We start from the raw sequence: 115,343 nt of genomic DNA, 5'->3' as shown, positions 1-115,343 counted from the left end.
CCGGATTTGTCGGCGCCGTCCGCCTTGGCCGCGCGCTGGAAGGTGGCGATGCCCTTCTCGGTCAGCTGGCGGCCGCGCATGGCGGCGACGCGGGTGACCGTGAGTTTGCGCGGAACGCGTTGGGTGCCGGGCGGAACCGCGGTGTCGTCGGCGGGCTCGTCCGATTGCTCGGGCAGCGGCGCGGTGGGCGGCGGCACCGCGGCCTTCGGCTCCGGGCGCGGCGGCGGCGGGTGGTGCGGCGGTTCCGGGCGATGCGGGAAGACCCGGCGCGGGGTCTCGTGCCTGCGGGTCTCGGCCTCGGCGGGGTCGGGCGGGTCGGAGCGCCGGGCTAGCCGGTCGGGGTCCAGCGGCGGCAGCGGCCTGCGGCCGGACGGGGTGTTCGGCGGCGGATACCGGTCGAAACCGGGGTGCCGTTCGATCGGCGGATACTCCTCGCCGTCCCACCGATCACGGTCGGGACCGGAAGGTTCGCGGGGAGTAGTCACATCCTCAATTCTGTCGTACTTCGGTGCTGGGCGTTCACTCGCTGTCGAAGGTGTCGGCGGAAGGTGACGTTCGTCGCGTCGTTGACGGCGGTGCATCTCCCCGGACTTCCCCGCACAGCGAATCGCATGCGAATCGGTGTGCCGGAACTCACCGCGATCAGGCGGGCACGAAGCGGACCTCGAAGGTGGTCGGCCAGTTCTTCCCGGCCAGCAGGAAGCGATCGGTGCCGGGAATCTGGGCGATCCCGTTGAGCGTGTCCTCGCCGTTCGGGATGAGCGGCCGCGGCAGCAGGCCGGCCGCGTTGATCTGCGCGAGCACCTGGCCGCTGTCGGGGTCGATGCGCAGGATGGTGTCGCCGGGCCAGTCGTTGGCGTAGACCGAACCGTCCTCGGCGCAGTCGAGTTCGTTCAGCCGCGCGTTCTGGTGACTGGTCAGCCGGATCGAGCCGGTCGGCGCGAAGGTGACCGGATCGCGGAAGGTGAGCGTGTCGGTGCCGTTGCTCATCACCAGCCGCCCGGCCCTGGTGCACAGCCCCCAGCCCTCGCCCTCGTAGGACGCGCGGCCGACCTCGGCCAGCGTGTTCGGGTCTCTGGCGAAGGCCGTGTGGTCCTGCCAGGTCAGCTGCCACAGCTTGTCCCCGGCGAGGGTGATTCCCTCGCCGAAATAGGGCGCGGGCAGGTCGACCCTGGCCAACTGCTCGCCGGTGAAGCGGTTGGTCGCGCGCACGCTCGACGCGCCCGACAGTCCGGTCCCTTCGTAGAGGACGTCGCCATCGATTTCCAGACCTTGGGTGAACGCGCGCGGATCATGCGACCGGGTGGCCACGACCTCGACATTCATCGCGGGCGACGCATCATCGGCCGCCGCACACCCGCCCCAGATGACCAGACCGACCAGCACACCGATGGCCAACGTCTGCCGATTGCGTTTCATACGGCAAAATGTAGGCCGTGAGCGCAGTTTCTGTTTCTGAGTCCGGTGTCCGGCCGATTCTGGCCGATGCCGTCGATCTGGCCCGCCGTGCGCTCCTGGAGTTGGAACCAGCCGGTGTCGGGGCGCATCTCGGCGTGGCTGCCGAGGACGACAGCGCGGCAACCCACCACTTCGAGGCCACGCTGCCCGGCTATCGCGGCTGGCAGTGGGCGGTCGTCGTGGCGGCCCCACCGGAGGCCGACTACGCGACGGTGAGCGAATCGGCGCTGCTGCCCGGGCCGGACGCCCTGGTCGCGCCCGACTTCGTGCCCTGGGACCAGCGAGTCCGCCCCGGCGACCTGGCCCCGGGCGACCTGCTCGCGCCACCCCCCAACGACCCGCGCCTGGTGCCCGGCTACGTCGCCAACGGCGACCCGGCGGTCGACGAGGTCGCCCTGGAGATCGGCCTCGGCCGCACCCAGGTGCTCAGCCTCGAAGGTCGCGAAGAGGCCGCCGAGCGCTGGCACGCCGAATTCGGCCCCGATGCGGACATGGCCAAGGCGGCCCCGTCCACCTGCGGCCTGTGCGGCTTCTATCTGCCGCTGGCCGGCTCGATGCGCGCGGCCTTCGGCGTCTGCGGCAACGCGATGGGCGCGGACGGACACGTCGTGCACGTCGCCTACGGCTGCGGAGCCCACTCCGACACGGTCGCGCCGACCGGCGGTGGTTCGCCCCTGTACGAGGCATTCGATGACGCGGCCGTGGACCTGATCCCGGCCGAGGAACTCGTCGCGCCTGCCGCGGCAGAGCCCGCCGCCGAGGTCGAATCAGCTGATGAGTCGGCCGTGGCCGAATCGGCCGCACCGGTCGCCGATGCGACATCGGTCGCTGACACCGAATCCACCGAGGCAACGGAAGCACTTGTCGCCGAGGCCGAATCGGTTGTGGCGGATGTCGAAGCAGCACCGGCTGAGGTCGCCCCCAGCGCCGAGACCGTCGCCGAGTCGGCTGATGTGGCAACGGCACCGGTCGAGGAAGCTCCGGCAATCGAAGCTGAATCCGCCGACGAGCCGGGCGCGTCGCCCGTGACCGATTCGGTTGCACCGGTTGTCGACGCGGCACCGGCTGAGGCCGCGCCGAGTGTCGAGGCCGAACCGGTCGATGCGTCGGCAGTGGTTTCGACCGAGCCTGCCTCGAATGTTGTGCCCCCCGTCGCCGAGACGGGATCGGCCGATGCAGCAGTTGTCGCGGATGCCGAAACCGCGCCGGCCGCCGAGGTCGATTCGGTTGTGTCGGATGCCGATGCGGCACCGGCCGAGGTCGCGGATGTCGTGGCGGCGCCGGCCGAGGTCGCGCCCAGCGCCGAGACCGTCGCCGAGTCGGCCGATGTAGCAACAGATGTTGCCGTGGCACCGGTCGAGGAGGCTTCGGCTACCGAAACTGAATCCGCCGAGGAGCCGGTCGCGGCCGTCTCGGTTGTCGATGCGGCGGTGGCCGAGGGCACGCTGAGCGCGGACGTGCAGGCCGATGAAAGTGGTTCTGCGGCAGGCGATGTGGCGGAGGCAAAGCCGAGCTTCGACGTTGTGGTGGAGCCGAGTGGTTCGGTCACCGTGGTTGCCGATAGCGGTGACGCGGAAGCCGACGCACCGGCGTCCTCCGGTGCCGAGCAGGTTGTCGACGGCGGGGCCGACTCATCGCCGCAGAGCTGACCGAGACGGCCGATCCGTTCGGCACCTCGGCGTTGCGGGCGGGCGTGCTTGCCGCCTGGCGTGATTCGCCGACCCGGCTGCGCGAAGACGCGGCGACCGAGGCGGATCTGGTGCGCGCCGGGTACCGCGACCGGCTGCTGACCGAGCTGGCGCAGAACGCGGCGGACGCGGCGGCCAAGGCCGGCGTCGTGGGGCGGCTGGTGGTCCGGCTCGACGGTGCGCACCTGCACATCGCCAATACCGGTGCGCCGCTGGATCTGTCCGGCGTGCACGCGCTCACCGCGCTGCGCGCGTCCGGGAAGTCCGATGTCACGGCCGTCGGCCGGTTCGGCGTCGGCTTCACCGCCGTGCTGTCGGTCAGCGACGAGATCGAACTGCGCTCGGCCACCGGCTCGCTCCGCTTCTCCCGCGACCTGACCTGGGACGCGCTGCGGCACAACGATATCCGGATCCCCGACAGTGCGGCCAGCGACCAGCCGGGCGAGTTCGCGCCGCCGGTGCTGCGGATGGCCTGGCCGACCGAGGCCGTCCCGGTCGCCGGCTTCGACACCGAAGTCGTGCTGCGCCTGCGCCCGGACACCGATGCCGCCGCCCTGCTCGCCGGCCTGCACGACGAAGCCGTCGACCTGCTGCTGGAACTGCCCGCACTGCAACACATCACGATCGATGCGGCGGAATTCACCAGCACCACCAACGATCTCGGCGACGGCCTGCAAGAGGTGCGCGTCGCCGGCCCCGACGCGTCCCGGACCTGGTGGCAATACCGCGCACCACACGCCCGCTGGCTCCTTCCGGTGCGCAACGGCAGGCCGACCGCCGCCGCCCCGGACGTGCTGCGCGCACCGACCCGCTCCGACGAGGAACTCTCCCTCCCGGCCCTGCTGATCGCCGACATCGCCATGCAGCCGGACCGCCGCCGTCTCCTCCCCGGCGCCCGCCTCCCCGAACTCGCCGCCGGCTACGCGGATTTCGCCCGCGCCCTGCCGCCCCGCGATCGTCTGGTGCTCGTCCCCAGTCCGGGCTTCGCGCGCAGCGAGGCCGACGGCCTGCTCCGCGAGGCCCTGATCCGCGAACTCCAGACCAAGGCGTGGCTCCCGATCGTCGTCGCGCCCAGTGCGGGCAGCAAGGCCGCTGAGGACGCCGCAGCGGCCCTGTTCGACCCAGTGTCACAACACGGCTCATCCACCACGCCCAGCTCCGCAGAAACGCTCCTGTCGGTTTCGCCGGCCGCGGATTCCGCGGTACGCGCCGAGACTTCGGCCGGCGATCCCGATTCGCCGGTAGCCGCAGACACCGGAAATGCACCGGCATGGCCGGACGCGATGTCCACCGGCGCGGGTGCCGAACTGCTCGACGACTCGGCCTTATTCGACGCACCTGCTGCCGATCCGGTCGACGTCGCGGTGCCTACTCGGGCGAGTGCGTTCACCGGCCTGACCGACGACTTGGCCCAATTGCTCGACGACGTGGTCGGGCCGTTGGTGATTCCGGAGTTGTCCCGGCCCGCGCATGCCGAGGCCCTGGGTGTGCTGGATGTGCACCGCCTCGGATTGGCGCGCCTGGCGGAGCTGTCCAGCGGGCTGGAGCGTGCACCGCACTGGTGGTATTCGCTGTACGAGGCGCTGGAGCTGTTCGTAGGCGATCCGTTGGCCGCTGAAGAGCTTGGCGCGCTTGCGGTTCCGCTCGCCGACGGACGATTGGTCACCGGCCCGCGCACGACCGTGCTCGACGACCAGCTCGAGGTCGCGATTCCGGTGCATTGGGCCAGGCTGGTCCATCCCGAGGCCGCGCACCCGCTGCTGGCCCGGCTCGGCGCACGGTCGGCGACCGCCGAAGATCTGTTGAGCGAACCCGACTTACGTGCCGAGCTGGAAGATCACCCGGACGACGCGGACACCATCGACGCGGTCCTGCGCCTGGCCGTGCTCGCCGATCCGGCCGCCCTCCCGGCCTGGCTCAGCCTGATCGAATTGCCCGACATCGACGGCGAATTGCGCCCGGCCGACGAGCTGCTGCTGCCCGACGCCCCGCTGCGCGAGCTGCTGGTCGAGGATTCGCCGTTCACCGCGATCGATCCCGCGGTGGTGGAAGGCTATGGCGCGCAAGCGCTGCGGGCCATCGGTGTCGGCTGGGACTTCACCGTGGTGACCGAGGCCGATCCGACCGGCCCGGATCACGATCTGGACGACGAGGACCGCTGGTGGTCGACGCTGTCGGACGACCCGCCGGAGTTCGCCGCGATCCGCGATCTCGACCTGGTAGACGACGCCGCCTGGCCGGAGGCGTTGTGGCAGTTGGCTTCCGCGCCGCGCACCCGCCGCCTGCTCACCGATCGCAACGGCTACACCGCGTGGTGGCTGCGCACCAACGCGCGCATCGGCGGCACGCCGCTCGGCCTGATGCGGCACCCGTCGGACACCGAATTCGCCGAGCTGCTGCCGACATTCGCGGTTCCCGGTCTGGCCGACGACGCCACCGCGATGCGCGCGATATTGGCCGACTCGTCCGTGATCACCCCCGAATTGGCCACGGCCCTGCTCAACGCCCTCGCGGATCCGTCGAAAACGCCTACCCCCGAGGTGGTTTCACGCACGCACGCGACGTTGGCGGCTGCGGTGGCCGAGGATCGCCTGGAACTCACCGATCTCGACCTGCCCGACCGGGTGCGCGCGCTGTCCGGCGACGTCATCGATCCGGCTCAGGCCCTCGTCCTCGATCAGCCCTGGTTCGGCCTGGCCGTGCCCCCGAATCGCTTGGTAGCCGGCGACATCGAGGCCGCTTCCACCTTGGCGACCCTGCTCGACCTGCCCCTGGTCTCCGAGTCGGTCACCGCCGAGATCCTGACCCCCGGCCGCCGCACCACCTGGTCGGCCGAACCGCTGGGAGTCGTACTGCGGCAACTGTTCTCGCTGCCTCGGCAGGCGGGCGATCTGGTGCTGCACGACGATCTGCAAGTCCGTCTGCACGGCGCGATCGAGACCACCGCCTCGGTTCCGTGGTGGCGCGACGGCGACACCGTGCACGTCCGGACCCCGCGCTAGCCGACCGGCGAATCCGCCTGTCCCGCAGCGGCAATCGCTAAGCGGCGTACTCGGCGATCATCTGGCTGAGCAGATCCAGCTGCGACCGCACGCTCTCACTGTCGTTGTCCACCAACCAGCGCAGCACCACTCCGTCGATCACATTCAGCGTGAACCGGCTCAGCGATTGCAGCGGAACCGACCACTGATTCCCGGTCGCGTCCCGCGCGTGTTCGAGGATGTCGCCGACGGTGGAGTCGTTGAAGTTGTACTGCTCGCGGGCGATTGCGAGTTTCGCTGGAGTTTGCTCACCCTCGCGCAGTGCGTAAGTGGTGGTTTCGTAAGTGAGCAGTTGGCGTTCCGGAGTGGCTTCTATGTTGAGCCACATCAGTTCCAGTCCCGCGCGGATCAATTTTTGAAGTGCTTCTTTTCCACTTCCGACGTCTTGCCATACTGTTTCATTGGCGTCGACAGAATCGCGTAATTCCATCGACAACGCCTTGACCAGCTCGGTCATCAGCGCGTCCTTGTTTTCGAAACAGTAATGCACCACTCCAAGCGAGACTCCTGCCGCTTGGGCGACATCGCGCGTGGTCACGCCCGCAACGCCCTTTTTTTCGGCAAGACCGATAGCGGCCTCGATAAGGTGGGCCCGTCTTTCTTCGACGCTCAATCGGGAGGACACCCCAGGGAGTTAAGCGCTCGGGGAGCGTGCAGTCAATTCGCCGGTAGAAAAATCTCGACTGGACGAGTGACCAGTTGTGTGGTTCGCTGCCATCAGATCGAAGGAGACGCGTATGCCGCTGTCGCGCAGAACCGTTCTTGCCCGAACCGTTGTCGGTTCGGCGACGCTCGCCGCCGCCGCGGCGGTGCCCGCCATGTCCGGCGCGCTCGGCGCCGAGGCGGCGGCCGCGCCGGGTTCCGGTGGTTACGAGCTCGGTGTCGGTATTTCCGACATCACCGGGCCTGCCGCGGAATGCGGAATGATGGGATATTCCCAGCTCGAGCAGCAGACGGCGGGGATCCACCTGCGGCCGCGGGCGCGCGCATTCATCATCGGCAGCGCCGGGCGGCGCATCGTTTTCGTGGTCGCGGAGAACGGGATGATCTTCCAGTCCGTGCACCGCGGCGTGCTCGCGGAGCTGGCGCGGCGCTTCGGCGATCGCTACACCGAGCAGAACGTGGTGCTCACCTCGACGCACTCGCACGCGACCTGTGGCGGCTCCAGTAACGATTACGCATACAACCTGTCCATCTTGGGATTTCAGCAGCAGGTGTACGACGCGGAGGTCAACGGGATCGTCGAAGCCATCGCCGCCGCGGACGCCGATCTCGGCCCCGGCTCGCTGGCGCTGGGTCACGGCGAGCTGCACGACGCGAGCGTCAACCGGTCCCGGGTGGCCTGGGAACTCAATCCCGTTGCCGACAAACAACACTTCCCCGGGGCGATCGACCCGGCGGTGACGGCCCTGTCCCTGGTCAAGGGTGGCCGGCCGGTCGGCGCCATCACCTGGTTCTCCACCCACTGCACCTCGATGACCAACGAGAACCGGCTGATCAGCTCGGACAACAAGGGTTACGCGGCGTTCGCCTACGAGCACCTCGAACACGGCGTGCGCTACCTCGACGGCACACCGGGTTTCGTCGCCGCCTTCGCTCAGACCAACGCGGGCGACATGTCCCCGAACCTGAACCTGCGCCCCGGCTCCGGCCCCACCGAGAACGAGTTCGACAACACCCGCATCATCGGCGAGCGCCAGTACCAGGCGTCGAAAGACGCGCTGGCCCAGGCGCAGTCGATGAGCGGGCCGGTCGACTCGATGCTGTGTTACATCGACCTGGCCGACATCGCCGTCGACGGCCGGTTCACCCCGGACGGGCAGCCGCGGCACACCGCGACCGCCGCGGCCGGCGTCTCGCTCATCGCGGGCAGCATCGAGGACGGACCCGGCTTCCCCGGCGCGCCCATCCCGGAGGGCGTACGCAACCCCTTCCTGGACGCCCTCGGCGGCCCCGACACCCCCGCCCCGGCCTGGCTCGCGGATGCGCAGGCGCCCAAGGCGATTGCCGCGCCGCTCGGCCTGATGCCGCCGGTGGCCTGGGTGCCGAATGTGTTGCCGATTCAGATCGTTCGGCTCGGCGAGCTCTACTTGGCCGCCGCCGGTGGGGAATTCACCATCACCTCGGGCCTGCGCGTGCGCCGCGCGGTCGCGGACGCGCTCGGCGTGCCGCTGGAACAGGTGCTGATGCAGGGTTATGCGAACGCCTACCACGAATACGTCACCACCCCTGAGGAATACGACTCGCAGCAGTACGAGGGCGCCTCGACCCTGTTCGGCCGCTACACCCTCTGCGCCTACCAACAGGAATTCACCCGGCTGGCAACGGCATTCGCGGCCAGGCAGGTCGTCCCGCGCGGCCCCGCCCCGCGCGACGCGTCCAACTTGCAACCGAACTTCCAGCCCGGCGCGGGCCCGGACACCACCCCGGCCGGCCGCGGCTTCGGCGACGTGCTGACCCAGCCCGCCCCGTCCTACGCCCCTGGCACCCAGGTCGCCGCCGAATTCGTCTCTGCCCATCCGAAACACAACACCCGCCGCAACAGCACCTTCCTGGAAGTGCAGCGGCAGAACGCGTCCGGGGAGTGGACGCGGGTGGCCAACGAGGGCGAGTGGGCGGTGAAGTACTTCTGGAGCAAACGCGGCGCGGCCGAATCCGTGGCCCGGTTCACCTGGGACATCCCGGCCGACACCACGCCGGGCCGATACCGGTTCCAGCACTACGCCGACAGCCTCACCCCCGACGGCGCGCTGCACCCGTTCACCGGTACTACCAACGACTTCGAGGTCGGCTGACGTCCGTGTGTGAGCTACAGGCCGGTCTGCGCGCCCTTGTCGCCGCGGCGCGCCCCGCGCCGCTGGATCAGGAAGATACCGAGCGCGAGCACCCCGACCACCAGCCCCATCAGGCAGACCGGCAGCACCGACGCCCACCGGTCACCGCTGGCCCAGACCACCAGGGTGGCCACCAACCAGAGCGCGCAGCCGACCGCGAGCACCGGGCGCGGATCGGTCAGCCGGGGCGGGATCTGCGGCACATTCTCGGTCACGGCACCAGCGTAGCTGCGAGAACGGGCGTCCGACGCGCACCCGTCCCGTATCGTTCAGCTCTGTGACAACGCCATCCGATGTTCGAGCCCTCGCTGGTGAACTCTCACTGGCAGTGGTTCGACTGACGCGTCATCTGCGCGGCCGCCGCGCCGACTCCCAGATTTCGCTGACCCAGCTCTCCGCCCTCGCGACCCTGGCGCGCGACGGCGCGATGACACCGGGGGCGCTGGCCGCGCGCGAGCGCGTGCAGCCGCCGTCGATGACGCGCGTGATCGCCTCGCTCACCGACCTGGGGATGGTCGAGCGCAAGCCGCACCCCACCGATGGTCGCCAGATCATCGTGTCGCTGTCCGAGGCGGGCAATGCGCTCATCGCCGACGAGACGCACGCCCGCGAGGCCTGGATGACCGAGCAGCTCTCCGGCCTCACCGACAATCAGATCGACGTGCTCACCCAGGCCGTCGGCATCATGAAGCAGATCGTCGCCGAATCCGAATAAGGCGGTAGGTCCCGCTAGCGCGCCCCGAACGGCTGGTCGCTGTCCACGATGTCGCGCCCGAGCGGGAACAGCGACAGCGGGATGAGCTTCAAATTGGCCCAGCCGAACGGGATTCCGATGATCGAGATGAACAGCGGGATGCTGGTCAGCAGGTGGCCGAGGGCGAGCCACCAGCCCGCGACGATCACCCAGATGATGTTGCCGACCAGCGATCCCGCGCCGGCGCCCGGCCGCTCCACCGTGGTCCGGCCGAACGGCCACAGCGCGTAGGCCGCGATCCGGAACGACGCGATGCCCCACGGGATGGTGATGATCAGGATGCAGCAGATGATTCCGGCCAGGATGTAGCCGAGCGCCATCCATATCCCGACGAACACCAGCCACAGGACGTTGAGGATCAAACGAATCGGCGCCATGTGAACAGGATGCCAGCCGAACCGGGCACCGGCATCAGGGTTTCCCCCGAGCCGGTGCGACGTGAACCACAGCTGGGCCGAACCCGCCGGTTCGAGGACCGCGGCCTGACCTAGAAGAACCAGCCGAGCACCGCGTCGCGTTCGGCGGCGAAGGCGTCGCCGAACGCGCGCACCGTCGCGGAGTCCTTGGCCTGCAAGCGGTTCGACTCGGCGAAAACCCGTGCGGGGTAGGCGCCGAGATACATGCTGGCGAGGACATCGATGCCGAGTTCGAGGTCGGCCGGGCGGGTGGTCGGCGTGCATTCGGCGATGCCGTCGCGCACGGTGAGGGCGAAGCTGCCGCCCGCGTCGCGGAACGGATCGGTCACCGCGAGCACGACCTCCAGGTCGCGCTGGTACGAGCGCGCGGTCAGCGCGGCCGGAATGTCCATGAGCCGCAACCACAGTGCGTCGTAGCGCGCGGTGGTGTTGACCAGCCGGATGTCGGTGAGCAGGTACGGCAGCGGGTCGTTGTCGCTGAGCGCCACGTCGATGTGCGTCACCAGTTCGAGCCCGACCAGCGCCCGCCACAGTGCGGCATGCGCGTCGGTGGTCACCGCCCGCATGTCGACCACCTCGGCGACGCTGACGTCCTGGCTGCGGGTGTAACGGTAGAGCGCGTAGCCGTCCGGATGCAGCAGCGCGAATAGATCGGTGCCGCCGCCGCGGTATTCGGCCGGGTCGGCGAACAGCATCTTCCAGCTGGTTTCCGGGCGGGCCTGCGCACCCGGCACGAGCCGGCGCCATCGGTCGTAGACGGCGCGCACCTGATCGGTCACCTCGGCCGGCGCGGCGACCACGACGCCGCCGGGATCCGGCGCGGTCGGCCGGAACTCGGCGAATCGCCGATCGATGCGCACCGAGTTCTCCCGGATCGTCGGCCCGTAGCCGAAGCGCCCGTAGATGGTGCCCTGACTGGCGGTGAAGATGGTCAGCGGCACGCCCTCCGCCTCGGTCCGCCGATGCTGCTCGGTGTACATCGCCCGCAGGATCCCGCGCCGCCGGTGGGTCGGCGCGACCACGACGCCCGCGATCCCGCACGCCTCGACCGTGCGTTCACCGGGCACGGTCAGCGTCATCCTGGCCGCCTTGGTCGCCCCGACGATCCGCTCGCCGTCGAGCGCGACGATGGCGTCCGACACCGCGAAGACCCTGGCTGACGGGTCCCGGAACGCCTCGGGCAGCCGCATGCCGAAGGCGGTATCGGCGACCAGCGTGATCGCGGCGTCGTCGGCGGGAGTGGCCGACCGAATGGTGATTCCGTTTGGCAGCGTCATGGCACGACACTCCCACGCGGCGTGCGTCGCCGCATTCGAATTAGCGCCGGGCGACTCGGCCGCACCGGAGGCGGCATCGCGCCCCTCGCCCAGGCAGGATGTAGCCGTGGCCGAAGTGATCGATATCGTCGACCCCGCCGATCCGCGGGTCGATGACTTCCGCGACCTCAACTCCGCCGATCGCCGACCGGATCTGCCGGGCCGCAAGGGCCTGGTGATCGCCGAGGGCGTGGTGGTCGTACAGCGGATGCTGGCTTCCCGCTTCGCGCCGACCGCCCTACTGGGCGTGGACAAGCGGCGCCAGGAGCTGGCCGACGACCTGGTCGACGTCGACGTGCCCTACTACCGCGCCTCCGCCGAGGTGATGGCGGAGGTGGTCGGCTTCCACCTCAACCGCGGCGTGCTCGCGGTGGCTCGGCGGCCCGCGCCGCGCACCCTGGACGAGGTGCTGGAATCGGCCCGCACGGTGGCCGTGCTGGAGGGCGTCAACGATCACGAGAACCTCGGCTCGATGTTCCGCAACGCGGCCGGCCTCGGCGCCGAGGCCATCCTGTTCGGCGACCGGTGCGCCGACCCGCTCTACCGGCGCGCGGTGCGGGTGTCCATGGGGCACGTGCTGCGGGTGCCGTTCGCATCCGTCCCCGAATGGCCGCAGGGTCTGGATATACTGCGGCGCAAAGGGTTCCAGATCATCGCGTTAACTCCGAACCCGGCCGCGGTGACGCTGGCCGCGGCAATGACCGGGGAACGGGTGGCCTTGTTGCTCGGCGCCGAAGGTCCAGGGTTGAGCGAGGACGCGATGCGAGCCACCGATGTGCGGGCGCGAATTCCGATGTCACCGGGCACGGATTCGCTCAATGTGGCCACCGCGGCCGCGATGGCCTTCTACGAGCGGGTCCGGACGTGAGTTATCCACCGCATCATGGCCCGACGCCCTGGGGCGCCGGGATCACCGTCTCGATCATGGTCGGGTTGCTCGCCGCGGTCGCGGTGTTCTCCTTCGGCCGCGCGCTCGCCGAGGTGCATCCGCTGCTCGCGGTGGCGGTGAACCTGGTCGCGGCCGGTGGAGCCGCGCCGACCGCCTGGCGGTGGCGCTGGACGCCGGTGACCAGGTGGGTGGTCGGCGGCGCCACGGTGGGCGTGCTGCTCGGCTGGGTGGCGTTGCTGATCAGCGGGATCGGGGCCTAGGAGACGCGGTCGTGGCCGCGCAGCCAGCCGAACAGGCCGCGCTTGGGCCGCGTGCCGAGGTCCGGCTCGTGCTGCGGCGGCACCAGCGTGGCCGGGTCGGGCGCTTGGCCTTTCGGATACAGCGTGAAGCCGCACACCGCGACATCGCCGGGGACCAGCGCGCCCTCGGCGGCGGGGGAGCGGTAGTGGAAGCCGAGCCATTCGTGATTGGCCGCGTCGGCGAAATCGGGTGGGTCGAACGGCAGCGTCTGCGGGTCCGGCAGTTCGCCCGCCTGCCAGCGCACCGGGTGCTCGCCGGCCCAGTACGGCCGCTCCCACACCAGCGGCAGGCCCTCGTCCTCCAGGATGTTCACCCGGCTGGAACTGAAGGCCCGGCGGAACTCGCCCCGCTCCCAATGCGCGAACGCGCCCCAGCCGTGCGCGGCGTCGAACGACACCAGGAAGGTGTGCTCGGAGGCCAGCGGCCGCACCAGCAGCTCCGGGATCTCGGTCGGGTGCACGCGCGCGGCCTGCGCCGAACACACGACCGTCACGCCCGGGTAGCAACCGATGTAGACCTCGTCGAGGTCGGGGCCCGCACAGCCGGCCAGGGTGCCGACCATGATCGGGAGCACGTCCCGGTCGCCGTGCAACTGTTTCGCCAGCGCCAGTGCGGCATCCGGATCGGGGTCGTGGTTGGCGCGCAGGACCGTCAACGGGTCGGGTGCGTCGACGTACCAGAGCGTCGAAGCTTTCGATAGCATTTCCGGCACCTCCCGATGGTTGCACGAATCAGCTCCGCGAACTTCGAGCAACGCACTGGGGTGTCGAACAATTCACCGCCTTCGTGAACGTCCGAGACCGTCGCGCGCAGTCGACAACACACCGAAAAATCTACTCGCCCTGAACGCCGCTAGGCGCACCTTCGGCCGCTGAACACGCCAGTGCGTACCAGAAATCAGTCGGAAGACGTCGTTTCCGGAACGCGGCGATAACGCTGGCTAATTCGCCGAGCGAAGGGTTCGCGCGCGTCGGACATGCGGACGCGGCAAGACCTCAGCGCAGGCGAGCAATCGAAATGCGGGCGGCTTCAAGCACACTCAGTGCCCGGAGCTGCGCACGCCGAGCAGCACGTCCTCCCAGGACGGCATGGGCGCCTTGCCGCGCTTGGTGCGCGCGGGCTTAGCGGGCGCTTTGCCGTTGGCGGCGGGCTTGGCCGGTTCCTCGGCGGCGGGCTTGGCCGACGCGGCGGGCGCGGCCGGGGCGGTGGGCTCCGCCGGCGTGCTCGGGGGCGTCGGCGCGGGCGCGCTCGGTGCGGGTGCGGCCGCGGTGGGCGTCGCGGTCGTTGCGGCGGTGGGGGTAGCGGTCGCGCCGGCGGTGATGGCAGGCGTGTTCGCGCCACCGGCGGCGACGGCCCGCTGTTCGTAGTACTCGTCCAGGGTGGGCTGGCTCTGCTGACGGGTCGCGGTGCGGGCGGGCGGAGCGGCGGGCGTCGGACGCGGTTCGACCGCGGGCTCGGGCTGCGGCGCGGGCGCGGCCGCCTCGGGCTCGGCGGGCAGGATGGTGGCGAGACCGCGTAGCGCGCGGCCGAAGTCGGGATCGATCAGGTCGGAGGCGGGGTCATCGAGCGGGGAGACCGAGCCGCCGTGTGCGTCCGGCTGGTAACGCCAGTGCGCGGCGATTTCGGAACGCCCGTTCTGCCACTGCAATTGGGCTACCCAGAAGCCCTTCTCGTCCTTCCAGGCGTCCCATTCGGCGCCTTCGATGTTGTGGCCACGCTCGGTGAAAGCGGCGGTGACGACATCGATGAGGGTTTCCACGGCGGGGCCGTCGGGGCGGACGGGGTGCGCCTTCTGCGCGAGTTCGGCCGCGCGGGCTCGTTCCAGCAGGACCGGGTAGGCGAAGCGCTCGACGCGGCTGGCCGGCATGCCGGATTCTTCGGTGACCTGGTCGACGGAGGCGCCGGCACGGATACGAGCCTGGATATCGCGAGGACGCATAGTTGCTTCCATTTCGATCTCGATCTGGCCGAATCGGGCAAGGTCTCCGCGCGCTGCGGCTCGTAGCTTGTCGTCTGCGGGCAGTCGGTACTTCGCTCCGGACTCGGTGTCGATACACACGATGTGCGTGGAGTCGGGCGTCACCCCGATCACTCGAAGTTCACGCACCGTTACCTCCTTACCGCGTCGACTCGCGACACCGCCCACTTTCCGAAACAGTAGTGCACTTCTGGGATCCGTGGGGCGAGACACGCGGGGCGGAAATCTCCGAAGAGACTCCCGCACCCCGCTAATCTGCTCTGTTCGACTTACCGCACCTCGCGGCGCGGCGTGTCATTTGTGGCGTGTCGCGCTCGAATCCGAGTGCGTCAGCCCAGATTCTGCACTACCCAGTCGATGCTGCGGGTGAGCTGGCTGACGTCTTCCGGATCGATGGCCGGGAACATGCCGACGCGCAGCTGGTTACGCCCCAGCTTGCGGTACGGCTCGGTGTCGACGATTCCGTTGGCGCGCAGCACCTTCGCCACCGCGGCCGCGTCCACCGAGTCGGCGAAGTCGATGGTGCCGACCACCTGCGAGCGGTGCGCCGGGTCCTTGACGTACGGCGTGGCGAATTCGCTCGACTCGGCCCAGTTGTACAGGCGCGAGGACGAATCCAGCGTCCGCTTGACCGCCCAGTCCAGGCCGCCGTTGCCGTTGAGCCACTCGATCTGGTCGGCGAACAGCAGCAGGGTGGCCAGCGCCGGGGTGTTGTAGGTCTGATCCTTGGTGCTGTTGTCGATGGCGATCGGCAGCGACAGGAAGTCCGGCGTCCACCGGCCCGAGGCCTTGATCTCCTCGACCCGGGCCAGCGCGGCCGGGCTCATCAGCGCGACCCACAGGCCACCGTCGGCGGCGAAGCACTTCTGCGGGGCGAAGTAGTAGACGTCGGCGTCGGCGATGTTCACCGGCAGACCACCCGCGCCGGAGGTGGCGTCGATGGCGATCAGCGCGTTCGCCGAACCCGCCGGGCGCTGCACCGGAATCGAGACGCCGGTGGAGGTTTCGTTGTGCGCCCAGCCGATCAGGTCGACCGACGGATCCGAGACCGGCTCCGGCGCGCTGCCCGGCTCGGCCGAGACGACGATCGGGTCGCCGATGAACGGGTTGCCCTTGGCCACGGAGGCGAACTTCGAGCTGAACTCACCGTTGGTGAGGTGCAGCGAGCGCTCCCGGATCAGGCCGAACGCGGCGGCGTCCCAGAAGGCGGTGGTGCCACCGTTGCCCAGCACGACCTCGTAACCGTCGGGCAGCCCGAACAGTTCGCGTAGCCCCGAGCGCACCCGCGCGACCACATCTTTCACCGGCTTCTGCCGATGGCTGGTGCCGAACACCGAGGCGCCGACGGTCACCAGGGACTGCAACTGCTCCGGGCGCACCTTGGAGGGGCCACAGCCGAATCGTCCGTCGGCGGGCTTGAGGTCGGCGGGAATCGTCGGGAACGCAGTGGTCATGCGAACAGGGTAAAGCGTGTCGGACCAGCCCGGTTCGTGCGGGTCGGCACCTGTGCTCGAGGCCACGGACGCCGATGGCGTTGCGCCGCGCCGGAATTGTCACGGTCTGCTCGGGTTGCGGTGGTATTGCTGTGTCGCGGACCACACTCCAGCTAACCTTTGCGCCCATGAACATGGCGTCGGCGAACTCGGGGTGGCGATTGCTCGGTCGACGACCACGATCCTTCGGCCTGCGCATCGGCGCGATCTCCGATGGCGCGCGCCGGGAGTTGCTGATGCGTGGCGCGCTGGGGTCGGCGACTGTCCTGGGCGTGCGGGCGAGTTCGAAGGCGACGGTCGACGCGAACGGAGCGCCCGGACACGTGTTCTGGGTCCGGGTGCTGGTCGACGGAATTCCGCCGTACGAGACCAGAGTTCGCCAGCGGGTGTCCGCGGCGAACCTGGAGTGGATGCAACCCGGCGACGTGGTGTGCTGCCGGGTCGATCCGGGCGACCGGGATCGATTGGTGCTCTACGTCCCCGATTTCGCGGAGACCGGCCGGGCCAGCATCTCGAAGATCCTCGCCGACGGCCGCCGCGCCGACGCCACCGTGCTGGCCGCGACACCGGTCGCCGCGGACTACTCCGGCCGCGACGATCCGGTGCTGCGCCTCGACCTCGAGCTGCGGGCCTGGGACGAGCCGACCCCGTGGCTGGTCCGGCTCGTGCAGCCGGTCCCGTTGTCCGCGATCGGCCTCGTCGATCTCGGCCAGCACCTGGAGGTCGCCTTCTTCACCGTCGACCACGGCGAATCCGTCGCGGTCGACTGGGCGGCCTCGCTCGGGGAGGACTGAGCGCGCTCAGAGATGCACGAAGGTGAAGCCCATCTCGCGAATCGCCGGCAGCACCGCGATCATCCCCGCGCCGGTGCCGGACTGCGGCCGATGCATGTGCGCGAGCGAAATCGCCCCTGGCGCAGCGGCGTTCATCGCGCCCTGCACCTTGGCCGCGCTCGCGGTCGCGCCGTAATCGGCATTGATGCTGAAGCCGACCGGGATTTCCCCCAATTCGTTCACGATGGCGACCGCGACGTCGTCGTAGTGCGCGGTACCCGCCCGGAAGAACCGCGGCGGCCGGCCCACCAGTCCGGTTAGTCGCTCGTGATTGGCCCAGACCTCGTCCGCGGCCTCCTGCGCCGAACCGGTGCCGGCGATGCCATAGGCCGCCTGGCCGTTCACCGACAGCGGCTTATGCGCCACGCCGTGATTGGCCAGCTCGAACAGCGGGTTCATGGCCAGCTGGGCGGCCCGCTGCTGGTTCGCGTCGATCCAGCGCTTGTTCAGGAACAACGTGGCCGGAATCTGCTGGGCGATCAGGAAATTCACCAGCGATTCATCGATGTCGTTGTTGCCCGCGCCGCCGCACGCGTCGAAGGTGAGCGCCATCTGCTTGCCGGTGGCCGCGAACGTGCTGAGGATGCCCGGCATCGCCACGCCCCACTGCTGCGGCTGCTCGCCCGCGTGCCGGGCGACCACCGCGGCGGGGGAGTTGTTCGGCGGTGGCGGCGCGTTCTTGGCGTTCACGGCGGAATCGCCCGCGACCGGCGCGCGGCCGGCCGAACTGGGCGGCGTGGACGGCGTTTCGCTCTGCGCCGTGCCGCATCCGGTGCTGGCGAACCCGGCGGCCAGCGCGGCGCCGACGCCGAACATCCGCCGGCGCGACATGCCTTTTTCCATCATCCGTAAGCCCTCTTTCCGAAGTCAGCCCCGGATGCTACGCGAGCCGAACGTCCAAGTGGTGCAGGACATTCGGCTCGCGGTCATACCGTCTATCTATCGCACTAGGCGTGCGAGATGGCCGCCCAGCCCGCGACCTCTTCCGGGCCGCGCGGGGCGGGGCCGGTGTAGATGGCCGCTGGGCGCACCAGCTTGCCGAGCTGCTTCTGCTCGAGGATGTGCGCACACCAGCCCGCGGTGCGGCCACAGGTGAACATGGCGGGCATCATGTGCGCGGGCACCTCGGCGAAGTCGAGGATCACCGCGGCCCAGAACTCCACGTTGGTCTCGATCGCCCGGTCCGGGCGACGCTCGCGCAGCTCGGCCAGTGCGGCCTGCTCCAGCGCGGCGGCCACCTCGTAGCGCGGGGCGGCCAGCCGCTTGGCGGTGGCGCGCAGCACGCGGGCGCGCGGGTCCTCGGCCCGGTACACCCGGTGCCCGAAGCCCATCAGCTTTTCCTTGCGATCCAGGATGCCCTTGACCAGCGCTCGTGCGTCGCCGGTCTTTTCGACCTCTTCGATCATCGGCAGCACGCGGGCGGGCGCGCCACCGTGCAGCGGGCCGGACATCGCGCCGATCGCGCCGGACAGCGAGGCCGCGACGTCGGCGCCGGTGGAGGCGATCACGCGCGCGGTAAAGGTGGAGGCGTTCATGCCGTGCTCGGCGGCGGAGACCCAGTAGGCGTCGATGGCCTCGGTGTGCTTCGGGTCCGGGTCACCCTTCCAGCGGGTCATGAACCGCTCGGTGACCGTGTCGCACTCGTCGATCTTCTTCTGCGGCACCGCGGGCTGGTAGATGCCGCGCGCGGACTGCGCGACGTAGGACAGCGCCATCACCGAGGCGCGGGCCAGGTTGTCCCGCGCGGTCTCGTCGTCGATGTCGAGCAGCGGCTGGTAGCCCCAGATCGGGGCGAGCATGGCCAGACCGGCCTGCACGTCGACGCGGACATCGCCGGTGTGCACCGGCAGCGGGAACGGTTCGGCGGGCGGCAAGCCGCGGCCGAACTCGCCGTCGACCAGCAGTGCCCAGACGTCACCGAAGGTCACCTGGCCCTCGACCAGGTTCTCGATATCGACGCCGCGGTAGCGCAGCGCGCCGCCGTCCTTGTCCGGCTCGGCGATATCGGTGGTGAAGGCCACCACACCCTCCAGGCCGCTGACGAAATCGCTGGGTACGGCGGTCTGGCCGGTAGGCACCGCGGGGCTGGTAGTCATGTTGTGACTTCTCCTTGCAATTTCGAGCACATGCCGATCACCAACACCTTAGATCCTTGCTACCGCGGAGTAACGTCTGGCCCATGCGTGACCTGGACAATTCACCCGGCGGCCAGGAGGCGGCCGATTTCCCGCCGAGCACCGATCTCGCGGGCATGCGCGTCGAGTACGGGGGCACCCCGTTCGGCAGCGGCGAAGACGTCGATCTGGACGAAACCTGGTTGGCCGGCGGCTGGGAGCCGTTGTTACGCCACTGGATCGAGCAGGCGACCGCGGTCGGCGTCGCCGAGCCGAACGCCATGGTGCTGGCCACCGTTTCGCTGACCGACGGCACGCCCCGCCCGGTCGCCCGGACGGTGCTGTGTAAAGGCCTCTCGCCGGAGGGTGTGACTTTTTACACCAATTACGACTCGGCCAAGGGCAACCAGCTCGCGGCGGTCCCGTTCGCCGCGGCCACCTTCGTCTGGCCCGCGCTCGGCAGGCAGGTGCATGTGCGCGGCGCGATCGAGCGGACCGGCGCCGAGACGACCGGGGTGTATTGGCGTTCCCGTCCGCGCGATTCACAGCTGGGCGCCTGGGCGTCGCGGCAGTCCAAACCGATCGGCTCGCGCGCCGAGTTGGACCGCACCATGGCCGAGACCATCGCGCGGTTCGAGGACGTCGACGAGATTCCGGTGCCGCCGCACTGGGGTGGCTTCCTGCTCCGCCCGGACGAGGTGGAGTTCTGGCAGGGCCGACGGGGCAGGCTGCACAACCGGATTCGAGTGCTCATCGCGGACGGCGCGATGAAGGTCGAGCGACTACAACCCTGACGCTCGTTCCCGACTCGATATGCTGCCGCCGGTGAGACTGCTGGCCGACACGACACCGCTGCGAAATCCCGACTATCGGCGCCTGTGGACCTCGGGTGTCGTCACCATCATCGGTGCGCAGCTGTCCATCGTCGCGGTGCCGCAGCAGATCTTCCAGATCACCGGCAGCTCCGGATATGTCGGCCTGGCCGGGCTTTTCGGCCTGGTGCCGCTGATCGTGTTCGGGCTGTGGGGCGGCGCGCTCGCGGACGTGATGGACCGGCGCAAGCTGATGCTCATCACCAATGTCGGCACCGGCCTCACCGCGGTGGCGTTCTGGGCGCAGGCCGCGTCCGGCATCGACAACGTGTGGGTGGTGCTCGGCCTGTTCGCGGTGCAGCAGGCCTTCTTCGCGGTGAATCAGCCGACGCGCAGCGCGACCATCCCGCGCCTGCTGCCCGAAGACCAACTGGCCGCGGCCAATTCGCTGAGCATGACGGTGATGCAGTTCGGCGCCATCGCCGGCCCGGTGCTCGCGGGCGCGCTGATCCCGGTGGTCGGGCTGTCCACCCTCTATCTGATCGACTCGATCGCGCTGCTCGCCACGGTGTGGGCGGTGTGGCGACTGCCCGCGCTGCCGCCGACGGGTTCGGCGCGCAAGGCCGGATTCCGCACGGTGCTGGACGGTTTCGCGTATCTGGCGACACAGCGGATCCTGCTCGCGTCGTTCGCGGTGGACGTGATCGCCATGGTGTTCGGCATGCCGCGCGCGCTGTTCCCGCAGATCGCGCACGAGACGTTCGGCGATCCGACCACCGGCGGCGTCGCGCTCGGCCTGCTGTTCGCGTCCATGTCGGCGGGCGCGGTGCTCGGCGGGGTGTTCTCCGGCTGGATCCCGCGGATTCGCCGTCAGGGCCTGGCCGTGCTCATCTGCATCGCGCTGTGGGGCGTGGCCATGGTCGGCTTCGGCGTTGCCGTCGGATTCACCGGACACGGGCTGGGTCTGGGCCTCGGACTGTGGCTCGCGCTGATCTGCTCGGCCTTCGGCGGCGCGGTGGACATGGTCTCGGCCGCGCTGCGGGTGACCATGTTGCAGCAGGTCGCGACCGATGAGATGCGCGGCAGGCTGCAAGGGGTGTTCATCGTGGTTGTCGCAGGTGGGCCGCGAATCGGTGATGTTGCCCACGGTTTTGCGGCGGCCAGTCTGGGTACCGCTGTGGCCGCGGCCGGTGGCGGTGGGCTGGTGGTGATCGGCGTGGTGATCGCCGCCGTGGCATTCCCGGCATTCCTCCGATACCGAGTAGGCCGCGCACATGCGGAAATAGTGGCACCATGAGCTCTGCGAATATCTGGCAACCGCTGTTCGGCGAGCTACAACCACCTCACGTGGCCTAGAGATGAATGTGAGGTCGCGCAGGACTACCCTCCTGGTTGTCCGCGTCGGTGAACGTCTAGCGTTGAGACAAGTGCATCGTGCGCCGACCGCGACGGTGCCTACGGTTCTAGCCTGAGAGGGATCCTTCCGTGCCCGCTGAGAACATCATCAACGTCGACGAAGACGCCAAGCCGGTGCTTACCTACCCCGGCGGGGAGTTCCCGATGACGGTCGCCAAGGCCGCTGAGGGCAACGACGGAATCGAGCTGGGAAAGCTCCTGGCCAGCACGGGTTACGTCACCTACGACCCGGGCTTCATGAACACCGCCCCGACCAAGTCGGCGATCACCTACATCGACGGTGAAGCGGGCATCCTGCGCTACCGCGGTTACCCGATCGACCAGCTGGCCGGGACCTCGACCTTCATCGAGGTCAGCTACCTGCTGATCTACGGCGAGCTGCCCTCGCAGGCCCAGCTGGACGACTTCACCGACCGGATCCGCAGGCACACCCTGCTGCACGAGGACCTGAAGCGGTTCTTCGACGGCTTCCCGCGCAACGCGCACCCGATGCCGGTGCTGTCCTCCGCGGTGAACGCGCTCTCGGCGTACTACCAGGACTCGCTGGACCCGCGCGACCCCGAACAGGTCGAGCTGTCCACCATCCGACTACTCGCCAAGCTGCCGACGATCGCGGCCTACTCGTACAAGAAGTCGGTCGGCCAGCCGTTCCTCTACCCGGACAACTCGCTGAGCCTGGTGGAGAACTTCCTGCGGATGACCTTCGGGTTCCCGGCCGAGCCGTACGAGGTCGATCCCGAGGTCGCCGCCGCGCTGGACATGCTGCTGATCCTGCACGCCGACCACGAGCAGAACTGCTCCACCTCGACGGTGCGGCTGGTCGGCTCCTCCGACGCCAACCTCTTCACCTCGGTGTCCGGCGGCATCAACGCCCTGTGGGGCCCGCTGCACGGCGGCGCGAACCAGGCCGTGCTGGAGATGCTCGACGGGATCAAGTCCGACGGCGGCGACGTCAAGGAATTCATCCGCAAGGTCAAGAACAAGGAAGACGGCGTGAAGCTCATGGGCTTCGGGCACCGCGTCTACCGCAACTACGACCCGCGCGCCGCGATCGCCAAGAAGCACGCCGACGCCATCCTGCAGAAGCTCGGCAACGACGAGCTGTTCGACATCGCGCAGGCGCTGGAAGAGGCCGCGCTGACCGACGAGTACTTCGTCGAGCGTCGCCTGTACCCGAACGTCGACTTCTACACCGGCGTCATCTACAAGGCTATGGGCTTCCCGACCCGCATGTTCACCGTGCTGTTCGCCATGGGCCGGCTGCCGGGCTGGATCGCGCACTGGCGCGAAATGCACAGCGAGCCACTGAAGATCGGCCGCCCGCGGCAGATCTACACCGGCTACGGTGCGCGCGACTACCGCGAGATCACCAATCGTTAGTTCCACCGTTTCACCCACCATCACCTATCGAAGGGGATAAGCCGAATGACCAAGCCGGAGATCGAATTCCAGGGCGGCCCCGCGCCTGCCGAGCTGGTGATCAAGGACATCATCGAGGGCGAAGGCAAGGAAGCCGTGCCCGGCGGCAACGTCGAGGTGCACTACGTCGGTGTCGAATTCGAATCCGGCGAAGAATTCGACTCCTCGTGGAACCGCGGCGAATCGCTCACGTTCCCGCTGCGTGGCCTGATCCAGGGCTGGCAGGACGGCATCCCCGGTATGAAGGTCGGCGGCCGCCGCCAGCTCACCATCCCGCCGGCCCTGGCCTACGGCCCGGCCGGTGCCGGCCACGCGCTCGCGGGCAAGACACTGGTCTTCGTCATCGACCTGCTGGACGCGAATTAATTTGCCGCGTGGCCGCGGCGTGTTCGCGGCCCCCGGGTGTCTCGCGTCCCAGCTGTCGAGACTCGCGCCTGCGGCGCATGCGCTTCGACAGCTGGGCCACGAGACGGGCCGCGAACGGGGTCGCTCGTAAGACTCGCTCCGTCGTGGTTGGGTTGTGTGGCCCGTGTTCCAGATCTCTGGGATACGGGCCATCGCCGTTTCTACTGGCGGACAACCTCGACCGGATCGGTCAGCGCGAGGGCAAGTGCGGACTGCTGGGCGGTGCTGCGCTGGGGGAGGGCCTGGACGGCCTTGTCGGTCTGTGTGTTCAGGTTGCCGACGATGCTCTGCAACTGGGTGACGCCGCCGGTGAGTTGGCTGATGGCGCTGACCAATTGGGCGCCGCCCTCGTCGGCCAGCCGAGGCAGGTCCTCGGCCAGCTTCGCGCCCTCGTTCAATTGCGCGCTGGCACTGGTCATCCGGTCGACCACGGTGTGCAGCAGGGTGCCGAGGTCGGTGCTCGGGTCGACCGCGCCGCCGACCAGCGTGCCGAGGCCGGTGAGCTGCGCACCGGCCTGGCCCGAAATGCCTTGCAGGGCTTCGAGCTTCTTGATGATGTCGGCCAGGGCCGGATCGCTCGCGAACGGGAGCGCGCGCAGCGGCGGCAGGATCTGGTCGAGCCCGGTGCTCACCGTGTTCGCCGTCTGCTCCACCTGCGCGATCGTGATGCCGGTCGAATCCAGCGCGACGGCAAGCTGATTCGCCTGCTCGGCCGCGCCGTCGACGGTCGAGTTCAGCAGTGCGATCGCCGAAGTCAGCTGGGCGGAACCCGCTTTCGCGAAATTCAGGAAACCGAGCAGCTGATCGGCGCCCGAGCTGAACTGCTCGGCGCCCGAGGCGGCCGCGTTCACCCCGGCCTTCAGCAACTGGGCGGTGAACTGCGCCTGCGTCATCTGGCTGCGCGCCTGCCCGACCGCGGACAGCGCTGCGTCGACCCCCGCCGCGCCGACCCGGTGAGTGACCTCGCTGACCGCGCCGTTCACCGTGCCGGTGTCCGCGCCCTTGTGCGTGGCCACGGTGACCTTGGCCCGCCGCGGCTGCGGGCCGGCCAGGGTGCCCATGGATTCGGTGAGGTCGGCGGGCAGGGTGATCACCGCGGCGTAGTCGTCGGTGCTCGCCTCGCCCGGCTTCGCCGCGGTCCACTCGTAACCGCCCGCGTCCTGCAACGCCTTGACCACCTTCGCCCCGGTCGGCCCGGCATCGGCGTTGACCAGAGCGATGCCGGTGGGACCACTGTCCGATCGGCTGCACGCGGTGATTCCGGCGCCGAGCGCGCCGGCGCCGACGAGAGCAACGGCGAGCAGGGCCAAGCGTGCGTGTTTTCCGGTCACCTCGCTGACCTTAGAACTCGCACATGACCCCAGCGCTGGCGTTTCTATGAGAGTTCGTTAAGGGACCTCGCGGGCGTTTGCGCTGCGCCGCGCACGAATTCGCCCGGCGGGCGAGACCGGTCAGAGCGCGGCGGGCGCGGGCAGCTCCAGCACCAGGCGGATGCCGCCCATCGTGCCGTCGTCGAAATAGGCACGGCCGCCGTGTAATTGGGCCTGCTGGGCGACCAGGGCGAGGCCGAGGCCGGACCCGCCCTTGCTCGCCTGACTGCCGCGGAAGAACCGATCGAACACGGCCTGCCGCTCGTCCGCCGGGATACCGCGGCCGTTGTCGTCCACGCTGATCACGATGTGCCCGTTCGGCGCTCGATGCGCGGAGACCAGCGCCTCGGTGGCGCGCCCGTGCTTGACCGAGTTGGCCAGCGCGTTGTCCACCGCGAGGCGCAGCCCCGCGGGCAGGCCGCGCGTGACCAGCTCGGTGTCGCTGTCGATGCGCACCTTCAGCCCGGGGAAATGCCGCATGGCATCGTGTGCGGCCTGGTCACACAGGTCGCCGACATCGGTGGCGACGTGGTCGCGTTCGTTGGTGAGGTCACCGGTCGCGAGGCGTTCCAGCGCGGCGAGTGTGGTTTCCACTCGGCCCTGACTGCGTTGCAGATCGGCGAGGATCTCCGCGCGCTGCGCCTCGTCCAGGTCGAGGGTGCGCAAGACCTCCAAGTCGGTGCGCATGGCGGTGAGCGGCGTGCGCAGTTCGTGCGCGGACACGGCGGCGAAATCGCGCGCGGTCTCGAGCGCGGCCGCGGTTTCGGACTGAGCCTGGTCCACCCGCTGCAACATCGTATTCACCGCGTCCGCCAGCTTTTCCGCCTCGCGCACGCCCGAGCCGTCCACCGGCGTCTGCGGATCGCGCGGATCGGGCAGGCCGCTGCGCGCGTCGACCTGACGGGTGAGCCGCACGATCGGACGCACCGCGCGCCCGGCCAGCAGCCAGCCCAGCGCCGCGGAGGCCGCGATGGCGAACAGGGCGCCGCCGAGCACCCAACGTCGCTGCTCGGCGGTCGCAGCGGCCGCCGACGCGGTCGGGATGCCCATCGACACCACCCGGCCCGCGGGCTGATTCTCAGTCGTCGAGAGGATCCGGTAGGGCGTGCCGCCGACCGGCACGGTCCGCGAACCCGGTGCCAGATCGGGCAATTGGGTCGGCGTGCTCGCGATGACATTGCCGTCCACCCGAACGGTGACGGCGATGTCGTTGTTCAGTCCGGGCACGAAGCCGATCACCCGGACCACGACGACCGGTTCGATCAGCACCAGGCGCGCGGCGATCGCCAGCTGCTGATCGGATTGCCGCATGTTGTTGCGCTCGATCGCGTGAATGCTGATCACGCTGATCACCGCGACGACGATGACCGCACCAGCGGCGGCCGCGCCTGCGACCCGGGTGCGCAGCGAAAAGGCCCGGCGCCGACGGGATTTCGGCGCGGCGACCTCCGTCATTTGGGCGCCCGCAGCACGAACCCGACCCCGCGGATCGTGTGCAGCAACCGCGGCGTGCCCTCCACCTCCAGCTTGCGCCGCAGGTATCCGACGAACACGTCGACCACGTTGGTGTCGGCCGCGAAGTCGTAGCCCCACACCAGTTCCAGCAGCCGCTCCCGGCTCAGCACCACGCCGACATTGCGCGCCAGCGTGGACAGCAGCTCGAATTCCCGCTTGGTCAGCTCGATTTCGGCGCCGTTCAGCAGCGCGCGATAACCCGCGACATCGACTTCGAGCGGACCCACGGTGATCGCGCCCGGCGTGGCCGGCGACTGAGTGTCGGTGCGCCTGCGCAGCAGCGCCTTGATCCGCGCGACGAGTTCGGCCAGCACGAACGGTTTGACCAGATAATCGTCGGCCCCCGATTCCAGCCCGGAGATCCGATCGTCCACCGAGGCCCGAGCGCTGAGCACGCAGATCGGCACCTCGTTGCCCAGCGCGCGCAACGCGGTCACCACGCCCGCGCCATCGAGCACCGGCATGTTCATATCGAGCACGATCGCGTCCGGCGCGTGCTCGTTCACGCTGCGCAGCGCCTGCGCGCCGTCCCGGGCCACCAGCACGTGGAAGCCGGAAAGCCGCAGGCCGCGCTCGACCGAGGCGAGCACGTCCTCGTCGTCATCGACGACGAGGACGGTCGGGGTCGTTGGTGTCACGTCTGTCATTGTGCCGTCACCGATCGGTGCAACCGGTCAGGCGGGCATGCGCGCCCGGTCAGTAGTTGTGGCAAGAATCGGCGACGGCCTGGATGGTCCCGCGCAGCTGGGCGTAGCGCGGGTCGTTCTGGGCCTGCTGGACCGCGTCCGGGTTCTCGTTGATCGCCTGCTGCAATTCGGCGCGGCGCTGCTCGACCGGCTGGTCGAACTTGCGCTGCAACTCGGCCTTCTGTGCCGGGTTCGCGTCGAGCATCTTGGCCAGCTGCGGGGCCTTGTCGTGCAGCGCGGCGTCGACCTGCGCGAACGAACAGTCCGAGTTCAGCAGCGGGCCGGCCAGCTCCATCGGGTCGGCGGAGGCGAGCGCCGGGCTGAGGAACACGGCAACGGTGGCCAGTCCGCCCGCGGCGAGGGCGGCGACAGCGGGACGGCCAACGGAACGCTTCATGGTGTGACTCCAGTTCGTCGAGGGGTTATTGCCGGCGCCCTCGACGCTAGGCCGCCGCACTGGCACCTTGTTGAACGTTCCCTAAGGAATCTCTGAGCACGCGTCAATCCCTAAGCGGGACGAACGATTTCGCGAGGCAGATTACGCGGGCGAGCCCACGTCCGGGGTCGCCACCGGGTCCGAGGCCGGCGTGTCCTTCGCCGGGTTGGCCGCGTGGATCTGCTCCTCCAGTGCCTCGAGCACCGTCGGATCCTCGATGGTGGAGGGCACCTCGTAGGGCTCACCGGAGGTGATCTGCCGGATGGTCTTGCGCAGGATCTTGCCCGATCTGGTCTTCGGCAGCGCGGTGACGATGACCGCGTCGTGCAGCGTCGCGATCGCGCCGATCTGCGCGCGCACCCGTTCGATCAGTTCGTCGCGCAGCTGCGCGGGATCGACCTCGACGCCCGACTTGAGCACCACATAGGCCAGCGGCCGATGCCCCTTGAGCTCGTCGGGCAGCCCGATCACCGCGCACTCGGCGACCGCCGCGTGCCCGGCGATGGCCGCCTCGATGCTGCCCGCCGACAACCGGTGTCCGGCCATATTGATCACGTCGTCGCTGCGGCCGAGCACGTACAGGTAGCCGTCCTCGTCGAAGTAACCCGAGTCGCCGGTGAGGTAGTGGCCGGGGTAGGCGGTCAGATACGAACGCTTGTAGCGCTCGTCGTCGTTCCACAGCCCGGTGAGCGTGCCGGGCGGCAGCGGCAGCCCGATCACGATGTTGCCCTCGATATTCGGCGCCACCGGGTTGCCCTCGGAATCGAGCACCCGCAGCCGGTAGCCGGGCACCGGCACCGAGGCCGAACCCGCCTTGATCGGAAGTTGTTGCAGCCCCAGCGGATTCGCGCAGATCGGCCAGCCGGTCTCGGTCTGCCACCAGTGGTCGACGACCGGGCAGTCGGTGCGATCGGCGAGCAGCACCTCGTCGGCCCAGGCGTAGGTCGCGGGATCTAGTCGCTCGCCCGCGCAGAACAGGGCGCGCAGCGACGACAGGTCGTGGCCGTGCGCCAGTTCGGCTTCCGGGTCCGCCTTGCGGATGGCGCGCAGCGCGGTCGGCGCGGTGAACAGCACGCGAACTTTGTGTTCGGCCACCACCCGCCAGTACGCGCCGGCGTCCGGCGTGCCGATCGGCTTGCCCTCGTAGAGCAGCGTGGTCGCGCCGACCAGCAGCGGCGCGTAGACGATATAGGAATGCCCGACCACCCAGCCGACATCGGAGGCGGTCCACATCACCTGTCCCGGGCCGATGTCGTAGATGTTGCGCATGGACCAGGCGAGGGCAACCGCGTGTCCGCCGTTGTCCCGAACCACCCCTTTGGGTTTCCCGGTGGTGCCCGAGGTGTAGAGGATGTAGAGCGGATCGGTCGCGGCGACCGGGACCGGCTCGGCGAGTGGCGCATCTCGGACAGCGTCGTCCCAATCGAGCCACTGGGCGGCGACGGTCTGTGCCGAACTCGGCAGCGATTCGGTCGCGGCCTGCGGCGCGGAGAAATGGATCGTCGGGAACTGCGGCCGCTGCTTCACGATCACCGTGCGCGGCGCCGTGGTCGCGGCGAGATCCAAGGCTTGCAACACAATCGGCGGATATTCGAGCTGTTTGCCCGGTTCCAGCCCACCCGATGCTGTGATGATCAACACCGGTTCCGCGTCGTCGATGCGCGCGGCGAGCTCCGGCGCGGCGAAGCCGCCGAACACCACCGAGTGCACCGCGCCGATGCGCGCGCAGGCCAGCATCGCGATCACGGCCTCGGGGATCATCGGCAGGTAGATGATGACGCGGTCGCCCGCGACCACCCCGAGCCGGCTCATCGCGCCGGCGAACTCGGCAACCTTTTCCAGCAGCTCCGCGTAGGTGAAAACGCCTCTGGCGCCGGTCATAGCGGAGTCGTATATTAAGGCGGGCTGATCCGCCAAGCCCCCCTCCGCCGCGCTGCCACCGTGCACATGCCGGTCGAGGGCATTGAAGGAGGTGTTGAGGCGAGCATCGGTGAACCACCTGGCCACCGGGCGAGCAGCCGGGTCGATGATCTGGGTCGGTGGCACCACCCAATCGATGGCTTCCGCCGCCCCGGCCCAGAACTCGGCGGGGTCGACCAAGCTGGTCTGATAGACCGGTCGGTACTCGTGCCGCACGTTCAAACCCGTGACTCCCTAGCCTCGCCTCGATGCCCGCCTCGATAGATCTGGTTGATTGTGGCAGACTTCACGCGACGCCCGGGTGGGTGTTGTGACCATTGGTTTTGCCTGGAACGGCCAGGTCAAGGGTCGCATGCTTACTCGGAGTCACCCAAGAAGTTATTGATCCGTTAGAATCTGATGTCACTTATTTGGGCCGTCGTAGACGCAATTTCTCGGCCAGCCGCAGTTCTCGGCCAGCTCCGCCTGTCGAGCCAGTATGCGTGTGGAGGTTCGCTGATGGCGCGTGGTTGGGGCCAGTTTGGAAAGTGAGTGGGAGATGCGTGAGGCCGCTAGGTCCGGCAGAAGGCGCTGGGCGCTCGGCAACTGGGACCTGCGCTGGAAGGTGACGGCAGTTCTCGCCGTCCCGCTGGCCGTCGCGGTAGGCCTTGGCGTGTCCAGGATTTCATCGGAGTTCACCAACTCGGGTCGGCTCGCCGACGTCGCGGAGAACGTCCAGGCCATACCGGCCGTCACCGCGTTGAGCGCGCAGACGGCGACGACTGTCGGTTCGCAGATGATCGCGGTCGCGCCGAACGTCTCGGTGGTGACCGACCAGAACCTCGCCGATCTCGACAAGGCGATTGCCAACGCGGAGAAGGCCGCCGACAAGCTCAGTGGTGTGTCCGGCGCGCGTTCGGCGTTGGACAGCATGCTCAATCAGGCAAAAGCCGTTCGCCAGCAAGGCAAGAACGTCAGCACCGGGCCGAGCTCGGATGCCATCGGCCTGATCGACCGGGTACGTAACGACAGCGTGCGGATCGTCGAGACGACGGTCGGCCAGGTCAGCGACACCGCGGTGGATACGGCCAAGCTGCGCCTCGTCGACTCGCTCAACACGCGTGCGACGCTGGTCGGCGAGGTCGCCGCGTTCCCGGATGTGTTGAAGGATCCGAAGGTAGGCACCCCGGGCTTCCTCACCGCGGCCAACACCGAGCGTTCGCTGCTCGGCGTGCTGTCGCACCGGTTCGCCGACGGGGACACCTCGATCGCCGATCTGCGCGCGGGCATCGATACACGCGTGACACTGCTGAACAGCCCGCAGTCGCAGGCCGGTCAGATTCCGGTCGGCGATCTGAAGAAGTCGCTCACCGACAGTCTCGCGGTCTACGAGCTCGTGGTGAGCCGGGCGACCAAGGACATCGACAGCGCGATGAACTCGCTGGTGTCCACCGCGCAACGCGACGCGTGGACCTACACCGCGGTCGTCGTCGCCACCATCCTCGCGGCGCTGTTGCTCGCCGTGTTCGTGGCGCGCTCGATGATCGTGCCGCTGCACCGGCTGCGCCTGGCCGCGCTGCGGGTCGCCGAGAGCGACCTGCCGCATGAGGTGGCCCAGCTCCGCACCGGCGCCTCGCCGGAAGAGGTGCCGCTGGAACCGATGCCGGTGCGCAGCACCGAGGAGATCGGCCAGCTGGCCCGCGCGGTCGACGACATCCACGGCCAGGCCCTGCGCCTCGCGAGTGACCAGGCGCAGATGCGTTCACAGGTCAACGACATGTTCGAGACGCTGGCCCGCCGATCCAAGTCGCTGGTCGACCATCAGCTCAGCCTGATCGAGGCGATGGAGTACGACGAGAAGGACCCGCGGCTGCTGGAGAACCTGTTCCGGCTCGACCATCTCGCCGCGCGTATGCGGCGTAACGGTGACAACCTGCTCATCCTCGCCGGCACCAGGCAGCGCCGCGCCAAGTCGGCGCCGGTCGAGATCGCCGACGTGCTGCGGGCCGCGATCTCCGAGGTCGAGGACTACGAGCGAGTGAAACTGGGTGCCACGCCGCGTGGTTCGCTGGTCGAGCCCGCCGCCTCGGACATGGCGCACCTGTTCGCCGAGCTGCTGGACAACGCGCTGCGCGCCTCCCCGCCGGAGACCGACGTGAAGTTCACCTTCGCGCAGGCGCACGACCAGGGCATGCTCATCGAGGTGGCCGACCGGGGCATCGGTATGCCGCCGTCCGAAATGGCCGATATCAACCGGCGTTTGGAACAGACCGCCGAGCCAGGCCCCGACACCGCCCGGCACATGGGTCTGTTCGTGGTCGGCCGGCTGGCCGAGCGGCACGGGCTCACCGTGCGGCTGCGCCCGACCTTCGACACCGCGCGTGATCCGGGCGTCACGGTGACCGTGCACGTCCCCGGCGGGCTCATCGTCGCGGGCAAGCCGATCACCGCGCAGCCGGTCACCCCGTCGCCGCAGGCGGGCGAGCGGCCGCGGCCGTCCGCCGCGTCGTCGATGCAGATGCGGGCGATCACCCGGACTCCGGGCGGCAACGTCATGGTGACCGTCGATCCCGGCGTCAGTGGCCCGCTGCCGATCACCAATCCGAATGCCGCACCCAGCGGGCCGATTCCGGCCGGCGGTGGGCTGCCGCAGCGGCAGCCGGGTAACTCCATGGCGTCCGGGCTGCAATCGAACGCACAGCAGTCGGGTGCGACGCTGCGCCCCGCACCGGGTGGTCAGCAGTCCGGTGGGCCGCAGCGGGGCAAGCTCGCCGCCGCGAACCTACCCAAGCGCAATCTCGGCCCCGGCGGTCCGCCGCCGCGGCAGCCGGGTGGTCCGGTCGAGCCGACCGTGACGGGTCTGCCGCCGCGGGACGCGAATTCGGGCGAGCTGCCCAAGCGTCAGCCGGGCAGCAACGGCGTACCGCAGCCGAGCATCAGTGGTCTCGCGCAGCCGCCCAGCGGCCTGCCGCAGCGTCAGCGTGGCGAGAACGGGCTCCCGCAGCGGGATTCCGCGCCGGGCGGTCTGCCGCAGCGTGATCCGAGCGCGGGCGGACTGCCGCAGCGAGACCCGAGTGCGGGCGGACTGCCACAGCGGGACAGCGCCTCCGGTGGTCTGCCGCAGCGCCAGACCGGGCCGAGTGGCTTACCTCAGCGGGAGGGCTTGCCGCAGCGCGACCCGAATGCCGGTGGTTTGCCCCAGCGTGATCCGAGTGCCGGTGACCTGCCGCAGCGCGAGTCCGCGTCCGGTGGTCTGCCGCAGCGGGAGTCCGCGCCGGGTGGCCTGCCGCAGCGGGAACCGACCGCGGGTGGCTTGCCGCAGCGCGAGCCCACCGCGGGTGGCCTGCCGCGCCGTCAGCGTGGCGAGAACGGTCTGCCGCAGCGGGAGTCCGCGTCCGGTGGTCTGCCGCAACGGGATCCGAGCGCGGGTGGCCTGCCGCAACGCGATTCGAGTCTGCCGCAGCGCGATCCGAGTTCCAGCGGCCTGCCGCAGCGCGAGTCCGCGTCCGGCGGCTTGCCGCAACGGGATCCGAGTTCCAGCGGCCTGCCGCAGCGTGACCCGAGTGCGGGCGGTTTGCCGCAACGTGACTCGAGTCTGCCGCAGCGGGATCCGAGCGCCGGTGGCCATCGGCACGCGGCGGCGAGTCTGCCGCAGCGGGACGTGACGCCGACCGGTTTGCCGCAGCGCCAGCCGGGCACCCAGGTACCGCCGAACCTGCCGCAGCGCGAGCCGGGTGACGCTCTGCCGCAGCGGGATTCCTCGCCGGGCCTTGGTCTGTCCCAGCGCGGGCGGGGTACGCTGCCCGGCGTCGACGAGCAGCCGAAGGATGCGGAGGCCGCAGGCGGCGATCCAGGCAGGCACAGTTACCGCGCCAACCCGACCAGGACGGCGTCGTTCTTCCAGACCAGGCTTCAGCCCGCGGTCGAGACCGGCGATTCCGTCATGGGCGGGACACCGATTTTCGCGGAAATGATGTCGGCGTGGCTGTCAGACCCGAATATGGACAGGTCCACCGTGGCCGCCTCCTTCGAATCACCCGGTGATGAAGGTTGGCAGGCGGCTCGAGCGGCCAGCGAGGCACAATCCGAAACAAGGACGGCGGCCGGGTTGCCGCAACGCAATCCGGGCGGAAGGCTGGTCCCGGGCGCCGTCAACGGTGCGGTGGATCGGGCACCGAGCCGTGATCCAGAAACGATCAGGTCCAGCCTGAGTCGCCATCAGCAGGGCGTCCGGGATGGCCGCGCGATGAGAGCAATGAACTTAACCGGAGATAAAGGAGACCGATGAACCCCGATCTAGGTGGTACGAATCGTCAGCTGGATTGGCTGGTTTCGAACTTCGCCAACGAGGTTCCTGGCGTAGCCCATGCCGTCCTGGTCTCGGCTGACGGCCTACTCATGGCCGCGAGCGCTCAGCTGCCCGTCGACCGTGCCGAGCAGCTCTCGGCCGTCACCGCCGGACTGGCCAGCCTCTCGGTCGGCGTCTCGAACCTGTTCGAGGGCGGCACCGTGCTGCAGTCCGTCGTCGAGATGGAGCACGGGTACCTGCTACTCATGGCGGTCGGCGACGGCTCGTACCTTGCCGTGCTGACCAACACGTCGTGCGACATCGGTCAGGTCGGCTACGAGATGGCGTTGTTGGTCGAGCGGGTTGGCCAGACAGTTCAGGCCACGCCACGCGTCACGATGGGTTCCTGATGGTGGGATGGACATAGAAGATCACCGCTTGGGGAGCGCCGAGCCCAGTCTCGTCCGCCCATACTCGTTGACCGCAGGCCGAACGAGGCCCGCGGTCGAGTTGGCGTTGGAGGCTCTCGTCGCATCGCATCCGGTCGCCCTGGAGCGGCAGTTCGAACTGACCAACATCGAGACGTCAATCGTGGAGTTGTGCAGAGAATCGCCGTCCGTCGCTGAGGTAGCAGCCCGACTTGGTATCCCCATCGGGGTGGCTCGCGTGCTGGTTGCCGACCTGATCGAGGCCGGGCATGTACGCGTTTCGGCGACTTTGAAAGACGATTCCAGCGACGATGAACGTCGCGAGCTGATCGAAAGGGTTCTCAGTGGACTCCGGCGTATTTGATTCGACGGCGCAGGTCGACACCCGTACCAGCAAGCCAACGTCGGCGAAGATCGTGGTCGCGGGTGGCTTCGGTGTCGGTAAGACCACGATGGTCGGTGCTGTCTCGGAGATCGTTCCGCTGCGCACCGAGGCATTGGTGACCAATGCCAGTACCGGAATCGACAATTTGACGGGCATCCCGATGAAGTCGACCACCACAGTGGCGATGGACTTCGGCCGGATCAGCCTCGCCGACGATCTGGTGCTGTACCTGTTCGGTACGCCGGGCCAGTACCGATTCTGGTTCATGTGGGACGACCTGATCCGCGGCGCCATCGGCGCCGTGGTGCTGGTCGACACCCGCAGACTCGAGGACAGCTTCGCTGCCGTCGACTACTTCGAAGCGCGCGGCCTACCATTCCTGGTGGCGCTCAACGAATTCGACGACGCGCCGCGCTACCCGATCGAGGACATCCGGCAGGCCCTCGCGGTCCCGGCGGACGTGCCGATCCTGTCCATCGACGCCCGGCGTCGCGAGCCGGCCAAGCAGGCCTTGGTCGCGCTCACCGAGTACGCCCTGCGCAAGGTGATGCAGGGCTACTGAGTGCTCGCGCGGTGAAGATTTCGGCGCGCGAACTACTCGGGCAACTGCTCGACACCGACTCGTTTGTCAGCTGGGACCGGTCACCGATCACGGTGGCCGCGACCACGCGATACCGCGAGGCGTTGCAGAAGGCTGCGGTCGCGGCGGGCACCGATGAGTCGGTGCTCACCGGCGAGGGACTGCTGCGTGGCCGTCGCGTCGCCGTAATCGCCTGCGAGTTCGGCTTTTTGGCGGGTTCGATCGGGGTCGCCGCGGCGGAACGGATCGTGTCCGCGGTCGAGCGGGCGACCGAACTCGGGCTGCCCCTGGTCGCTTCGCCCACCTCCGGTGGCACCCGCATGCAAGAGGGCACCGTCGCGTTCGTGCAGATGGTGAAGATCGCCGGCGCCGTCGCCGCGCACAAATCCGCCGGCCATCCCTATCTGGTCTACTTGCGCAATCCCACCATGGGCGGCGTCTTCGCCTCGTGGGGTTCGTTGGGGCACATGACTTTTGCCGAACCCGGCGCGTTGATCGGGTTCCTCGGGCCGCGCGTCTATCAGGCGCTGTACGGTCAGCCGTTCCCCGAGGGCGTGCAGACCGCCGAAAACCTTTACCGCCGTGGCGTTATCGACGGCGCCATCACGGTGTCCATCTTCCGCCGGATCGCCCATCGTGCGCTGAGCGTCCTCAGCGGGATCCCGGATTCGACTGCGAGCGAACAAGTTCCACGATCCGACCGGAAGCTGGCCGACGCTGTCTCGGCGTGGGAGTCCGTCGTGATCTCGCGGCGTCCGGATCGGCCCGGTATTCGCGACCTGTTACGTCATGTGACCCAACGGGTTCCGCTGAGCGGGACCGGACAGGGCGAGGCCGATCGAACGGTGGTGCACGCACTGGCCCGCTTCCGCGGCCAGCCGTGCGTGGTGTTCGGACACGACCGATCGGGGCAGCAAGACGGGTACTCCATGGGGCCCGCCGCACTACGCGAAGCGCGCCGCAGCATGGCGCTTGCTGAAGAGTTGCGGTTGCCCCTCGTGCTGGTGATCGACACGTCCGGCGCCGCCTTGTCCAAGGAGGCCGAGGAGCGCGGATTGGCCCCCGAGATCGCCCGCTGCATCGCGGATTTGGTGACCTTGGACACGCCGACCGTCTCGGTGTTGCTCGGTCAGGGCACCGGCGGCGGCGCGCTCGCCCTGCTCCCCGCCGACCGCGTCCTGGCCGCCACCCACGGCTGGCTGGCCCCGCTGCCGCCGGAGGGTGCGAGCGCCATCGTCTATCGCGACACCGAGCACGCCGCGGAACTGGCCGGGTCCCAGCGCATCCGCGCCGCCGACCTGCTCGCCGACGGCGTGGTCGACCGCATCGTGCCCGAATACCCCGACGCCGCCGACGAATCGGTGGATTTCGCCCGCCGCATGGGCGCCGCCATCGCCGACGAACTCGCCCAGCTCCGGCAGCGCCCCGCCGCCGAACTCCGCGCCCTGCGTCAGCAGCGCTACCGCCGTCTCGGCCTCCCGAACGCGGCCGACGGCTAGGTTGCCCGTCTCGCCGAGTTCCGCGATCAACCCTCGACTCCACGCAAACGCCGGCTTCGCCGTGTAATCCGAACACAGCAAACGAATTCGAATTTCATGACCTCGCCGGAGCCGAGGTGCTCAGTGCTCGGTACCGGTGGACGGATCGAACACGCGCAGTCCTCGTCCGGCGAAATCCTTCACATTCTGTGTCACCAGCATGCCGTCATGTGCCAGGGCGATTGCGGCGATCTGGGCGTCAGTCACTTCACCGGCAGTTGGTTTCGGCCGCTTCAGCATCAGGTGGGCGTAACAGAATGCGGCGGAGTAGTCGAAGTTCAGGATGCGATCGGCCTGAACCAGTGGCGCGAATACGGCGTCGGCCGCCGCCATCAGCGCGTCACGCTTGCGACCCTCAGCCATCGGGTAGACACCCTTTGCCACTTCCATGACCGTGATGGATGTTGTGTAGAAGTCGCTGACGGTCGCCAACCATGCGGCAACGATGGGGTGTTTCTCCGGAACCATCGCGGCCGCGATGACATTCGTGTCGAGTATCAGCACTACTCGGCCGAATCTTTCGAATCCTCGTGCCGTGCGCCGATTTCCGGCACGTCTCCATCGAGCGCTTCCCGTAGCTGCGCCAGTCGTCCCAGCAGCGCCGCGCCAGAGAGCGGGTTGACCACCGGCGCTGGATTGGCCTCATCGTCGGCTGCGCGTGTGAGGATGGCGCGAACTTCCGCTTCCATCGACCGGCCGTTGCGGTTGGCGCGGCGCTGAATGCTCGCTTTGGTCGCCGGGTCCAGATTACGCACGTTGAGGTTTGTCGGGACGGCTTTGCGGACCACCTTGGTGGTCTTCGCCTTAGCCTTGGGGGGCTTGATAGTCGCCATGCCCTCAATGATAGCGCGATGCCCTCATTATGCCCTCATGCGGTGTCTCGCTCACGCCGCCGATGTTCTCGCCATAGAGCAGATATCCCCGGCCAGGAACGGATGTTCGCCGTGCAGCGCATCGAGCGCCGCATCGATCCGATCGGCCTGTTCCGGCGGGCCGGGCATCAGATTGCCGTGTTCGTCGGCGCCGAGCCCGCCCGCATAGATCCCGAATCGAAGAGTCATGGCCCGATTCGTAGCTGGCCATCGCCGACGCCGCGATGGGCCTGTTCGTCGCGCACGGCTTCGATCGGGTCACCGTCGCCGAGGTGGCGGACGCGGCCCGGGTGTCGATCAACACCGTGTTCAACTACTTCCCGACCAAGGAGGATCTCTTCTTCGATCGGCAGGCCGAGGTGGTCGACCGGCTCGCGGGCGCGGTGCGGCAACGCGCCGACGACGAGTCGCCCGCGGCGGCGGTGCGCCGCCTGTTCCTGGACGAATTACGCCGCAACGAGCCGACTTTGGGCTTGTCCGCCGAAGCCGCCACGTTCTGGCAGCTGGTCGACGACAGCCCGGCGCTGCAGGCCCGGCTGCGCCTACTCGGCGAACAGACCGAAGCCGCGCTCGCCGCGGCCATCACCGAGTCGGCCGGTGCTGGCAAACGCGACGCAACACCGCGGCTGCTGGCGGCCGTCCTCGCCGGCATCGATCGCGCGCTGCACGCGGAGATCCGGCACCGGTTGCAGTCGGGTGACCCCCCGGACGCGGTGCGCCGCGACATCCGTAAGGCGGCCGGTGCCTTCGAGGCGGTGGCAGGCCTGGGTGCTCGCTGAGTCATGACCGTCACTGTTGGCCGGTGAGAAAGCGCAGGTCGGGCGGTAAACCGGGGGCCAACACGCCAAGGGGCAGCGTTGACGGCTCGCCGCCACACTTCTACCGTCGCAGGGTGACCTTCAGAAGCGAGACCTCCGCCATCCCCTCGATCGTCCTGAACGACGGCAACGTGATCCCGCAACTGGGCTTCGGCGTTTTCCAGGTGCCCGACGACGAGGTGACCCCGGTCGTCACCGCGGCGCTGGCGGCCGGCTACCGCAGTATCGACACCGCGGCGATCTATGGCAACGAAGAAGGCACCGGCCGCGCGATCCGTGATTTCGGCCTGCCGCGCGACGAGATCTACGTCACCACCAAGCTGTGGAATGCCGACCAGGGCTTCGATTCGACGCTGCGCGCGTTCGACACGAGCCTGAAGAAGCTCGGCCTGGACTACCTCGACCTGTACCTCATCCACTGGCCGGTGGCCAAGGCCGATCGCTACCTCGACACGTTCCGCGCCTTCCAAGCACTGAAGTCACAGGGCCTGATCAAGTCCATCGGCGTCTCGAACTTCACCGCCGAGCACCTGGAGCGCCTGATCGGCGAGACCGGTGAAACCCCGGTGGTGAACCAGATCGAGCTACATCCGCGGCTGGCCCAGCGCGAACTGCGCGACTTCCACGCAGGCCATGCCATCGCCACCGAGGCGTGGAGCCCGCTCGGCCAGGGCACGCTGCTCGACGATCAGACCATCACCTCGGTCGCCGCCGCGGTCGGCCGCACCCCGGCCCAGGTGATCATCCGCTGGCACCTGCAACTCGGCAACATCGTCATCCCGAAGTCGGTCACCCCGTCCCGGATCGCGGAGAACTTCGACGTCTTCGGCTTCGAACTCTCCCGCGACCAGATGGACGCGATCAACGCCCTCGACAGCGGCACCCGCGTCGGCCCCGACCCGGACACGATGACCGCCGGCCTGGACTAGCCAAGCCCCAGATAGTCCGTCAGCTCCACGGCCGCCGCCCGCCCCGCGCGGTTCGCGCCGATCGTGCTCGCGGACGGTCCGTAGCCGATCAGGTGGATGCGCGGATCCGCGGCCACCTGGGTGGCGAGCCGGCCGGTCATGGTGATGCCGCCGCCGGGACCGCGTAGTCGCAGCGGCGCCAAATGGTCCAGCGCGCTGCGGAATCCGGTGGCCCACAGGATCACCTGGGCGGGCTGGAAGGCGCCGTCGGCCCAGCGCACCCCGTCCGGTTCGATGTGGTCGAACATCGGCAGCCGATGCAGCGCGCCGCGTCGCTGGGCGGCCCGGAGCCGGTCGTCGAGCCGCAGCCCGGTCACCGAGACCACCGACCCGGGCGGCAATCCGCGGCGCACCCGGTCCTCCACCTTGGCCACCGCCGCGCGCCCGTCCTCCGGGCCGAACGACGCGTCGCGGAAGATCGGTTCGGTGCGGGTCACCCAGGTGGTCGAGGTGACCTGGGAGATCTCGTCCAGCAACTGCACCGCCGAGATGCCGCCGCCGACCACCACCACGTGCTTACCGGCGAACTCCGCCGCGGTGCGGTAGTCGTGCGTGTGCAGCTGCCGTCCGGCGAAGGTCTCCGCGCCGCGATAGCGCGGGATGAACGGATGTTCCCAGGTCCCGGTCCCGTTGATCAGTCCGCGCACCCGGATGGTGCCGGCGGAGTCGGTCTCCGCGTTGAGGATCGGTCCGTGCTCGGCGGGACTGCCGTCCTCGGTCCGGTCGCACACCACCTTCACCGAGACCTGCCGGCGGACCCGCAGATCGAAGTGCTTCTCGTAGAGCTCGTAGTAGTGCGGCACCGCGGTCGCCGCGGGCGCGGATTCCGAGCCGGGCGGCAAGGTTTCGGCGAACGACATGCCCGGGAGGTCGTGCACCCGATTGACCGTGGTCAGGGTGAGCGAGGGCCAGCGGAACTGCCAGGCCCCGCCCGGACCGGGTGCATGGTCCACGATGAGAAAGTCCTGTTCGGGGCGTAGCCCGAGGCGCTGAAGGTGATAGCCAGCTGACAGCCCGGCCTGACCAGCGCCGATCACCAGGAGGTCGAAGTCTGTCGGCACAGCCGCCGATCGTATCCGCTTCAACGGTCTACGCCGTCGGCTGTGGCAAAGTGAATGTAACTAGACGGATCGTTCAGTTGGGGAGGTCGCATGCTCGGAGTTAGCCGAGACGGTGACGTGGTGACCATCGAACTTCAGCGTGAGGAGCGGCGCAACGCGCTGAACCTCGAACTCATCACGCTGCTGCGCGAAGCCGTCCTTGCCGCCGTCGCCGATGACGCGCGGGTAATCGTGATAACCGGGCGCGGCCCGATCTTCAGCGCGGGCGCGGATCTGTCCGGCGTCTACTCCGAGGAATTCCTCGGGGGACTCCAGGACATGCTGCACACCATCGAGTCGGTCCCGGTGCCGGTGATCTCGGCGATCAACGGCGGCGCGCTCGGCGCGGGCGTGCAGGTGGCCCTCGCCTCGGATCTGCGGGTGATCGCGCCGGACGCCTACATCGCGGTGCCGGCGGCCAAGCTCGGCATCTCGGTGGACCGGTGGACGGTGCGCAGGCTGGTGTCGCTGATCGGCGGCGGCCCGGCCCGGACCATCCTGCTCGGCGCGGACCAGGTGTCGGCGGCCGACGCCTACAACTTCGGCTTCGCCAACCGGCTCGGCTCGCTGGCCGACGCGCAGTCCTGGGCCAAGCAGATCGCTCAGCTCGCGCCGCTGTCGCTGCGGCACATGAAGCTGGTGCTCAACGACGACGGCACCCGCGAGCCGGACAACGCGCAGCAGCGCGCCGCGCTGGAAGCGGCCTGGACCAGTGCCGACGCGCAGGAGGGCCGATTGGCCAGACAAGAGAAGCGCGCCGCGAAATTCCTGGGGCGCTGATGAACATTCGCAGCATTGCCGTGGCCGCCGCCGGCGCACTGGGTCTGACCTGGGTGGTTCGCGCCGCGTGGGGCATCCCGTCCGCGATGGGCGCCTCGATCAACGCCATCCAGCCGTACGCGGCCGGGGCGATGACCTACCGCAACCGCCAGTTCCACAACACCGAGCCGAGCAGTCAGCTGGCCGCGGGATCCGCACCGTCGCTGCTGGTTTCGGCGCTCACCAAGCGCAACACCGGCCGCCCGACCGGGGTCATCCCGCTACAGACCCCGCAGCTGCCGGAAACCGCGGCCGACCTGGCCGTCACCTGGTACGGCCACGCCACCGCGCTGATCGAGATCGACGGCTACCGGGTGCTCACCGATCCGGTGTGGAGCGAACGGGTTTCGCCGTCCGCGCTGGTCGGCCCGAGCCGGATGCATCCGGTGCCGACACCGCTGTCGGAGCTGCCCGCGATCGACGCGGTGATCATCTCGCACGATCACTACGACCACCTGGACAAGGACACGGTCCGTGAGCTGGTGCTGCGCCAGACCGCGCCGTTCCTGGTCCCGGTCGGCATCGGCGCGCACCTGCGGCACTGGGGCGTGCCGGAACGCCGGATCATCGAATTGGATTGGGGCGGTTCGGTTTCGCTGTCCGCACTGGGCCGGGCGCACGCGGGTTCGGATCTGGTGCTCACCTGTACCGAGGCGCGGCACTTCTCCGGGCGCGGCCTGGTCCGCAACACCACGCTGTGGGCGTCGTGGTCGATCGTCGGCCCGACCAAGCGGGCGTACTTCGGCGGCGACACCGGCTACACCAAGGCGTTCGCCGAAGCCGGTGCGGCCCTTGGCCCGTTCGACCTGACCCTGCTGCCCATCGGCGCCTATGACGAGCGGTGGCGCGATGTGCACATGAACCCGGAGGAAGCGGTCCGCGCGCACGCCGACCTGTGCGCAGGCGACGCCGGCCACGGCCTGCTGGTGCCGATCCACTGGGCCACCTTCAACCTGGCCTTCCACGGTTGGTCGGAGCCCGTGCGCCGGATGGTGACCGCGGCCGAGACGGCCGGCACGGCGATCGCGGTGCCGATGCCCGGCCAGCGGGTCGAGCCAGGTAGCACCCCACCACGGGATTCGTGGTGGGAAGATGTGGGTTGACGACATCCTGCTAGTGGGCTAGAGGAAGGAACGAACGCTATGAGCTTCGCGGATACTCTGAAGGGCCTCGTCGGCAAGGGCAAGGACGCGGCGGCGAAGAACGCGGACAAGATCAACGACGCCATCGACAAGGGCGGCGACTTCATCGATCAGAAGACCCAGGGCAAGTACTCGGACAAGATCGCCAAGGGTAAGGAGGCCGCCAAGAAGGTGGTCCCGCCGGAGGATCAGCCGGGTGCGCCGGGTCAGCCGGGCGGCGCCGGTGCGCCGGGCACCACGCCGGACACCCCGGACGCGCCGGGCATGGACAGCTCGAGTCCACAGGTCTGACGAGCGGCGGGGATCCGGCTTTCTGTCGGTCCCCGCCTCTAAAATCAATTCCATGGCATCCCGCCGGAAGTTCGGTGGCATCGAGGTTGAACTCAGCAACCTCGACAAAGTGCTGTATCCGGCCACCGGCACCACCAAAGGCGAAGTCATCGCCTACTATTCGGCGATCGCGCCGGCCATGCTCCCGCACATCGCCGGGCGGCCGGTCACCAGGAAGCGCTGGCCCAACGGGGTCGACGAGCCTTCCTTCTTCGAGAAGAACCTCCCCGCGCACGCGCCGTCCTGGATCGAACGGCACACCATCCAGCATTCCGATCGCAAGGTCACCTATCCGGTGATCGACTCCGAGGCGGGCCTGGCCTGGCTCGGGCAGCAGGCGGCGCTGGAAGTGCATGTGCAGCAATGGCGCTTCGACGGCGACGCGGTCGGCCCGGCCACCCGGCTGGTGTTCGACCTCGATCCCGGGCCCGGCACCGGACTGGCCGAATGCGCGCGGGTCGCGCTCGCGGTACGCGAGATGGTCGAGGGAATCGGCCTGCACGCGTTCCCGGTGACCAGCGGCAGCAAGGGAATCCACATCTACGTCCCGCTGGATCGGGAACTCAGCTCGGGCGGCGCGTCCACGGTGGCCAAGCAGGTCGCGACCAACCTGGAGAAGCTGCACCCCGACCTGGTGACCGCCACGATGGCGAGATCGGTGCGCAGCGGCAAGGTCTTCCTGGACTGGAGCCAGAACAATCCGTCCAAGACCACGATCGCGCCCTACTCGCTGCGCGGGCGCGAACAACCCAACGCGGCCGCGCCCCGCAGCTGGAAGGAGATCGAGCGCCGGAAGAAGCTGCGGCACTTGCGCTTCGACGAGGTCCTGGCCCGCTGGCAGGACGACGGCGACCTGCTCGCCGAGCTGGATCCGGCGCTGCCGCAGTGCAATACCGCCTCGGCGGAATCCGGTGCCGACGCACTGGCGAAGTATCGGTCGATGCGCGACCCCGCCCGCACACCCGAGCCGGTGCCTGCCGACCGGCCCGAACCGAGCGAGGGCAATCGCTACGTCGTGCAGGAACACCATGCGCGGCGGCTGCATTGGGACGTCCGCCTGGAACGCGGCGGCGTGCTGGTGTCCTGGGCGGTGCCGAAAGGCCCGCCGACGAGCTCGGACCAGAACCGGCTCGCCGTGCACACCGAGGATCACCCGCTGGAGTACCTGGACTTCCACGGCGCCATCCCGAAGGGGGAGTACGGCGCGGGGGAGATGACCATCTGGGATTCGGGCACCTACGTGACCGAGAAGTGGCGCGACGACGAGGTGATCGTCGAATTCCACGGCGAGCGGCTCAACGGGCGCTACGCGCTGATCCAGACCAACGGCAACCAGTGGCTGATGCACCTGATGCGCGAACAGCACAACGCCGACGCGCACAGCGGGGACGACCCAGCGCGCGCTCTCGGCGCGGATCCCGGCAGGCCTTCTGGTCGCATCATCCGAATGTCGAGCGGCCCTTCCCCCTTTCCTCGGGGCATGTCGCCGATGCTGGCGACGCCCGGCGACGTCGCCGACCTGACCGCCGACGAATGGTGTTTCGAGACCAAGTGGGACGGATTTCGGCTGATCGCCGAAATCGACTCCGGCACACTGACTTTGCGCAGCCGCAAGGGCATCGTGGTGAACAACCGGTACCCCGGCATGGCCCCGCTCGCCGACGAATTGTCCGGGCACAGCGTCGTTTTGGACGGCGAGGCGGTGGTCTTCGACGACCACGGCGTCGCCAACCTCGGTCTTTTGCAGGCGGATGCGGCGCGCGCGGTGTTCGTCGCCTTCGACGTGCTCTATCTGAACGGTACTTCGCTTGTCCGCAAACGATATTCGGACCGGCGCCGGGTGCTGGAGGCGCTCGCCGGGACCGCGCCGTCGATGATCGTGCCGCCCCGGCTGGACGGTTCCGGCGCCGACGCGGTGCGCTACAGCCAGGACCACGGCATGGAGGGCGTGATCGCCAAGCGCAAGGATTCGGTGTATCTGCCGGGCAAGCGCGGTCATTCGTGGGTGAAGCAGCGCAACTGGCGCACCCAGGAGGTGGTGATCGGCGGCTGGCGGCGCAGCGACGCCCGCAACTTCAAGTCCCTGCTGGTCGGCATCCCGTACGAGGGCAGGCTGATCTACGTCGGACGCGTCGGCACCGGATTCAACGAGCCCGCCATGTTGGAACTGGCCAAGCGGCTCAGCCCGACCGAACGCAAGACCAGCCCGTTCGACAACGAGCTGACCGCCGAGGAACGCAAGGAAGCCGTCTGGGTGACGCCGAAAATCCATGGCACCGTGCGCTTCATGAACTGGACCGAGACCGGCCGCCTATGGCATCCGGCCTGGTTGGGCGCCTCGGACTGATCGCCGAGCGGCGGACGTTCGCCGCCGCCGATTACAGTGATGCGCGGTGGGACCCATTTCGGACGAGGAGTACACGGTGGACTTCAAGAACCTGGCGAACAAGGCGCTCGACCTGGCCCAGCAGAACGCGGACAAGGTCGAGACCGTCATCGAGAAGGCAGGCGACCTGGTCGACCAGAAGACCGACGGCAAGTTCGCGAGCCAGGTCGACTCCGCTCAGGAAGCCGCCAAGAAGGCACTGCACCAGCAGAAGTGACGCGGCACCGCACGAGAACCGGCGGCGGCCACGTGCACGCTCGATGATGTCCCGTTCGGACACGCGGTAGGCGGTGCGGCTGACCGTGGTTGACCGTTGCCGGTGCGTCCGATCGGCCACTACCGTGGATGCCCCGAGGCCGGAGCCGGTCGGCGCAGTGCCGCGTCAGCGCACTCCGTCGCGCCTCGTCGGACAGGGGAGGCCGCCATGTGCCGAATGTGTCGTTCCGGCAACGAATTAGGCGTGTCGGCGAAACGTCGAGCGAGAGTTGACCGGTTCGACCACCGGCAAGGTAGGTTGCCTGCCATGGCGACTCCGGACGGAATCGGTAGGGGGACATCGCTCCTCGGCAGCATGGCAGCACCCGAAGCGCCGGTCCGGCGCATCGGCGCGGCACTATCCCGAGCCGGATCCGTGGTCGCCGTCGCGGCGGCGCTCGTCGCCTCGACCCTGATCACCGCGCCGGCCGCGCAAGCCCAAGTGCCGCCACCCGACGCGGATCCGTTCTACGCCGCGCCCGCCGACCTCGCCGCCTACCCCGAGGGCGCGATCGTCGAGTCCCGCCAGACCGCGTTGTTCGGTCTGCCGCTTCCGGTTTCGACCTGGCAGGTGAAGTACCGCAGCTCCGACGCGAGCGGCGCGGCGGTCGCCGACGTGGCCACCGTCCTGGTGCCCATGGTGCCGTGGCTCGGACCCGGCCCGCGCCCGCTGCTGTCGTATCAGATCGCCGAGGACAGCCTCGGCTCCCGTTGCGCGCCCTCGTACGCGCTGCGCGGCGGCGGCGACCCCGGCGGCGCTCAGGCGTTGATCGACACCCCGTTCATGGCCGACGCGTTGCGCCGCGGCTGGGCCGTGGTGACCAGCGACCACGAGGGCCCGCAGTCCCGCTTCCTGGACGGCGTCAATTCCGGCCGCGGCGTGCTGGACGGCATCCGCGCCGCCCGCGACCTGCCCGCCGCCGGACTCGGCCCGGCGACGCCGATTGCCGCGTGGGGTTATTCGGGCGGCGCCTTCGCCACCCTGTGGGCCGCGCAGATGCAGCCGCAGTACGCGCCGGACGTGCACCTCGCGGGCATCGCGGCCGGCGGTGTCCCGTCGAACTGGCCCGCCATCGCCCAGCACGTGGACGGCACCATGCAGGCCGGCCTGGCCATGCTGGTCGTCATCGCCGCCACCCGCGACAACCCGCGGGCGGGAATCCTGGATCTGCTCAACGAGCGTGGCCGCGCGATGATCGCCGCCGACAGCGCCGCGTGCGGCCCGGATCTGGTGACGAAATATGTCAACGCCCGCGTCGACGACTTCGCCGCGGTGCCGAACCTGTTGTCCCACCCCAGTTTCCGTGCGGCAACCGATCCGCACGAACTCGGCACACCGGCCCCTGGCATCCCGATGTACCTGTATCACAGCACCAGTGACGATGTGGTCCCCGTGGCCGGCTTCACCGATCTGCTCGGCCGGTACTGCGGCCAGGGTGCGGCCATCACCTCGGTGCATTCGGTGGTGCCCGGGCACAACCCGACGGCCGTCATCGAATCGTTCGGGGCGATGTCCTATCTCGCGGACCGGGTGGCAGGCGTGCCTGTCGCACCCGGTTGTCACGAGCGGTAGTCCGTCAGTTCTTGGAACGTCCGGTCTCGTCCATCCACTTGGTCGTTCCCGGCGGCGCGGCGAGCGTGCTGAGCAGGTCGATGCCCGCGACGATCAGCGTCGGGCCGCCCGCCACGATGGTGCCGATGATCCCGCCGACCGCCGCGCCCGCCAGCACGCTGGCGATCACGGTCGGGCCGCCGAGGATGCCGGTCAGCCCGACCAGCGCGCCGATCACCGTGCCGATGAACCCGCCGACCGCGGTGGCGATGCCGAACTGGGACAGGAACGCGTCCTGCGCGCGCTGGTTCTCGAACGGCGAGGCGATCTCGGTCGCCGGGACCGGGCGCGCCTGGGCGACGTCCTTGACCACGGTTAGTTCCAGGACCCGGCCCGCGTCCCGCACGGCATGCGGTAGCGGGAACTCCAGCCCGTCCTGCCGGAATGCCAGCGGCATGGTGACCACCGTGTTGCCTGCCTGGTCCTTCAGGTCGACGACATTGCCGACCACTTCGAACGATCCACCGGTCAGCGTGGTGATGATCTTGTCTCCCACCAGCTTCGCCGCATAGCCGATCTCGGGCGCCTGCGCGACGGCAGGCTGGGCATGGGCGGTGCCTGCGCCGACCGCGACGGCGGCGACCAAGGGCACGGCGGCCGCGGTGATTTTACGGAGAATCATTCGGGTGTTCCATTCTTCATCAGGTTTCGAGCAGCGGAGAGCGCCGCGCAACGTCGAATCCCTTTCCCCCACTGTGCGCGCGGCAATGACGTGATCCGGAGAACAGCTACTCCGTAGATAACTCTACCGCTCGCGCAGGGGTTCAGCCCATGAAATAGGGGGCTTGTGTCCCTTTCCGAAACCGCGAATACGGTTATAGCAGTTGGCTATTCACCTGTGTCAATGCAGGACGTTGATCGCGCGGGCGATGACCAGGGCGGCCAGAATCAGGGAGATCGCCGACTGCACCATCATCATCGCCTTCGCCCAGCGCGACATCGGCATCACGTCGGTCGGGCTGAACGCGGTCGCGTTGGTGAACGACAGATACAGGTAGTCCATGAACTGCGGCTCCCAGTCCGCGCTCGCCAGATCCGGGTTCTGCATCTGGACAAACATGAAGTCCGGCAATGGCTTTCGGGCGTACGCCCGGGCCGCCGGGCCGCCTCGATCGAACTCCCAGTAACCGAGGCCGAACACCACCACGTTGGTCAGCCAGACCGCGCCGCCGGACCCGAGCAGCCGGGCCGGATCGTCGCTGAGCGTGCCGTCGATCAACCCCGCCACCAAGCGATCCGCGGAATATGCTGTCGCGACGCTGAGCAGTCCGACCAGTAGCAGTCCCAGCCACCGGAACCACTTCTCCTCGCGGTCGATTCGCACCGGATTCGCAACCAGCACGACCACCAAAAGCAGGCCCTCCAGCCCGGGCAGCAACCATTCAGGCTCGGGCAAGAATCGATCCGGCAACACCACCTGCAACGCGATTATCGCGATGACCGCGGCGGTCGCCGCCAGCCGCGATTCCCCGGCCGTCCGCCGCCGCCAAGCCGGTACCTCGTCGCCGTCGCCCACCCGGCCAGTATCGCCCGCGGTGCGCGGCGCACGCGTTAGGCAGGCGGCTACAACAGCGCGAAGCCGAGCACGGCGCTGCCCGCGCACACCACGACCACGATGGCCAGCGCGACCGTGTCGGCGCGCCCGGGCGAGCTGGGGTAGGCGGCGAGCTCGCCGGTGCCGCCGCGCGCGGTGATCGCCTCGCCGAGTTCGCCTGCGCGCCGGGTGGATACGGCCATGGCGGCGGTCAGGATGTCGATGAGCGGGTTTTCCGTGGCCAGGTAGAGCAGGTTGTCCTTGGGCCGGAGTTTGCGGGCCGCGCGCAGTACCCGGATCTCCTCCATCAGCAGCGGCAGGCCACGCAGCGTCAGCGCGACCACGACGGCCCATTCGTCCACCGGCACCCGGAGTTTGCGCAGCGGCGCGCCGAGCTTGGCCAGCGCGGGCGCGATATCGCTCATCGGCGTCGTCCAGGCGACCAGGAACGACGCGGCGACCATGATCAGCGCGAACATCACCGTCTGCGCGTAACGCAGCACGGCCTGGGTGCCGACCGGCGCGTTGAGCAACGCGCCCAGCACGAGCAATCCCCAGAACCACCAGGGCAGCCGGGGCAGCGTGCCGAGCGGCAGCCGCGCGACCACCCCGATGAACACCAGGAACACGATCATCACGCCGAGCACCGGCCAGGTCGGCAGGAACATCAGCAGGAAGCTGATCAGGAACGCGCTGATCATCTTGGTGCCGGCCCACAGGTTGTGCACCGGACTGGTCACCGGGACCCGGCGAAACAGCACCACACTCATGACCGGCCTCCACGCTCGAGCCGCCACGCGGCGTCGCCCGGCGGCCGCAGCGGTGCGGCGGGCCGGGCCTCGGACTTGTGCGCCGCGTCCTCGGCGACGGCGGTGTCGGTCACCGCGTCGGCCGCGAGCAGCCGGCCGGCGCGCAGGTGCACCGTCCGATCGACCACCGCCGACATGTCCTCCACGTCGTGCGAGATGACGATCAGCGTCAACCCGGAATCGCGCAGCCGCGCAAGCAGTTCCACGATGTCCGCGCGGCCCTCCGGGTCGAGCCCGGCCAGCGGTTCGTCCAGCACCACCACCTGGGGATGGCAGGAGACGATCGCGGCGAGCACCACCCGTTTCGCCTGTCCGCCACTGAGTTCCTCGATCGAGCGCGCGGCGAGCGACCGGTCCAGGCCGACCGCGTCCAGCGCCCGCCCGACCGCGCCGGACCCGGTGGCCCGCCCGCCCCAGTCCGCGATCTCCGCGCCGACCGTCTGTTTCTGGAGTTGCAGCCGGGAGTGCTGGAACGCCAGCTCGACCCGGCCGATCTGCTTGGTGACCGCCTTGCCCGCGAGTTCGCAACGGCCGGAACTGGGTTCGATCAATCCGGCCATGATCCAGGCGAGCGTGGACTTGCCCGACCCGTTGCCGCCGACGATGAGCAGCGCCTCGCCGCGCCGCACCGTCAGGTCGACCGAGTGCAGAGCCGCTGCCTCCCAAGGGGTTCCACGGTTGTAGGTGTATTGGACGTCGCGCAGTTCGAGGAGGGTGTCGCCCATCGGCCTGCGCCGCACGTCGCGCGCCGGCCGCGGCCAGGCGGGCAACCGCTCGACCGCGCGTCCCTGCGCCAGGTGCACCACCCGCCCGGCCGCGGCCGCGTCGGCCTCGTGGTGGGTCACCAGCACGACCGCCATCGAATGCCGTTTCGGCAGCGCCGCAAGCAGTTCGACCAGTTCGCGCCGGCCGTCCGGATCGATCATCGAGGTGGCCTCGTCCGCGATGAGCAGCGCGGGCTTGCGCGCGAGCGCCGCGGCGACCGCGAGCCGCTGCTGCTGCCCGCCGGACAGCGTGGCGGTTTCCTTGTCGCCCATGCCGTCCAGGCCGACCTCGCCGAGCAAGCCCGCGACGTCTACTTCGGCGGCGAGTTCGGTCGGCAGACCCCACACCACGTCGTCGGCGACGAGCACGCCGAGGGTCTGGCTCTCCGGCCGCTGCAACACCAGCGCGGTGCCGCCTTGATGCCCGAGCCCCGCGGAGCCGGGCCGCTGCACCGTTCCCGCCGTGGGCGGCAGGCCGGCGAGCAGCCGGGTCAGCGTCGACTTCCCGGAGCCGTTGTGCCCGACCACCGCGACGAATTCGCCGACCTCCACGGTCAGGTCGATGTCGGTCAGCGCGTCGCGCAGCGCACCCGGATAGCGGAAGGCGGCTCCCCGCAACGTCACCGGCAGCGGCGCGATCGGGCGGTCGTCGGCCGGTGCGTCGAGGCGATCCTGGCCGGGCAGCCAGGTCAGCCGGTCGAGCACCGAGCCGAGCACGAACCAGGAGAACAGCGCGGTCGCGATCATGCCCGAGGCGACCCCGCCGCCGACCCAGGCCCACCACCAGCGCAGCACGGAATCGGTGAGATCGGCGGCCGCGCGCCCGAGCGGCTCCAGCTGTTGCTGGCGGGCGGCCAGCTCCTGGATGCCGCGCGAGGTGTTGCGCAGGGTGTCGAACAGCAGGTTCCGCCCCGCGGAGAACAGTTGCAGCAGGCCGACCGCGAAGCCGGCCCAGATCAGGCCGGCGATGGTGGACAGGCTGAACACCGAGGCCAATCCGCCGCCGCGGCGCTTGGTGGTGCCGATGATGCCCGCGATCGTCGCCGTCGCCATCAGCCCGGTGGTGGCGACCAACCCGGTCGCGACGAAGGTGACCACCGTGGCCGCGGCCGCCGCGGCGATCAGCGCGCGCAGCCGGAAGCGCTGGGCGATCAAGCCCATCGGCACTGCGGCGACCAGGTTCAGCGCCGCCGCGAACGGGACCACCGTGCCGACGGTCACCAAGCCGACGGTCGCCCCGCCGAGCACCGCCCCGACGGCCAGCTCGATCGGTCGTAGCGGCCCGCGTTCGGCCGTTCCGTCAGCTATCGGGCGTCCAGTCACGGCACAAGTCTGCCAGTGTGTGCGTTCGGCGTGCCGTCATGCGGACGCGGTGAGGGTGTAGTCGTCCGGGTCGAGCTTGCGGATGCGGCGGCGGTAGCTGGTTTGCGAGCCGGGCCAGTTGTTGGTGATGCGCCCCGCGGCATTGCGGTACCAGCTCGAGCAGAAGTTCCACGGGGTGCGATCGAGGCGTTGTTGCAGCGCCGTGTTGAACCGTTGCTCCAGGTCCGTACGGACCTCGAGGGTGTGTCCCGGCCGGCGCTCGAGCAGCTCGACGGCCTGCCGGATGTAGCGGGTCTGGGATTCGATCATGTAGATGATCGAGCCCGCGCTGAGATTGGTGTTCGGCCCGTAGACCAGGAACAGATTCGGGAATTCCGGCACCGCGATTCCGTAGTAGGCGTGCGCGCCGTCGGTCCAGGCGTCGGACAGCTTGTGGCCGGCCCGGCCGTAAATGTCCATCGGCCAGAGGAATTCGGTGCCCTTGAAGCCGGTGCCGTAGATGATCACGTCCACCGGGTGCACGGTGCCGTCCGCGGTGCGCACGCCCTCGGGCACCACCTCGGCGATCGCGGCGGTCTCCACCCGGACGTTCGGCTGGGTCAGCGCGGGGTAGTAGTCGTTGGAGAACAGCGCGCGCTTGCAGCCGATCGGATAGTCGGGGGTGAGCACGGCCCGCAGCTGCGGATCGGTCACCTGTTTGCGCAGATGGCGGTCGGCGATCCGGGCCACCAGCCGTGCGATGGCCGGGAATTCGACCAGGCCGAGCGAGACGAAATCGGCGATCGCCCACCAGCCGAGGCGCTCGGCCAGCAGTGCGCCGGGCAGCCGGGCGAACAGCTTGTGCTGAATCGGGGAGTAGTCGGTGTCGAATTTGGGGATCACCCAGGCCGGGGTGCGCTGGAACAGGGTGAGGTGCGCGACCTTCGGCTGGATCTCCGGGATGTACTGGATGGCGCTGGCGCCGGTGCCGATACACGCGACCCGCTTGCCGGTCAGCTCGATCCCGTGGTCCCACTCGGCGGAATGGAATGCCGGGCCCGCGAAGGTGTCGATGCCGGGGAGATTCGGCAGCGCGGGGCGCGACAGCTGGCCGACCGCGGAGATCAAGACGTCTACCGTTCGGGCCGTCCCGTCCGCGGTGCGGACCGTCCAGCGCCCGGACGCGTCGTCGAATTCGGCATCGGTCACGTCGGTGCCGAACTGGATCGCGTCCAGCACGCCGTTGCGCTCCGCGACGCCGCGCAGATAGGCGTGGATGGCCGCGCGGCCGGAGTAGCGCTGCGGCCAGTCCGGTTTCGGCTCGAACGAGAAGGAGTACAGCGGGGACGGCACGTCGCAGGCGGCGCCGGGGTAGGTGTTCTCTCGCCACACTCCGCCCAGATCGGCGGCCCGCTCCAGGATGGTGAGATCGTGGAAACCATTGCGGCGCAGTTCGATCGCCATGCCGATGCCGCCGAAGCCCGCGCCGATGATGAGCACCGACGGCCGGTTGCCTGTTGTCATGTGACACTCCTCACAGGACCGAAGATGATTCCACTGTAGGGGGCGTGTGGATAACTAATAGAGAAATTCGGCCAAAGAGCGCTCGCGAGCCGCGAATGCGCGAGGCCGCATACTGAGCGGTGTGGAGCGGGTGCAGGATCCGGGAATTCGCGACTGGAACTTTCCGCGCGGGATAGCCAGCGTGGCGCTGATGGTCGGCTACGCGGCCGAGTGCGGCGTGCCCACCGGGCGAATGCTGGCCGGAACCGGGTTGTCCGAGCCGATGCTGCGTGATCCGGACGCGCAGATTGACGCGCATATCGAGCTGACCGTCGTGCGCAATCTGGTCCGCGAACTCGGAGATCAGCCCGCGCTCGGGGTGGAAATCGGCCGCCGCTACCGGATCACCACCTTCGGCATCTTCGGCTTCGCCTGCGTGAGCAGCCCGACGCTCGGCGAGGCGATCTCGTTCGCGCTGCGTTATCTGGAGTTGAGCTTCACCTTCAGCCTGCCCGTCGCCGAATGGCGGGAGGGGGAGTTCATCGCCTGGGTGCACGACGAGCTGATTCCGGCCGACGTGCGGCAGTTCCTGGTCGAACGCGACGTCACCGCCATGCATCAGGTGATGAGCGATCTACTCGGCCGGCACCTGCCGCTGGCCAGGGCCGAATTCAGTTTCCCGGAACCGGATTACGCCGATCGGATCGAAGCGGTCACGGTGGTGCGGCCCCGGTTCGGCCGGCCGCGCAACCTGTTCGCGATCGACCCCGCCGTGCTGGATCAGCCACTGCCACAGGCGAACGAGCAGACCTGGGCGATGTGCCTGGCACAATGCCGCGACCTGGTGCATCGTCGTCGCGCCCGCACCGGCATCGCCGCCGAGGTGCGCGAACTGCTGGTTCCCGGCGGCACCGAGGGTTTCACCGGGCCGCCCGGAATCGACTCCGTGGCACGCGATCTCAACATGAGTACGCGCACCCTGCGCCGTCATCTCGACGCCGCGGGCACCAGCTATCGCGCGCTGCTCGACGAGGTGCGCCGGGCACTGGCCGAGGAAATGCTCTCCGCCACACCGCTTTCGGTGAGTGACGTGGCCATCCGCCTCGGTTACGCGGAATCCTCGACCTTCATCTACGCGTTCAAGCGCTGGACCGGCGCGACCCCCGCCGCCTACCGCCGCGAACGGGTCGTCCGTCGCTGACCCGCACGATTATTCGGCTTCGCCGCGACCGTTGCGGCTTCCCGCGTAAGCGAATTCACGCACCTTGCCGACGATCCGCGGCAACAACTCCACGCCGTCCGGGTGGTTGAGCATCGGGTCGAAGAAGTCCGTCCGGTGTTCGGCGGGCTCCGCGAGCCGCAGCGTCAGGGTGGCAAGGCGTATCGGCGGTCCGGTGAGCCCGCGCGCCTGCAACTCGAACGAGATCGGGTGCTCCGGCAGATGTTCGGTCATCGCGGCCAGCGACGCGGAGGTGGGCTGGCCGGTGTCGGGTTCGGCGAAGAACCACACGGGCATGGTTTTTCCCACTCGATAGGGCATCAGGCTGCCGTAGCCCGCGCGGACCCAACCGCGCGCCGGCGTGATCAGGAACCGGCCCAGCGCTCCGCGGCCGGTGGTCGCCAGCGCGAAATCCCATGGCTGGTCGTGCCGATCGAGCACCCGGAAGGCGAAGCCGAGCACGTCGGGCAGGCCGCCCGGCGTGCCCGCTCCCTTGGACAGCCGGGCGATGACCGCGCGTTCGCCCGCGCCGAACAGGTGCTCGAACTCGGGTTCCGCGTGCAGCCGACCGGCCAGGTTCAACCCGTTGGGATGGAAAACCCTGGCGTGCCGCAGATTTGCCCCGGCCGCGAAGGTCGTACGCACTACGGAGGCGGCGAGATCGGTCATCGGAGTTCCTTCGCGTCGAGGGAAACTGTCTTCCCTCCGACTGCCCGGACCCGGCGTAGCTAAACGAACTCCGCGCCCGCGATCGGTCAGCTCGGCGGCACGCCCAGCCAGCCGCCCATCGGAATGCTGCGGAAATGCGTTGTCAGGCTGTGCTTTTCATCGATCAGATGCAGCGCGACGGCGGGGTCGGGCGCGTAGTCCATCACGTGATCGGGTAGGTCGAGTTCCCAGAGGCCGCCGAGGACCGACGCGGTACTGGGGGCGACCAGCAGGGGGCGTCCGGCGAATGTCGTTGTCGCCGCGGAATGCGCGTGCCCGGTGAGCACCGCGACGATGCGTTTGTCGCCGGCCACCAGTTCGGCGAACTTCTCCGGCTCCTCCAGCGAGATCTCGTCGACGACCGGGCTGAACAGGTACGCGGGCGGGTGATGCAGCGCGAGCAGGATCGGCTTGTCGGCCGGCGCGGTCGCGAGCACGCCGTGCAGCCAGGTGTAGGTCTCGTCGGCGATCCGGCCGCTCGGCTCGCCGGGAATGCTCGAATCCAGCAGTGCGACGGTCAGATCCCCGATCCGGTGCGCGTGATTGATCGGCGCGGTCGAGGCGGCCTCGCCGAGCAGCGTGCTGCGGAACGCGGCGCGATCGTCGTGGTTGCCCGGAATCGCGAACACCGGAATGTCGAGGTCGAACGCGAGCCTGGCCTGCGCGTATTGCTCGTGCTGGCCGGAATCGGTGACGTCGCCGGTCACCAGGATCGCGTCCGGTCTGCGGCGCAGACCGGTGAGAAAGGTCATGACCTGTTCGACCCGTTCGGCGTTGCGGGCGCCGAGATCGAAATGTGTGTCGCTGACCTGAGCCACCAGGATCATCGGCGTTCGCTTTCTCTGGGGGATCGCTCCGTTGCGTCAGAGTGTGCCCGCCTCCCGTGCGCGGCACGTATTAAGGCTAGTTGACCTGCGTGTTACGCGTCGCCATGAGGCTCACCACCAGCGGAAACCTGTGCGGCGGTCTGTGTGCGCGCTCACGGGGACTGCTCGCCGGCCTGCGTGGCCAGCGTCTGCAACGACCGCAGGAAGGCCCGCCGGTCCGCCGCCGGGAGCTGCTCGAGCAGTTGATTCTCCTGCTGCTGGATTTCGGTCTGCACCCGATCGCGCAGGCTGCGCCCGGCCGCGGTGATCGACACCAGATTGACCCGCCGATCCGCCGGATCCGGTTCGCGCAGGATCAATCCGCCCTGCTGCAATTCGTCCAGCACGCCGATGATCCGGGTCTTGTCGGCATTGATCGACTTGGCCAGCGCGGCCTGGGTGTACACGGGTTCCTTGCCGAGTCCGAGCAGCACGGCGTATCCCCACATCGACAACTCATGCCGTTCGAGCACCGGCATTTCCACCGCCAAGAGTGCCCGCATGAACGGTGCGATCATGGCGGCGAGATCGGGACGGGGTGCTTCGGACATGGATAGAAAATACTGCTTGATAGATGATAGGCAGATGCATACGATATGCTCATACTTATCATTTGAGATCGAGCAGAGAGAAGCCATAGATGGCGACCGAACCGAATATCAGCGCGGAACTGCGCACCCTCGACGCACTGAAGGACACCGTCGACCTCGTCGCGTTCGACGCGCAGGCGGTGCGGACCAGCATCGACCTGGTCGAAAAGCTCACCGACGCGGACCTGAGCAGGCCGACGCCGTGTGCCGACTGGACGCTGCACGGCCTGCTGACGCACATGATCGCCCAGCACTACGGATTCGCCGCGGCGTCGCGTGGCGACGGCGACCCGGTGCTGTGGAAGCTGCGTCCGCTCGGCGCGGACCCGGTGGCGAGCTATCGCGCCGCGGCCGAGCACGTGCTCGAGGCGTTCGCCGCGCCCGATGTGCTGGATCGGAAGTTTCCGCTGGCCGAGTTCAGCGCGGACTATCAGTTCTCCGGCGCGCAGGCGGTGAGCTTCCACTTCATCGACTACGTCGTCCATTCCTGGGACGTGGCAAAGACTTTGGGACTGCCCGTGGCATTCGACGACGAAGTGATCGAGGCCGCGTTCCCGGTGGCGCAGGCCGTTCCCGGCGGCGATATCCGGCTGGCTCCCGGCGCCGCGTTCGGTCCCGAGGTTCCGTATTCCACGGCGGACCGGTTCGATCAGATCATCGCGATGCTCGGCCGGTCACCGGAGTGGTCGCGCTGAACTAGCCGAGACCGCGACGCAATTCGCGTGCGCGGCACAGTAATTCGTCGGCCTCGCCCGGCTCGGCCTGGATCGGCCGCCAGAACTCCGCGTCGGGCGTGGCTTCCAGGGCGAGTTCCGGCGGGGTGCGCCAGTCCGCCGTCAGGCCGAGCCGCCACGAATGCAGATACGTCCGCTCGTGTGCGCCCGACTTGTCGAACAGCGGATCGCCGACGATGGGGTGACCGATCCAGGCCAGCTGCACGCGAATCTGGTGGCGGCGGCCGGTGATCGGGCGCAGCGCGAGCACCGCGTAGTCGTCGCGGCGCAGCACCGTCGCGAAGTCGGTGCGCGACGGATAGTTCTTGGTGTCGAGCAGATCGGCGTCCGCGACGAACCAGCGATCCGCCTCGCGGCGAATGCTTTCCCGCGGTGCCGCGATGCGCACCCGATTCTTGCGCCCGACACTGAGCGGCAGATCGATCACCCCGGTGTCGGGCAGTTCGCTCGACGCGACGATCGCCAGGTACGCCTTCGCCGCGGTCTGCTTGTTGAACTGCCGGGTCAGCTGGCCGTGCGCGCCGAGTTCCTTGGCGAGCAGCACCAGCCCGGAGGTCACCTTGTCGATCCGGTGCACGGGGTAGAGCGTCTCGCCGGCCGCGGCCGCCAGCTCGACCAGGTCGCTGTCGTGCCGTTCGCCGGTGACGGAGATGCCCGCCGGCTTGTGCAGGGCGAGGATCGCCTCGTCCTCGTCGACGAGGAATCGCGCGCGCAGCTCGGACCAGTCCATTTCCACTGGCCAGAGCTTAGGTCGCGGTAGGGGCCGGGCCCGAACGCGGGTTCACTGGTTCTTCTCGTTGCGGCGCAGGATGTGCGGGCGCAGCCGGTTGAACCCGCGGACGCGGACGCTGCGCAGGTTCTTGATGATGAACTCGGACTCGCCTTCCAGCGCCGTCGCGGCTTCGTCATCGATGAGCACCGTGCCGGGCCTGGCGACGCCGGTGAGGCGGGAGGCGATGTTCACCACCGATCCGTACAGATCGCCGAACCGCTGCAACACCTGCCCGTACGCCAGCGCGACGCGCAGTTCGGGGGTGCCGCCGACCATCATCGTCGACTCTTGAATGGCCAGCGCGATGCGCGCCGCGTTGGCGGCGCTGTTCGCGGCGAACATGACCTCGTCGCCGACGTTCTTCACCACCCAGCCGCCGTTCTCGGTGATCGCGGCCGTGGTGGTGGATTCGAACGACTCCAGCAGCAGCGAGAGCTCATCGGGGTGCAGGTGCCTGGTCAGCCGCGTGTAGCCGACCATGTCCGCGAAGCCGACCGCCAGGTCGCGCAGGGTCTCGCCGGCCGAGGTGCCCGGGTCGAGCGAGCGGGACAGCGCGGCGGCGAGGTGCCTGCGCCACGCGTAGGTGTTGAGCTGTTCGAGCGTCGCGATGGTGCCCTCGGTGGCGGTGCGAATGGTTTCCTCGGGGTCGGCGGCCGGATCGGCCGCCGCGATGCGGGCGCCGATCTCGGCGAGCACCAGGTCGACCTGCCATTCCGCCAGCCGTGCCATGCCCTGACCGAGGGTGCGGGCCGTCGCCGCCTGCTGCCGGGCATCGGCCGAGGACAGGATGCTCAGATCGCGGAAGTTACGCAGCGCCGCGATGTCGGCGTCGGTGTAGTCGACGGCGTCGTCGTCCAACCCCGCCGGAAAGCCCAGTGCGGTCCACAACCGCTTGGTCAGCGCCGTCGTGGTCCCCGCCTGCCCGGCCACATCGGTGCGGCTGTACTGCCGATTCCCGTCCAGCAGATACGACTCGACGATCGACTGCACCAACTCGGACTTCTCGGTGGGCACCATGCCCGTACCTTACGACCACCCACCCCGAACCCGCCGTAAACACCGCCACCATTGGGCGACCTCACAGCCGACCGCGGCCACGGATCAGACGGCAACCGGCGCAGCACCCGTGTTCTGCCAGACGGTGCCGCGACGCTCGTAGGAGATCAGCTGCTCCACGGCGTGCGCGACGCGCGGGCCGAGTTCGCGTTCCAGCAGGTACAGGCCGACATCGATGCCGGAGGTCGCGCCGGCGCCACAGATCAGGTCGCCGTCATCGATGACGCGGGCGGGCACCACGGTCGCGCCGGTCCGGGCGAGCGCCGCCATGCCCAGTGGATGCGTGGTCGCGGGCCGGCCGGCCAGCAGGCCGGCGAAGCCGAGCAGCAGCGAGCCGCCGCAGACGCCGACGACGGTCAGTCCTGGCCGATCGGCAGCTTCCTTCAGCAGGACGGGCAGTTCGGTGTCGAGGGCGCGGGTGAGCACGGTCAGGACGGAGTCGTCGGCGAGGTCATCCGCGTCCTTCGGCATGCGACCCATGCCGCCGGGCACGATGACCAAGTCCGCGCGCTGCGGTGCCAGCTTTCCGGTGGCCCGCAACGAGATCGGGGGCACGCCGCTGGGCACCTCGCGCGCGCCCTCGGCGGACACCAGTTCGACCTCCAGCAGGCCGTCGGTGACCAGGCCGCCCGCGCCGAGTATCTCGAACGGCGCGATCACATCCATCGGGTCGAATCCGTCGAACAGCACGAATTGTGCGAGCATCGAAATCTCCTTCTACTCAGGTGATTACGACGCTAGGTGCCGCGCTGACGATCGAGAAGTAGCTCGATCGTCAGCTTCCGCCGGATTCTCGCCAGCTGGCTTGCGGTCGAGCCGGTTACCTGACGCGGGCCAGGAAAGCATCGATGGCCGACCACATCTGGGGATTGATCTGGGTGTGCGTGCCGGTGCCCGTGACCGTCTGGAAATCGACGCCGTTGGCGGCGAACTGCGCGGCCAGGGTCGCGTGCAAGGGCGACGGCACGGTGGTGTCGGTGGCGTTGACCAGCAACAGGATCGGCGCGTCGTAACCGCTGGTCGGCACCGTCAGGTAGGACTCGTACGCGGCGCGGACCCGGCTGTCGGACAACGGCTTCGACAGCAGTTCGCCGATGCCGACGCCTTCCACCCGCGCCTCGATCTCCGGCTTGCACAGGGTGTCGATGTCATCGAGCAGCTGCCGCCCGACCGGGCTCAGATACTGGTTGAAGTCGATATCCGGTCGCGCGGCCCGGAATCCGGCGAAGATGCTCGACAGGAAGCCGAGGGTTTCCGCGGTACCGGGAATCGTCGGAATCGCCGGACTCGCGATGGGCAGCACCTTTTCCACATCCGACTCCGGGTCGACCGCGATGGTGCCGCGGTAATCGAGGTCGGGGGTATAGCTCGATTGCAGGCGGCCGGTGCCGAGCGCGGCCTGCCCGCCCTGGGAGAGCCCCATCGTGGCCCAGGTCCGGGACAATTCGGGATGCGCGGAGCGGGCGGCGCGCAGTATGTCGATGGTCGCGGTCGCCTCGGTCTGCAACTCCAGATACGGATGCGGCCCGGTGTCGAACAGGCCCAGCCCGAGATAGTCCGGCGCCACCACCGCGAAGCCCTGTCCGACCAGGCGCTGCATGATGTCGTCTTCCTCGGCGTGCCAGTGCGAGTTCGGCGCCGTGCTCGGATCGGATTCGCCGCCGCAGCCGCGCCCGAGCCCGGTCGTCCCGTGGTCGAACGCGATCACCGGCCACCCGCCCGGCGGCGGCGTGCCGTTCGGGATGAACAGCGCCCCGCTGGCTTGCTTCGGCGTGCCGTCCGACCCGGCCATCCAGTAGGTGATCACCGATCCGTTCGGCATCGGCCGCCAGCCGTCGGCCTGCGGAGTTGCCGAGATCAGCATCCCTGGGGTTTCCGCGGCGGCCGGTGCCGCCTGTAAGCCGAGCAAGACACTTGCCGAGACCGTGGCCATCGCCACCGAACTCTTCCAACCACGAGTAACGCGCATCGAAGTCGTCTCCTTGTTGCTGGACGGACGTCCAGTTCGAGAGCAGCCTATGGCGGTTCTGTAGCTACAACGTCGATCGATGGCAAATTGTAAGCAAACCCACGATACCGGAGACTTCGCGCGTTACTGCGGTCCGTGCAGCTCGATCGCGGCGGCCCGGACGGCCTCGGCGGTCCTGGCCGCGGCCTCGCCGAGTGGCGACGGGAGATGGGCGAGCAGGAGACGGCGTTGCTCCTGTGGTCCGCCGCGCACCGGGAGGGCGCGCACACCGGGTAGTACGGCGGGGGCGAGGACGGCGGGGATGGTGGTCAATCCGCAACCGGCAGCGACCAATTGGAGTTTGGCCAGCCAGTCGCGGGCGGTGTGCGCGATCTCGGGGCGTTCGTCCAGGCCGGGCCAGACACCCATCAGCCGGTCGTCGCTGGTGTTCGGTCCGGCGATCCATTGCTGACCGTGCAGGTCGGCGACATCGATGTAGTCGCCGCGCGCCAGCGGATGGTTTGCGGGCAGGGCTATACACAGGCTGCGCTCGGTGAGGGTGTGCAGGACCAGCGCCGGCGACTCGGTGTCCGGCGGCCGGAACGGCGGTGCGGAGGCGAGTAAGGCCAGGTCGACGCTGCCCGCGCGCAGTGCGCGAACCAAGGCCGGCGTGCTGCCCTCCCGGCTCACGACGGCGATGCCGGGATGCGTCCGGCGCAGCGCTGCGATGGCCTTCGGTAGTAGGGCGGCGCCTGCGCTCGGGAACCAGCCCACCCGGACCGTCGCCGCCTGCGCGGGCAACCCGGACAACTCGCGGGCGGTCACCTCGATCTGCTCGAGCACCGCGGTCGCCCGCCGCAACACGAGATGCCCTGCCGCCGTGAGCTTTATCCCCTCGCGATGCCGCTCCAGCAGTTCCGCGCCCGCCAGCTTCTCGAGCGAGGCGATCTGCCGCGACACCGCGGACTGCGTGTAACCGAGCGCGCCTGCCGCCGCGGTGAAGGTGCCCTGCTCGGCGACGGCGCGGAAAACGCGCAGCGCGGTCAGCGAGACATCGGTGAAGTCCATGACTTCAACGCATACCAGATGTGCCTAATTCTCGTTGGACGCATGGAGAACGCCTTCCTAATTTGGACTCATGAACGTTGCACGCATTGCCCTGGTGACCGGGGCGAATCAAGGTCTGGGCCGGGCTCTGGCCGAGGGGCTCGCCACCCGATTGGACCCGGCGGACCTGGTCCTGCTCACCGGACGCAACCCACAGCGGGTCGCGGACGCCGCGGCCGAAATCGCCGCTGCCCCAACGACAAGCAGCCGGGTCGAAGGCCGGGTGCTCGACGTCGCCGATGCCGACGCGATCGCCGCCCTCGCCGCCGAGCTGCGCGAAACCCATGGCGGAGTGGACATCGTGCTCTCCAACGCCACCACCCGGCTGCTGCCGGAGCAGTCCCAGTCCGCGATGGCCGACGAGTACATCGACGTCGCCAACACCGCGACGCACTCGATCCTGCGCGCCTTTGCCCCGATCCTGCGCCCCGGCGGCCGCCTGCTGGTCGTGGCCAGCTCCCTCGGCACCCTCGGCCACCTGCCCGAGCGTCTGCATCCGCTGTTCGACCACGCCACCCTCGATCAGGTCGAGTACGCCGTCGAATCCTGGCGCAGCGCAATCCATGCCAATACGGCGGCGGAGGCAGGCTGGCCGCGCTGGCTGAACATCCCGTCGAAGGTCGCCCAGGTCGCCGCCGTCCGCGCGGTAGCCGCCGAACGCCGCGACCAGGATCTGGCCACCGGCACCCTGATCGCCGCGGTCTGCCCCGGCATGGTCGACACCGCGACCTCGCGCCCCTGGTTCAGCGACTTCAGCCACGCCCAAACCCCCGCCGAAGCCGCCCGCGCCGTACTGGATCTGGCGCTCACTCCAGGCGTCGACCCGGACCGGTACGGCGAACTGATTCGCTTCGGCAAGGTCGTCCCGTGGTACTCCGGCACACCGCTGGCCGAACAGGATCAACTGCTCACCCCGTGAGTCAGGTGATGTCTCGTTTTTCCGCCGGTCTGAGCTGACCGTCCGACAATGGGGTGTTCGTCACGATCGCCGCCCGGCCGTCCGTGGGTAGTCGGGCTGTGTCGCGGCGGCCCGACTACCGCAGGAGGAGCGCCATGATCTTCATCGTCGTCAAGTTCAAGACCAAGCCGGAATGGACGGACAGGTGGCTCGAGCTCGTCGGGCCGTTCACCGCGCTGACCCGCGCCGAAGCAGGCAACCTCTGGTTCGACTGGTCCCGCAGTGTCGACGACCCTGCCGAATTCGTTTTGGTAGAGGCGTTTTTCGATGAGGCGGCCGGTGCGGCGCACGTCGGCAGCGCGCATTTCAAGGCCGCGGTGAACGAGTTGCCGCAGGTGCTCGCGGCCACGCCGAAGATCATCAGCCGGACCATCGACGGGACCGATTGGTCGGAGATGGGGGAAATGACCGTGGAGTGAGTGCTATTCGGGAGTTGCTGCGGGCGAGTTCGCGTGCTGGGCGAGGGTGCGTGCTTGTCGTCGGTGCTCGTCGGCTTGCGGCTTGCCGAGTGCGGTGGCGAGTTCGGCGAGGTAATGGGCGACCGGCTCCAGTGTGATGAGGCCGCTTCCTGCGCCGGCGAGTTCGGTTGCGGCGGGGAGCAATTGGTCGTAGCAGTGGCGCATGGTCGGTTCATTGCCGAGGGTGAGGGCGGCGCGGGCGCGGAGGCAGGTGCGTAGTTCGAACAGTAGGTCTCGTGGGGAGTCGGGGACGTCGTTCAACGCTGCGGTTGCTTCGTCGCGAAGTCCGTTGGCCGAGAGGATGATCGGGCGTACCCACGGTTCGTACGGCCCCCAGACTGCGGTTGTGTCGTCGGGCGGCAGGCCGTGCTGGAGGCGCAGGCAGAGCAGGGTGAGGGGGAGTAGACCCTGTTCGACACCGGGCATTCCGCTGCTGGTGAGCAGCTTCGCGGCGGCGCGATAGGCGGCTTCCGCTTTGTGCTGGTTGCCGGTGAGCGCGGTGCGTAAGGCGGCGTACCAGTGGGTGAATACGCCGACCATCGATAGTTCGTAGTCGGCCGCGAGTTGGTCCGCGGCGGCCGAGTGGGCGTCGGCGGCTTCGAGATCGGCTGTTGCGCAAGCTGATTGAATGCCGATGAGATGGCCGAGGACCTCGAAGGTGGGCAGTCGATGTTGTCGGCCGAGCGCGATGAGCTCGTCGCCGATGCGGGCGCGTTCCGCGCTCAGGCCGGTGCGGTGAAAGGTGTGCATGAAGCGGCCGTTGAGGGCGAAGGTCAAGAGTGCGGAATCGTCGAGTTCCCGGGCGATCGTTTCCGCTTCCTCGGCCGCACGGAGTCCGCGATCGTCCGCGGCGCCGCGTAGTTCGAGGGCGATTGTCGTGCACAACCGGGCGCGCAGCTCGCGGTGTTCGGCGGGTAGGGCGGCGAGGGTGCGTTCGGCGGCGGTGACGATGTGGCCGGCCAGGCCGGGATCGTCGTTGGTGGTCCAGATCGCGGGGATGTCGAAGGCGCTGATCACGCGGGCGGCGCGGACCGGATCGGTCCATTGTTCGGCCTGCGTGATGGCCAGTTCGCGGTAGCGGCGGGCCTCGGCGAGATCGCCGGTGACCGCCGATGTTCTGGCGAGGCCGATGATCGCGTCGAGCCGTGCGGACGGGTCGGGTTCGGGCATTCGGTCGAAGGCGTCGAGTGCCGCGCGCCATTGCCGCACTGCCTCGCTGAGCGCGAATCCGTGTTCGGCCTCGACGGCTGCGGCGCCGGCGTATCGGGCGGCGCTCGCCGCGGTCGCGCGACTGTGTGCGCGGACGAAGTGATGGGCCAAGACGGAAACATCTGTGGTGCTGAGCGTTTCGAGCAGGGTGCCGATCTCGCCGTGCCATTGCGCGCGGCGGGGGCCGCTGATGTCGCGGTACACCGTGTCGCGGACCAGGGTGTGGGTGAAGCGCAGCGAATTGTCCGGCTGCTCGGTGAACAGCCCTGCCGTAAGCGCGATTTCGAGGCCGCCGAGTGCTGCGCCCAGGTCGCCGGCGAGATCGATGAGGATCTCACGGTCGATAGCTTCGCCGAGTACGGAAGCCTGCTGGACCAGGGATTGGGCGGACTCCGGCAGCATCGCCAGGCGATGCCGGATGACCTCGCGAACACCCGGCGGGATGGCGTCGAATGCGTCGGGTCCTTCGTCGCGGAGCAGGCGGGCCAGCTCGCGGACGAAGAAAGGATTTCCATTGCTGCGCCGGTGAATTCGGGTTCCGTCATGCTGGGCGATGTCCGGCCCGGCGATCTCGCGCACCAAGGCGGTGGTGTCGTCTTCGGACAGGCCGCTCAGATACACGCGAACCGGCTCGAAGGGTGCCACCTTGCCCAAAGCAGCGGTGAGCTCCGTGCTGATCTCGGTGCTGCGGTACGTCGCCAGAACGAGGACCGGGCCCGCAATGCCGCCCGTGACCAGGGCCGAGAGCAGGTCGAGGGTTTCCGCGCCTGCGTTGTGGATGTCGTCGAAGACCAGCAGAACCGGCGCGCGTTGCGCCACCGACGCCAGATAGTCGGCGGCGGCACGATGAAAGAGGAAGCGTGCCTCGGCCGGATCCGTCGCCGCGATCTCGTCCGGCCGTGGGTGCTCAGCGTGATCCGCTGCGGTCAGGGTCGCGAGAATCCTCGTCCATGCCCAGCCGGGCGGGACGCCTAGATCCGCTGGGCTCTCGCCACGCGCGGTGATCCACCCATTGCCGGTCAACGCGGACGAAACTTCCTCGGCCAGTGCGCTTTTGCCGGCACCGGCCTCGCCGGCCAGAAGTGCCAATCGTGCACGTCCGTGTCTAGCGGCATCGTCGGCGGCGTGTTGGATCGCTGTGAATTCCAACCGGCGTCCGATGAAACCCTTTCCAGGCGAGGAGGTTCGGGCTTTCGGCAGCAGGCGTGGTGCCTGGGCCAGGATGTCCGCCTCTGCCCGTTGGAGTTCCGGGCCGGGGTCTGCGCCGAGTTCGGTGCGCAAGAGGTGGCGGATGCGGCGCAGCGCGGCCAGGGCGTCGCTCTGCCTGCCCGATCGATAGAGCGCGATCGCGAGCAACTCCCATGCGTGTTCGCGCAAAGGATGCTCGGCGAGCAGAGAATTCAGCGCGGGCACGGCTTCGGCGGGTCGGGCCAGGTCGATCAGCGCGGCAGCGCGGTGCTCGACGGCAAGCAAGCGCAGCCCGTCGAGCCGGTCGACTTCGGCCCGCGCCCAACCTTGTTCGGCGAATTCCGCGTACGGCGGGCCTTGCCACAGCGCCGATGCCGCGTCGGCGGTCGACAATGCCTGATCGAAGTGTTCGGTCGCGAGCAGTTCGGCGGCCCGCACGACGGCGGCTTCGAACCGGTCCGCGTCCACTCCGTCCGGCTCGGTGCGCAGCGCGTACCCGGGCGTGACGGTGACCAGCACCTCGGCCGGGGTACGCGGCGCGCGATCGGGCTCGAGCGCTCGCCGCAGATCGGCGACGAACGTTTGAATCGCCCCCACCGCGCCCTGCGGCGGCCGCTCCCACAGGTCATCGATCAGCTGATCCATCGAGACCATCCGCCCCCGCGCGACGAGCAATCGCGCCAGCACCGCGCGATGCTTCGGCCCTTTCAGCGGCAGTGGTTCGCCTGCGCGCTCGGCGCCGATCGGCCCGAGCACACCGAAGCGCAGGTGCGTCACGACGCCGTACTCAGTCGCTGCTGACCAGTTGCTGAGTGCGGTCGAAAAGACTGTCTGGCATCACCAGCGAACACCGGAAGGACACCTCATGACACCGAAGATTACCGGATTCGACTACCAGCGGATCGCCGTCGCCGACCAGGTCGAACTCAATGTCGCGGTGGGCGGCGCGGGCAGTCCCGTCGTGCTGCTGCACGGCTTCCCGCAGACCCACCTGATGTGGCGGCACGTCGCCGCCGACCTGGCCGCCGACCACACCGTCATCTGCCCTGACCTGCGCGGTTATGGCGACAGCGACAAGCCCGTCGAGGCCGGCGGCACCTATTCGAAGCGCACTATGGCCGCCGACATCGTCGCGGTCGCTCAGGCCCTCGGTCACGAGCGATTCGCGCTGGCCGGCCACGACCGCGGCGCGCTCGTCGCCATCCGCGCCGGCCTCGACCACCCCGGCGTCGTCACCCACCTGGCCTCCCTCGACGTCCTACCCACCCTCGACATGTGGGACGTCATGCACGGCGTCACCGCCGCCGTCGGCTTCCACCTCTACCTGATGGCCCAACCCCCCGGCCTGCCCGAGCAAATGATCGCCGCCACCGCCGACGCTTTCTTCGGCCACTTCCTCGACATCTGGACCCGCGACCCCGCCGCCATCCCATCCGAGATCCGCACCGCCTACCTGCAAGCCGGCGCCGCCGCCATCCCCAGCATCGTCGCCGACTACCGCGCCTCCGCAGGCATCGACCTCGACCACGACCGCACCGACCGCGCCGCAGGCAACCAGCTGCGCATGCCAGTCGCTGTCCTCCAACAGGATTGGGGTGCCGCCCTCGGCTTCGACGCCGAATCTATCTGGCGCACTTGGGCTCCCGACTTGAAGCACACCACCGTCAGCTGCGGTCACTTCATGGCCGAGGAGTCCCCGGCCACGGTCACCGAGGCCCTGCGCGAGCTGTTGAAGCGCTGACGCGTCCGACTGCTGCCAGAAGTCAGCGAAGGTAACCCACTACTCCGCGAAAGGCGCGTTGGTCACCCCCATCTCGAATCCGAGCTGACGCATCACCGCCGTTCGACCGTCTGGAACATTCTCGGACTCTATGCGGACTGCTTCGATTACGCGGCGCTTGAAATCGAGGCGAGGGTGTTGTGCGACAACACCATCCACCCACGTGCGATTCATTTCCTCGATACGGGTCCCACCCAGGTCGGTCTCGCATCCGGCAGAGACGATACCGGCCAGATCCGACAGGTCCTTTTCTACGCCGAAGGTGATATGGCCGGATATGCCGTTGCGTACGAGAACGACCTTGTCCCTGGCTACGCCGAGACCGGTGAGGAAGCTTTCGGCATCTTCGGCGCCGCGAACCGCGAAGCATCTTCCCGGTACCGAATGTTCGAACTCGATATCATGCAGAATCGCGGTGGTGAAGTGCAGTTCTTCGTCGATGGGCACCCGGTCGATCTTCGCGAGGGCTTTGCCGAAGTAGTAGACCCGGTAGGAGTGCTCTAGCACCCACGGGCTCAACTTCTTTCGCGCCTCCCACTCGGCCTCCTTGGCGAGTGCGGTGTCGGGAATTCGCATCTCGACCTCATCGAGCGCGGCCGGACCTTGTGCCCCCAGAAACGACAGTGCATGACTACTGAACGCACCGGGCATCAGCGTTGCCGCGGCAATGAGTAGTTTGCCCAACTGTCGTCGATCGAGCTTGCCGCCGGTGCCACTTGCCCAATTCCAGTCGAAATCGTCTTGTGCGCCCATCGGTCGAACCTCAATTCATCGTCGGTCAGCGTGCTGACATCCGGTATCGAAGACCGTCATCGCCAAGTCCGCGGTTGCGATCAAGTCGGGGTAGGTGGCGCCGTCGCGAGCCTGGATGGCCATGCCGAAGACGACGGTGCCGAGGTAGGCCGCGAGCGTCGCAATGTTCGTGGTGTCGGGGATTTCCTGTTCGCGCACAGCCAGCTGTAGGCGAAGTCGGAACCCGGCCTGCAATGAACCGCGGAGCTCGGTGAGAAATTCGCGCAGTGGGTCATCGTGGGCAGGCCCATCGGTCGCGGAGAGCACGACCAGGCAGCCCAGTGGCGTGCCGGGCTCAGTGAATGCTTCGGCGTAGGTGTGCAGAGTTTTCGCGATGGCGGCCCGCGTGGTCGATTCACCGCGCAAGGCACGCTCGACCGGGATGCGGAGGTTGTCGGAGTACAGGGTGACGGCCTCGCGGAACAATGCCTCTTTGTTCCCGAACGCGGCATACATGCTGGGGCGGTTGACGCCGAGCGCGGTGGTGAGATCGGTCAGTGTCGTGCCTCGATAGCCGCGTTCCCAGAACAACTCCATCGCGCGCTCGAGCGCGATCTTGCGATCGAAGTTGCGCGGACGGCCGCGGACAACCATGCTGGACCTCCCTTTCTGTACCTAGCGGTAAATATATCCCTCGATGTTTTGGGTGGCAAGGGGGAATACCGATAGGTACATAAATGCAGATCGGGGTTGACCTGGGACGATTGTCCTGGCGAGGGTGCGAAGAGCCCTGCGTTCTATCCCCAGGCGGCGGCGAGGCGCTGGGCGTGGCCGCGGAGGGCGCGCAGCGGTGGGGGTGCGTTTCCGGTGATGACGATGAGGACGACTGGGCCGCACAGTTCGGCGACGGCGAGTTGGTCGTCCGGGATGCCGGGGAAGTGCGGGCGGATGTGGTCGAGCACCGCGCGGGCGGGTTCGGCGAGCAGGTCGGCGTCGGCGACGAGCTTGCTCACCTCGGTGTCGTGCTGGGCTTCGCCGAGCAAGGCCCGGTAGGCCGCGCCGGCCGCCGAGGTGGTGAGGAATTGGGTGAGGGCGACCAGGAAGTCGGTGATCATCCGGACCGGGTCCGCGTGCACGGGGACGGTCAGTTCGCTGCGCGCGTCGTCGGCGCAGGACTCGATCAGGATGTGCGCCTTGGTCGGCCACCATCGATAGACGGTCTGCCGGCCGACACCGGCGTGTTCGGCGATGCCCTTCATGGTCATCGCCGAATAGCCGATCTCGACCAGCAGATCGTCGACCGCGTGCAGGACGGCGAGCCGAGCGGTCTCGCTGCGCGGACGCCCCGGGGTGGCAGGTTTCCTCACGCCGTCAGCATATGGGGTCATCGTGCACCGTTTATCCGACGCGGCCGAGCCCCGGCGCGGTCACTGCCGGTACGCACCGTTCTCGATGTCCTCGATCAGGGTCGGCCCGGTGGGCACCCACGGCACGGTCGCGCGGGTGAGCTCGCTCGACGCCGTCATGGACAGCCCGAAGAAGTGCCCGACGATGCCGAAATGCGCGTCCGCGTCCTGCGGATCGATCGAGGTCACCGGGAGTTCGAGGGACCGGCCGAGCGCCTCCGCGATCGCCCGCGTGGTGATGGCTTCCTCGGCGGCCGCGTGCAAACGCGTTCCGGCCGGGGCACTTTCGATTCCGAGCCGGATCAGCCGGGCGGCGTCGGTGCGGTGCGTCGCGGACCAGGTCGTGGAACCGTCGCCGATGTAGCCCGAGACACCCTGCTTGCGCGCGGCGGCGGCGAGGAACGTCACGAACCCCCAGTCGCCTTCCCCGTGCACGGACGGGGCGAACCGGATGATCATGGACCGCACGCCGCGATCGACGAAGTCGAGGGCGAGGTTCTCGCTGCCGCCCCGGTCGGAGTCCGGGCCGACGGCCGGCGACGGATCCGTCTCCACCACGGAACGGCCTTCGACCAGACCGGAAAGCGCATTCGCGACCATCAGCGGCCGGTCCGTGCCGACCAGTGCCTCGGCCATCGCCTCGACCGCGGCCCGTTCGGCGCGATCCGATTCCGCGGGGTTGCCCCAATCGTGCTTGTTCGCCAGGTGCACCACGGCGTCCGTCTCGGACGCGCCACGGCGCAGCGAGTCGAGGTCATCGAGGTCGCCGCGCAGGACGATCGCCCCCTTCTTCTCCAGCAGTTCGGCGGCAGCATCCGATCGGGCCAATCCGACGACCGCGTGCCCTGCGTCCAGCAGTTCATCGACGGTTGCTGAGCCGATCCAACCGCTGGCTCCGGTGACGAATACACGCATCAGCGTGACCTCTTCCTCTGTGTGATGACCCGATCCAGTTTCGAGTCACCGTGTACTGGAAAGGTAACAGAACAAAGTCACCTTGTCTCGAAATATTTTTCCGGCAGAAGTGCTGGACAGGCTGCTGTGCAGCAGATTGCCCGAGATGAACCCTTGACTACCTACGCCTGTATCGAGACACTATGGTCTGTAACTGTCGCAACCGCGGCCTGACTGAGGAGCACGAAACATCATGAGCGACAAGACCTTCGAAGCCGGCCTGACCGCTTTCATCCTGGTCCGAACCACCCCCGAGTGGCTCGGCCTCACCATCCCCCGACGTTTCGAGGTGTTCACCAAGGAGATCCTCGACCCGGTCCGCGAGAAGGTCGCCAACGTCCGATCCCGCTTCTTCGACACCGAGTTCTACTCGGCCCGCGTCACCGACGTCTGGGTCTGGGAAGCCATCGACCACCAAGCCTTCCAACTGGTAATCGAAGCCCTCCGCGAAACTCCCTTCTGGGACCGCTATTTCGAGGTAGTAGACATCCTCGTAGGCGTAGAAAACGCCTACGCCACCAACTACGGCCGAGAAGCCGTAGCCACAATCAACGCCTGATCCCTACCCAGGTCGGGTGGCGGATCCCCCATCGCCGCCACCACGGACCCTCCCCGGCAACTGCCGATAATGTTGCAGGACAACGTCAGTGGCCAGCTCTGTGCCGCGGGCGTTCGTCAGAAGGAGGGGATGGCCATGACCGATACCGAGACATTCGTGTCGGACAGTATTCAATTCGGCAATATTCGCACTACTCGTTCCGAGAACTGCGTCTCCGCTCGATTCGAGTCCGGCGACTCTGCTGTGGTTCGTATTGCGCGGACCGGGCCGCGCACTCGGGACGACGTACCAATCGGGACTCGCGACTCGAAGTTCCTCACCGCGCACGTGAACGAGCGTGAGATCAAGGTGATCCCCGGCATGGGCAGGGCGTTTCGCCGTTCGTACCGTATCGCGGTGGATCTCGGCGACAGATTTCTCAGCGTTCGCCCACGCGACCTGGAGACATTCGTGCTGGTCGGTGGAAAGTCGCATGAGATGGAGAAGCGCCTTGCCGAACTCAAACTACTGTCCGACGGATCCGTCGACTTTCTCCTCGCCTCACCGATAAAGGTCGTGATCCTGAACAAGACGGTCGTCCCGCCGGAAATGAACACCGAAGACGCCCTCATCGGCGCCGCACTCGCCACCGCATTCGGAACAAGCTCGATGTCGTTCACATCCATCGTCACGGGTTTCATCGGCGCAGCGATTCCCGGCTGACCCGGCCCGAGTGACGTCACGTTGGCCGGCGGTAGCCGTTCCGGCCCCATGGTTTGTGTGTCCTCGGCAGGATTCGAACCTATTGAGTAGGCGATATTGAAAGGGTGTCAGACCAGCTGAAATGCCTTCTCTACCTGGTATTCTCGGGTTAATTGACATGGCCGAAGTGGACGGAAGTGGCCGCAGATAGACCTCCGTCAGGCAGGGATTAGGCACAGATATGGCACGAACTAAGTCCGCGAAACGGTCCTTCGGCGCACCCCGTCAGACTTCCTCCGGGCGCTGGCAAGCTCGCTACACCGGGCCGGACGGCAAGACCCACAACGGACCGCGAACCCGGAAGCGGGATTTCCCCGCCAACAGGTAGAGATCGACGGCGTGATTGCGCGCTACCGGGCGGCCCACCCTGACGCGACGAAACGGCCCCAGTGCTCCGCGCCCACCGACTGTCAACCGCTGGCCCCGGGTCCGGCTCCCGCCGACCGCAAGGAGGAGAAGGAGGTTGGCTGGCAGTAGTTCGAACGGATACGCAGGAACGCCCCGTCACAGTGTCCCGACGGGGCGTTCCGTCAGTTGTCGTAGGGGTCGTGACTACTCCATTCGGCTCCGTTCCACAGCAGCACTCGGCGCGAAAAGGCCGGTGCGAGCCACAAATGGGTGACCTCCTGCGGCAGCGGTGGAGCGTCGGGCGGGAGTGACTCGCTAGCCATCAATCCGTCGATGACGGAGAACGGAAGCGCACTCAGATGCATGGGTATGAATAGGTGCCGTTCGTCAGCCTCAGCGCGTCTCAGCTTTTCGAGATGACGGGGCATGTGGTGTTGCGCGAACGCTGTTTCGAGGGCTGGTCGCAGGCCCGCCAGTGAACGGTCGACAATTCCGGCCCGAGCGGGCGGTCCCAGCATGGCCGAACGCGTGTGGCCGCCGTCAACCGCTGGCACTGAGCTGATACCTGTCATTTCTGACGCCGATTCCTGTACGAGCCAACGTATATCGGGGTCTGCAATCTGGACGTCCCACGGTAGGTTCTGTGGTCGCTGCACACCAGCTGCTTCGCAAGCCAGGGCAATTCGTTGGTATGCGGCCCGAAGGCGTGGGATATCCGAGGGCGCGCCGATTCGTATGCTCCACAGCCACTTTCCAGGAAGCGGCCAACTGTGGTTATCCCTTCGCAGCAACGAATCGGTTTGGATCGCGCCCTCAGCCGCAAGCACCGTAACTTCGAACGCGGCCCGTCTTCCGTCAGCGAGCGTGAGCATGGCGTCGACAACGCCGCTGCGACCGGCGATGTCCCAGGGTTCAGCGACCGCGCCTAACACCCGCTCGGCAATCAGGCATGCGGCCTTTTCTTGTTCACTGAGGCCCTTGAGTTGGTCCACGAAATCCACCACACCACACTCCCACCTTCATGGCCGAGCCCTCTCATCAACTCATCTGCGGATTCAACGCGCGTAAGATCCAAGATCTAGATCGACACGACCACATCTTGAGGGAGTGTTGCGATGACCGAACCCAGGTTCAGCTACATCGAGCAGACGCCACCACGGCGGTTTCGGCTCCGGTACCAGGGCGGCCAAACGATCGAGACGAGGCTAGTGCGCGTGCGCGTCCCCTTCACCGAGGAGACTGTCCGAGAGCCGCAGCACTACGTCGAGCAATTCATCGTTCTGCTGCCAGACGGCCGCACCGAGGCCGCTGTCGTGCGAGGCACGGATTCCTGGACCCTGCATGAAGAGCCGGTTGAGCTGCTAGATGCTGCGCAGTGGTTCCCTAGCTGACGCAATCGACACTCGTGCTCAGGCACCCTCTGGCGCATGGCCCTAAATAGATGACACGAGCACATGATTCGGCAGGCATCTGGCACGCGATCGTAATTCAGCTACGAAAACGGCGCTCACCTGCAGCGTTTGTGTGCCCTCGGCAGGATTCGAACCTGCGACACCCGCTTTAGGAGAGCGGTGCTCTATCCCCTGAGCTACGAGGGCTGGCCCGGTGGTGGGACCGGGACGTTCGGGAGTCTACCGGGTCGGGGGGCTGAGGCCGAAACGGATTCATGGTCAGGGTTTCTTGGTGCCTACGGCGATGATGTAGTCGGCCCATGGGCCCCAGAGGGTGAGGCCGGGGCGGCTGAAGGCGGCGCGGAGGGCGGGGTTGACCCGGCGCATGTCGTGGTCGCGAAGGCGTTTGCTGAGGTAGGTGGCGAGCGGGAGGTAGACCTCGCGGCGGATGGAATAGGTGATGACGTCGCTGAAGCCGGCGTCGATCAGGGCCCGCCGGTAGTGGTGGATGTCGAAGAAGTCGCGCTCGTGCAGGGTGCCGGGCAGGCGGCGGACGCCGGGGCGGTCGGACAGCCGGATGATGGCCTTGGAGGCGCGGTTGGTGCGCGGCACGATGTCGGCGGTGACGAGCTTGCCGCCGGGCTGCAACACGCGGTGGGCCTCGGCGAAAAACTTTGTGTACGAAGGGAAATGGAAGGCGGACTCGAGGGCGGTCACCTTGGTGCACGATTCGTTGTCGCGCGGCAGGTCGATCGCGGAGCCGTACACGTAGCTGATCCGGTGGTCGAGACCGAGCTCGGCGGCGCGCCTGCTGGCCATCTCGATCTGTTCGACCGCGATGTTCACGCCGACGATCTGCTTCGGCTTGAACTCCTCGGCCCACAGGAAGTCCTGGTCGCCGTAGCCGAAGCCGACGTCGAGCTGGATGTCGTCGGGTCCGAGGTTCGCCTCGCGGGCGACCAGCCGGGCCAGGTCCTTGCTCGCCTCGTCGAGGGTGGCCGGATTGTCGCGCCAGTAACCGAGATTGATGAACAGCGAGTCCTCGCCGAACAGGTTCTGCGGTCCGACTACGTCGTAGACCCGGCCGACCCGCTCGCCCGACGGCAGGAACGGCACCTTCGACCACTCGTAGCATTCCCTGGCCCACCGGCGCGATCGGGTCCGGAAATCCTCGACCGGAATACCGGCTGTGGTCAGCGTCATGAGCCCTCCCAGCATGTGCTCCCGACCGGTTGCCGCCAGCCAATCCGGATTCGAGATGCTGACAGTCTCAGACAGTTTGCCGTCGGCGTCAAGCGCCGCTGGTCAGCCACCGCGTCGCGCGATCGAAAGCGGAGTCGCGCTGCTGGGCGAACTCCTCGTCGGTGAGGACGGGCTCGGTCAGCTCGGGCGGGATGCCGGTGCCGTCGAAGGTTTGGCCGTCCGAGGTCAGGAACTCCTCGTTGGGTACGCCGAACCACCAATCCGCGTGCCGCGGGCCGGGCAGCTTGCGTTCCATCACATCGGAGAACACGCCCTGTGTAGATTGGCCGATTCTTGTTGTGCGCGAGGGGCGTTCCAGCATCGCCTGGGTGAAGGTCTCGCCGGCGCTGACCGTGGATCCGCCGGTGAGAATCGCGAGGGGTCCGGCGAAACCGGCGCGGGCCGGCTCGACGCGTTGTGGCTGAGGTTCGGTGCTGCGGGTCTGCTTGGCGTAGGCGAAATACGGTCGGTCGGTCAGACGGGCTGCCAGTTGCAGACCTAGGCTGTCTGAGCCACCGCCGTTGATGCGCAGATCCAGGACCAGTCCACGCAGCCGACCCAGCCGGTCCGCGGTGAAGATCGCGTCGAGGGCGCGATCGAGTTCGGCGCTGTCGGCGGCGAAGGTCCGTTCCGCGGTGTAGCCGCTGAACGAGGAAACCCGCAGGTAGCCGTAGTCCTGCCCGGGGATATCCGCGTAGCCGATGCGTCCGTTGGCGAATTCGGTGAGCGAGTGCCGGAGGTCGCGACGTTGGACGAGCTCTTTGACCTGCTGATCGAGTTGCGGGCTCGGAGGGGTCGTACCCGGCCGGCCCGCGCCGAAGAATCCGCGCTCACCCGCCGACACCACCACGTGTGCGTCGTCGAGTGGCGCGACCATGTCCCGCAGCGTCGCGAAGAGTTCGGCATCGTCACCGCGCCGCTCGGCCAAGTCGGCACGATCGCGGAAGCGGTCCCGGACCTGTTGCCAGTCAATACCTTTCGCGGCGAAGAACGGATAATTCTCCTGAAAGGTCTGCCAGAAGACATCGAAAGTAGTGGGCTCGGTTGCGTTATCGCATCTTTCCGGCAGGCCAGGGATACGCCGCAGCCTGCGGTCACCCGGCGACCCGTCGATGTGCAGCGCGGCCCGATCCGCATGGTCACCGGGCCGCAGCGTGAGCACGTCCTTGCCTTCGGTGACGTAGCTGCCCGGATTCCCGGAACGAGTGGCCGTTTCGTCTTTCATGCAGCTCAGGGCCGTTACCTGATAGGTCTCCAGCGTGTCGGCGTGTACGGAGAGCACGCTCCCGTAATCGTCCACCTGCCAGAACCCGGTCGGAAATTCAGGCACTCCCGCAGCACTCCCACACGCCGTGCCGACTGCTGCCAGTACCACCGCGACAACCGCGGTTCGCTTGCGCTGCATGATCATTCGTCAACCGTCCAGCACGGCCGGGTACGACGACAACCGTGCAGGCAGGCGGCTCGAGGGTGGTGCTAGCCGTAGCGGGCAGGCTCAGAAACTCCCGCCGTCGAACCCGCCACCACCATCGAAACCACCGCTGTCGAACCCACCACCATCCCAGCCGCCGCCATCGAATCCGCCTGCGTCGCCGCCGGAGTCGTACCCGGAAGTGTCACCCCCGCTGTCCCCACCGGAGTCGTACCCACCGTCGTTCCCCGCGGCCGCGAACCCGTCCTGATACCCGTCCCCATACCCGCTCTCGAACCCCTGCGCGTCATACCCGACCCCGGACATCCCGGAGAACAGCGACGAGAACAGCAGCGCCGACCCGAGCCCCCAGGCCCCGCCGATCAGCGCGGGCTTCCACCACGGCTCGGAGTACCACCCCGCGGGCACCGGGCGTCCCGCGACTCGACCGCCCGGGTAGTAGTTCGGCGTCGCCGATGAGGGGTCCGGCGAGGCCGCGATCTCCCGCCCGTCGTGCTCGACGACCCGCTTCTCGGTGACCTTGCCCGCGGAGTCCTGCCCGTCCAGAGCCGGGACCTCGGGCCCGGGATCCATGCCCATCGCACTACGCGCGGCACGAATGTAATAGAGCCCTTCGAGTGCGGTCTGTTTCGCCAGCCGCGCCTGCGCGGGCGTGCGTGCCTGATCGAGTTGCGACCCGGCGGCGAGCTGCCGCTCGGACGCGTCGACCAACGCCTGCTTGGCCGCCTCGTTCGAGCCGGTGAGGTTGTAGATCTGGCCGCCGAGCCGCTCGTTGACCTGGCGGGCGTCGGCCAGCGCGTCGGCGAGCTCGGTGGCCGTGCGCTGCTTGCTCTGTCGCGATTGCACCACGATGAGAGCGCCCACCGCCACGATCACCACGACGATCAGTAGCCACAACACCGCGCGTACCTCTTCCATAGCCGGGTATCGAACAATGCCCAGTTTACTGGGCACTTGCTGAGACTCGGCTGAAAACAGACGGCGCGGTCTGCGAGCTAGCGCACGTCGGCGGGCGCGAGTTCGGCCTGTGCCTCGTCGTAGTCGGCCAGCTCGAAAGTCTTTGTCTTCCAGCGGTAGAGCACGGTGGCGCCCGGCCAGTTGTTGGTGATGCGGCCCGCCGCGTTGCGATACCAGCTGGAACAGAAGTTCCACGGCGTATCTTTCAGCCGCCGCTGGAGCCAGTCGTCCCAGTGCTCTTCGGCGCTCGCCCTGGCGGCGAGCGAGCGGCCCGGCCGGTCGGTGAGGTACTGCGCGACCTGCCGGATGTAGCGGGCCTGCGATTCCAGCATGTAGATAATCGAGCCGGAGCCCACATTGGTGTTCGGGCCGTACATCATGAACAGGTTCGGAAAGTTCGGCACGGACAGCCCGAGGAAGGCGCGCGCCCCCTCCTCGCCCCAGACGTCGGCCAGCTTGCGCCCGCCTACGCCGTAGATGTTCATCGGCGCGAGGAATTCGGTGCCCTTGAAGCCGGTGCCGTAGACGATCACATCGACCTCGTGCTCGACGCCGTCGGCGGTGCGGATGCCGGTCGGCGTGATCGCCTCGATCGCGGTGGTCTCGACCGTGACGTTCGGCTGGGCCAGCGCCGGGAAGTACTCGTTGGAGAACAGCCCGCGCTTGCAGCCCGCCGCGTAGTCGGGGGTCAGCTTCGCGCGCAGTTCGGCGTCGGGCACCTGCTTGTCCCGGTGCCGGTCGGCCAGCGCGATCACCGGGGTCTTCATCGCCGGGATGTCGGTCAGCGCCAGCGCGAGCACCTCGAACAGCGACCAGATGGCGAACCGCTCGGCGAGCCGGGTCGGTGGCAGGTACTTGAACACCGCCTTGTGCGTGCTGCTGTATTCGGTGTCGAACTTCGGCAGCACCCACGCCGCCGACCGCTGGAACAGCGTGAGGTGGGCGGCCGCGGGCTGAATCCGCGGAATGTATTGGATCGCACTGGCTCCGGTGCCGATGCAGGCGATGCGCTTGCCGGTCAGGTCGACGCTGTGATCCCACTCGGCGGAGTGGAAGGCCGGACCCGCGAAGGTGTCGAGGCCGGGGATGTTCGGCATGGCCGGCCGCGACAGCTGGCCGACGGCGGGCACCAGAATATCGGCGGTGAGCTGCGTGCCGTCCGCGGTGGTGACGGTCCAGCGCCCGGTCCGCTCGTCGAACTCGGCGTCGCTCACCTCGGTGCCGAACTGGATGAACCGGGTCAAATCGTGCTTCGCGGCGACCCCGCGCATGTACGCGTGGATGTCGCGCTGCTCCGAAAACCGCCGGGGCCAATCGGATTTGGGCTCGTAGGACCATGAGTACAGCGGCGAGGGCACATCGCACGCGGCGCCGGGATAGGTGTTCTCTCGCCACACGCCGCCCAGATCCGCGGCCCGTTCCAGGATGGTGAACGAGTCCAGCCCGGCCCGCCGCAGCTCGAGCGCCACCCCGAGTCCGGCGAACCCCGCTCCGATAATGATGATGGACGGCGTTGTCATGATCCGAGCCTAAGCGCCGAACCCGCAGGTCCGAAGAGATCCGCGGTCAGGGAATCGGCATTTTCGGCCAGATCGGCGGTCAGCTCCCGGCGAGCTGGCGGGCGATGACCAGGCGCTGGATCTGGTTGGTCCCCTCGAAGATCTGCATGACCTTGGCCTCGCGCATGTAGCGCTCGACCGGGAAGTCCTGGGTGTAGCCGTACCCGCCGAGCACCTGGACGGCGTCGGTGGTGACCTTCATGGCGGCATCGGTGGCGATGAGCTTCGCGACGCTGGCCTGCCGCGAGTAGGGGAGTCCGGCGTCGCGGCGGCGGGCCGCGTCGAGGTAGGTGGCGCGGGCCGAATCGACGGCCGCGGCCATGTCGGCGAGCACGAAGCCGAGACCCTGGTGGTCGATGATGTGGCGGCCGAACGCTTCTCGCTCCTTGGCGTAGGCGACCGCGTCGTCGAGCGCGCGCTGCGCCAAACCGGTTGCCACGGCGGCGATGCCGAGCCGGCCGGAGTCGAGGGCGCTGAAGGCGATCGAAAGCCCTTGTCCCGCTTCGCCGATCAGCCGTTCGGTGGGCAGGAACGCGTCGTCGTAGGCGGCGGTGGTGGTCGGCACGGCGCGCAGGCCCATCTTCTCCTCGGGCTTGCCGAAGCTCAGGCCCTCGGTGTCGCGCGGCACCAGGAAGCACGAAATGCCCCGGGAGCCCTCGCCGGTCCGCGCGAACAGGGTGTAGAAATCGGCGCGGCCGCCGTTGGTGATCCACGCCTTCGCGCCGGTGATCCGGTATCCGCCTTCGACTTTCGCCGCCCGGCAGCGCAGCGCGGCCGCGTCCGAACCCGCGTGCGGTTCGGAAAGGCTGTAGGCGCCAATGGTTTCGCCGCCGAGCATGTCAGCGAGCCAGCGCTGTTGCTGGTCGCCGGTGCCGAAGGTGAACAGCGGATGGCAGGACAGGCTGTGCACGCTGACCGCGACCGCGACCGCCGCCCAGCGCGCCGCCAGCTCCTCGAGTACCTGGAGGTACACCTCGTAGGGCTGTGCGCCGCCGCCGAACTCCTCGGGATACGGCAGGCTCAGCAGGCCGGCCGCGCCGAGGGCGGGGAAGACGCCGTCGGGGAACGTCCCGGTCTTCTCGCACTCGACCACCCGCGGCTCGAGCACCTTGTCGGCGATATCGCGGGTCAGCTCGAGCAGGTCCCGAGCCTCGGACGTCGGCAGCATTCGATCCACTGGCATACCCCTACGCTAGCGAGCGGACCGCCGTTGCGGGCGTCAGGTCGTACTACTCGTAGGGTGCGGCATCGGACGTGCGGCCCGGTGGCTGTGATCGATCGCTCAGTATGTGCGGAACCCATTGCGCCCGTTAGGCATCCGGCGGGCGGTACATTCGACAACGACCTTGCCGGAAGGAATCTCGATGGTGCGTACCAGGCCGCGCGGCCGAATGACGGCTGTCGTGCTCGCCTTCCTGGCGCTGAGCATGCCTTTCCTGCCGGCCGGTCCGGCCTCGGCGCAGGCGCCGGTAGTCGAGCGCAGCTTCGCCAACGCGGCGGGTGCGCGGGACTACTACCTGCATGTTCCGCCTGGAGATCCAGCCGGCAAGCCGCTCATGATCTACCTGCACGGCTGCACCGATCCGCAGAGCCAGCTCGCCGACACCGGATTCTCCTTGACCGAGATCGCCGATGAGCTCGGGTTCGTGCTCGCCTATCCGATCCAGACCGCGGCGGCCAACGAGCGGTACTGCTGGAACTGGTTCGATCCGGCGAATCAGTCACGCGGGCAAGGGGAGTCGTCGATCATCGCCGACCTCACCACGTCCTTGATCGGCGAGTTCGGGCTGGATCGGTCGCGCGTATATGTCGGCGGGTACTCCGCGGGTGGCGCGATGTCCACGGTCCTGGCCGCGGGCTACCCGGACCTCTACGCGGCCATCGCGCCCATGGCCGGCGGGCCGTATCGGCTGGATCCGCAGACGTTCAGCGCGGACCTGTCCGGCGGATCGATCGTCACGGCGATGGGCGAACGAGCCAGGCCGGTACCCGGATTCTTCTTGCAGGACTTGGCCGACCAGACCAGCCTGTATCCAATCGGCCGCGCCAACCTGACCCAGTGGCTCGGCGCTTACCGTCTCGCAGGCGAGCCCTCGGTACCGGCTGTGCCGACCGCGGTCACGGCAACCACGGACCCGGTGCCGACCACGGTCGAACGATACGACGCAGGAAACTGCGTCCTCGCCGAATTCCGGACGCCGATCGGCCCCGACCACATCGGCGGCGGGTTGCTGATGCAGTCCGGCCGCGGCATCGGGCTGCAACGCGACTTGATGAATTTCCTGCTGGCACACCGGCTCGGCGCCCCGCGGCAGGCGTGTGGCTGAGTAATCTGAATCGAGAAAAGCGGACAAAGCCTACTGGTCGGCCTGCTATAGGCGTGCAGATGTAATTGCATATCGACATCGTGAGCGTCGCTGTGGCACGGGCGAATTCGCGCTGGTCACGGCGGTAACTGCCGGTTGTCCAGCGGGGACCGACCAGCGGGTTTTGTCTCATTCGGATGTTGTTCCGGCAGGTTGGCTGGCGCACTCGGGCCATAGCGACTAAGACAGTGAACGGTTCGATGGGGACGGACCGGCATGTCGGCGGCCACGCAGGGGGTGTCGCCGCCATTCCGGTCCGGTGGGGATGAACTCGGGGAATTGGCCGTGCCGGGGACCATTCGGCTGGTCTATTATCTGCGTATGAATGCAGATAGCCAGGAAGGTCGCCCGCAGCTGGCGGAGGATCAGGTCGGTCTGGTTGTCGAGGTTTTCCGGATGTTGGCCGATGCGACCCGAGTTCAAGTCCTCTGGGCACTGGTCGATCGCGAACTGTCGGTGAACGACCTGGCCGGCCACGTCGGCAAGCCCGCGCCCTCGGTGTCCCAGCATCTGGCCAAGCTGCGGATGGCGCGACTGGTCAGCACCCGCCGCTCCGGCACCACGATCTACTACAGCCTGGAGAACGAACACGTCCGGCAGCTGGTCGTGGATGCCGTCCACAACGCCGAGCACGCCGGTCCCGGCATTCCGCCGCACCACCGCAGCGAGACTGTACGAGAGCTGCCCGGACGAACTGGAACAGTGCGATGACACACCACGAAAGTCAGGAAAAGCCAGGCAGTTTCGAGCATCAGCAGGCACACGGCGAACACGCCCATACGCATCCGGCCGGGTTGCGCGGGGCGCTTCGGGAGATCTTCGCACCGCACAGCCACGACGCGGCCGACAGTGTCGACGACGCGTTGGCGGCCAGTGCCGTAGGCATTCGCGCGGTGAAGATCAGCCTGGTGGTGCTCGGCGTGACCGCGGTGTTGCAGGTCTTGGTCGTGGTCGCCTCCGGCTCAGTTGCCTTGGCCGCAGACACAATTCACAACTTCTCCGACGCGTTGACCGCCGTGCCGCTGTGGATCGCGTTCGCGCTGGGGCGGCGCGCGGCCACCCGCCGGTATACCTACGGCTTCGGTCGCGCCGAGGATCTCGCGGGGCTGTTCGTCGTCGCGATGATCGCGCTGTCGGCGTTGATCGCGGGGTACGAGGCGGTCCGCCGATTGCTGGCGCCGGTGCCGATCGAACATCTCGGCTGGGTCGCCGTCGCCGGGGTGATCGGCTTCCTCGGCAACGAGACCGTCGCGCTGTACCGGATCCGAGTCGGCCGGCGAATCGGCTCGGCCGCGCTGATCGCCGACGGCCTGCACGCCCGTACCGACGGATTCACCTCGCTGGCGGTGCTGCTCGGCGCGGCCGGTGTCGCACTCGGCTTCCCGCTCGCCGACCCGATCATCGGATTGCTGATCACCGTTGCCATCCTCGCGGTCCTGCGCACCGCGGCCAGGGACGTGCTGCGCCGCCTGATGGACGCGGTCGAGCCCGACTTCGTCACCGCCGCCGAGCAGGCCCTCGCCGCGGAGCCGGGCGTGCAGGGGGTGCGCAGCCTGCGCATGCGCTGGATCGGCCATCGGCTGCACGCGGACGTCGAATTGGACGTCGCCCCGACCATCACCCTCGCCGACGCCCACCGCGTCGCCCACGAGGCCGAGCACACCCTCACCCACGTGGTGCCCAAGCTGAATACCGCCGTCGTGCACGCCTACCCGGCGCACGCCGGCTGAATCGGCGCACCTGACCTGCCGAAAGTGAGGGCGCATGCCGTCGCATTGGTCTTCGGAGAACATTCCTGTTCAGCACTGCCCGGCCGCCTTTACTGTTCGGTAGCATTCGCCCTGTGATGTGGCTCATGGTCGGTGCGTGCTGAACCATGCTGACGCGCGTCCGTAACCTCTCGAAGCTGCCTGACCTGCTCCATCGGAGTCGGATCCCGGAAGATATCGAGTCCGTCGCGTCCATCGGCGCCGAGGCCGAACCGACCGAGCTGGGGTTGCCGGCCGATTACGCCGAGCGGATCTGGCGGCGGATGCGGCTGGTGTACCGCAGCGGCGTGCATCCGGCCGTGCAGGTCTGTGTGCGCAGGCATGGCGTGGTCGTCTTCGATCGGGCGCTCGGTCACGCGCACGGCAACGGCCCGGACGACGACGCCGATGCGCCGAAGGTGCTCGCCACCCCGCGCACTCCGTTCGTCACCTACTCGGCCTCGAAGGGCGTCACGGCCTTCGTCGTACATCTGCTCGTCGACCGCGGCCTGGTCGAGCTGACCGCGCCGATCAGCCGGTACATCCCCGAATACGGTTGCCACGGTAAGGAATCCATCACCGTCGGCCAGGTGCTCGCGCACCGGTCCGGGGTGGCGAACCTGCCGCGGGAGGCGTTGACCGCCGAGGCCGTCGCGGATCGTGCACTGCTGGTGCGGAATCTGTGCGCGGTCCGCCCGTCTGTGCCACCCGGCCGATTCCAGTCCTACCACGCTCTTTCCGGCGGATTCATCCTCGGCGAGGTGGTCCACCGGGTCACCGGCAAGGACATCCGCACCGTCCTGGCCGAGGAGATCCTGCGCCCACTGTCCTTCCGCTGGACGAATTACGGTGTGGCGCCCCAGGATTTCCCCGCCCTCGCCCGCAACTACCGCACCGGCATCGCCCCGATGCCACCGCTGTCGCTCGCGATGGAACGACTACTCGGGGTGTCCTTCGCCGAGGCCGTCGAAACCGGCAACGACCCCGCCTATCTCGGCATCATCGCGCCGGCCGCGAACGTGGTCAGCACCGCGAACGAACTGTCCCGCTTCTACGAGATCTTCCGCCGCGGCGGCGAACTCGACGGCGTCCGGGTGATGCGGCCGGAAACCATTGCGGCCGCGCTGGTTCCGCAGTCCCGGATCGAACCCGACCTGTCGCTCGGCATGAACTTCGGCTTCGGCTACGGCCCGATGCTCGGCGGCCGGGTGGTGAGCCTGTACGGCCCCGACACCCGTAAGGCCTTCGGCCACCTCGGCTTCACCAACAACGCGGCCTGGGCCGACCCCGAGCGCGCGCTGTCGTGCGCCGTGCTCACCAGCGGGAAACCGGTTCTGTATCCCGAGCTGATCCGCTGGGTCGGCCTGCTCTACGGGCTCACGGCGGAAACCCCGAAGGTGACCGAAACAGACTTGGCTTTCTGAGTGGAAGTCACTGAAGAAAAAGGAGTTCCGATGTTGAGCACTATGCAGGACGAGCCGTTGTCGCTGGCGACGTTGCTGCGCTACGCATCGACGTTTGTCGGCGATTCGACCGTGTCCACCTGGACCGGTACGGGCGTGCGCACCATGACCTATCGCGAAGTCGGCGCGGACGCGGCGCGGCTGGCCAACGCGTTGCGGGAGTTGGGCATCGGCATCGGCGATCGAGTCGGCACCTTCATGTGGAACAACAACGAGCACCTGGTGGCCTACATAGCGGCCCCGGCGATGGGGGCGGTGCTGCACGCGCTCAACATCCGGCTGTTCCCCGATCAGCTGGTCTACGTGGCCAACCACGCCGAGGACCAGGTGGTGCTGGTCGACGGCACGCTGCTGCCGATGTTCGCCCAGTACCTGCCGAACCTGAAGACGGTCCGGCACGTCATCGTGGTCAACGGCGACGCGTCCACGCTGTCCGCGCCTGCGGGCGTTCAGGTGCACTCCTACACCGAACTCCTTGCCGCGCAACCGGATACCTACGACTTCCCGGTGATCGACGAACGTTCGGCCGCCGCGATGTGTTACACCTCCGGCACCACCGGAGACCCGAAGGGCGTGGTGTATTCGCACCGCTCGAACTGGCTGCACGCCATGCAGGTGTGCTCGCCGAGCGGCATGGCCTTCACCGGCCGCGACACGATCCTGGCCATCGTCCCGCTGTTCCACGCGAACGCCTGGGGCATCCCGTACGCGGCGCTGATGTCGGGCGCGAATGTGCTGATGCCGGACCGGTTCCTGCAGCCGGGCCCGCTGCTGGAGATGATGGCGGCGGAGAAACCGACCTTCGCCGCCGCGGTGCCGACCATCTGGGGCGGCGTGCTGGCCGGGCTGGCCGCGCATCCGCAGGACATCACCCATCTGCGGACCGCGGTGGTCGGTGGTTCCGCGGTGCCGCCGTCGATGATGCGGGCCTTCCAGGAGAAGCACGGCGTGCGCATCCTGCACGCGTGGGGCATGACCGAGACCTCACCGCTCGGCAGCGTCGCGCACCCGCCGACCGGCGCGACCGGCGAGGACGAGTGGGAATACCGCTATACCCAGGGCCGGTTCCCGGCCAGCGTGCAGGCCAGGCTGGTCGGCGACGACGGCAGCGTGGTCCCGAACGACGGGGAAGCACTGGGCGAGTTGGAGGTTCGCGGTCCGTGGATCACCGGCTCCTATTACTCGCCGGACGGCGCCGAGGTCGACCCGGACAAGTTCGACGACGGTTGGCTGCGCACCGGTGACGTCGGCAAGATCAGCCGGGACGGCTACCTCACCCTGGTGGACCGGTCCAAGGACGTGATCAAGTCCGGCGGCGAATGGATTTCGTCGGTGGACCTGGAGAACGCCGTGATGGGCCACCCTGCGGTCGCCGAGGCGGCCGTGATCGGCGTGCCGGACGAGAAGTGGGACGAGCGGCCGCTGGTCGCGATCGTGCTCGCCGAGGGCGCCGAGGCCAAGGCCGATGAGCTGCGCGACTTCCTCGCCGACAAGTTCGCGAAATGGCAACTGCCGGAACGCTGGACGTTCATCGCCGAGGTGCCGAAGACCAGCGTCGGCAAGTTCGACAAGAAGCGGCTGCGCGCCCAGTACGCGGACGGCGACCTGACGGTCACCACGCTGTCCTGATTCGCTCACGGTCGACCCGGCGCGGAAGAGCTTGCCGCGCCGGGTTTTCCGCGTGGGCGATCAGCAGTTACGCAGTTCCGGACTCTGATTCAGCAGCTGGGCCCTGGTACCGATGAACGTGCTGTAGGTCTCGCCGCCGACCGCGGACAGCGGGAACGCGGCCACCCGATGGCAGTTCTGGAAGGCGAGCTTCACGCCGAAGTGCCGCTCCAGTCCGCCGCGGATCGCGTCGGAGGCCATCGCGCGCAGCAGCTGCCCGCGCGCCACCTCGTCCGGCGGTGCGACCAGGTTGTCGGCGTATTCTTCACTGCCGGAACGCAGTTCGCCGGCCACCCGGCTGACGACTTCGTAGGCGTAGGGCAGCGACTGGCGGACGACCTCGACGAAATCGGCGTCGTCGATTTCGCCGCGTTCGGCGCGTTCGAGCAGTGGGGCTGGGACATCGAGGGACATAGCGCTCTCCTCCAAGGGTGGATGGCCGATGCGATGCGTCTCGATTCTAATCGAAAGTCGTTGTCAACAAACCTGGATTCGCCGCGAAAGTGCCGCGTTCAGTGCGGTTTTCGTCTCGGCCGCGAGCGTGCGGACCAGTTCGCCGGCCGGTAACTCCGGGGCCAGGGTGTGCGTCTGTCCCGCCCACAGATTCACGTTGTCCGGGTTGCCCGCGGACCGGGCGGCCGCCCGCAAAGGCGCGGTGGCGTAATGGATCTCCGGGTACGCGGCGGGTGCGGTCGCGCTGTGCTCGACCATGAATCGATTGCGCAGGCCACGGGCTCGGCGGCCGGTGAAGGCGCGGGTGAGCATGGTCGGGGTGTCGGCGGTCAGCGCGGCGCGGTGCACCGGATTGGTGCCCGCCTCGGGGCAGCGCAGGAACACCGTGCCGAGTTGTACGGCCGCCGCGCCCGCGGCGAGTGCTGCCGCGATGCCCGCGCCGGTGCTGATGCCGCCGGTGGCCACCACCGGCCGGTCCGTCGCGGCGGTCAGCAGTTGCAGCAGGGCGAGCACGCTGAGCGGATCGGTGTCGTCGTCCGCGGGCCGGTCGACGAAGGTGGCGCGATGCCCGCCCGCCTCCGAGCCCTGCGCGATGAGCACGTCGGCGCCGCGCTCGAGCGCGATCCGCGCCTCGGCCGGCGAGGTGACGGTCACCCAGCTCTCGGTGCCGACGGCCCGCAGCCGGTCGATCTCGGCGGCGGTCGGGCAGCCGAAGGTGAAGGAGGCGACGGCGACCGGTTCGGCGACGAGCAGATCCAGCTTGGCGTCCCAGTCGTCGGTGTCGTACTTGGCGTCGCCGACCGGATACTCGCGGGCGAGCTCGGCCAGATAGCCGGCGAACTCGGCGGCGGGGGCGGCCGGGCCGGGCACGAAGAGATTGACGCCGAAGGGGGAGTCGGTCGCGGCGCGGGTGGCGGCGATGCGCGCCGCGGTGTCGGCCGCGCTCAGGTAACCGGCGGCCAGCAGGCCGAAACCACCGGCCGCGGTGACCGCGACGGTCAATTCGGGCGTTGAGGGCCCACCGGCCATCGGAGCGAGGACAATCGGGACGGTCAAGTCATCGATGATCACGGCTCCAGTGTGTCCTACTGGACGTGCGACCCGGTATTTACCTGCGTCTTTGCGCAGAAGGTTGCGGAATGGTCACGACGGGGTAGAGTTCCCGTCACAACGGATGCCAAACCGTTACATCGCAAGCTTCACCGGATCGTTACCGAACCGGTCCGCGAAGGCCCGGCACCGCTGAACCACCTGTTCTTCGGACGCAAGGACGCAGCTGTGTCGCACCATCGGGTAGGCCCCAGTTCCATTACCGTCATGAGCCTCATCGGCGATGAAATCTCGGGTCGGCCGACGCGGCATCGCGTCGAGTCGAACGCGACCGACCGGGTGAAGGTCGCCGCCGGCGTCGCGGTCGCCGCGGGCGCCCTGATCGGCACCGTCTCCCAGATCGCCCCCGCGGTCGCCAGTCCGTTGCTGCCCGGTGCGCACGACGGCGACGAAGCGGATGCTCCGATGACCTTCCGCGGCACCGGCATTCTGCCGGTCGCCCAGGTCAAGGCCGCCACCCCCGCGCCGGAGGCTCCTGCCCCCGAGGTGCCGGTGGCCAGCCAGATCGCCGCTCCCGCCCCCGCGCCGTTCGGCCTGCAGAACCTCCCGCCGGAGATCGCCGGCCCGCTGGCCCAGGCCGAGCAGATCCTCAAGGGCGTGCAGCAGCAGACCGCGCCCGCCCCGATGGGCGCCGTGCGCCCGGTCGGCGGCGAGATCAGCTCCGGCTTCGGCAGCCGCTGGGGCGAAATGCATTACGGCCTCGACTTCGCCGATCAGATCGGCGCCCCCATCCACTCGGTGAGCAGCGGCACGGTGATCGAGGCGGGCCCCGCGTCCGGCTTCGGCCTGTGGGTGCGCGTGCGGCAGGACGACGGCACCACCGCCGTCTACGGCCACGTCAACGAGATGCTCGCGCACGTCGGCCAGCGGGTCAACGCGGGCGATGTGATCGCCACCGTCGGCAACCGCGGTCAGTCCACCGGCCCCCACCTGCACCTGGAGATCTGGGACCAGGGCGGCACCAAGATCGACCCGATGCCGTACTTGGCGGCCAAGGGTGTGCCGCTGCAGTGGGGCCCGTCGGCCCACTGATTCCGCTGCCCGGCTTGATATTCCGCCGATCCCTGCCCCCATTCCCGGGCAGGGAGCCCCACCAGGACCGGTCGGTCGATAGGCTCGGATCGTGACAGAGCTGGGCGACATCTTCGAGCCTGGATCACCGCACGGCCGCACCTACGCCGTGCTGGTGCATCATCCGCGATCGAGTCTCCCCGATATCGCGCAGTACCTGGGCGTTTCGGAGGAGACGGCCGCGGCGTCGTTGAACGTGCTCGCGGACCTGCGCGCCGCTGTGCGGGTGCCCGGCGCCGACGACGGTCCCGCGGTGTGGGACGCGCACGCCCCGGAATCGCTGTCCGAGGCCGAGGCCCGGCGCAGGCAACAGCAGATCAACCAGATGCACACGGCCGCAGCGCGGCTCAGCGAGACGTTCCGTTCGGTGCGCCGCTCGCCGCGCAGCAACGGCGCCGTGGTGCCGGTCTTCGAACGCCTGGAAATGCTCGCCGATTTCGAGGAGATGCAGACCAGCGCGCGCACCTGCGTCAAGGTGATCGAACGCGGGCCCTACCTCAGCGATCTCGAGCGCGAGCGACAGTTGTTCCAGCTCAAGCGGAATCGGCTCGGTGAAGGCATCCGCTACCAGACGCTCTACCAGGACACCATCTATCAGGATCCGGAGCGGCTGCGCCACGCCCTGTCCACCAATGCCAGTGGGGCACAGGCGCGCACGCTGCCGGAGCCGCCGTTCAAAATGATCGTCAGCGACGACGAACGCGCTAGCCTGGTGCTGCACGTCGACGAACGCCGCCCGGACCCCATGGGCTTGCGGATCACCGGCTCACCCGCGCTGGACCTGCTGATCAAAACGTTCGACGTGCTGTGGTCGCTGGCCGCGCCCATCTCGGTGAACCCGACCGCGGAGGCCCTCGACGAACGTGACCGCGCGATCCTGACGCTGATGGGTCTCGGCGCCACCGACGACACCATCGCGCGACGGCTCGGCATGTCTCGGCGTACTGTGGTCCGCCGGACCGCGCGACTACTGGAGCGGCTCGGCGCGAGCACCCGGTTCCAGGCCGGGGTGCAGGCAACCCGGCGAGGTTGGTTGTGAACTAGTTCACCGATCCGGGTACTCCTGCAACACGACCGGTCTGTTACCGATATAAACCGTGGCATCTGGCAAGACACCGCTTCCATGGGGGCAGCGGCGGATGTGGGAAAGACAGGAGCCCGAACAAGGGGGCGGACCGCGGTCAGCGGTCCGTATCAATCAAAGACAGCAAGGCGTGGGTACTGAGCAGTCCCTTATATGATTGCTCGGACCGCGCTGGCCCCGGACGATACGCCCTCGATATGGGTAGGGCCGGGTCCTAGCTCGATGCGAGAGGTGAATGCACTCGAATGGAAACTGCCCGTCGTTCCGCTCGTGGTAGCCGTCGCCGCAGGTCGGGCAGCCCGCTGTTCGGGCAGTTGCTGACCGCCGCCGTCGAATCCGAGGCCAATGAGGTCGCCGTTCGCTTCAATCCGTCGGGCCAGCTCGACGACGAACGCCAGCTGACCTACGCCCAACTGGACGCGACCTCCTCGCGGCTGGCCAGGGAACTGATCGAGCGCGGTGTCGGACCGGGCGACGTGGTCGCCATCGGCATCGCCCGCAGCCTCCAGTCGGTCATCGCCGTGTGGGCCATCGCCAAGACCGGCGCCGCGTACGTGCCGGTGGATCCGGCCTACCCGACCGACCGGATCAACCACATCCTGTCCGACTCCGGCGCCACCGTCGGGCTCACCACCTCGGCCCACCGCCCGGTGCTCGGCACCGGCGTGTACTGGATCGAGCTGGACGACCCGGTGCAGGCCGCGCGGATCGCCGCCCGCCCCGAGCACCCGATCTCCTACACCGACCGGGTGCGCCCGCTCGACGAGCGGCACCCGGCCTACGTCATCTACACCTCGGGTTCGACCGGACGGCCCAAGGGCGTCGTGGTCACCCACACCGGCCTGGCCGGCCTGGTCGCCGCCGAGCGCGAGCACTACGGCGTGACCGCCGATTCGCGGGTGCTGCACGTGTGCTCGCCGAACTTCGACGTCTCGATCCTGGAGTTGCTGCTCGCCTTCTCCGCCGGCGCGACGCTGGTGATCGCGCCGCCGTCGGTGTTCGGCGGCTACGAGCTGGCCGATCTGCTGCGCCGCGAACGCGTCACCCACATGCTGATCACCCCGGGCGCGCTGGAATCGGTCGATCCCACCGACCTGGACGACCTGCGGGTCGTCGTCGTGGCCGGCGACAAGTTCGGTCCGGAACTGGTCGGCCGCTGGGCCACCGCGGACCGCGAGTTCTACAACGGTTACGGCCCGACCGAGGCCTCCATTCTCGCGACCAGCTCGGCGCCGATGGCGGCCGACGGCGTCATCACGATCGGCTCGGCGATTCCGGGAGTCGGTGCGTTCGTGCTGGATTCGCGGCTGCGGCCGGTGCCTGCCGGTGTGGTCGGTGAGCTGTATCTGTCGGGTCCCGCACTCGCGCAGGGCTATCTGGGCAAGCCGGGGCTCACCGCGGAGCGCTTCGTGGCCAGCCCGTTCGGCGCGGACACCGATACTCCGGGGGCGCGGCTTTATCGCACCGGAGACCTGGTGCGGCGCAGCGAATCCGAGGACGGCGGCACGATCGAGTACCTGGGTCGCTCCGACTTCCAGGTCAAGATCCGTGGTTTCCGTATCGAACTCGGCGAGATCGACAACGCGCTGACCGCGCACCCGGACATCGACTACGCGGCTACCCTCGGCAAGACGCTGCCGTCCGGCGCGACCGCGCTGGTGTCCTACGTGCTGCCGCGCGCCGGAACCGCCGTCGACACCGGCGAACTCGCCGAGTTCATCGGAGAGTCGTTGGCCGGGTACATGATTCCGGCCGCCATCATGGTGCTCGACGAGATCCCGCTGACTCCGGTCGGCAAGCTGGACCGCGCGGCCCTGCCCGCACCGGTGTTCGCCGCCAAGGCTTTCCGGGCCCCGTCGACGCCGGTCGAGGAGATCGTCGCCGACGTGTTCGCCGCGCTGCTGGTGGCCGGCGACGAGGGCCGGGTCGGCGTGGACGACGACTTCTTCGAACTCGGCGGCAACTCGCTGCTCGCCGCGCAGGCCGCCGCCCGGATCGGGTCGGCGTTGCAGGTGCGGGTGCCGGTGCAGCTGCTGTTCGAGGCGACCACCGTGGCCGCGCTCGCGGAGCGGGTCGAGCAGCACGCGGGTTCGGCCGCCGGGCAGGCGTTGCACGCCCGTCCGCGTCCGTCGCGGGTGCCGCTGTCCTACGCGCAGCAGCGGATGTGGTTCCTGAACCGGTTCGATCCGAGCAGTGCGGTCAACAACATTCCGGCCGCGGTGCGCCTGTCCGGGCACCTCGACATCGACGCGATGCACGCCGCCGTGCGTGACCTCACCGAGCGGCACGAGGTGCTGCGCACGCTCTACCCCGAGGTGGACGGCGAGGGCTACCAGCGGGTGCTCTCGATCGGCGATCCGCGCGCGGTCGCGGAATTCGTGGTCGAGCCGGCCACCGAGGCCGAGCTGCCCGGGCTGGTCGCCGCTGTGGTGACCGAGGGCTTCGACGTGACGCTGGCGCCGCCCGTGCGGGTTCGGCTGCTCGAGCTGAGCGAGACCGAGCACGTGCTGGTCTGCGTGGTGCACCACATCGCAGGCGACGGCTTCTCGATGGGCCCGCTGACCCGCGACCTGATGGCCGCCTACCTGGACCGGATGCGCGGTGGCGCACCGGAATGGCCGCCGCTCGAGGTGCAGTACGCCGACTACGCGATCTGGCAGCGCGAGATCCTCGGCGCCGAGGACGACCCGGAATCGGTGCTGGCCAAGCAGATCGACTACTGGCGCACCGAATTGGCCGCGCTGCCCGAGCAATTGGAGCTGCCCGCCGACCGGCCGCGGCCCGCGGTCGCGTCCAACCACGGCGCCACCCTCGCCTTCGAGATCGGCCCCGACGTGCACGGCGCGCTGAGCCGCCTTGCGCACAACCACAATTCGACGCTGTTCATGGTCGTGCACGCCGCGCTCGCGGTGCTGCTGGCCCGGCTGTCCGGCACCAGGGACATCGCCGTCGGCACCCCGGTCGCCGGCCGCGGCGAGGCCGCGCTGGACGACCTGATCGGCATGTTCGTCAATACCCTGGTGCTGCGCACGAATATCGACTCCGGCGCGACATTCGACGAGCTGCTGCGCGAGGTCCGCCGGGTCGACGTGGAGGCCTTCGGCCACGCCGACGTGCCGTTCGAGCGGCTGGTGGAACTGCTGGATCCGGCCCGCTCGGCGGCCAGGCACCCGCTGTTCCAGGTGATGCTGACCTTCCAGAACCTGGCCCGCACCGAACTGGAACTGCCCGGCCTGTCGGCCTCGGCGGTGGATCTGGCGATGCCGCTGGCGAAGTTCGATCTGCAACTGGCCCTGGTCGAGCGGATCGACCGGCACGGTGCCGCGGAAGGCATTTCGGCCGCCTTCACCTACGCCACCGACCTGTTCGACGAGGCCACCGTGCAGGACTTCGCCGACCGCTTCGGCCGGATCCTGGCCGCGGTCGCCGGCGATTCCGACGTCACCGTCGGCGATATCGATGTGCTCGCCCGGGGCGAGCGCGATCTGGTGCTGCACGAGTGGAACAGCCCGGGCGCCTCGGTGCCCGAGGTGACCCTCGTGGATCTGATCGGCGCCCAGGCGCGCAGGCGTCCCGACGCGGGAGCGATCCGCTTCGGCGACACCACTATCACTTTCGGCGAGTTGCAGCGCCGCGCCAACAAGGTGGCCCGCGCGCTGATCGCCCAGGGCGTCGGCCCGGAAGCACTGGTGGCCGTTGCGGTTCCGCGTACCGAGGAGCTGCCGGTCGCGCTGCTCGCGGTGCTCACCGCCGGTGCCGGATACCTGCCGATCGACACGACCTACCCCGCGCAGCGGCTGGAGTTCATGCTCACCGATGCCGCTCCGGCGTGCATCCTGACCACCGCCGGCGAGCTGGAATCCGTTCCCGCGGGCGATATTCCGGTCATCCTGCTGGAGGATACGGCCGACTTCGCCGATGCTCCAGTGCGTGCGTCCGAGCGGACCGCGCCGCTGCGGCCGGACAATCTGGCCTACGTCATCTACACCTCCGGTTCCACCGGCGTGCCGAAGGGCGTCGGCGTCGCGCACCGCAATGTGGTGCAGCTGTTCGCCAACACCCAGTCGATGTTCGAGTTCGACGAGACCGACGTGTGGACGCTGTTCCACTCGTTCGCCTTCGACTTCTCGGTCTGGGAGCTGTGGTGCGCGCTGGCCAACGGCGGCACCGTCGTGGTGGTCGACTACCTGACCTCCCGGTCGCCGGAACTGTTCCGCGAGTTGCTGATTCGCGAACAGGTCACCGTGCTCAACCAGACCCCGTCGGCGTTCTATCAGCTCGCCGAGGCGGATCGGGCCGCGCAGAGCGCCGATCAGGCCAAGTTCGCGCTGCGCTACGTGGTGTTCGGCGGTGAAGCGCTGGACCTGCGCCAGTTGCAGCGCTGGTACGAGCGGCACGCGGTGGATGCGCCGTGGCTGGTCAACATGTACGGCATCACCGAGACCACGGTGCACGTGTCGTTCCTGTCGCTGGACGAGCAGATGGTGGACAACGCGGCCAGCGTCATCGGTCGCGCGCTGCCCGGCCTGGACGCCTATGTGCTCGAGGACCGGCTGCACCCGTCGCCGGTCGGCGTGGCCGGCGAGATCTACGTGGCCGGCGCTCAGCTGTCCCGCGGCTACCTCGGCCGTCCCGGCCTGGCCGCGAGCCGGTTCGTCGCGAATCCGTTCGGCGCGCCGGGATCTCGGATGTACCGCACCGGCGACATCGGCCGCTGGGTCGGCTTCGGCGGGCAGGCGACGCTGGAGTACGCCGGTCGTGGCGATCAGCAGGTGCAGTTGCGCGGTTTCCGGATCGAGCTCGGAGAGATCGAGTCGGCGCTGGTGCGCTGCCCCGGGGTGAGCCAAGCGGTGGTGCTGGTGCTCGCGGACGAGAACGCGGGCGACCGGCTCATCGGATATGCCGTGCCGGACACCGGAATTCAGCTCGACCCGGCCGAATTGCGTGCCCAGGTAGGCGAATTCCTCACCGGCTACATGGTGCCGGACGCCATTGTCGTGCTGGATGTGCTCCCGCTGACGCCGAACGGCAAGCTGGACCGAAAGGCCCTGCCCGCACCGGAATTCCTCAGCACCGCCACCTTCCGCGCGCCCGGCTCGCCGGTCGAGCAGGCGGTCGCCGAGGTGTTCGCCGGCCTGCTCGGCGCGAACGAGATCGGCCTGGACGACGACTTCTTCGGCCTCGGCGGCAACTCGCTGCTGGCCACCCGGGTGGTCGCCCGGATCAACGAGGCGCTCGACGCGAACCTCGTCGTGCGCGAACTGTTCGAGTCGCCCACCGTCGCCGCGCTCGCCGCCCGGGTCGTGCCCGGCGCGGCCAAGGCGTCCGGCGCCCGGCCGCCGCTGGCCCGGATGCCGCGCACCGACCGGGTGCCGTTGTCGCTTGCGCAGCAACGGATGTGGGTGCTCAACCAGTTCGACCCGGACTCGCCCGCCTACAACATCCCGCTGGCCATCCGGCTCTCCGGCGTGCTCGACGTGCCCGCGCTGCGCAACGCCGTCGCCGACGTGCTGGAGCGGCACGAGACGCTGCGCACCCGCTACCCGGCGGACCCGGCCGGCGTGGCCTACCAGGAGATCCTCTCGGTCCGCGAGTCGCTGCCCGGTGGCCTGGAGACCGTCTCCACCGCGGATCCGATCGGCCGCATCACCGAGCTGCTGTCCACCGGATTCGATGTGACCCAACAGGTTCCGGTGCGCGCGCTGCTGCTCGCGGTCGGCCAGGACGAGCACCTGCTCGCGCTGGTCGTGCACCACATCTCCGCCGACGGCGCCTCGATGGCCCCGCTGGCCCGCGACCTGGTGACCGCGTATCTCGCGCGGATCGGCGGCAATTCGCCGCGCTGGTCGCCGCTGGAGGTGCAGTACGCGGACTTCGCCAGCTGGCAGCGCACGGTCATCGGCACCGACGACGACGAGAACTCCATCGCGGCAAAGCAGTTGGCGTTCTGGCGGCACCAGCTCGACGGACTGACCGGCGAGCTGAACCTGCCGCTGGACCGCCCGCGCCCCGCGGTGCCGTCGATGCGCGGCGCCTCGACCGGCTTCGCGGTCTCGCCGGATGTACACGCCGCGCTGGTCCGGCTTGCGCGCGAACACAATTCGACGCTGTTCATGGTCGTGCACGCCGCGCTGGCGGTGCTGCTGGCCCGGCAGTCGAACAGCAGCGACATCGCCATCGGCACGCCGATCGCGGGTCGCGGCGAACGCGCGCTGGACGAGCTGGTCGGCATGTTCGTCAACACGCTCACCCTGCGCACCGCGGTCGAGTCCGGCGTCACCTTCGCCGAACTCGTCGACCGGGCCAGGGAGACGGACCTGGCCGCGTTCGCCAACGCGGACATCCCGTTCGAACGGGTCGCCGAGGTGGTCGCCGCCGGTCACGCGACGGTCTACAACCCGCTGTTCGGCGTGGTGCTGTCCTTCCAGAACAACGAGCAGCCCAAGCTGGAGCTGCCCGGCCTGACCATCACCGGACTGGACGGCGGCGAGATCGCGGCCAAGTTCGACCTCCAGGTGAACGTCGATCCGCGGCACACCGCGGACGGCGCCCCGGACGAGCTGATCACCGCGATCACCTACGCGACAGACCTTTTCGACGAGTCCACGGTGCAGGCGCTGTGCCGCAGGTTGGAACGGGTGCTGGCCGCGGTGGTCGCCGATCCGACCGTGCGGGTGGGCGATATCGACCTGCTCGACGCCCAGGAGCGCGAGCGGGTGCAGTCCGCCGCGGAATCCGCGCAGGAGCCCAGCGCCGCGGGCGCGACGGCCACCACCGGAACCGCGCTGACCCAGGCGCTGACCGCGGTGGTCGAGGACGACCCGGACGGCCCCGCGCTGGTCTCCGGTGAGGACGCGGTGTCCTACCAGGAACTCGACGCCCGCTCGTCCCGGCTGGCCCGCGTGCTGGCCGCTCGGGGCTGCGGCCCGGGTGACGGTGTCGCGGTCCGGTTCGACCGCGGTGTCGACGCCGTCGTCGCGACCTGGTCCGTGCTGAAGGCCGGCGCCGCGGTGGTTCCGCTGGCCTCGGCCGACGCGCCGATCCCGGCGGGCCCGGTCGTCAAGGTCGGACTCACCAGTGCCGCCGTGCCCACCGCGAGTGAGGTCGACTGGCTCGTGCTCGACGATCCCGCGGTGGCCGCGCAGATAGCGGCGGAGTCGCCACGACCGGTCACCTACGCGCACCGCACGCGCGTGTTGCGTGGCACCGATCCGGCCTACGTCGGGACGCGCACCCTCAGCTACGACCAGTTGGCGGGCGCCGCGGACCAGTTGCGCACCGGCACCGAGCTGACCTTCGAATCGCGCACCTTCCAGTTCGGCGGCCCGGCGGAGCTGGCGCTGATCGAGGTGGTGGCGGCGGGTTCCTGCGGCGCCTCCATGGTGCTGGTCCCCGACGACGCCGACCTGACCGAGGCGCTGGCCGACGAGTGGGTCAGCCACCTGCTGACCGATCGCGCCGCAGCCAGTACCCTCGATCCGGCGGCACTGGAGGATCTCCGAGCCGTGGTGCTCGCCGACGGCGGTGATGTCGGCGGCGCATGGACGCAGGTGGCGACGGTCGTCGCCCTGGCCGATCTGCTGCGTGCGGGGTAAATCCCGTCGAGTATCGGGTGCAAGCCCCTAAAAACATGACTAGGGTCACTCGGGACCGGTTCGCCGAATCGAGGCGCCCGCGGCAAGTGTGGCTTCAACATGTTCGACAGGCAGGATGAGCAGAGTTTCATGGTTCGTGTAGTTGGGGACGTGCGTGCTGATGGCCGGCGGGGAAGCAAGATCCTGGCACTGGTGAACGCATGACGCGTTCCGCTCGTGTCCGGCCGGCGCGGACCCGGCGACCCCGGGTCATCACCCTGCCGCAGCTGATGGCGACCGCCGTCGAAGCGAACCCGGACGGCATCGCCCTCACCTATGCCGACGCCACAGCGACACTGGCGCAACTGAGCTACGCCGAGCTCGACGAGCGGTCGACCCGCTTGGCGCGGCTGCTGATCGAACGCGGCGTCGGCCCGGAAGATCTTGTCGCGATCGGTGTTCCGCGCTCGATCGACTCCGTGGTCGCGGTCTGGGCCGTGGCCAAGTCCGGCGCCGGCTTCGTGCCGGTGGACCCGAACTATCCGGCCGACCGGATCGAACACATGGTGAAGGACTCCGGTGCGGTCTTCGGACTGACCACTGGACAGTCCGCCACCCAGCTGCCCGCGCAGGTCGAATGGCTGGTCATCGACAGCGAGGCCACCCTGCGCTCGCTGGAGCGGCACTCGACCGAGCCGATCACCAACGCCGATCGGGTGCGTCAGCTGCGCGCCGAGCATCCGGCCTGGGTCATCTACACCTCCGGTTCGACCGGCGCGCCGAAGGGCGTGGTCGCCACCCAGGCCGGTCTGGCCGGGTTCTGCGAGGAGCAGCGCACCCACTACGGCGTCACGAGTACCGCACGGACGCTGCACTTTTCCTCGCCCTCGTTCGACGCCTCGATGCTGGAGCTGCTGCTCGCCCTCGGTGGCGCGGCGACCATGGTCGTGGTGGCGCCGACGGTGTTCGGCGGTGACGATCTCGCCGAGCTGCTGCGCCGCGAGCGGGTGACCCACGCGTTCATCACCCCCGCCGCGCTGGCCTCGATCGATCCGGCCGGGCTGGACGACCTCGGGGTCGTCGCGGTCGGCGGCGAGGCCTGGCCGCCGGATCTGGTGCGGCGCTGGATCCTTCCGGTCACCGGCGGCGTCCGCGCGCTGTTCAACGTCTACGGGCCGACCGAGACCACGATCGTGGTGAACATCGGCGCGCCGCTGGTGCTGGACGCCCCGCTGACCATGGGCGGCCCGATCCGCGGCGTCACCGAATACGTGCTGGACGAGCGGCTTTCGCCGGTCCCGGACGGCGTGGTCGGCGAGCTGTACATCGCGGGCGCGCAGGTGGCCCGCGGCTATCACGATCGCCCGGCGCTCACCGCCGCGCGGTTCGTGGCGAATCCGTTCGACCCCAACGGTTCTCGGTTGTATCGCTCCGGCGACCTGGTCCGCTGGACGGCCGAGGGCAGGCTGGAGTACGCGGGGCGCAACGACTTCCAGGTGAAGGTGCGCGGCTTCCGCATCGAGCTGGGCGAGATCGACGCGGTGCTCGCCACGCACGCGAGTGTCGACTTCGCGGTCACCATCGGGCACGAGCTCGACAGCGGCACAACGATTCTGGCCTCCTACGTGCTGGCCGCGCCGGGCGCGGCGGTGGACACCGACGAGCTGATCGCGACCGCCGAGCAACGGCTGCCCGCGCACATGGTGCCCACCACCATCACCGTGCTCGACGAGATCCCGCTGTCGCCGACCGGCAAGCTGGACCGGCGCGCACTGCCCGCACCGCAGTTGCAGACCAAGGAATTCCGCGCGCCCAGTGGCGAACTGGAGCAGCTGGTCGCGCAGGTCTTCGCGGAACTGCTCGACACCGGCGCCGAGATCGGCGCCGACGACGACTTCTTCGAGCTCGGCGGCAACTCGCTGGTCGCCACCAAGGTGGTGGCCAGGCTCGGCGCGCAGATCGGCGCCAGGGTGCCCGCGCGCACGGTCTTCGAGGCGCCGACGGTCGCCGGCCTGGCGGCGCGGCTCGCCCCGTTCACCGGCTCCGGCGGCAGGCAGGCGCTGGCGCCGATGCCGCGCCCCGAACACATTCCGCTGTCGCTGGCCCAGCAGCGGATGTGGTTCCTGAACCAGTTCGATACCGCCTCGGCGGCGAACAACATTCCGTTCGCCATCCGGTTGTCCGGCGCGCTGGACGTGCCCGCGCTGCAAGCCGCGGTCGCCGATCTGGTCGAGCGCCACGAGACGCTGCGCACGGTCTACCCGGCGCTGGACGGCACCGGCTATCAGGTGGTGTTGCCTGCGGCGCAGGCGATTCCGGAGCTGGTGGCGACCGAGGTCGCCGAGTCCGAGCTGCCGAGCAGGCTGGCCGAGTTCATGCTGGCCGGATTCGATGTGGCGGCCGAGGTGCCGCTGCGGATGGCGCTGTTCCGGTTGGGCGACGGCGATCACGTGCTCGCGGTCGTGGTGCATCACATCGCGGCTGACGGTACGTCGATGGCGCCGATGGTGCAGGACCTCACTGTTGCTTACTTTGCTCGCTCGGGGATGGCAGGAGGCGGAGCCGACGGGGCGGGTGAACACAGCGCGGGTTCCGCGCCGGGTTGGGCTCCGTTGCCGGTGCAGTACGCCGACTTCGCCCTGTGGCAGCGCGCGATGCTCGGCGACGAGAACGATCCGAGGTCGGTGGCCGCCGAGCAGATCGGTTACTGGCGAACGGCTTTGGCCGGTCTGCCGGGTCGGCTCGAACTGCCCGCGGATCGGCCGCGGCCCGCGGTGCCGTCCGGTCGCGGCGGCGTGCACACGTTCGAGGTGGACGCGCAGACCAGGGCCAAGCTCGACGCGCTCGCGCTCGATACCGGCGCGTCGCTGTTCATGGTGGTGCACGCGGCGTTCGCGGCGCTGCTGGCCAGGCTGTCGGGTACGCCCGACATCGCCATCGGTACGCCGGTGGCCGGTCGGGGCGAGGCGGAGCTGGACGGGCTGATCGGCATGTTCGTCAACATGCTCGTGCTGCGCACCGACAGCGCACCCGGCGCGTCGTTCCGCGAGCTGGTCGAGTCGGCCAAAAAGGTTGACCTCGCGGCCTTCTCGCATGTGGAGCTGCCGTTCGAGCGGCTCGTCGAGGTGCTCGATCCGGCGCGCTCGCAGGCGCATCATCCGCTGTTCCAGGTGGCGCTGTTCTTCCAGAACATGGAGAAGCCCGCGTTGGAACTACCGGGGCTGTCGGCGTCCGCCCTGGATCTGGACGGCGCGGCGGCCAAGTTCGATCTGCAACTGACGGTCACCCCGCACGAGGGCGAGAACACCGGTCTGTCGGCCATGTTCACCTACGCCACCGATCTGTTCGACGCGGCGACGGTGGCGCGGTTCGCCGCCCGGTTCCGCAGGCTGCTGCGCGCGGTCACCGCCGACCCGGACCGGGCGATGGGCGATGCCGATCTGTTGTCGCTGGTCGAGCGGGATCGGATGCTGTTCGAGTGGAACGACACTCGGCAGCGCGTGGCCCCGCATCTGCTGCTCGACGGCTATCGACAGGCCGTGGCGACCACCCCGGATGCCGTCGCGGTGGTCTACGAGGGCACTGAGCTCACATATCGGGAATTCGATCAGCGGGTCAATCAGCTTGCCCGGTTGCTGATTTCGCAGGGTGTCGGCGCGGAGTCGTTGGTGGGTCTGGCGATTCGCCGCTCGCTCGATCTGGTTGTCGGTATGTACGCGATCGTGACCGCGGGTGGCGCGTATGTGCCGTTGGATCCGGATCATCCGGCCGAGCGGATCGCGCACATTCTCGATACCGCCCAACCTGCCTGCGTCGTCACGACTTCCGCCGATGCGGTCGCGTTGCCGGCCGGCGTCGCCGCGGTGGCGATCGACACCGCCGACCTTTCGCGGTTCGACGGCGCGCCGGTCCGCAAGGACGAGCTGCTCCGTCCGGTCTCGCCGCAGAACCCGGCCTACGTCATCTTCACCTCGGGCTCCACCGGTCGCCCCAAGGGCGTCGCCGTGTCGCACGCGGCGATCAACAATCAGATCGAGTGGATGCTCGCCGAGTACCCGCTGCACGAGGACGACGTCTACCTGCAGAAGACCGCGACCACCTTCGATGTGTCGCTGTGGGGCTTCTTCATGCCGCTGCGGGTCGGCGCGAAACTGGTCGTCGCGACCCCGGACGGGCATCGTGACCCGGCTTACGTCGCGGAAACCATTGCCGCGCAGTCGGTGACGGTCACCGACTTCGTGCCGTCGATGCTGACCATCTTCGCGGCGCACACCGCCAAGGGCGCCATCCCGACGCTGGAGCAGATCTTCGTGATCGGCGAGGCGCTGCCGCCGGAGACGGTCACCGCGGTGCACGCGGTGATCGACGCGGACGTGCACAACCTCTACGGCCCGACCGAGGCCGCCGTGTCGGTGACGTACTGGCCGGCCGACGGTTCGGACACCCGCTCGGTGCCGATCGGGTTGCCGCAGTGGAACACCCGGGTCTACGTGCTCGACGCGCGCCTGCGCCCGGTTCCGGACGGTGTGGCCGGTGAGCTGTATCTGGCCGGTGACCAGCTGGCCCGCGGTTACGTCCGCAGGCCGGATCTGACCGCGGATCGCTTCGTCGCGAACCCGTTCGGCAGCGGTCAGCGCATGTACCGCACCGGCGATCTCGTGGTGTGGCGCAAGGCTTCCGGCGCGGACGCCGACGAGGACATGGTGCTCGACTACATCGGGCGCACCGACTTCCAGGTGAAGTTCCGCGGTCAGCGCATCGAACTCGGCGAGATCGAAACCGCGCTGCTGGCCCAGGCTTCGGTGAGCCAGGCGGTCGCGCTGGTCAGCCAGTCGACGCTCGGTGACCAGCTGGTCGCCTATGCGGTCGCCGCCCCCGGCGCGCGGATCGACCCGCAGGAACTTCGCGGCGCCATCGCGGAAACGCTGCCCGCCTACATGGTTCCGGCCGCCATCGTCGCGCTCGACGAGCTCCCGCTGAACGCCAGCGGCAAGCTGGATCGCAAGGCGCTGCCGGAGCCGATGTTCACCGCGCGCGAATTCCGCGCGCCCGCAACGGCGGTCGAGGAGATCATCGCGGGCGTCTTCGGCGAGGTGCTCGGGCTGACCCGGGTCGGCGCCGACGACGACTTCTTCGCGCTCGGCGGCAACTCGCTGATCGCCACCCAGGCGGTCGCGCGGCTCGGCGCCGCGGTCGGCGGCCGGGTGCCGGTGCGGACGCTGTTCGAGGCGCCGACCGTGGCCGGCCTTGCCTCCGTGATCGATTCGCAGGTGCACAATCGGCCGGGCGTCGAGCTGGGCAGCATCGAGCGGCCGGAGGAATTGCCGCTGTCGCTGGCGCAGCGCCGGATGTGGTTCCTCAACCGCTTCGACCAGGACGACGATGCGGCCGGATCGGCCGCCTACAACCTGCCGTTCGCGCTGCGGCTGACCGGCGCGCTGGATGTCGCCGCGCTCGGTGCGGCGCTGCACGACGTAGTGGCCCGGCACGAGGTGCTGCGCACGGTCTACCCGGAGACGTCCACCGGCCCGATCCAGGTGGTGTTGCCGCCCAACGGGATTGCACTGGATGTCGCGCCGCGGCTGCTGAGCGAGGCCGACGTGGCGAGCGCGGTGTACACGCTGGCGTCGAGTTCGTTCGACGTGACCACCGAGGTCCCGGTGCGGGTGGCGCTGCTCCAGGTCGACGGCGTCGCGGACACGTATGTGCTGGCCGTCGTGGTGCATCACATCGCCGCCGACGGATCCTCGATGGGCCCGCTGGTGCGTGACGTGATGATCGCCTATGCCGCGCGAACCGCGGGTGAGGCGCCGAACTGGGCACCGCTGCGGGTGCAGTACGCCGACTACGCGCTGTGGCAGCGGGCGGTGCTCGGCGACGAGACCGACGCCGAATCCATTGCCGCGCAGCAGATCAGCTTCTGGCGCTCGCACCTGGCCGACCTGCCGGATCTGCTGGAGCTGCCGACCGATCGGCCGCGACCGGCGATCGCGTCGATGGCCGGCGCCCGGGTAGATGTGCAGATCGATGCCGCCACCCATGCCGGTCTCGTGGAACTCGCTCGCGCACAGGGCGCGACGCTGTTCATGGTCGTGCATACCGCGCTGGCGGTGCTGCTGGCCCGGCTCTCGGGCTCGGTGGACGTCGCCATCGGCACGCCGCTGGCCGGTCGTGGCGAGCGGGAACTGGACGACCTGATCGGCATGTTCGTGAACACCGTGGTGTTCCGGACCCAGTTCGAGTCGGGTGAGTCGTTCGTCGACTTGCTCAGCCGGCAGCGGGAATCCGACCTGCAAGCGTTCGCGCACGCGGACATTCCGTTCGAGCGCCTGGTCGAGGTGCTCAACCCGCCGCGCTCGACGGCGCACCATCCGCTGTTCCAGGTGGGGTTGTCGTTCCAGAACATTGCCCGGGCCGCGCTCGAACTGCCCGGCCTCGCGGTGGCGGGGCTGGACGCGGATCTGGCGGTGTCGCAGTTCGATCTGCATCTGATCGTGGGCGACGGCTACGACGAGTCCGGCGTGCCGACCGGCATGGGCGGGTTCTTCACCTATGCGACAGACCTTTTCGATGCCGCGACCGTGCAGGGCTTCGCCGAGCGGTTCGCGCGGATCCTGGCCGCCGTGGTGGCGGACGCGACGACGCCGGTCGGGGATATCGAGGTGCTCGACGCGGTCGAGCGCGACGACGTGCTGGCCGGGTGGAACGCCACCGAGCAGCAGGTCGACGAGTCGGCGACGCTGGTTTCGCTGTTGGATGCCGCCGTGGCCGCCGATCCGCGATCTGTTGCGCTCGTGGTCGATCTGCCGACCGGTCGCGAAAAGGTGACCTACGCGGAGCTGGATGCCCGGGTCAATCGGCTTGCCCGGCAATTGATCTCGCTCGGCGTCGGGCCGGAGTCGCGGGTCGCCTTGGCGTTCCGTCGTTCGGTCGACCTGGTCGTGGCGATGTACGCGGTGGCGAAGACCGGTGGGGCGTACGTGCCGGTGGATCCGGCGCAGGCCGCGGAACGCACCGGCTACATCCTCGAGACGGCCGCACCGGTATGCGTGCTGACCAACGCCGACGCCGAGTTCACCACCGATGTCGCGCCTTTGGTGCGGATCGATAAACTCGATCTCGACGGACTGGATGCCTCTCCGGTCACCGATGCCGAACGCGTTGCGCCGCTTCGTCCGGAGAACACGGCGTACGTGATCTTCACGTCGGGTTCGACGGGTCGGCCCAAGGGTGTTGCGGTGTCGCATGCGGCGATCGCGAATCAGTTGCAGTGGAAGGTCACCGAGTTCGGTCTCGATGCGGCGGATGCGATTCTGTTGAAGACCGCTGCGACGTTCGATCTTTCGGTGTGGGAGTTCTGGTCGGCGGCGGTGTGTGGTGGCCGACTGGTCATCGCCGCCCCCGACGGTCACCAGGATCCCGCGTACCTCAACGACCTGATGGCCCGCGAATGGGTCACCACCCTGCACGCGGTGCCGTCGATGCTCGACGCACTCACCAACGGCGATTTTCCCACCTCGCTGTGGCGAGTACTCGCGATCGGCGAGGCGCTGCCGGCCGGACTGGCGCAGCGCTTCCTGCGCGACTACCCGCGCGTCGAGCTGTTCAACCTGTACGGCCCGACCGAGGCCGCGGTGTCCATCACCAGCCACCGCGTCGGTCGCAACGATCAGGCCTCGGTGCCCGTCGGCGCGCCGGAGTGGAACAGCCAGGTCTTCGTTCTGGATTCGCGCCTGCGGCCGGTGCCAGTGGGCGTTTCCGGTGAGTTGTACCTGGCCGGTGCACAACTCGCGCGCGGCTACTTCGGCCGAGCGGATCTGACCTCGGATCGGTTCGTGGCCAACCCGTTCCAGACCGGCGTCCGGATGTACCGCACCGGTGACCTGGTGGCCTGGAAGCCCTCCGGTGAGCTGGAGTACCGGGGCCGCACCGACTTCCAGGTGAAGATCCGTGGCTTCCGTATCGAACTGGCCGAGATCGACGCGGCGCTGCTCGCGCTGCCGGAGGTTGCCCAGGCCGCTGTCATCGCCAAGTCGGACCCGCGCACCGGTGATCGCCTGATCGGCTACCTGGTTCCCGCGGGAGCCGATCTCGATGTGGCGCAGGTGAAGTCGGCACTGACCGCCGGCCTGCCGTCGTACATGGTGCCCGCGGCGTTCGTCGTCCTCGACGCGTTGCCGCTCAACGCAAACGGCAAGCTGGATCGAAAGGCGTTGCCGGAGCCGGAGTTCGAGGCGCAGGCGTTCCGTGCGCCGTCGACTCCGATCGAGGAGATCGTGGCCTCGGTGTACGCCGAGGTGCTCGGTGTCGATCAGGTCGGTGCGGACGACGACTTCTTCGGCCTCGGCGGTAACTCGCTGCTGGCCACGCAGGTCGCCGCCCGGATCGGCGCGGCGCTGGATTCGCGTGTCCCCGTTCGCGCGCTGTTCGAGGCCTCGACCGTCGCCGGCCTGGCCGTCAAGGTCGAGCAGCAGGTCGGCTCCGGCCGCAAGGCCCTGGTCGCAGGCCCACGCCCGGAACAGATTCCGCTGTCGCTGGCGCAGCAGCGGATGTGGTTCCTGAACCAGTTCGACACCGGTTCCGCCGTCTACAACATCCCGGCGGCCATCCGCCTCTCCGGCGAACTCGATGTCGCCGCACTGCAATCGGCGGTGCAGGACCTGGTGGCCCGCCACGAGATCCTGCGTACCACCTACCCGCAGACGCAGCACGGCCCGGTGCAGTCCATCGCCGAACAGATTTCGGTCGATCTCACGCCCGCGCAGATCGGTGCCGCCGACGTCGCGGATTCGGTATACCGCGTCGTGGCAGCGGGTTTCGACGTCACCACCGAGGTTCCGTTCCGCGCCACCCTGTTCCAGGTCGCCGGCACCACCGACTACGTCCTGGTCTTCGTCGCCCACCACATCAGCGCCGACGGCTGGTCGATGGGCCCGCTGACCCGGGACCTGATGCTGGCCTACGCCGCTCGCACCGGCGGCGCGGCACCGGCCTGGGCCCCGCTCCCGGTTCAGTACGCGGACTACAGCATCTGGCAGCGCGAAGTGCTGGGCGCGGAGGACGACCCGCAGAGCCTGATCTCCCAGCAGGCCGACTACTGGCGCACCGCGCTGGCCGCCCTGCCGGACGAACTGGCGCTGCCCGCCGACCGCCCGCGCCCCGCGGCCGCCTCCTACCGGGGCGCGACGCTGGACTTCGAGCTGGACGCGGACCTGCACGCCGCGCTCGACCGGGTTGCCCAGCAGCACAATTCGACGCTGTTCATGGTCGTGCACGCCGCGCTCGCGGTGCTGCTCGCCCGGCTGTCCGGCAGCTCCGACATCGCCATCGGCACCCCGGTCGCCGGTCGCGGTGAGGCCGAGCTCGACGACCTGATCGGCATGTTCGTCAACACCCTGGTGCTGCGCAACGAGGTCGAGCCCGGCGTCACCTTCGACGCGCTGCTCGCCGCCGTGCGCGATACCGACGTCGCCGCGTTCGGCCACGCAGACCTGCCGTTCGAGCGCCTGGTCGAACTGCTCGACCCGGTCCGCTCGGCGGCCAGGCATCCGCTGTTCCAGGTGATGCTGGTCTTCCAGAACCTGGCCCAGACCTCGCTCGAACTGCCCGGCCTGACCGTGGCCGGCCTCGATCCGCAGGTCCAGGCGGCCAAGTTCGACCTGCAACTCACCGTCGCGGAACAGCCGGACAGCCAAGGCATCTCGGCGGTCTTCAGCTACGCGACGGACCTGTTCGACGCCGCGACCGTGCAGAACTTCGCCGACCGCTTCCGCCGCATCCTCGTGGCGGTCACGGCCGACGCCGCGGTGGTCGTCGGCGATATCGACGTGCTCGCCGCCGGTGAACGCGAACTCGTGCTGCACGAATGGAATTCGCTCGGTGCCTGGGTGCCCGGCGCTACCCTGCCCGGCCTCATCGCCGATCAGGTGTGGCGTCGCCCGGACGCGGTCGCCATCCGCTTCGGCGACCGCACCCTTACTTTCCGCGAGTTGCAGCGCCGTGCCAACCAGGTCGCCCGGGCACTGATCGCCCAGGGCGCGGGACCGGAATCGCTGGTGGCCGTTGCGGTGCCGCGCACCGAGGACCTGCCGGTCGCCCTGCTCGGTGTGCTCGCGACCGGCGCCGCCTACCTGCCGATCGACTCCGCCTACCCGGCGCAGCGACTGGAGTTCATGCTCGCCGACGCCGCCCCGGTCTGCGTGCTGACCACGGCGGACGAGCGGACCGCGGTGCCCACCGGTGACCTGCCCGTCGTCTTGTTCGAGGAGACAACGGCATTCGCCGACGCGCCGATCCACGACGCCGACCGGCGCGCGCCGCTGCACCCGGACAACCTGGCCTACGTCATCTACACGTCCGGCTCGACCGGCGTGCCGAAGGGCGTCGGCGTCGCGCACCGCAATGTCGTCGAGCTGTTCGCGAACACCCAAACCCTGTTCCGCTTCGACGAACACGACGTCTGGACGCTGTTCCACTCGTTCGCGTTCGACTTCTCGGTGTGGGAACTGTGGTGCGGTCTCGCGCACGGCGGCTCGGTCGTGGTGGTCGACTACGTCACCTCGCGGTCGCCGGAACAGTTCCGCGAGTTGCTGATTCGCGAGCGGGTGACGGTGCTGAACCAGACCCCGTCCGCCTTCTACCAATTGGCGGAGGCCGATCGGGCCGCCGAGCCCGGCGCGCTGGCGCTGCGCTACGTCGTGTTCGGCGGCGAGGCCCTGGATCTGCGCAAGCTCGAGCGCTGGTACGAACGGCACGGCGCGGCAACCCGTTTGGTGAACATGTACGGCATCACCGAGACCACGGTGCACGTGTCGTTCCTGCCGCTGGACGAGCGCGACCGCGGCAATCCGGCCAGCGTCATCGGCCGCGCGATCCCCGGCCTGGACGCCTACGTGCTCGATCCGCGCCTGCACCCGACCCCGCTCGACGTGCCGGGCGAGATCCACGTCGTCGGCGCGCAGCTGTCCCGCGGCTACCTGGGCAAGCCGGGCCTGACCGCGACCAGGTTCGTGGCGAATCCGTTCGGCGCGCCCGGTTCTCGGATGTACCGCACCGGCGACGTCGGCCGCTGGCGGGACTGCGGCGACAAGGCTCTGCTCGAATACGCCGGTCGCAGTGACCAACAGGTGCAGCTGCGCGGCTTCCGGATCGAGCTCGGCGAGATCGAGGCGGCGCTGGTGCGCTGCGCCGGCGTGAATCAGGCCGTCGTCCTTGTCCGTTCGGACGCCCAGGGTGACCGGCTCATCGGTTATGTCGTGGCCGACCTCGATCCGGTGACCGTCCGGGCCGAGGTCGCCGAGTTCCTGACCGGCTACATGGTCCCGGACGCGATCGTGGTTCTGGACGCGCTCCCGCTGACCCCGAACGGCAAGCTCGACCGGAAGGCCCTGCCCGCACCGGAATTCGTCAGCGCGATCGCGTTCCGTGCCCCGAGTTCGGCGCTGGAGCAGACCATCGCCGGGGTATTCGCCGACCTGCTCGGCGCGGAGACGGTCGGTCTCGACGACGACTTCTTCACCCTCGGCGGCAACTCGCTGCTGGCCGCGCAGGCGGTCGGGCGGCTGCGCGAGGCCACCGGCGCGACGGTCAGCGTGCAATGGTTCTTCACCGACGCCACGGTCGCCGGGCTCGCCGCCCGGATCGACGCGCAGGCGCCGGGGGAGCGCGACCTCGACGCGGGCATGGGCATCCTGCTGCCGATCCGCACCGCGGGCAGCGCGGCGCCGCTGTTCTGCCTGCATCCGATGTACGGCCTGGCCTGGAGTTACGCCGGCCTCGCCCAGCATCTGCCCGCCGAACAGCCGATCTACGGCGTGCAGTCGCCTGCGCTGTCCGAGGACGGCGACCTGCCGGACTCGATCGCCGAGCTGGCGCACCGCTACGTCGCCGAGATCCGGACCGTGCAGCCGCACGGCCCGTACCGGCTGCTCGGCTGGTCGCTCGGCGGTGTGCTCGCGCACGCCATCGCCACCGAGCTCCAGGGCGCCGGCGAGCAGGTCGAGCTGCTGGCCATGATGGACAGCCACCCGAACCCCGACGTCGCGGGCTTCCGCGCGGCGGTGCGCGGCGCGCTGGCCGAACTCGGGCTCGGCGGCGACCTGATCGCGGCCGAGGACGACATCTACGACCTCAGCGCCCAGGCCTTGGCCGCGCTGCACGCGATGATCCCGCCGGAACTGGTCGCCCTGACCCCCGAGCGGTTGCGGCGGATCTACCGCAGCGCGGTCCGCTCGGCCGAACTGATCGCGCAGCACCGTCCAGGGGTGTTCCAGGGCTCGGTGGAGTACTTCAGCGCGGCGGTCGCCGATCCGGCGGATGTGCTTCGCGCCACTGCGACCGACTGGTCGCCGCACGTCACGGGTGCGGTGCTCGACCGGCCGGTCGAGGTGACGCACGCGCAGATGACCGCGCCGGAGGCGCTCGCCGAGATCGGCGCCGAGCTGGGGATTCTGCTCGGTCGGCTGAGCTGAGCAGGTCCTGCCGCCGTGGGGTCACCAATCGCGCGCCGGCAGGGAATAATCGTTCCCGGCGCGCGTTTCGCGCGGCCGGGTCGCGGTCCGCTGCATGGATCGCACGGGCTGTGTTCGGCGTGCGCCGGTGGGGTCGGTAACGATGGGCATGCGCGCGGTCGATGATCATGGGGGTGGGGAGCATCGAGGCGGGTTTGCGGCGACAACAGGCAGGGTGAGGCTTCTCCATGGTTCGGTCGGTCGGGCAGCGGTATGACGACGCGCGCTTAGCGGTGTGCGCGTGACCGAGCGCAGCGAGGGAGCCATGACCCGACCGGCACGCGTTCGGCCCACCCGAACCAGGCGATCCCGCGTCACCACGCTGCCGCAGCTGCTGGCCACCGCGGTCGAGGCGAACCCGAGCGGCATCGGTGTCGCGTTCGCCGACGCCACCGGCACGCTGGCCGAGCTGAGCTACGCCGAGCTGGACGACCGCTCGACCAGGCTGGCCCGACTACTCATCGGCCGCGGTATCGGGCCGGAGGACCTGGTGGCCATCGGCATCCCGCGGTCGATCGACTCCGTCGTCGCCGTCTGGGCGGTGGCCAAGGCCGGCGCCGGCTTCGTGCCGGTGGACCCGAACTATCCCGCCGACCGGGTCGAGCACATGGTCGTCGACTCCGGCGCGGTCTTCGGACTGACCGTCGACGCGGTGCGCGACGAGCTGCCGGACCGGGTGGACTGGCTGTCGATCGACACCGCCGACTGCGCCAGGCTGCTCGAGGAATTCCCCGCCGACCCGGTGACCTACATCGACCGGGTGCGGCCGCTGCGGGCCGAGCATCCGGCCTATGTGATCTATACGTCGGGTTCGACCGGCAAGCCCAAGGGCGTCGTCATCACCCAGGCCGGCCTGTCCAGCTTCTGCGACGAGCAGCGCGAGCGGTATCGGGTCACGAGTGACTCGCGGACTTTGCATTTCGCGTCGCCGTCGTTCGACGCGTCGGTGCTGGAGCTGCTGCTCGCGGTGGGCGGCGCGGCCACCATGGTGGTCGTCGCGCCGACCGTGTTCGGCGGCGAGGAGCTTGCGGCGCTGATCCGCCGGGAGGGCGTGACGCACGCGTTCATCACCCCGGCCGCGCTGGCATCGGTGGACCCGTTCGGGCTCGACGAGTTGCGCGTGGTGGTCGCGGGCGGCGAGGCGTGCCCGCCGGAGTTGGTGCGGCGCTGGGCCGCACCGGTTTCCGGCAAGCGGATCCGGGAGTTCTTCAACGGGTACGGGCCCACCGAGACCACCATCATGACGAATATCAGTGCGCCGCTTGCCGCGGACGCACCGGTGACCATCGGCGGTCCGATCCGCGCGATCACCGAGTACGTGCTGGACGAGCAGCTGGTGCCGGTCGCCGCCGGGGGCGTCGGCGAGCTGTACATCACCGGCGCGCAGCTGGCCAGGGGCTATCACGACCGGGCGGGACTGACCGCATCCCGGTTCGTCGCGAATCCGTTCGAGGCCAATGGGTCCCGGCTGTACCGGACCGGCGACCTGGTGCGCTGGACAGATTCGGGTGAGTTGGAGTACCTGGGCCGCAACGACTTCCAGGTGAAGATCCGCGGCTTCCGGATCGAGCTGGGCGAGATCGACGCGGTGCTCGCCGCGCACGAGACCGTCGACTTCGCGGTGACCGTCGGGCACGACCTCGACAGCGGCGCAACGATCCTCGTCTCCTACGTTCATTCCGCGCCGGGCATGGACGCGGACGCCGCCGAACTGGCCGCCGTCGCCGAGCAGAGCCTGCCCGCGCACATGGTGCCGACGGTGGTCATGGTGCTGGCCACGCTCCCGCTGACCCCGGTCGGCAAGCTGGACCGGGCCGCGCTGCCCTCGCCGCGCTTGCAGACCAAGGTGTTTCGCGCGCCGGTCGGCCCGCTCGAGGAGCTGGTCGCCGACGTCTTCGCCGAGTTGCTCGGGCCCGGCGCCCCGGTCGGCGCGGACGACAACTTCTTCGAACTCGGCGGCAATTCGCTCATCGCGACGCAGGCCGCCGCCCGGCTCGGCGCGGCGCTCACCGCGCGGGTGCCCGCGCGACTGATCTTCGAAACACCCACCGTCGCCGGGCTGGCCGAGCGGATGGAGACGTTGAAGGGCGCCGGCGATCGGCGGGCGCTCGCGCCGACCGAACGGCCGGAACACATTCCGCTGTCGCTGGCCCAGCAGCGGATGTGGTTCCTGAACCAGTTCGATACCGCCTCGGCGGCGAACAACATTCCGTTCGCCATCCGGTTGTCCGGCCTGCTGGACGTGTCGGCGTTGCAGGCCGCGATCACCGACGTGATCGAGCGGCACGAGACGCTGCGCACCGTCTACCCGGCCATCGACGGCACCGGCTACCAGGTGGTTCTGCCTGCGGCCCAAGCTGTTCCGGACCTGGCGCCGAAGCCGCTGGCCGAAGCCGAGCTGGCGGACTGGCTGCGCGGGTTCGCGCTGGCCGGCTTCGACGTGGCCGCCGAGGTGCCGCTGCGCATCGCGCTGGCCGAGCTGTCCCCGAGCGAGCACGTGGTCGTCGTGGTCGTGCACCACATCGCCGCCGACGGCGCGTCGGTGGCCCCGTTCCTGCGAGACCTGCTCGGCGCCTTCCTGTCCCGGCGCAACGGCGCGCCGCCCGCGGTGCCGCCGCTGCCGGTGCAGTACGCCGACTACACGCTGTGGCAGCGCGAGGTGCTCGGCGACGAGCACGACCCGACCTCGGTGGCCGCCGCGCAGATCGCCTACTGGCGGCATGTGCTGGCGGGCATTCCGGATCGGCTGGAGCTGCCCGCGGACCGGCCGCGCCCACCCGTCGCGTCCGGCGGCGGCGCGGAGTACACCTTCGAGGTGTCCGCCGACGTGCACCGCGCGCTCATCGAGCTCGCCCAGCGTTCGGGCGCTACGGAATTCATGGTGGTGCACGCCGCGTTCGCGGCCCTGCTCGCCCGGCTCACCGGCACCACCGACATCACCATCGGCACGCCCGTCGCCGGTCGCGGCGAACGCGAGCTGGACGGGCTGATCGGCATGTTCGTCAACACCCTGGTGTTGCGCACGCCCATCGACCCCGGCGCCTCGTTCATCGAGCTGCTCACCACCACCAAAGAGACCGACCTGGCCGCGTTTTCGCACGCCGAGCTGCCATTCGAGCGACTGGTCGAGGTCCTGGACCCGGTGCGCTCGCAGGCCCATCACCCGCTGTTCCAGGTGGCGCTGTTCTTCCAGAACATGACCAGGGCGCAGGTCGAGCTGCCCGGATTGTCCGCTCAGGCGGTCGATTTCGACGGCACGGTGGCCAAGTTCGATCTCCAGCTGACCGTGGTGCCGAAGCCGGAGCACGGGTTCTCCGCGCAGTTCCTCTATGCCACAGATCTGTTCGGCGAGGCCACCATCGCGGAGTTCGCGCAGCGGTTCGAGCGGCTGCTCGTCGCGGTCGGCACCGATCCGGAGCGCGCGGTCGGAGAGATCGACCTGCTCGCCCCGGCGGAGCTGGCACGGATTCTGGTCGGCTGGAACGAGACTCGGCACGCGGTCGCGCCCGAGCTGCTGCTGGACGGATACCGACGGGCGGCCGCGGCGCATCCGGAAGCCGTCGCGCTGGCGCACGAGGGCGCGACGCTGACGTATCGCGAGTTCGACGAACGGGTCAACAAGCTTGCCCGGTTGCTGATTTCGCGGGGTGTCGGCGCGGAGTCGTTGGTGGGTCTGGCGATTCGGCGTTCGCTCGATCTGGTTGTCGGTATGTACGCGATCGTGACCGCGGGTGGTGCGTATGTGCCGTTGGATCCGGATCATCCGGCCGAGCGGATCGCGCACATTCTCGACACGGCACAGCCGGCCTGCGTGGTCACCACGTCGGCGGACGCGATCGAGGTGCCGGCCGGTACCCCGGTGCTGACCCTGGACACGGTCGATACCAACGCTTTCGACGGTGCCCCGGTGCGTCCGGAAGAACTGCTCCGGACGGTGCTGCCGCAACACCCCGCCTACGTCATCTTCACCTCGGGCTCCACCGGACGACCCAAGGGTGTCGCGATCTCGCACGCCGCGATCAACAATCAGATCGAGTGGATGCTCGCCGAGTACCCGCTGCACGAGGACGACGTCTACCTGCAGAAGACCGCGACCACCTTCGATGTGTCGCTGTGGGGCTTCTTCATGCCGCTGCGGGTCGGCGCGAAACTCGTTGTCGCCACCCACGACGGACACCGCGATCCGGTGTATGTCGCGGAAACCATTGCCGCGCAGCGGGTCACCGTGACCGACTTCGTGCCGTCCATGCTGACCGTGTTCGCCGCGCACACCGCGGCGGATTCCTGCCCGACCCTGCGGGACGTCTTCGTGATCGGCGAGGCGCTGCCGCCGGAGACGGTCGGCGCGTTCCGCGCGGTCTCGGCCGCGCGCGTGCACAACCTGTACGGCCCGACCGAGGCCGCCGTGTCGGTGACGTACTGGCCGGCCGACGGTTCGGATACCCGCTCGGTGCCGATCGGGTTGCCGCAGTGGAACACCCAGGTCTACGTGCTCGATGCCCGGCTGCGTCCGGTACCCGCCGGGGTACCCGGCGAGCTGTACCTCGCCGGTGATCAGCTGGCGCGCGGCTACGTCCGCAGGCCGGATCTGACCGCCGATCGATTCGTGGCCGACCCGTTCGGCTTCGGCGAGCGCATGTACCGCACCGGCGACCTGGTGGTGTGGCGCGCGGCCGGCGCCGGTCGCGCGCATCGGCTGGACTACATCGGCCGCACCGACTTCCAGGTGAAGTTCCGCGGTCAGCGCATCGAACTCGGCGAGATCGAGACCGCGCTGCTGGCCCAGCCCGCGGTGAACCAGGCGGTGGCGCTGGTCAGCCAGTCCACGCTGGGCGATCAGCTGGCCGCCTATGTCGTTGCCGCGCCGGGACATTCGATCGACCAGCCGGCACTGCTCGCGGCGATCGCGGAAACGCTGCCCGCGTACATGATTCCGACCGCGCTCGTCGCGTTGGACGCCTTCCCGCTGAACCCGAGCGGCAAGCTGGATCGCAGGGCGCTGCCCGAACCGACGTTCACCGCGCGCGAATTCCGCGCGCCCGCAACGCCGGTCGAGGAGATCGTCGCCGGGGTGTTCGGCGAGGTGCTCGGCTTGGACCGGGTCGGCGCCGACGACGACTTCTTCGCGCTCGGCGGCAACTCGCTGATCGCCACCCAGCTGGTGGCCCGGCTCGGTGCCGCGGTGGACGCGAAGGTGCCGGTGCGCACGCTGTTCGAGACGCCGACCGTGCAGTCGCTGGCCGCCGCGATCGAATCCAGGACGCACGCTGAGCGCGGCGTGCAGCTCGGCAGCCTCGCCCGGCCCGAGCAGCTGCCGTTGTCGCTGGCGCAGCGGCGGATGTGGTTCCTCAACCGGTTCGACCAGGCCGACGGCGAGGACGCGGCCGTCGGTTCGGCCGCCTACAACCTGCCGTTCGCGCTGCGGCTGACCGGCGCGCTGGACGTCGCCGCGCTCGCCGCGGCGCTGGACGACGTGGTGAGCAGGCACGAGGTGCTGCGCACCGTGTACCCGGAGAACGCCGACGGTCCGGTGCAGGTCGTGCTGCCCGCGAGCCTGGTGGCCCTGGATGTCACCGCCCGTCCGGTTGCCGCGGCCGACGTGCCCGGCGAGTTGTACGCGCTGGCGTCGACGCCGTTCGATGTGACCGGTGAGGTGCCGGTGCGCGTACGACTGCTCGAAATCACGGACGGCACAGCGGGTTCGGACTACGTGCTCGCGGTGGTGGTGCACCACATCGCGGCGGACGCGTCCTCGATGGGCCCGCTGGTGCGCGACGTGATGATCGCCTACGCCGCCCGGACCGCGGGCGAGGCGCCCGGCTGGAATCCGCTGCGGGTGCAGTACGCCGACTACGCGCTGTGGCAGCGGGCGGTGCTC

86 protein-coding genes, 1 tRNA gene and 2 pseudogenes (2 of these 89 running past the window's edge) are annotated in these 115,343 nt (G+C 68.8%); 42 read left to right on the top strand and 47 right to left on the bottom strand.

Annotated elements, in window-relative coordinates:
• Together AB0M22_RS35870 and AB0M22_RS35865 are read right to left on the bottom strand one after the other, a co-directional pair.
• Positions 1–485 carry the beginning of an MFS transporter gene (locus AB0M22_RS35870; protein ID WP_364736457.1) on the bottom strand. 1,369 nt of this gene lie to the left of the window's left edge, so 485 of the gene's 1,854 nt are visible here — the first part of the coding sequence; the start codon lies at positions 483–485; its stop codon lies off the left edge, out of view.
• Between the two features lie 157 nt (positions 486–642).
• Positions 643–1,419 carry a glutaminyl-peptide cyclotransferase gene (locus AB0M22_RS35865; protein WP_364736455.1) on the bottom strand — a complete coding sequence of 259 codons (777 nt, stop codon included), beginning with the start codon at positions 1,417–1,419 and terminating at the stop codon, positions 643–645.
• 17 nt (positions 1,420–1,436) lie between these two features.
• On the opposite strand from AB0M22_RS35865, the pseudogene AB0M22_RS35860 reads away from it, so the two are divergent.
• A pseudogene (locus tag AB0M22_RS35860) lies at positions 1,437–2,171 on the top strand (DUF3027 domain-containing protein); the annotation flags it as partial.
• A gap of 980 nt (positions 2,172–3,151) precedes the next feature.
• A complete protein-coding gene (locus tag AB0M22_RS35855; RefSeq protein ID WP_364736453.1) occupies positions 3,152–6,148 on the top strand; it encodes an ATP-binding protein in 2,997 nt (998 codons plus the stop codon).
• Positions 6,149–6,185: 37 nt separating this feature from the next.
• Here AB0M22_RS35855 and AB0M22_RS35850 read toward each other — a convergent pair whose 3' ends face one another.
• On the bottom strand, positions 6,186–6,800 hold the full coding sequence (locus tag AB0M22_RS35850; RefSeq protein WP_223885260.1) for a TetR family transcriptional regulator: 615 nt from the start codon (positions 6,798–6,800) through the stop codon (positions 6,186–6,188).
• Positions 6,801–6,924: 124 nt separating this feature from the next.
• Between AB0M22_RS35850 and AB0M22_RS35845 the strand changes: the two genes are divergently transcribed.
• Positions 6,925–8,982 (top strand): neutral/alkaline ceramidase, encoded by a 2,058-nt coding sequence (locus AB0M22_RS35845; RefSeq protein WP_364736451.1) that lies wholly within the window; start codon positions 6,925–6,927, stop codon positions 8,980–8,982.
• 14 nt (positions 8,983–8,996) lie between these two features.
• Here the strand turns inward: AB0M22_RS35845 and AB0M22_RS35840 are convergent, their stop codons facing one another.
• Positions 8,997–9,236 (bottom strand): DUF2530 domain-containing protein, encoded by a 240-nt coding sequence (locus AB0M22_RS35840; protein WP_364736449.1) that lies wholly within the window; start codon positions 9,234–9,236, stop codon positions 8,997–8,999.
• 62 nt (positions 9,237–9,298) lie between these two features.
• Here AB0M22_RS35840 and AB0M22_RS35835 point away from each other — a divergent pair, with 62 nt between their 5' ends.
• Positions 9,299–9,736, top strand: coding sequence for a MarR family transcriptional regulator (locus AB0M22_RS35835; protein ID WP_364736447.1), 438 nt, complete (start codon positions 9,299–9,301; stop codon positions 9,734–9,736).
• Positions 9,737–9,750: 14 nt separating this feature from the next.
• Here the strand turns inward: AB0M22_RS35835 and AB0M22_RS35830 are convergent, their stop codons facing one another.
• Together AB0M22_RS35830 and AB0M22_RS35825 are read right to left on the bottom strand one after the other, a co-directional pair.
• Positions 9,751–10,152: a YccF domain-containing protein gene (locus AB0M22_RS35830; RefSeq protein WP_364736445.1), complete on the bottom strand. Its 402-nt coding sequence runs from the start codon at positions 10,150–10,152 to the stop codon at positions 9,751–9,753.
• 110 nt (positions 10,153–10,262) lie between these two features.
• Positions 10,263–11,468: a GNAT family N-acetyltransferase gene (locus AB0M22_RS35825; RefSeq protein WP_364736443.1), complete on the bottom strand. Its 1,206-nt coding sequence runs from the start codon at positions 11,466–11,468 to the stop codon at positions 10,263–10,265.
• A gap of 106 nt (positions 11,469–11,574) precedes the next feature.
• Here AB0M22_RS35825 and AB0M22_RS35820 point away from each other — a divergent pair, with 106 nt between their 5' ends.
• Positions 11,575–12,375: an RNA methyltransferase gene (locus AB0M22_RS35820; RefSeq protein ID WP_364736441.1), complete on the top strand. Its 801-nt coding sequence runs from the start codon at positions 11,575–11,577 to the stop codon at positions 12,373–12,375.
• Positions 12,372–12,656 carry a DUF2537 domain-containing protein gene (locus tag AB0M22_RS35815; protein WP_364736439.1) on the top strand — a complete coding sequence of 95 codons (285 nt, stop codon included), beginning with the start codon at positions 12,372–12,374 and terminating at the stop codon, positions 12,654–12,656. The genes AB0M22_RS35820 and AB0M22_RS35815 overlap by 4 nt, the downstream gene beginning before the upstream one ends.
• Here the strand turns inward: AB0M22_RS35815 and AB0M22_RS35810 are convergent.
• From AB0M22_RS35810 to serC, 3 genes are all read right to left on the bottom strand, one after another.
• On the bottom strand, positions 12,653–13,399 hold the full coding sequence (locus tag AB0M22_RS35810; RefSeq protein WP_364736438.1) for a hypothetical protein: 747 nt from the start codon (positions 13,397–13,399) through the stop codon (positions 12,653–12,655). The two genes, AB0M22_RS35815 and AB0M22_RS35810, sit on opposite strands and share 4 nt — an antisense overlap.
• A 336-nt stretch (positions 13,400–13,735) precedes the next feature.
• The gene (sepH, locus tag AB0M22_RS35805) at positions 13,736–14,803 is read right to left on the bottom strand and encodes a septation protein SepH (RefSeq protein WP_364736435.1); all 1,068 of its coding nucleotides are present in this window, start codon (positions 14,801–14,803) and stop codon (positions 13,736–13,738) included.
• A 200-nt stretch (positions 14,804–15,003) separates the two neighbouring features.
• Complete coding sequence (gene serC, locus AB0M22_RS35800; protein ID WP_364736433.1) at positions 15,004–16,128, bottom strand: phosphoserine transaminase; 1,125 nt, start codon at positions 16,126–16,128, stop codon at positions 15,004–15,006.
• A 167-nt stretch (positions 16,129–16,295) separates the two neighbouring features.
• Here serC and AB0M22_RS35795 point away from each other — a divergent pair, with 167 nt between their 5' ends.
• The gene (locus AB0M22_RS35795; RefSeq protein ID WP_364736432.1) at positions 16,296–16,961 is read left to right on the top strand and encodes a hypothetical protein; all 666 of its coding nucleotides are present in this window, start codon (positions 16,296–16,298) and stop codon (positions 16,959–16,961) included.
• A 6-nt stretch (positions 16,962–16,967) separates the two neighbouring features.
• Here AB0M22_RS35795 and AB0M22_RS35790 read toward each other — a convergent pair whose 3' ends face one another.
• Complete coding sequence (locus tag AB0M22_RS35790) at positions 16,968–17,831, bottom strand: polysaccharide deacetylase family protein (RefSeq protein ID WP_364736430.1); 864 nt, start codon at positions 17,829–17,831, stop codon at positions 16,968–16,970.
• 116 nt (positions 17,832–17,947) lie between these two features.
• On the bottom strand, positions 17,948–19,096 hold the full coding sequence (locus AB0M22_RS35785; protein WP_364736428.1) for a citrate synthase 2: 1,149 nt from the start codon (positions 19,094–19,096) through the stop codon (positions 17,948–17,950).
• A gap of 83 nt (positions 19,097–19,179) precedes the next feature.
• On the opposite strand from AB0M22_RS35785, the gene pdxH reads away from it, so the two are divergent.
• The 4 genes from pdxH (at position 19,180) to AB0M22_RS35765 (ending at position 23,127) form a co-directional block, all read left to right on the top strand.
• Entirely contained in the window at positions 19,180–19,908 is a 729-nt protein-coding gene (gene pdxH / locus AB0M22_RS35780) for a pyridoxamine 5'-phosphate oxidase (RefSeq protein WP_364736426.1), read from the top strand.
• A gap of 19 nt (positions 19,909–19,927) precedes the next feature.
• Positions 19,928–21,223 carry an MFS transporter gene (locus tag AB0M22_RS35775; protein WP_364736424.1) on the top strand — a complete coding sequence of 432 codons (1,296 nt, stop codon included), beginning with the start codon at positions 19,928–19,930 and terminating at the stop codon, positions 21,221–21,223.
• A 188-nt stretch (positions 21,224–21,411) separates the two neighbouring features.
• Positions 21,412–22,722, top strand: a complete 1,311-nt coding sequence (locus tag AB0M22_RS35770) for a citrate synthase (protein WP_364736422.1) — start codon at positions 21,412–21,414, stop codon at positions 22,720–22,722.
• A gap of 45 nt (positions 22,723–22,767) precedes the next feature.
• Positions 22,768–23,127 (top strand): FKBP-type peptidyl-prolyl cis-trans isomerase, encoded by a 360-nt coding sequence (locus AB0M22_RS35765; protein ID WP_364736419.1) that lies wholly within the window; start codon positions 22,768–22,770, stop codon positions 23,125–23,127.
• Positions 23,128–23,327: 200 nt separating this feature from the next.
• Here AB0M22_RS35765 and AB0M22_RS35760 read toward each other — a convergent pair whose 3' ends face one another.
• The 5 genes from AB0M22_RS35760 to AB0M22_RS35740 all read right to left on the bottom strand — a co-directional run bounded on the left by AB0M22_RS35760 (position 23,328) and on the right by AB0M22_RS35740 (position 29,315).
• Positions 23,328–24,497 carry a hypothetical protein gene (locus tag AB0M22_RS35760; protein WP_364736418.1) on the bottom strand — a complete coding sequence of 390 codons (1,170 nt, stop codon included), beginning with the start codon at positions 24,495–24,497 and terminating at the stop codon, positions 23,328–23,330.
• A 120-nt stretch (positions 24,498–24,617) separates the two neighbouring features.
• Complete coding sequence (locus AB0M22_RS35755) at positions 24,618–25,991, bottom strand: HAMP domain-containing sensor histidine kinase (RefSeq protein ID WP_364736416.1); 1,374 nt, start codon at positions 25,989–25,991, stop codon at positions 24,618–24,620.
• Positions 25,988–26,698 carry a response regulator transcription factor gene (locus AB0M22_RS35750; RefSeq protein WP_364736414.1) on the bottom strand — a complete coding sequence of 237 codons (711 nt, stop codon included), beginning with the start codon at positions 26,696–26,698 and terminating at the stop codon, positions 25,988–25,990. Before AB0M22_RS35750 ends, AB0M22_RS35755 begins: the two co-directional genes overlap by 4 nt.
• Before the next feature lie 49 nt (positions 26,699–26,747).
• On the bottom strand, positions 26,748–27,134 hold the full coding sequence (locus AB0M22_RS35745; protein WP_364736412.1) for a hemophore-related protein: 387 nt from the start codon (positions 27,132–27,134) through the stop codon (positions 26,748–26,750).
• Positions 27,135–27,275: 141 nt separating this feature from the next.
• On the bottom strand, positions 27,276–29,315 hold the full coding sequence (locus tag AB0M22_RS35740) for an AMP-binding protein (RefSeq protein WP_364736410.1): 2,040 nt from the start codon (positions 29,313–29,315) through the stop codon (positions 27,276–27,278).
• Positions 29,316–29,631: 316 nt separating this feature from the next.
• On the opposite strand from AB0M22_RS35740, the gene AB0M22_RS35735 reads away from it, so the two are divergent.
• The 5 genes from AB0M22_RS35735 to AB0M22_RS35715 are packed head-to-tail and all read left to right on the top strand — an operon-like array spanning position 29,632 to position 36,252.
• Positions 29,632–33,360 (top strand): ATP-binding protein, encoded by a 3,729-nt coding sequence (locus AB0M22_RS35735; RefSeq protein WP_364736408.1) that lies wholly within the window; start codon positions 29,632–29,634, stop codon positions 33,358–33,360.
• A complete protein-coding gene (locus tag AB0M22_RS35730) occupies positions 33,357–33,770 on the top strand; it encodes a roadblock/LC7 domain-containing protein (protein ID WP_011207200.1) in 414 nt (137 codons plus the stop codon). The genes AB0M22_RS35735 and AB0M22_RS35730 overlap by 4 nt, the downstream gene beginning before the upstream one ends.
• Before the next feature lie 7 nt (positions 33,771–33,777).
• On the top strand, positions 33,778–34,152 hold the full coding sequence (locus AB0M22_RS35725; RefSeq protein ID WP_040731099.1) for a DUF742 domain-containing protein: 375 nt from the start codon (positions 33,778–33,780) through the stop codon (positions 34,150–34,152).
• A complete protein-coding gene (locus tag AB0M22_RS35720) occupies positions 34,133–34,735 on the top strand; it encodes an ATP/GTP-binding protein (RefSeq protein WP_014981574.1) in 603 nt (200 codons plus the stop codon). The genes AB0M22_RS35725 and AB0M22_RS35720 overlap by 20 nt, the downstream gene beginning before the upstream one ends.
• An 11-nt stretch (positions 34,736–34,746) precedes the next feature.
• Complete coding sequence (locus AB0M22_RS35715; protein WP_364736405.1) at positions 34,747–36,252, top strand: carboxyl transferase domain-containing protein; 1,506 nt, start codon at positions 34,747–34,749, stop codon at positions 36,250–36,252.
• 120 nt (positions 36,253–36,372) lie between these two features.
• On the opposite strand, the gene AB0M22_RS35710 is transcribed toward AB0M22_RS35715, so the two are convergent.
• Genes AB0M22_RS35710 through AB0M22_RS35700 form a run of 3 tightly spaced genes read right to left on the bottom strand, consistent with a single transcriptional unit; the run spans position 36,373 to position 37,352 of the window.
• Positions 36,373–36,795 (bottom strand): type II toxin-antitoxin system VapC family toxin, encoded by a 423-nt coding sequence (locus AB0M22_RS35710; RefSeq protein ID WP_364736403.1) that lies wholly within the window; start codon positions 36,793–36,795, stop codon positions 36,373–36,375.
• Complete coding sequence (locus tag AB0M22_RS35705; protein WP_364736401.1) at positions 36,795–37,124, bottom strand: hypothetical protein; 330 nt, start codon at positions 37,122–37,124, stop codon at positions 36,795–36,797. Before AB0M22_RS35705 ends, AB0M22_RS35710 begins: the two co-directional genes overlap by 1 nt.
• 51 nt (positions 37,125–37,175) lie before the next feature.
• On the bottom strand, positions 37,176–37,352 hold the full coding sequence (locus AB0M22_RS35700; RefSeq protein ID WP_364736399.1) for a hypothetical protein: 177 nt from the start codon (positions 37,350–37,352) through the stop codon (positions 37,176–37,178).
• Between the two features lie 14 nt (positions 37,353–37,366).
• Between AB0M22_RS35700 and AB0M22_RS35695 the strand changes: the two genes are divergently transcribed.
• Together AB0M22_RS35695 and AB0M22_RS35690 are read left to right on the top strand one after the other, a co-directional pair.
• On the top strand, positions 37,367–37,942 hold the full coding sequence (locus tag AB0M22_RS35695) for a TetR family transcriptional regulator (RefSeq protein WP_364736634.1): 576 nt from the start codon (positions 37,367–37,369) through the stop codon (positions 37,940–37,942).
• Between the two features lie 113 nt (positions 37,943–38,055).
• A complete protein-coding gene (locus AB0M22_RS35690) occupies positions 38,056–38,910 on the top strand; it encodes an aldo/keto reductase (RefSeq protein WP_364736397.1) in 855 nt (284 codons plus the stop codon).
• On the opposite strand, the gene AB0M22_RS35685 is transcribed toward AB0M22_RS35690, so the two are convergent.
• Positions 38,907–40,010, bottom strand: a complete 1,104-nt coding sequence (locus tag AB0M22_RS35685; protein WP_364736395.1) for an NAD(P)-binding domain-containing protein — start codon at positions 40,008–40,010, stop codon at positions 38,907–38,909. The two genes, AB0M22_RS35690 and AB0M22_RS35685, sit on opposite strands and share 4 nt — an antisense overlap.
• Positions 40,011–40,100: 90 nt before the next feature.
• On the opposite strand from AB0M22_RS35685, the gene AB0M22_RS35680 reads away from it, so the two are divergent.
• The 6 genes and pseudogenes from AB0M22_RS35680 (at position 40,101) to AB0M22_RS35655 (ending at position 46,554) form a co-directional block, all read left to right on the top strand.
• The gene (locus tag AB0M22_RS35680) at positions 40,101–40,829 is read left to right on the top strand and encodes an enoyl-CoA hydratase (protein ID WP_364736393.1); all 729 of its coding nucleotides are present in this window, start codon (positions 40,101–40,103) and stop codon (positions 40,827–40,829) included.
• Complete coding sequence (locus AB0M22_RS35675; RefSeq protein ID WP_364736391.1) at positions 40,829–41,971, top strand: MBL fold metallo-hydrolase; 1,143 nt, start codon at positions 40,829–40,831, stop codon at positions 41,969–41,971. The genes AB0M22_RS35680 and AB0M22_RS35675 overlap by 1 nt, the downstream gene beginning before the upstream one ends.
• A 39-nt stretch (positions 41,972–42,010) precedes the next feature.
• Positions 42,011–42,199, top strand: a pseudogene (locus AB0M22_RS35670) (antitoxin); the annotation flags it as partial.
• A gap of 154 nt (positions 42,200–42,353) precedes the next feature.
• Positions 42,354–44,687 carry an ATP-dependent DNA ligase gene (locus AB0M22_RS35665; protein ID WP_364736390.1) on the top strand — a complete coding sequence of 778 codons (2,334 nt, stop codon included), beginning with the start codon at positions 42,354–42,356 and terminating at the stop codon, positions 44,685–44,687.
• 76 nt (positions 44,688–44,763) lie between these two features.
• Entirely contained in the window at positions 44,764–44,943 is a 180-nt protein-coding gene (locus tag AB0M22_RS35660) for an antitoxin (RefSeq protein ID WP_364736632.1), read from the top strand.
• Between the two features lie 354 nt (positions 44,944–45,297).
• On the top strand, positions 45,298–46,554 hold the full coding sequence (locus AB0M22_RS35655) for a lipase family protein (RefSeq protein WP_364736389.1): 1,257 nt from the start codon (positions 45,298–45,300) through the stop codon (positions 46,552–46,554).
• A gap of 4 nt (positions 46,555–46,558) precedes the next feature.
• On the opposite strand, the gene AB0M22_RS35650 is transcribed toward AB0M22_RS35655, so the two are convergent.
• The 5 genes from AB0M22_RS35650 to AB0M22_RS35630 form a co-directional block, all read right to left on the bottom strand.
• On the bottom strand, positions 46,559–47,215 hold the full coding sequence (locus tag AB0M22_RS35650) for an ammonium transporter (protein ID WP_364736387.1): 657 nt from the start codon (positions 47,213–47,215) through the stop codon (positions 46,559–46,561).
• Positions 47,216–47,434: 219 nt separating this feature from the next.
• Positions 47,435–48,109: a hypothetical protein gene (locus tag AB0M22_RS35645; RefSeq protein ID WP_364736385.1), complete on the bottom strand. Its 675-nt coding sequence runs from the start codon at positions 48,107–48,109 to the stop codon at positions 47,435–47,437.
• Between the two features lie 47 nt (positions 48,110–48,156).
• On the bottom strand, positions 48,157–48,897 hold the full coding sequence (locus AB0M22_RS35640) for an energy-coupling factor transporter transmembrane protein EcfT (RefSeq protein WP_364736383.1): 741 nt from the start codon (positions 48,895–48,897) through the stop codon (positions 48,157–48,159).
• Positions 48,894–51,023, bottom strand: coding sequence for an ATP-binding cassette domain-containing protein (locus AB0M22_RS35635; protein ID WP_364736381.1), 2,130 nt, complete (start codon positions 51,021–51,023; stop codon positions 48,894–48,896). The genes AB0M22_RS35640 and AB0M22_RS35635 overlap by 4 nt, the downstream gene beginning before the upstream one ends.
• A 36-nt stretch (positions 51,024–51,059) precedes the next feature.
• A complete protein-coding gene (locus AB0M22_RS35630; RefSeq protein WP_364736379.1) occupies positions 51,060–52,526 on the bottom strand; it encodes an NAD(P)/FAD-dependent oxidoreductase in 1,467 nt (488 codons plus the stop codon).
• 121 nt (positions 52,527–52,647) lie between these two features.
• Here AB0M22_RS35630 and AB0M22_RS35625 point away from each other — a divergent pair, with 121 nt between their 5' ends.
• A complete protein-coding gene (locus AB0M22_RS35625; protein ID WP_364736377.1) occupies positions 52,648–53,706 on the top strand; it encodes an AraC family transcriptional regulator in 1,059 nt (352 codons plus the stop codon).
• Positions 53,707–53,715: 9 nt separating this feature from the next.
• Here the strand turns inward: AB0M22_RS35625 and AB0M22_RS35620 are convergent, their stop codons facing one another.
• The 3 genes from AB0M22_RS35620 to AB0M22_RS35610 form a co-directional block, all read right to left on the bottom strand.
• Positions 53,716–54,393: a phosphodiesterase gene (locus AB0M22_RS35620; RefSeq protein ID WP_364736375.1), complete on the bottom strand. Its 678-nt coding sequence runs from the start codon at positions 54,391–54,393 to the stop codon at positions 53,716–53,718.
• An 86-nt stretch (positions 54,394–54,479) separates the two neighbouring features.
• On the bottom strand, positions 54,480–55,259 hold the full coding sequence (locus tag AB0M22_RS35615) for a metallophosphoesterase (protein ID WP_364736373.1): 780 nt from the start codon (positions 55,257–55,259) through the stop codon (positions 54,480–54,482).
• Between the two features lie 152 nt (positions 55,260–55,411).
• A complete protein-coding gene (locus tag AB0M22_RS35610) occupies positions 55,412–55,849 on the bottom strand; it encodes a MarR family transcriptional regulator (protein WP_364736371.1) in 438 nt (145 codons plus the stop codon).
• An 89-nt stretch (positions 55,850–55,938) separates the two neighbouring features.
• Between AB0M22_RS35610 and AB0M22_RS35605 the strand changes: the two genes are divergently transcribed.
• A complete protein-coding gene (locus AB0M22_RS35605) occupies positions 55,939–56,583 on the top strand; it encodes a TIGR03086 family metal-binding protein (protein ID WP_364736369.1) in 645 nt (214 codons plus the stop codon).
• Between the two features lies 1 nt (position 56,584).
• Here AB0M22_RS35605 and AB0M22_RS35600 read toward each other — a convergent pair whose 3' ends face one another.
• The 5 genes from AB0M22_RS35600 to AB0M22_RS35580 form a co-directional block, all read right to left on the bottom strand.
• The gene (locus AB0M22_RS35600; RefSeq protein ID WP_364736630.1) at positions 56,585–57,352 is read right to left on the bottom strand and encodes an RNA pseudouridine synthase; all 768 of its coding nucleotides are present in this window, start codon (positions 57,350–57,352) and stop codon (positions 56,585–56,587) included.
• A 51-nt stretch (positions 57,353–57,403) separates the two neighbouring features.
• Positions 57,404–58,411 (bottom strand): adenylate/guanylate cyclase domain-containing protein, encoded by a 1,008-nt coding sequence (locus tag AB0M22_RS35595; RefSeq protein ID WP_364736367.1) that lies wholly within the window; start codon positions 58,409–58,411, stop codon positions 57,404–57,406.
• 84 nt (positions 58,412–58,495) lie between these two features.
• Positions 58,496–59,155 (bottom strand): DJ-1/PfpI family protein, encoded by a 660-nt coding sequence (locus AB0M22_RS35590; RefSeq protein WP_364736365.1) that lies wholly within the window; start codon positions 59,153–59,155, stop codon positions 58,496–58,498.
• A gap of 115 nt (positions 59,156–59,270) precedes the next feature.
• Positions 59,271–60,419 carry an alpha/beta fold hydrolase gene (locus tag AB0M22_RS35585; RefSeq protein ID WP_364736363.1) on the bottom strand — a complete coding sequence of 383 codons (1,149 nt, stop codon included), beginning with the start codon at positions 60,417–60,419 and terminating at the stop codon, positions 59,271–59,273.
• Between the two features lie 123 nt (positions 60,420–60,542).
• Positions 60,543–61,466, bottom strand: coding sequence for a LysR family transcriptional regulator (locus AB0M22_RS35580; protein WP_364736361.1), 924 nt, complete (start codon positions 61,464–61,466; stop codon positions 60,543–60,545).
• Positions 61,467–61,536: 70 nt separating this feature from the next.
• On the opposite strand from AB0M22_RS35580, the gene AB0M22_RS35575 reads away from it, so the two are divergent.
• Positions 61,537–62,424, top strand: a complete 888-nt coding sequence (locus AB0M22_RS35575) for an SDR family NAD(P)-dependent oxidoreductase (protein ID WP_364736359.1) — start codon at positions 61,537–61,539, stop codon at positions 62,422–62,424.
• Between the two features lie 134 nt (positions 62,425–62,558).
• Positions 62,559–62,882: a putative quinol monooxygenase gene (locus tag AB0M22_RS35570; protein ID WP_364736628.1), complete on the top strand. Its 324-nt coding sequence runs from the start codon at positions 62,559–62,561 to the stop codon at positions 62,880–62,882.
• Positions 62,883–62,885: 3 nt separating this feature from the next.
• On the opposite strand, the gene AB0M22_RS35565 is transcribed toward AB0M22_RS35570, so the two are convergent.
• Positions 62,886–66,095, bottom strand: a complete 3,210-nt coding sequence (locus AB0M22_RS35565; protein ID WP_364736357.1) for a BTAD domain-containing putative transcriptional regulator — start codon at positions 66,093–66,095, stop codon at positions 62,886–62,888.
• A gap of 88 nt (positions 66,096–66,183) precedes the next feature.
• Here AB0M22_RS35565 and AB0M22_RS35560 point away from each other — a divergent pair, with 88 nt between their 5' ends.
• Positions 66,184–67,059, top strand: a complete 876-nt coding sequence (locus AB0M22_RS35560; RefSeq protein WP_364736355.1) for an alpha/beta hydrolase — start codon at positions 66,184–66,186, stop codon at positions 67,057–67,059.
• Between the two features lie 39 nt (positions 67,060–67,098).
• Here the strand turns inward: AB0M22_RS35560 and AB0M22_RS35555 are convergent, their stop codons facing one another.
• From AB0M22_RS35555 to AB0M22_RS35540, 4 genes are all read right to left on the bottom strand, one after another.
• Positions 67,099–67,851: a phosphohydrolase gene (locus AB0M22_RS35555; RefSeq protein WP_364736353.1), complete on the bottom strand. Its 753-nt coding sequence runs from the start codon at positions 67,849–67,851 to the stop codon at positions 67,099–67,101.
• Between the two features lie 15 nt (positions 67,852–67,866).
• The gene (locus AB0M22_RS35550; protein ID WP_364736350.1) at positions 67,867–68,484 is read right to left on the bottom strand and encodes a TetR/AcrR family transcriptional regulator; all 618 of its coding nucleotides are present in this window, start codon (positions 68,482–68,484) and stop codon (positions 67,867–67,869) included.
• Between the two features lie 143 nt (positions 68,485–68,627).
• Positions 68,628–69,197, bottom strand: coding sequence for a helix-turn-helix domain-containing protein (locus AB0M22_RS35545; protein ID WP_364736348.1), 570 nt, complete (start codon positions 69,195–69,197; stop codon positions 68,628–68,630).
• A 60-nt stretch (positions 69,198–69,257) separates the two neighbouring features.
• Positions 69,258–70,151 carry an SDR family oxidoreductase gene (locus AB0M22_RS35540; protein ID WP_364736346.1) on the bottom strand — a complete coding sequence of 298 codons (894 nt, stop codon included), beginning with the start codon at positions 70,149–70,151 and terminating at the stop codon, positions 69,258–69,260.
• A 232-nt stretch (positions 70,152–70,383) separates the two neighbouring features.
• On the opposite strand from AB0M22_RS35540, the gene AB0M22_RS35535 reads away from it, so the two are divergent.
• Positions 70,384–70,749, top strand: a complete 366-nt coding sequence (locus AB0M22_RS35535) for a darcynin family protein (RefSeq protein WP_364736344.1) — start codon at positions 70,384–70,386, stop codon at positions 70,747–70,749.
• A 69-nt stretch (positions 70,750–70,818) separates the two neighbouring features.
• Positions 70,819–71,451: a hypothetical protein gene (locus AB0M22_RS35530; RefSeq protein WP_364736342.1), complete on the top strand. Its 633-nt coding sequence runs from the start codon at positions 70,819–70,821 to the stop codon at positions 71,449–71,451.
• A 569-nt stretch (positions 71,452–72,020) separates the two neighbouring features.
• Here the strand turns inward: AB0M22_RS35530 and AB0M22_RS35525 are convergent.
• Entirely contained in the window at positions 72,021–72,842 is an 822-nt protein-coding gene (locus tag AB0M22_RS35525) for a hypothetical protein (RefSeq protein WP_364736341.1), read from the bottom strand.
• A gap of 111 nt (positions 72,843–72,953) precedes the next feature.
• Between AB0M22_RS35525 and AB0M22_RS35520 the strand changes: the two genes are divergently transcribed.
• Positions 72,954–73,229 (top strand): hypothetical protein, encoded by a 276-nt coding sequence (locus tag AB0M22_RS35520; RefSeq protein WP_364736339.1) that lies wholly within the window; start codon positions 72,954–72,956, stop codon positions 73,227–73,229.
• Between the two features lie 134 nt (positions 73,230–73,363).
• On the opposite strand, the gene AB0M22_RS35515 is transcribed toward AB0M22_RS35520, so the two are convergent.
• From AB0M22_RS35515 to AB0M22_RS35490, 6 genes are all read right to left on the bottom strand, one after another.
• Positions 73,364–73,436 (bottom strand) — tRNA-Arg (locus AB0M22_RS35515).
• A gap of 72 nt (positions 73,437–73,508) precedes the next feature.
• Positions 73,509–74,432 carry a methyltransferase domain-containing protein gene (locus AB0M22_RS35510; protein ID WP_364736337.1) on the bottom strand — a complete coding sequence of 308 codons (924 nt, stop codon included), beginning with the start codon at positions 74,430–74,432 and terminating at the stop codon, positions 73,509–73,511.
• Between the two features lie 88 nt (positions 74,433–74,520).
• Complete coding sequence (locus AB0M22_RS35505; RefSeq protein ID WP_364736335.1) at positions 74,521–75,801, bottom strand: S41 family peptidase; 1,281 nt, start codon at positions 75,799–75,801, stop codon at positions 74,521–74,523.
• A 165-nt stretch (positions 75,802–75,966) separates the two neighbouring features.
• Positions 75,967–76,821 (bottom strand): DUF1542 domain-containing protein, encoded by an 855-nt coding sequence (locus AB0M22_RS35500; protein WP_364736333.1) that lies wholly within the window; start codon positions 76,819–76,821, stop codon positions 75,967–75,969.
• 77 nt (positions 76,822–76,898) lie between these two features.
• A complete protein-coding gene (locus AB0M22_RS35495; RefSeq protein ID WP_364736331.1) occupies positions 76,899–78,380 on the bottom strand; it encodes an NAD(P)/FAD-dependent oxidoreductase in 1,482 nt (493 codons plus the stop codon).
• 79 nt (positions 78,381–78,459) lie between these two features.
• On the bottom strand, positions 78,460–79,602 hold the full coding sequence (locus AB0M22_RS35490) for an acyl-CoA dehydrogenase family protein (protein WP_364736329.1): 1,143 nt from the start codon (positions 79,600–79,602) through the stop codon (positions 78,460–78,462).
• Positions 79,603–79,783: 181 nt separating this feature from the next.
• Between AB0M22_RS35490 and AB0M22_RS35485 the strand changes: the two genes are divergently transcribed.
• The 5 genes from AB0M22_RS35485 (at position 79,784) to AB0M22_RS35465 (ending at position 85,625) form a co-directional block, all read left to right on the top strand.
• A complete protein-coding gene (locus AB0M22_RS35485; protein ID WP_364736327.1) occupies positions 79,784–80,746 on the top strand; it encodes a PHB depolymerase family esterase in 963 nt (320 codons plus the stop codon).
• 360 nt (positions 80,747–81,106) lie between these two features.
• Positions 81,107–81,496 (top strand): metalloregulator ArsR/SmtB family transcription factor, encoded by a 390-nt coding sequence (locus tag AB0M22_RS35480; RefSeq protein WP_364736325.1) that lies wholly within the window; start codon positions 81,107–81,109, stop codon positions 81,494–81,496.
• Complete coding sequence (locus AB0M22_RS35475) at positions 81,493–82,515, top strand: cation diffusion facilitator family transporter (protein WP_364736323.1); 1,023 nt, start codon at positions 81,493–81,495, stop codon at positions 82,513–82,515. Before AB0M22_RS35480 ends, AB0M22_RS35475 begins: the two co-directional genes overlap by 4 nt.
• Before the next feature lie 146 nt (positions 82,516–82,661).
• Positions 82,662–83,957 (top strand): serine hydrolase domain-containing protein, encoded by a 1,296-nt coding sequence (locus AB0M22_RS35470; RefSeq protein WP_364736321.1) that lies wholly within the window; start codon positions 82,662–82,664, stop codon positions 83,955–83,957.
• 30 nt (positions 83,958–83,987) lie between these two features.
• The gene (locus AB0M22_RS35465; RefSeq protein WP_364736319.1) at positions 83,988–85,625 is read left to right on the top strand and encodes a long-chain fatty acid--CoA ligase; all 1,638 of its coding nucleotides are present in this window, start codon (positions 83,988–83,990) and stop codon (positions 85,623–85,625) included.
• A gap of 60 nt (positions 85,626–85,685) precedes the next feature.
• On the opposite strand, the gene AB0M22_RS35460 is transcribed toward AB0M22_RS35465, so the two are convergent.
• Positions 85,686–86,078 carry an SCO5389 family protein gene (locus AB0M22_RS35460; protein ID WP_364736317.1) on the bottom strand — a complete coding sequence of 131 codons (393 nt, stop codon included), beginning with the start codon at positions 86,076–86,078 and terminating at the stop codon, positions 85,686–85,688.
• A 63-nt stretch (positions 86,079–86,141) separates the two neighbouring features.
• Positions 86,142–87,188 carry a nitronate monooxygenase gene (locus AB0M22_RS35455; RefSeq protein WP_364736315.1) on the bottom strand — a complete coding sequence of 349 codons (1,047 nt, stop codon included), beginning with the start codon at positions 87,186–87,188 and terminating at the stop codon, positions 86,142–86,144.
• A 246-nt stretch (positions 87,189–87,434) separates the two neighbouring features.
• Here AB0M22_RS35455 and AB0M22_RS35450 point away from each other — a divergent pair, with 246 nt between their 5' ends.
• From AB0M22_RS35450 to AB0M22_RS35430, 5 genes are all read left to right on the top strand, one after another.
• The gene (locus tag AB0M22_RS35450; RefSeq protein ID WP_364736313.1) at positions 87,435–88,259 is read left to right on the top strand and encodes a M23 family metallopeptidase; all 825 of its coding nucleotides are present in this window, start codon (positions 87,435–87,437) and stop codon (positions 88,257–88,259) included.
• 91 nt (positions 88,260–88,350) lie between these two features.
• Positions 88,351–89,337 carry a LuxR C-terminal-related transcriptional regulator gene (locus AB0M22_RS35445; RefSeq protein WP_364736312.1) on the top strand — a complete coding sequence of 329 codons (987 nt, stop codon included), beginning with the start codon at positions 88,351–88,353 and terminating at the stop codon, positions 89,335–89,337.
• Between the two features lie 290 nt (positions 89,338–89,627).
• The gene (locus tag AB0M22_RS35440; protein WP_364736310.1) at positions 89,628–96,977 is read left to right on the top strand and encodes an amino acid adenylation domain-containing protein; all 7,350 of its coding nucleotides are present in this window, start codon (positions 89,628–89,630) and stop codon (positions 96,975–96,977) included.
• A gap of 200 nt (positions 96,978–97,177) precedes the next feature.
• Positions 97,178–109,426, top strand: coding sequence for an amino acid adenylation domain-containing protein (locus AB0M22_RS35435; protein WP_364736308.1), 12,249 nt, complete (start codon positions 97,178–97,180; stop codon positions 109,424–109,426).
• A 304-nt stretch (positions 109,427–109,730) separates the two neighbouring features.
• Positions 109,731–115,343, top strand: partial view of an amino acid adenylation domain-containing protein gene (locus tag AB0M22_RS35430; RefSeq protein WP_364736306.1) — the 5' portion only. 11,190 nt of this gene lie beyond the right edge of the window; the window shows 5,613 of its 16,803 coding nt (coding positions 1–5,613); the start codon lies at positions 109,731–109,733; its stop codon lies off the right edge, out of view.

Origin of the sequence: Nocardia sp. NPDC051756, assembly GCF_040681495.1 — a bacterium.
Classification (GTDB): domain Bacteria; phylum Actinomycetota; class Actinomycetes; order Mycobacteriales; family Mycobacteriaceae; genus Nocardia.
The sequence above is the reverse complement of the archived record's forward strand: the minus strand, read 5'-3'. Positions and strand labels throughout refer to the sequence as shown.

Bases quoted from the DNA above. Each gene is read 5' to 3' on its own strand.
- AB0M22_RS35745 (WP_364736412.1), bottom strand. From the start codon at position 27,134: ATGAAGCGTTCCGTTGGCCGTCCCGCTGTCGCCGCCCTCGCCGCGGGC.
- AB0M22_RS35465 (WP_364736319.1), top strand. From the start codon at position 83,988: ATGTTGAGCACTATGCAGGACGAGCCGTTGTCGCTGGCGACGTTGCTG.
- AB0M22_RS35865 (WP_364736455.1), bottom strand. From the start codon at position 1,419: ATGAAACGCAATCGGCAGACGTTGGCCATCGGTGTGCTGGTCGGTCTG.
- AB0M22_RS35620 (WP_364736375.1), bottom strand. From the start codon at position 54,393: ATGACCGATCTCGCCGCCTCCGTAGTGCGTACGACCTTCGCGGCCGGG.
- AB0M22_RS35530 (WP_364736342.1), top strand. From the start codon at position 70,819: ATGTTGCAGGACAACGTCAGTGGCCAGCTCTGTGCCGCGGGCGTTCGT.
- AB0M22_RS35830 (WP_364736445.1), bottom strand. From the start codon at position 10,152: ATGGCGCCGATTCGTTTGATCCTCAACGTCCTGTGGCTGGTGTTCGTC.
- AB0M22_RS35675 (WP_364736391.1), top strand. From the start codon at position 40,829: ATGAACATTCGCAGCATTGCCGTGGCCGCCGCCGGCGCACTGGGTCTG.
- AB0M22_RS35750 (WP_364736414.1), bottom strand. From the start codon at position 26,698: ATGACAGACGTGACACCAACGACCCCGACCGTCCTCGTCGTCGATGAC.
- AB0M22_RS35490 (WP_364736329.1), bottom strand. From the start codon at position 79,602: ATGCCAGTGGATCGAATGCTGCCGACGTCCGAGGCTCGGGACCTGCTC.
- AB0M22_RS35630 (WP_364736379.1), bottom strand. From the start codon at position 52,526: ATGACAACAGGCAACCGGCCGTCGGTGCTCATCATCGGCGCGGGCTTC.
- AB0M22_RS35610 (WP_364736371.1), bottom strand. From the start codon at position 55,849: ATGTCCGAAGCACCCCGTCCCGATCTCGCCGCCATGATCGCACCGTTC.
- AB0M22_RS35580 (WP_364736361.1), bottom strand. From the start codon at position 61,466: ATGGACTTCACCGATGTCTCGCTGACCGCGCTGCGCGTTTTCCGCGCC.
- AB0M22_RS35725 (WP_040731099.1), top strand. From the start codon at position 33,778: ATGGACATAGAAGATCACCGCTTGGGGAGCGCCGAGCCCAGTCTCGTC.
- AB0M22_RS35435 (WP_364736308.1), top strand. From the start codon at position 97,178: ATGACGCGTTCCGCTCGTGTCCGGCCGGCGCGGACCCGGCGACCCCGG.
- AB0M22_RS35595 (WP_364736367.1), bottom strand. From the start codon at position 58,411: ATGGTGCCCACCGAGAAGTCCGAGTTGGTGCAGTCGATCGTCGAGTCG.
- AB0M22_RS35500 (WP_364736333.1), bottom strand. From the start codon at position 76,821: ATGGAAGAGGTACGCGCGGTGTTGTGGCTACTGATCGTCGTGGTGATC.
- AB0M22_RS35775 (WP_364736424.1), top strand. From the start codon at position 19,928: ATGCTGCCGCCGGTGAGACTGCTGGCCGACACGACACCGCTGCGAAAT.
- AB0M22_RS35520 (WP_364736339.1), top strand. From the start codon at position 72,954: ATGACCGAACCCAGGTTCAGCTACATCGAGCAGACGCCACCACGGCGG.
- AB0M22_RS35555 (WP_364736353.1), bottom strand. From the start codon at position 67,851: ATGGGCGCACAAGACGATTTCGACTGGAATTGGGCAAGTGGCACCGGC.
- AB0M22_RS35475 (WP_364736323.1), top strand. From the start codon at position 81,493: ATGACACACCACGAAAGTCAGGAAAAGCCAGGCAGTTTCGAGCATCAG.
- AB0M22_RS35540 (WP_364736346.1), bottom strand. From the start codon at position 70,151: ATGCGTGTATTCGTCACCGGAGCCAGCGGTTGGATCGGCTCAGCAACC.
- pdxH (WP_364736426.1), top strand. From the start codon at position 19,180: ATGCGTGACCTGGACAATTCACCCGGCGGCCAGGAGGCGGCCGATTTC.
- AB0M22_RS35570 (WP_364736628.1), top strand. From the start codon at position 62,559: ATGATCTTCATCGTCGTCAAGTTCAAGACCAAGCCGGAATGGACGGAC.
- AB0M22_RS35560 (WP_364736355.1), top strand. From the start codon at position 66,184: ATGACACCGAAGATTACCGGATTCGACTACCAGCGGATCGCCGTCGCC.
- AB0M22_RS35795 (WP_364736432.1), top strand. From the start codon at position 16,296: ATGAACATGGCGTCGGCGAACTCGGGGTGGCGATTGCTCGGTCGACGA.
- AB0M22_RS35510 (WP_364736337.1), bottom strand. From the start codon at position 74,432: ATGACGCTGACCACAGCCGGTATTCCGGTCGAGGATTTCCGGACCCGA.
- AB0M22_RS35705 (WP_364736401.1), bottom strand. From the start codon at position 37,124: ATGGCGACTATCAAGCCCCCCAAGGCTAAGGCGAAGACCACCAAGGTG.
- AB0M22_RS35700 (WP_364736399.1), bottom strand. From the start codon at position 37,352: ATGACTCTTCGATTCGGGATCTATGCGGGCGGGCTCGGCGCCGACGAA.
- AB0M22_RS35460 (WP_364736317.1), bottom strand. From the start codon at position 86,078: ATGTCCCTCGATGTCCCAGCCCCACTGCTCGAACGCGCCGAACGCGGC.
- AB0M22_RS35605 (WP_364736369.1), top strand. From the start codon at position 55,939: ATGGCGACCGAACCGAATATCAGCGCGGAACTGCGCACCCTCGACGCA.
- AB0M22_RS35615 (WP_364736373.1), bottom strand. From the start codon at position 55,259: ATGATCCTGGTGGCTCAGGTCAGCGACACACATTTCGATCTCGGCGCC.
- AB0M22_RS35485 (WP_364736327.1), top strand. From the start codon at position 79,784: ATGGTGCGTACCAGGCCGCGCGGCCGAATGACGGCTGTCGTGCTCGCC.
- AB0M22_RS35825 (WP_364736443.1), bottom strand. From the start codon at position 11,468: ATGACGCTGCCAAACGGAATCACCATTCGGTCGGCCACTCCCGCCGAC.
- AB0M22_RS35655 (WP_364736389.1), top strand. From the start codon at position 45,298: ATGGCAGCACCCGAAGCGCCGGTCCGGCGCATCGGCGCGGCACTATCC.
- AB0M22_RS35640 (WP_364736383.1), bottom strand. From the start codon at position 48,897: ATGAGTGTGGTGCTGTTTCGCCGGGTCCCGGTGACCAGTCCGGTGCAC.
- AB0M22_RS35665 (WP_364736390.1), top strand. From the start codon at position 42,354: ATGGCATCCCGCCGGAAGTTCGGTGGCATCGAGGTTGAACTCAGCAAC.
- AB0M22_RS35590 (WP_364736365.1), bottom strand. From the start codon at position 59,155: ATGCTCGCACAATTCGTGCTGTTCGACGGATTCGACCCGATGGATGTG.
- AB0M22_RS35535 (WP_364736344.1), top strand. From the start codon at position 70,384: ATGAGCGACAAGACCTTCGAAGCCGGCCTGACCGCTTTCATCCTGGTC.
- serC (WP_364736433.1), bottom strand. From the start codon at position 16,128: ATGACCACTGCGTTCCCGACGATTCCCGCCGACCTCAAGCCCGCCGAC.
- AB0M22_RS35440 (WP_364736310.1), top strand. From the start codon at position 89,628: ATGGAAACTGCCCGTCGTTCCGCTCGTGGTAGCCGTCGCCGCAGGTCG.
- AB0M22_RS35575 (WP_364736359.1), top strand. From the start codon at position 61,537: ATGAACGTTGCACGCATTGCCCTGGTGACCGGGGCGAATCAAGGTCTG.
- AB0M22_RS35650 (WP_364736387.1), bottom strand. From the start codon at position 47,215: ATGATTCTCCGTAAAATCACCGCGGCCGCCGTGCCCTTGGTCGCCGCC.
- AB0M22_RS35495 (WP_364736331.1), bottom strand. From the start codon at position 78,380: ATGACAACGCCGTCCATCATCATTATCGGAGCGGGGTTCGCCGGACTC.
- AB0M22_RS35810 (WP_364736438.1), bottom strand. From the start codon at position 13,399: ATGCTATCGAAAGCTTCGACGCTCTGGTACGTCGACGCACCCGACCCG.
- AB0M22_RS35730 (WP_011207200.1), top strand. From the start codon at position 33,357: ATGAACCCCGATCTAGGTGGTACGAATCGTCAGCTGGATTGGCTGGTT.
- AB0M22_RS35845 (WP_364736451.1), top strand. From the start codon at position 6,925: ATGCCGCTGTCGCGCAGAACCGTTCTTGCCCGAACCGTTGTCGGTTCG.
- AB0M22_RS35480 (WP_364736325.1), top strand. From the start codon at position 81,107: ATGAATGCAGATAGCCAGGAAGGTCGCCCGCAGCTGGCGGAGGATCAG.
- AB0M22_RS35680 (WP_364736393.1), top strand. From the start codon at position 40,101: ATGCTCGGAGTTAGCCGAGACGGTGACGTGGTGACCATCGAACTTCAG.
- AB0M22_RS35470 (WP_364736321.1), top strand. From the start codon at position 82,662: ATGCTGACGCGCGTCCGTAACCTCTCGAAGCTGCCTGACCTGCTCCAT.
- AB0M22_RS35450 (WP_364736313.1), top strand. From the start codon at position 87,435: ATGAGCCTCATCGGCGATGAAATCTCGGGTCGGCCGACGCGGCATCGC.
- AB0M22_RS35735 (WP_364736408.1), top strand. From the start codon at position 29,632: ATGCGTGAGGCCGCTAGGTCCGGCAGAAGGCGCTGGGCGCTCGGCAAC.
- AB0M22_RS35765 (WP_364736419.1), top strand. From the start codon at position 22,768: ATGACCAAGCCGGAGATCGAATTCCAGGGCGGCCCCGCGCCTGCCGAG.
- AB0M22_RS35790 (WP_364736430.1), bottom strand. From the start codon at position 17,831: ATGTCGCGCCGGCGGATGTTCGGCGTCGGCGCCGCGCTGGCCGCCGGG.
- AB0M22_RS35585 (WP_364736363.1), bottom strand. From the start codon at position 60,419: ATGCGCGTTACTCGTGGTTGGAAGAGTTCGGTGGCGATGGCCACGGTC.
- AB0M22_RS35755 (WP_364736416.1), bottom strand. From the start codon at position 25,991: ATGACGGAGGTCGCCGCGCCGAAATCCCGTCGGCGCCGGGCCTTTTCG.
- AB0M22_RS35600 (WP_364736630.1), bottom strand. From the start codon at position 57,352: ATGGACTGGTCCGAGCTGCGCGCGCGATTCCTCGTCGACGAGGACGAG.
- AB0M22_RS35785 (WP_364736428.1), bottom strand. From the start codon at position 19,096: ATGACTACCAGCCCCGCGGTGCCTACCGGCCAGACCGCCGTACCCAGC.
- AB0M22_RS35550 (WP_364736350.1), bottom strand. From the start codon at position 68,484: ATGGTTGTCCGCGGCCGTCCGCGCAACTTCGATCGCAAGATCGCGCTC.